Source organism: Streptomyces sp. NPDC005151, assembly GCF_053599875.1.
Genome location: NZ_JBSFYR010000009.1, coordinates 1 through 111,035, shown reverse-complemented (window position 1 = coordinate 111,035; position 111,035 = coordinate 1). Strand labels below are relative to the sequence as shown.

Annotated in this window: 104 protein-coding genes, 20 pseudogenes and 1 riboswitch (1 of these 125 running past the window's edge); of the genes and pseudogenes, 56 read left to right on the top strand and 68 right to left on the bottom strand. The window is 70.0% G+C overall.

Translation table 11 applies throughout. The annotated features are described in order from the left end of the window. From ACWD6R_RS08040 to ACWD6R_RS08030, 3 genes and pseudogenes are all read right to left on the bottom strand, one after another. A protein-coding gene (locus tag ACWD6R_RS08040) for an urease subunit gamma (protein WP_451817950.1) crosses the window boundary here: on the bottom strand, window positions 1-80 show its 5' end (the start). 223 nt of this gene lie to the left of the window's left edge; the window shows 80 of its 303 coding nt (coding positions 1-80); its start codon is at window positions 78-80; its stop codon lies beyond the left edge, outside the window. Window positions 81-216: 136 nt separating this feature from the next. Then, window positions 217-372, bottom strand: a pseudogene (locus ACWD6R_RS08035) (TetR/AcrR family transcriptional regulator); the annotation flags it as partial. A 208-nt stretch (window positions 373-580) separates the two neighbouring features. Then, window positions 581-865 carry a type II toxin-antitoxin system Phd/YefM family antitoxin gene (locus tag ACWD6R_RS08030; RefSeq protein ID WP_451817912.1) on the bottom strand — a complete coding sequence of 95 codons (285 nt, stop codon included), beginning with the start codon at window positions 863-865 and terminating at the stop codon, window positions 581-583. 89 nt (window positions 866-954) lie between these two features. Here ACWD6R_RS08030 and ACWD6R_RS08025 point away from each other — a divergent pair, with 89 nt between their 5' ends. The 3 genes from ACWD6R_RS08025 to ACWD6R_RS08015 all read left to right on the top strand — a co-directional run bounded on the left by ACWD6R_RS08025 (window position 955) and on the right by ACWD6R_RS08015 (window position 2,886). Then, entirely contained in the window at window positions 955-1,590 is a 636-nt protein-coding gene (locus ACWD6R_RS08025) for an ATP-dependent Clp protease proteolytic subunit (RefSeq protein WP_451817911.1), read from the top strand. Between the two features lie 7 nt (window positions 1,591-1,597). Beyond that, the gene (locus ACWD6R_RS08020) at window positions 1,598-1,906 is read left to right on the top strand and encodes a hypothetical protein (RefSeq protein ID WP_451817910.1); all 309 of its coding nucleotides are present in this window, start codon (window positions 1,598-1,600) and stop codon (window positions 1,904-1,906) included. Window positions 1,907-2,243: 337 nt separating this feature from the next. Then, window positions 2,244-2,409: riboswitch (cyclic di-AMP (ydaO/yuaA leader) on the top strand. A 3-nt stretch (window positions 2,410-2,412) separates the two neighbouring features. Then, window positions 2,413-2,886 (top strand): C40 family peptidase, encoded by a 474-nt coding sequence (locus ACWD6R_RS08015; protein ID WP_451817909.1) that lies wholly within the window; start codon window positions 2,413-2,415, stop codon window positions 2,884-2,886. Window positions 2,887-2,926: 40 nt separating this feature from the next. Here the strand turns inward: ACWD6R_RS08015 and ACWD6R_RS08010 are convergent. Further along, a pseudogene (locus ACWD6R_RS08010) lies at window positions 2,927-3,140 on the bottom strand (LysE family translocator); the annotation flags it as partial. Between ACWD6R_RS08010 and ACWD6R_RS08005 the strand changes: the two are divergent. Further along, window positions 3,122-3,625 (top strand): annotated as a pseudogene (locus tag ACWD6R_RS08005) (LysR family transcriptional regulator substrate-binding protein); the annotation flags it as partial. The pseudogenes ACWD6R_RS08010 and ACWD6R_RS08005 sit on opposite strands and share 19 nt — an antisense overlap. 173 nt (window positions 3,626-3,798) lie before the next feature. Here the strand turns inward: ACWD6R_RS08005 and ACWD6R_RS08000 are convergent. Both ACWD6R_RS08000 and ACWD6R_RS07995 read right to left on the bottom strand, forming a co-directional pair. Then, a pseudogene (locus tag ACWD6R_RS08000) lies at window positions 3,799-3,999 on the bottom strand (ATP-binding protein); the annotation flags it as partial. A 135-nt stretch (window positions 4,000-4,134) separates the two neighbouring features. Continuing rightward, window positions 4,135-4,317, bottom strand: coding sequence for a DUF6480 family protein (locus ACWD6R_RS07995; protein ID WP_345515775.1), 183 nt, complete (start codon window positions 4,315-4,317; stop codon window positions 4,135-4,137). 147 nt (window positions 4,318-4,464) lie between these two features. Between ACWD6R_RS07995 and ACWD6R_RS07990 the strand changes: the two genes are divergently transcribed. Both ACWD6R_RS07990 and ACWD6R_RS07985 read left to right on the top strand, forming a co-directional pair. After that, window positions 4,465-4,689, top strand: coding sequence for a hypothetical protein (locus ACWD6R_RS07990; RefSeq protein WP_451817908.1), 225 nt, complete (start codon window positions 4,465-4,467; stop codon window positions 4,687-4,689). A 46-nt stretch (window positions 4,690-4,735) separates the two neighbouring features. Continuing rightward, window positions 4,736-4,945 carry a hypothetical protein gene (locus ACWD6R_RS07985; protein ID WP_451817949.1) on the top strand — a complete coding sequence of 70 codons (210 nt, stop codon included), beginning with the start codon at window positions 4,736-4,738 and terminating at the stop codon, window positions 4,943-4,945. Window positions 4,946-4,954: 9 nt separating this feature from the next. On the opposite strand, the pseudogene ACWD6R_RS07980 reads toward ACWD6R_RS07985, so the two are convergent. Together ACWD6R_RS07980 and ACWD6R_RS07975 are read right to left on the bottom strand one after the other, a co-directional pair. Next, a pseudogene (locus ACWD6R_RS07980) lies at window positions 4,955-5,266 on the bottom strand (transposase); the annotation flags it as partial. Window positions 5,267-5,858: 592 nt separating this feature from the next. After that, window positions 5,859-6,200: pseudogene (locus tag ACWD6R_RS07975) on the bottom strand (IS1380 family transposase); the annotation flags it as partial. Between ACWD6R_RS07975 and ACWD6R_RS07970 the strand changes: the two are divergent. Next, a pseudogene (locus tag ACWD6R_RS07970) lies at window positions 6,196-6,445 on the top strand (Scr1 family TA system antitoxin-like transcriptional regulator); the annotation flags it as partial. The pseudogenes ACWD6R_RS07975 and ACWD6R_RS07970 sit on opposite strands and share 5 nt — an antisense overlap. Before the next feature lie 42 nt (window positions 6,446-6,487). On the opposite strand, the gene ACWD6R_RS07965 reads toward ACWD6R_RS07970, so the two are convergent. Further along, window positions 6,488-7,630, bottom strand: coding sequence for an 8-amino-7-oxononanoate synthase (locus ACWD6R_RS07965; RefSeq protein ID WP_451817907.1), 1,143 nt, complete (start codon window positions 7,628-7,630; stop codon window positions 6,488-6,490). Window positions 7,631-7,774: 144 nt separating this feature from the next. On the opposite strand from ACWD6R_RS07965, the gene bioB reads away from it, so the two are divergent. The 4 genes from bioB to ACWD6R_RS07945 all read left to right on the top strand — a co-directional run bounded on the left by bioB (window position 7,775) and on the right by ACWD6R_RS07945 (window position 11,982). Beyond that, on the top strand, window positions 7,775-8,959 hold the full coding sequence (gene bioB / locus ACWD6R_RS07960; protein WP_451817948.1) for a biotin synthase BioB: 1,185 nt from the start codon (window positions 7,775-7,777) through the stop codon (window positions 8,957-8,959). Then, the gene (locus ACWD6R_RS07955; RefSeq protein WP_451817906.1) at window positions 8,952-10,256 is read left to right on the top strand and encodes an adenosylmethionine--8-amino-7-oxononanoate transaminase; all 1,305 of its coding nucleotides are present in this window, start codon (window positions 8,952-8,954) and stop codon (window positions 10,254-10,256) included. Before bioB ends, ACWD6R_RS07955 begins: the two co-directional genes overlap by 8 nt. A gap of 1 nt (window position 10,257) precedes the next feature. Then, window positions 10,258-10,953, top strand: coding sequence for a dethiobiotin synthase (gene bioD, locus ACWD6R_RS07950; RefSeq protein ID WP_451817905.1), 696 nt, complete (start codon window positions 10,258-10,260; stop codon window positions 10,951-10,953). Between the two features lie 345 nt (window positions 10,954-11,298). After that, a complete protein-coding gene (locus ACWD6R_RS07945) occupies window positions 11,299-11,982 on the top strand; it encodes a class I SAM-dependent methyltransferase (RefSeq protein ID WP_451817904.1) in 684 nt (227 codons plus the stop codon). 30 nt (window positions 11,983-12,012) lie between these two features. On the opposite strand, the gene ACWD6R_RS07940 is transcribed toward ACWD6R_RS07945, so the two are convergent. The 3 genes from ACWD6R_RS07940 to ACWD6R_RS07930 form a co-directional block, all read right to left on the bottom strand. Further along, on the bottom strand, window positions 12,013-12,486 hold the full coding sequence (locus ACWD6R_RS07940; protein WP_451817903.1) for a hypothetical protein: 474 nt from the start codon (window positions 12,484-12,486) through the stop codon (window positions 12,013-12,015). Window positions 12,487-12,550: 64 nt separating this feature from the next. Next, complete coding sequence (locus tag ACWD6R_RS07935; RefSeq protein ID WP_366695697.1) at window positions 12,551-12,922, bottom strand: fic family toxin-antitoxin system, toxin component; 372 nt, start codon at window positions 12,920-12,922, stop codon at window positions 12,551-12,553. Then, window positions 12,919-13,146, bottom strand: coding sequence for a hypothetical protein (locus ACWD6R_RS07930; protein ID WP_024493431.1), 228 nt, complete (start codon window positions 13,144-13,146; stop codon window positions 12,919-12,921). Before ACWD6R_RS07930 ends, ACWD6R_RS07935 begins: the two co-directional genes overlap by 4 nt. Before the next feature lie 189 nt (window positions 13,147-13,335). Between ACWD6R_RS07930 and ACWD6R_RS07925 the strand changes: the two genes are divergently transcribed. The 5 genes from ACWD6R_RS07925 (at window position 13,336) to ACWD6R_RS07905 (ending at window position 18,089) form a co-directional block, all read left to right on the top strand. Then, a complete protein-coding gene (locus ACWD6R_RS07925) occupies window positions 13,336-13,842 on the top strand; it encodes a hypothetical protein (RefSeq protein ID WP_451817902.1) in 507 nt (168 codons plus the stop codon). Between the two features lie 54 nt (window positions 13,843-13,896). Then, a complete protein-coding gene (locus ACWD6R_RS07920; RefSeq protein ID WP_451817901.1) occupies window positions 13,897-14,322 on the top strand; it encodes a GNAT family N-acetyltransferase in 426 nt (141 codons plus the stop codon). Window positions 14,323-14,519: 197 nt separating this feature from the next. Continuing rightward, a complete protein-coding gene (locus ACWD6R_RS07915) occupies window positions 14,520-15,857 on the top strand; it encodes a hemolysin family protein (protein WP_451817900.1) in 1,338 nt (445 codons plus the stop codon). Then, the gene (locus tag ACWD6R_RS07910; protein ID WP_451817899.1) at window positions 15,854-16,873 is read left to right on the top strand and encodes a hemolysin family protein; all 1,020 of its coding nucleotides are present in this window, start codon (window positions 15,854-15,856) and stop codon (window positions 16,871-16,873) included. Before ACWD6R_RS07915 ends, ACWD6R_RS07910 begins: the two co-directional genes overlap by 4 nt. A gap of 373 nt (window positions 16,874-17,246) precedes the next feature. After that, a complete protein-coding gene (locus ACWD6R_RS07905) occupies window positions 17,247-18,089 on the top strand; it encodes an SGNH/GDSL hydrolase family protein (RefSeq protein ID WP_451817898.1) in 843 nt (280 codons plus the stop codon). A 450-nt stretch (window positions 18,090-18,539) separates the two neighbouring features. Here ACWD6R_RS07905 and ACWD6R_RS07900 read toward each other — a convergent pair whose 3' ends face one another. From ACWD6R_RS07900 to ACWD6R_RS07885, 4 genes are all read right to left on the bottom strand, one after another. Next, window positions 18,540-19,301 (bottom strand): hypothetical protein, encoded by a 762-nt coding sequence (locus ACWD6R_RS07900; protein ID WP_451817897.1) that lies wholly within the window; start codon window positions 19,299-19,301, stop codon window positions 18,540-18,542. Next, entirely contained in the window at window positions 19,298-19,924 is a 627-nt protein-coding gene (locus tag ACWD6R_RS07895; RefSeq protein WP_451817896.1) for an RNA polymerase sigma factor, read from the bottom strand. Before ACWD6R_RS07895 ends, ACWD6R_RS07900 begins: the two co-directional genes overlap by 4 nt. Before the next feature lie 178 nt (window positions 19,925-20,102). Continuing rightward, entirely contained in the window at window positions 20,103-20,537 is a 435-nt protein-coding gene (locus ACWD6R_RS07890) for a hypothetical protein (RefSeq protein ID WP_451817895.1), read from the bottom strand. 124 nt (window positions 20,538-20,661) lie between these two features. After that, a complete protein-coding gene (locus tag ACWD6R_RS07885; protein WP_451817894.1) occupies window positions 20,662-21,240 on the bottom strand; it encodes a L,D-transpeptidase family protein in 579 nt (192 codons plus the stop codon). On the opposite strand from ACWD6R_RS07885, the gene ACWD6R_RS07880 reads away from it, so the two are divergent. The 5 genes and pseudogenes from ACWD6R_RS07880 to ACWD6R_RS07860 all read left to right on the top strand — a co-directional run. Beyond that, window positions 21,215-21,547: a hypothetical protein gene (locus ACWD6R_RS07880; RefSeq protein ID WP_451817893.1), complete on the top strand. Its 333-nt coding sequence runs from the start codon at window positions 21,215-21,217 to the stop codon at window positions 21,545-21,547. The two genes, ACWD6R_RS07885 and ACWD6R_RS07880, sit on opposite strands and share 26 nt — an antisense overlap. Window positions 21,548-21,989: 442 nt before the next feature. Beyond that, window positions 21,990-24,707, top strand: a complete 2,718-nt coding sequence (locus tag ACWD6R_RS07875) for an FG-GAP-like repeat-containing protein (protein ID WP_451817892.1) — start codon at window positions 21,990-21,992, stop codon at window positions 24,705-24,707. Window positions 24,708-24,948: 241 nt separating this feature from the next. After that, window positions 24,949-26,178, top strand: a complete 1,230-nt coding sequence (locus ACWD6R_RS07870) for an APC family permease (RefSeq protein ID WP_451817947.1) — start codon at window positions 24,949-24,951, stop codon at window positions 26,176-26,178. A gap of 446 nt (window positions 26,179-26,624) precedes the next feature. Next, complete coding sequence (locus ACWD6R_RS07865; RefSeq protein WP_451817891.1) at window positions 26,625-27,722, top strand: protein kinase family protein; 1,098 nt, start codon at window positions 26,625-26,627, stop codon at window positions 27,720-27,722. A 219-nt stretch (window positions 27,723-27,941) separates the two neighbouring features. Continuing rightward, window positions 27,942-28,208 (top strand): annotated as a pseudogene (locus tag ACWD6R_RS07860) (helix-turn-helix domain-containing protein); the annotation flags it as partial. Window positions 28,209-28,446: 238 nt separating this feature from the next. Here the strand turns inward: ACWD6R_RS07860 and ACWD6R_RS07855 are convergent. From ACWD6R_RS07855 to ACWD6R_RS07815, 9 genes and pseudogenes are all read right to left on the bottom strand, one after another. Then, window positions 28,447-29,386, bottom strand: a pseudogene (locus ACWD6R_RS07855) (ATP-binding protein); the annotation flags it as partial. 91 nt (window positions 29,387-29,477) lie between these two features. Continuing rightward, window positions 29,478-31,529: a DNA topoisomerase (ATP-hydrolyzing) subunit B gene (gene gyrB, locus ACWD6R_RS07850; RefSeq protein ID WP_451817890.1), complete on the bottom strand. Its 2,052-nt coding sequence runs from the start codon at window positions 31,527-31,529 to the stop codon at window positions 29,478-29,480. Window positions 31,530-32,460: 931 nt separating this feature from the next. Next, window positions 32,461-33,201 (bottom strand): RNase A-like domain-containing protein, encoded by a 741-nt coding sequence (locus ACWD6R_RS07845; protein WP_451817889.1) that lies wholly within the window; start codon window positions 33,199-33,201, stop codon window positions 32,461-32,463. Further along, a complete protein-coding gene (locus tag ACWD6R_RS07840) occupies window positions 33,188-33,991 on the bottom strand; it encodes a phosphatidate cytidylyltransferase (protein ID WP_451817888.1) in 804 nt (267 codons plus the stop codon). Before ACWD6R_RS07840 ends, ACWD6R_RS07845 begins: the two co-directional genes overlap by 14 nt. Further along, a complete protein-coding gene (locus ACWD6R_RS07835; RefSeq protein ID WP_451817887.1) occupies window positions 33,988-35,766 on the bottom strand; it encodes an aminotransferase class I/II-fold pyridoxal phosphate-dependent enzyme in 1,779 nt (592 codons plus the stop codon). The genes ACWD6R_RS07840 and ACWD6R_RS07835 overlap by 4 nt, the downstream gene beginning before the upstream one ends. A gap of 92 nt (window positions 35,767-35,858) precedes the next feature. Continuing rightward, window positions 35,859-36,110 (bottom strand): hypothetical protein, encoded by a 252-nt coding sequence (locus ACWD6R_RS07830; protein ID WP_451817886.1) that lies wholly within the window; start codon window positions 36,108-36,110, stop codon window positions 35,859-35,861. Window positions 36,111-36,112: 2 nt separating this feature from the next. Next, entirely contained in the window at window positions 36,113-36,400 is a 288-nt protein-coding gene (locus tag ACWD6R_RS07825; RefSeq protein WP_451817885.1) for a transposase, read from the bottom strand. A gap of 59 nt (window positions 36,401-36,459) precedes the next feature. Continuing rightward, on the bottom strand, window positions 36,460-37,134 hold the full coding sequence (locus tag ACWD6R_RS07820; protein WP_451817884.1) for a TMEM175 family protein: 675 nt from the start codon (window positions 37,132-37,134) through the stop codon (window positions 36,460-36,462). Between the two features lie 845 nt (window positions 37,135-37,979). Then, window positions 37,980-38,192: a hypothetical protein gene (locus ACWD6R_RS07815; RefSeq protein WP_451817883.1), complete on the bottom strand. Its 213-nt coding sequence runs from the start codon at window positions 38,190-38,192 to the stop codon at window positions 37,980-37,982. Window positions 38,193-38,628: 436 nt separating this feature from the next. On the opposite strand from ACWD6R_RS07815, the gene ACWD6R_RS07810 reads away from it, so the two are divergent. Genes ACWD6R_RS07810 through ACWD6R_RS07785 form a run of 6 tightly spaced genes read left to right on the top strand, consistent with a single transcriptional unit; the run spans window position 38,629 to window position 44,156 of the window. Then, on the top strand, window positions 38,629-40,239 hold the full coding sequence (locus ACWD6R_RS07810; RefSeq protein ID WP_451817882.1) for an ATP-binding protein: 1,611 nt from the start codon (window positions 38,629-38,631) through the stop codon (window positions 40,237-40,239). A 2-nt stretch (window positions 40,240-40,241) separates the two neighbouring features. Beyond that, window positions 40,242-40,649 (top strand): roadblock/LC7 domain-containing protein, encoded by a 408-nt coding sequence (locus tag ACWD6R_RS07805; protein ID WP_266744855.1) that lies wholly within the window; start codon window positions 40,242-40,244, stop codon window positions 40,647-40,649. Continuing rightward, the gene (locus ACWD6R_RS07800; protein ID WP_451817881.1) at window positions 40,646-41,011 is read left to right on the top strand and encodes a DUF742 domain-containing protein; all 366 of its coding nucleotides are present in this window, start codon (window positions 40,646-40,648) and stop codon (window positions 41,009-41,011) included. Before ACWD6R_RS07805 ends, ACWD6R_RS07800 begins: the two co-directional genes overlap by 4 nt. Further along, on the top strand, window positions 40,989-41,597 hold the full coding sequence (locus ACWD6R_RS07795; protein ID WP_451817880.1) for a GTP-binding protein: 609 nt from the start codon (window positions 40,989-40,991) through the stop codon (window positions 41,595-41,597). Before ACWD6R_RS07800 ends, ACWD6R_RS07795 begins: the two co-directional genes overlap by 23 nt. Continuing rightward, on the top strand, window positions 41,594-42,868 hold the full coding sequence (locus tag ACWD6R_RS07790; RefSeq protein ID WP_451817879.1) for a cytochrome P450: 1,275 nt from the start codon (window positions 41,594-41,596) through the stop codon (window positions 42,866-42,868). Before ACWD6R_RS07795 ends, ACWD6R_RS07790 begins: the two co-directional genes overlap by 4 nt. Window positions 42,869-42,926: 58 nt before the next feature. Continuing rightward, entirely contained in the window at window positions 42,927-44,156 is a 1,230-nt protein-coding gene (locus ACWD6R_RS07785) for a cytochrome P450 family protein (protein WP_451817878.1), read from the top strand. Between the two features lie 73 nt (window positions 44,157-44,229). On the opposite strand, the gene ACWD6R_RS07780 is transcribed toward ACWD6R_RS07785, so the two are convergent. Further along, entirely contained in the window at window positions 44,230-44,802 is a 573-nt protein-coding gene (locus ACWD6R_RS07780; RefSeq protein ID WP_451817877.1) for a transposase, read from the bottom strand. 1,111 nt (window positions 44,803-45,913) lie between these two features. Here ACWD6R_RS07780 and ACWD6R_RS07775 point away from each other — a divergent pair. Further along, window positions 45,914-46,093, top strand: a complete 180-nt coding sequence (locus tag ACWD6R_RS07775) for a hypothetical protein (RefSeq protein ID WP_451817876.1) — start codon at window positions 45,914-45,916, stop codon at window positions 46,091-46,093. A gap of 190 nt (window positions 46,094-46,283) precedes the next feature. Here ACWD6R_RS07775 and ACWD6R_RS07770 read toward each other — a convergent pair whose 3' ends face one another. From ACWD6R_RS07770 to ACWD6R_RS07750, 5 genes and pseudogenes are all read right to left on the bottom strand, one after another. Continuing rightward, on the bottom strand, window positions 46,284-46,751 hold the full coding sequence (locus ACWD6R_RS07770) for an SRPBCC family protein (RefSeq protein WP_451817875.1): 468 nt from the start codon (window positions 46,749-46,751) through the stop codon (window positions 46,284-46,286). A 9-nt stretch (window positions 46,752-46,760) separates the two neighbouring features. Then, window positions 46,761-46,895: pseudogene (locus ACWD6R_RS07765) on the bottom strand (IS481 family transposase); the annotation flags it as partial. A 121-nt stretch (window positions 46,896-47,016) separates the two neighbouring features. After that, window positions 47,017-48,264 (bottom strand): IS701 family transposase, encoded by a 1,248-nt coding sequence (locus ACWD6R_RS07760; protein ID WP_451817874.1) that lies wholly within the window; start codon window positions 48,262-48,264, stop codon window positions 47,017-47,019. 78 nt (window positions 48,265-48,342) lie between these two features. Continuing rightward, window positions 48,343-48,771, bottom strand: a pseudogene (locus tag ACWD6R_RS07755) (DDE-type integrase/transposase/recombinase); the annotation flags it as partial. Window positions 48,772-48,998: 227 nt separating this feature from the next. Continuing rightward, window positions 48,999-49,316, bottom strand: a pseudogene (locus ACWD6R_RS07750) (DUF6907 domain-containing protein); the annotation flags it as partial. A 455-nt stretch (window positions 49,317-49,771) separates the two neighbouring features. Here ACWD6R_RS07750 and purB point away from each other — a divergent pair. The 3 genes and pseudogenes from purB (at window position 49,772) to ACWD6R_RS07735 (ending at window position 52,297) form a co-directional block, all read left to right on the top strand. Continuing rightward, on the top strand, window positions 49,772-51,214 hold the full coding sequence (gene purB, locus ACWD6R_RS07745) for an adenylosuccinate lyase (protein ID WP_451817873.1): 1,443 nt from the start codon (window positions 49,772-49,774) through the stop codon (window positions 51,212-51,214). Between the two features lie 19 nt (window positions 51,215-51,233). Next, window positions 51,234-51,396, top strand: a pseudogene (locus ACWD6R_RS07740) (mismatch-specific DNA-glycosylase); the annotation flags it as partial. Between the two features lie 142 nt (window positions 51,397-51,538). Continuing rightward, complete coding sequence (locus ACWD6R_RS07735) at window positions 51,539-52,297, top strand: class I SAM-dependent methyltransferase (protein ID WP_451817872.1); 759 nt, start codon at window positions 51,539-51,541, stop codon at window positions 52,295-52,297. A gap of 104 nt (window positions 52,298-52,401) precedes the next feature. Here the strand turns inward: ACWD6R_RS07735 and ACWD6R_RS07730 are convergent, their stop codons facing one another. The 3 genes from ACWD6R_RS07730 to ACWD6R_RS07720 form a co-directional block, all read right to left on the bottom strand. After that, window positions 52,402-53,214: a hypothetical protein gene (locus tag ACWD6R_RS07730; protein ID WP_451817871.1), complete on the bottom strand. Its 813-nt coding sequence runs from the start codon at window positions 53,212-53,214 to the stop codon at window positions 52,402-52,404. A gap of 244 nt (window positions 53,215-53,458) precedes the next feature. Continuing rightward, window positions 53,459-53,746, bottom strand: coding sequence for a site-specific integrase (locus tag ACWD6R_RS07725; RefSeq protein WP_451817870.1), 288 nt, complete (start codon window positions 53,744-53,746; stop codon window positions 53,459-53,461). A 79-nt stretch (window positions 53,747-53,825) separates the two neighbouring features. Continuing rightward, a complete protein-coding gene (locus ACWD6R_RS07720; protein WP_451817869.1) occupies window positions 53,826-54,656 on the bottom strand; it encodes a hypothetical protein in 831 nt (276 codons plus the stop codon). Between the two features lie 51 nt (window positions 54,657-54,707). Between ACWD6R_RS07720 and ACWD6R_RS07715 the strand changes: the two genes are divergently transcribed. After that, the gene (locus ACWD6R_RS07715) at window positions 54,708-55,124 is read left to right on the top strand and encodes a mismatch-specific DNA-glycosylase (protein ID WP_451817868.1); all 417 of its coding nucleotides are present in this window, start codon (window positions 54,708-54,710) and stop codon (window positions 55,122-55,124) included. 291 nt (window positions 55,125-55,415) lie between these two features. On the opposite strand, the gene ACWD6R_RS07710 is transcribed toward ACWD6R_RS07715, so the two are convergent. Together ACWD6R_RS07710 and ACWD6R_RS07705 are read right to left on the bottom strand one after the other, a co-directional pair. Next, on the bottom strand, window positions 55,416-56,153 hold the full coding sequence (locus ACWD6R_RS07710) for an ABC transporter permease (RefSeq protein ID WP_451817867.1): 738 nt from the start codon (window positions 56,151-56,153) through the stop codon (window positions 55,416-55,418). Window positions 56,154-56,155: 2 nt separating this feature from the next. Then, window positions 56,156-57,094 (bottom strand): ABC transporter ATP-binding protein, encoded by a 939-nt coding sequence (locus tag ACWD6R_RS07705; protein WP_451817866.1) that lies wholly within the window; start codon window positions 57,092-57,094, stop codon window positions 56,156-56,158. A 108-nt stretch (window positions 57,095-57,202) separates the two neighbouring features. Between ACWD6R_RS07705 and ACWD6R_RS07700 the strand changes: the two genes are divergently transcribed. The 3 genes from ACWD6R_RS07700 to ACWD6R_RS07690 all read left to right on the top strand — a co-directional run bounded on the left by ACWD6R_RS07700 (window position 57,203) and on the right by ACWD6R_RS07690 (window position 60,288). After that, entirely contained in the window at window positions 57,203-58,375 is a 1,173-nt protein-coding gene (locus ACWD6R_RS07700) for a sensor histidine kinase (protein ID WP_451817865.1), read from the top strand. A 4-nt stretch (window positions 58,376-58,379) separates the two neighbouring features. Continuing rightward, complete coding sequence (locus ACWD6R_RS07695; RefSeq protein WP_451817864.1) at window positions 58,380-59,030, top strand: response regulator; 651 nt, start codon at window positions 58,380-58,382, stop codon at window positions 59,028-59,030. 100 nt (window positions 59,031-59,130) lie between these two features. Further along, window positions 59,131-60,288, top strand: a complete 1,158-nt coding sequence (locus ACWD6R_RS07690; protein ID WP_451817863.1) for an ROK family protein — start codon at window positions 59,131-59,133, stop codon at window positions 60,286-60,288. Window positions 60,289-60,336: 48 nt separating this feature from the next. Here the strand turns inward: ACWD6R_RS07690 and ACWD6R_RS07685 are convergent, their stop codons facing one another. The 3 genes and pseudogenes from ACWD6R_RS07685 to ACWD6R_RS07675 form a co-directional block, all read right to left on the bottom strand. After that, window positions 60,337-61,101 (bottom strand): GntR family transcriptional regulator, encoded by a 765-nt coding sequence (locus ACWD6R_RS07685; protein WP_451817862.1) that lies wholly within the window; start codon window positions 61,099-61,101, stop codon window positions 60,337-60,339. 336 nt (window positions 61,102-61,437) lie between these two features. Then, a pseudogene (locus ACWD6R_RS07680) lies at window positions 61,438-61,937 on the bottom strand (sigma factor); the annotation flags it as partial. Continuing rightward, window positions 61,936-62,216: pseudogene (locus ACWD6R_RS07675) on the bottom strand (oxidoreductase); the annotation flags it as partial. The pseudogenes ACWD6R_RS07675 and ACWD6R_RS07680, both read right to left, overlap by 2 nt. Before the next feature lie 38 nt (window positions 62,217-62,254). Between ACWD6R_RS07675 and ACWD6R_RS07670 the strand changes: the two are divergent. The 5 genes and pseudogenes from ACWD6R_RS07670 to ACWD6R_RS07650 form a co-directional block, all read left to right on the top strand. Further along, a pseudogene (locus ACWD6R_RS07670) lies at window positions 62,255-62,551 on the top strand (hypothetical protein); the annotation flags it as partial. Window positions 62,552-62,641: 90 nt separating this feature from the next. Beyond that, the gene (locus ACWD6R_RS07665; protein WP_451817861.1) at window positions 62,642-64,222 is read left to right on the top strand and encodes an alkaline phosphatase D family protein; all 1,581 of its coding nucleotides are present in this window, start codon (window positions 62,642-62,644) and stop codon (window positions 64,220-64,222) included. Between the two features lie 83 nt (window positions 64,223-64,305). Beyond that, on the top strand, window positions 64,306-65,679 hold the full coding sequence (locus ACWD6R_RS07660) for an SWIM zinc finger family protein (protein ID WP_451817860.1): 1,374 nt from the start codon (window positions 64,306-64,308) through the stop codon (window positions 65,677-65,679). Beyond that, entirely contained in the window at window positions 65,676-68,375 is a 2,700-nt protein-coding gene (locus tag ACWD6R_RS07655; RefSeq protein WP_451817859.1) for a DUF6493 family protein, read from the top strand. Before ACWD6R_RS07660 ends, ACWD6R_RS07655 begins: the two co-directional genes overlap by 4 nt. Window positions 68,376-68,585: 210 nt before the next feature. After that, window positions 68,586-70,019: a GNAT family N-acetyltransferase gene (locus tag ACWD6R_RS07650; protein ID WP_451817946.1), complete on the top strand. Its 1,434-nt coding sequence runs from the start codon at window positions 68,586-68,588 to the stop codon at window positions 70,017-70,019. On the opposite strand, the gene ACWD6R_RS07645 is transcribed toward ACWD6R_RS07650, so the two are convergent. After that, complete coding sequence (locus ACWD6R_RS07645; protein ID WP_451817858.1) at window positions 69,955-71,166, bottom strand: trans-sulfuration enzyme family protein; 1,212 nt, start codon at window positions 71,164-71,166, stop codon at window positions 69,955-69,957. The genes ACWD6R_RS07650 and ACWD6R_RS07645 overlap by 65 nt on opposite strands. Window positions 71,167-71,225: 59 nt before the next feature. On the opposite strand from ACWD6R_RS07645, the gene ACWD6R_RS07640 reads away from it, so the two are divergent. Both ACWD6R_RS07640 and ACWD6R_RS07635 read left to right on the top strand, forming a co-directional pair. Further along, a complete protein-coding gene (locus tag ACWD6R_RS07640; RefSeq protein ID WP_451817857.1) occupies window positions 71,226-71,732 on the top strand; it encodes an Lrp/AsnC family transcriptional regulator in 507 nt (168 codons plus the stop codon). Window positions 71,733-71,853: 121 nt separating this feature from the next. After that, a complete protein-coding gene (locus tag ACWD6R_RS07635) occupies window positions 71,854-73,539 on the top strand; it encodes a DUF885 domain-containing protein (protein WP_451817856.1) in 1,686 nt (561 codons plus the stop codon). 108 nt (window positions 73,540-73,647) lie between these two features. Here ACWD6R_RS07635 and ACWD6R_RS07630 read toward each other — a convergent pair whose 3' ends face one another. From ACWD6R_RS07630 to ACWD6R_RS07620, 3 genes are all read right to left on the bottom strand, one after another. Next, window positions 73,648-76,767 carry an AAA family ATPase gene (locus ACWD6R_RS07630; RefSeq protein WP_451817855.1) on the bottom strand — a complete coding sequence of 1,040 codons (3,120 nt, stop codon included), beginning with the start codon at window positions 76,765-76,767 and terminating at the stop codon, window positions 73,648-73,650. Next, window positions 76,764-77,930 carry an exonuclease SbcCD subunit D gene (locus ACWD6R_RS07625; RefSeq protein ID WP_451817854.1) on the bottom strand — a complete coding sequence of 389 codons (1,167 nt, stop codon included), beginning with the start codon at window positions 77,928-77,930 and terminating at the stop codon, window positions 76,764-76,766. The genes ACWD6R_RS07630 and ACWD6R_RS07625 overlap by 4 nt, the downstream gene beginning before the upstream one ends. 537 nt (window positions 77,931-78,467) lie before the next feature. Continuing rightward, window positions 78,468-79,094, bottom strand: coding sequence for a YigZ family protein (locus ACWD6R_RS07620; RefSeq protein ID WP_451817853.1), 627 nt, complete (start codon window positions 79,092-79,094; stop codon window positions 78,468-78,470). Window positions 79,095-79,153: 59 nt separating this feature from the next. Between ACWD6R_RS07620 and ACWD6R_RS07615 the strand changes: the two genes are divergently transcribed. Next, on the top strand, window positions 79,154-79,579 hold the full coding sequence (locus tag ACWD6R_RS07615) for a CoA-binding protein (RefSeq protein WP_451817852.1): 426 nt from the start codon (window positions 79,154-79,156) through the stop codon (window positions 79,577-79,579). Between the two features lie 79 nt (window positions 79,580-79,658). Further along, window positions 79,659-80,483, top strand: a complete 825-nt coding sequence (locus ACWD6R_RS07610) for an aminoglycoside N(3)-acetyltransferase (RefSeq protein WP_451817945.1) — start codon at window positions 79,659-79,661, stop codon at window positions 80,481-80,483. A 57-nt stretch (window positions 80,484-80,540) separates the two neighbouring features. Here ACWD6R_RS07610 and ACWD6R_RS07605 read toward each other — a convergent pair whose 3' ends face one another. Beyond that, a complete protein-coding gene (locus ACWD6R_RS07605) occupies window positions 80,541-81,113 on the bottom strand; it encodes a helix-turn-helix domain-containing protein (RefSeq protein WP_406417404.1) in 573 nt (190 codons plus the stop codon). Between the two features lie 93 nt (window positions 81,114-81,206). On the opposite strand from ACWD6R_RS07605, the gene ACWD6R_RS07600 reads away from it, so the two are divergent. Then, window positions 81,207-81,464 carry a hypothetical protein gene (locus ACWD6R_RS07600; RefSeq protein WP_451817955.1) on the top strand — a complete coding sequence of 86 codons (258 nt, stop codon included), beginning with the start codon at window positions 81,207-81,209 and terminating at the stop codon, window positions 81,462-81,464. Window positions 81,465-81,479: 15 nt separating this feature from the next. On the opposite strand, the gene ACWD6R_RS07595 is transcribed toward ACWD6R_RS07600, so the two are convergent. Further along, window positions 81,480-82,217 (bottom strand): acyltransferase, encoded by a 738-nt coding sequence (locus ACWD6R_RS07595; protein WP_451817851.1) that lies wholly within the window; start codon window positions 82,215-82,217, stop codon window positions 81,480-81,482. Window positions 82,218-82,361: 144 nt separating this feature from the next. Here ACWD6R_RS07595 and ACWD6R_RS07590 point away from each other — a divergent pair, with 144 nt between their 5' ends. Continuing rightward, the gene (locus ACWD6R_RS07590) at window positions 82,362-82,892 is read left to right on the top strand and encodes a gamma carbonic anhydrase family protein (RefSeq protein ID WP_451817850.1); all 531 of its coding nucleotides are present in this window, start codon (window positions 82,362-82,364) and stop codon (window positions 82,890-82,892) included. A 43-nt stretch (window positions 82,893-82,935) separates the two neighbouring features. Here the strand turns inward: ACWD6R_RS07590 and ACWD6R_RS07585 are convergent, their stop codons facing one another. Both ACWD6R_RS07585 and ACWD6R_RS07580 read right to left on the bottom strand, forming a co-directional pair. After that, on the bottom strand, window positions 82,936-83,595 hold the full coding sequence (locus tag ACWD6R_RS07585) for a DedA family protein (RefSeq protein ID WP_451817849.1): 660 nt from the start codon (window positions 83,593-83,595) through the stop codon (window positions 82,936-82,938). Window positions 83,596-83,750: 155 nt separating this feature from the next. Then, window positions 83,751-84,188: a DUF4442 domain-containing protein gene (locus ACWD6R_RS07580; protein WP_451817944.1), complete on the bottom strand. Its 438-nt coding sequence runs from the start codon at window positions 84,186-84,188 to the stop codon at window positions 83,751-83,753. Between the two features lie 167 nt (window positions 84,189-84,355). On the opposite strand from ACWD6R_RS07580, the gene ACWD6R_RS07575 reads away from it, so the two are divergent. Both ACWD6R_RS07575 and ACWD6R_RS07570 read left to right on the top strand, forming a co-directional pair. Next, on the top strand, window positions 84,356-85,396 hold the full coding sequence (locus ACWD6R_RS07575; RefSeq protein ID WP_451817848.1) for a hypothetical protein: 1,041 nt from the start codon (window positions 84,356-84,358) through the stop codon (window positions 85,394-85,396). A 63-nt stretch (window positions 85,397-85,459) separates the two neighbouring features. Beyond that, on the top strand, window positions 85,460-86,764 hold the full coding sequence (locus ACWD6R_RS07570) for an MFS transporter (protein ID WP_451817847.1): 1,305 nt from the start codon (window positions 85,460-85,462) through the stop codon (window positions 86,762-86,764). Here the strand turns inward: ACWD6R_RS07570 and ACWD6R_RS07565 are convergent. The 5 genes and pseudogenes from ACWD6R_RS07565 to ACWD6R_RS07545 all read right to left on the bottom strand — a co-directional run bounded on the left by ACWD6R_RS07565 (window position 86,726) and on the right by ACWD6R_RS07545 (window position 90,738). Beyond that, a complete protein-coding gene (locus tag ACWD6R_RS07565; protein ID WP_451817943.1) occupies window positions 86,726-87,571 on the bottom strand; it encodes a spermidine synthase in 846 nt (281 codons plus the stop codon). The two genes, ACWD6R_RS07570 and ACWD6R_RS07565, sit on opposite strands and share 39 nt — an antisense overlap. Window positions 87,572-87,904: 333 nt before the next feature. Next, window positions 87,905-88,438, bottom strand: a pseudogene (locus ACWD6R_RS07560) (patatin-like phospholipase family protein); the annotation flags it as partial. 68 nt (window positions 88,439-88,506) lie between these two features. Continuing rightward, a complete protein-coding gene (gene tuf, locus ACWD6R_RS07555; RefSeq protein ID WP_037690479.1) occupies window positions 88,507-89,676 on the bottom strand; it encodes an elongation factor Tu in 1,170 nt (389 codons plus the stop codon). A gap of 93 nt (window positions 89,677-89,769) precedes the next feature. Continuing rightward, window positions 89,770-89,937 carry a hypothetical protein gene (locus tag ACWD6R_RS07550; protein WP_451817846.1) on the bottom strand — a complete coding sequence of 56 codons (168 nt, stop codon included), beginning with the start codon at window positions 89,935-89,937 and terminating at the stop codon, window positions 89,770-89,772. Between the two features lie 83 nt (window positions 89,938-90,020). Continuing rightward, a pseudogene (locus ACWD6R_RS07545) lies at window positions 90,021-90,738 on the bottom strand (DNA alkylation repair protein). Window positions 90,739-90,787: 49 nt separating this feature from the next. Between ACWD6R_RS07545 and ACWD6R_RS07540 the strand changes: the two are divergent. Beyond that, window positions 90,788-91,501, top strand: a complete 714-nt coding sequence (locus ACWD6R_RS07540) for a TVP38/TMEM64 family protein (RefSeq protein ID WP_451817845.1) — start codon at window positions 90,788-90,790, stop codon at window positions 91,499-91,501. A 240-nt stretch (window positions 91,502-91,741) separates the two neighbouring features. After that, window positions 91,742-92,614 (top strand): undecaprenyl-diphosphate phosphatase, encoded by an 873-nt coding sequence (locus ACWD6R_RS07535; RefSeq protein WP_451817844.1) that lies wholly within the window; start codon window positions 91,742-91,744, stop codon window positions 92,612-92,614. Between the two features lie 175 nt (window positions 92,615-92,789). Here the strand turns inward: ACWD6R_RS07535 and ACWD6R_RS07530 are convergent, their stop codons facing one another. From ACWD6R_RS07530 to ACWD6R_RS07510, 5 genes are all read right to left on the bottom strand, one after another. After that, on the bottom strand, window positions 92,790-93,107 hold the full coding sequence (locus ACWD6R_RS07530) for a MazG-like family protein (protein WP_451817942.1): 318 nt from the start codon (window positions 93,105-93,107) through the stop codon (window positions 92,790-92,792). Window positions 93,108-93,234: 127 nt separating this feature from the next. Beyond that, window positions 93,235-93,534 carry a radical SAM protein gene (locus ACWD6R_RS07525; protein ID WP_451817843.1) on the bottom strand — a complete coding sequence of 100 codons (300 nt, stop codon included), beginning with the start codon at window positions 93,532-93,534 and terminating at the stop codon, window positions 93,235-93,237. A gap of 210 nt (window positions 93,535-93,744) precedes the next feature. Further along, window positions 93,745-94,440 carry a hypothetical protein gene (locus ACWD6R_RS07520; RefSeq protein WP_451817842.1) on the bottom strand — a complete coding sequence of 232 codons (696 nt, stop codon included), beginning with the start codon at window positions 94,438-94,440 and terminating at the stop codon, window positions 93,745-93,747. 902 nt (window positions 94,441-95,342) lie between these two features. After that, entirely contained in the window at window positions 95,343-96,143 is an 801-nt protein-coding gene (locus ACWD6R_RS07515; protein WP_451817841.1) for an SDR family oxidoreductase, read from the bottom strand. Window positions 96,144-96,245: 102 nt separating this feature from the next. Then, window positions 96,246-97,070, bottom strand: a complete 825-nt coding sequence (locus tag ACWD6R_RS07510) for a hypothetical protein (RefSeq protein WP_451817840.1) — start codon at window positions 97,068-97,070, stop codon at window positions 96,246-96,248. 89 nt (window positions 97,071-97,159) lie between these two features. Here ACWD6R_RS07510 and ACWD6R_RS07505 point away from each other — a divergent pair, with 89 nt between their 5' ends. From ACWD6R_RS07505 to lnt, 4 genes are all read left to right on the top strand, one after another. Next, window positions 97,160-97,732 carry a hypothetical protein gene (locus tag ACWD6R_RS07505; protein WP_451817839.1) on the top strand — a complete coding sequence of 191 codons (573 nt, stop codon included), beginning with the start codon at window positions 97,160-97,162 and terminating at the stop codon, window positions 97,730-97,732. Window positions 97,733-98,056: 324 nt separating this feature from the next. Continuing rightward, on the top strand, window positions 98,057-98,920 hold the full coding sequence (locus tag ACWD6R_RS07500) for a universal stress protein (protein WP_451817838.1): 864 nt from the start codon (window positions 98,057-98,059) through the stop codon (window positions 98,918-98,920). 102 nt (window positions 98,921-99,022) lie between these two features. Then, entirely contained in the window at window positions 99,023-99,523 is a 501-nt protein-coding gene (locus ACWD6R_RS07495) for a nuclear transport factor 2 family protein (RefSeq protein WP_451817837.1), read from the top strand. Between the two features lie 107 nt (window positions 99,524-99,630). After that, on the top strand, window positions 99,631-101,256 hold the full coding sequence (gene lnt, locus ACWD6R_RS07490) for an apolipoprotein N-acyltransferase (protein WP_451817836.1): 1,626 nt from the start codon (window positions 99,631-99,633) through the stop codon (window positions 101,254-101,256). On the opposite strand, the gene ACWD6R_RS07485 is transcribed toward lnt, so the two are convergent. From ACWD6R_RS07485 to ACWD6R_RS07475, 3 genes are all read right to left on the bottom strand, one after another. Continuing rightward, the gene (locus ACWD6R_RS07485) at window positions 101,251-101,598 is read right to left on the bottom strand and encodes a hypothetical protein (RefSeq protein WP_451817835.1); all 348 of its coding nucleotides are present in this window, start codon (window positions 101,596-101,598) and stop codon (window positions 101,251-101,253) included. The two genes, lnt and ACWD6R_RS07485, sit on opposite strands and share 6 nt — an antisense overlap. A gap of 91 nt (window positions 101,599-101,689) precedes the next feature. Then, window positions 101,690-102,589 (bottom strand): Gfo/Idh/MocA family protein, encoded by a 900-nt coding sequence (locus ACWD6R_RS07480; RefSeq protein WP_451817834.1) that lies wholly within the window; start codon window positions 102,587-102,589, stop codon window positions 101,690-101,692. 16 nt (window positions 102,590-102,605) lie between these two features. Further along, window positions 102,606-102,776 (bottom strand): hypothetical protein, encoded by a 171-nt coding sequence (locus tag ACWD6R_RS07475; RefSeq protein ID WP_451817833.1) that lies wholly within the window; start codon window positions 102,774-102,776, stop codon window positions 102,606-102,608. Window positions 102,777-103,215: 439 nt separating this feature from the next. Here ACWD6R_RS07475 and ACWD6R_RS07470 point away from each other — a divergent pair. Both ACWD6R_RS07470 and ACWD6R_RS07465 read left to right on the top strand, forming a co-directional pair. Next, window positions 103,216-103,727: pseudogene (locus tag ACWD6R_RS07470) on the top strand (DinB family protein). A gap of 129 nt (window positions 103,728-103,856) precedes the next feature. Beyond that, on the top strand, window positions 103,857-104,297 hold the full coding sequence (locus ACWD6R_RS07465) for a hypothetical protein (RefSeq protein WP_451817832.1): 441 nt from the start codon (window positions 103,857-103,859) through the stop codon (window positions 104,295-104,297). Window positions 104,298-104,397: 100 nt separating this feature from the next. Here the strand turns inward: ACWD6R_RS07465 and ACWD6R_RS07460 are convergent, their stop codons facing one another. The 8 genes and pseudogenes from ACWD6R_RS07460 to ACWD6R_RS07425 all read right to left on the bottom strand — a co-directional run. Then, the gene (locus ACWD6R_RS07460) at window positions 104,398-104,883 is read right to left on the bottom strand and encodes a hypothetical protein (protein ID WP_451817831.1); all 486 of its coding nucleotides are present in this window, start codon (window positions 104,881-104,883) and stop codon (window positions 104,398-104,400) included. A 213-nt stretch (window positions 104,884-105,096) separates the two neighbouring features. After that, window positions 105,097-105,780, bottom strand: coding sequence for a uracil-DNA glycosylase (locus ACWD6R_RS07455; RefSeq protein WP_451817830.1), 684 nt, complete (start codon window positions 105,778-105,780; stop codon window positions 105,097-105,099). 77 nt (window positions 105,781-105,857) lie between these two features. After that, complete coding sequence (locus ACWD6R_RS07450) at window positions 105,858-107,438, bottom strand: ABC transporter substrate-binding protein (protein WP_451817829.1); 1,581 nt, start codon at window positions 107,436-107,438, stop codon at window positions 105,858-105,860. A gap of 118 nt (window positions 107,439-107,556) precedes the next feature. After that, on the bottom strand, window positions 107,557-108,312 hold the full coding sequence (locus ACWD6R_RS07445) for an SDR family oxidoreductase (protein ID WP_451817828.1): 756 nt from the start codon (window positions 108,310-108,312) through the stop codon (window positions 107,557-107,559). A 20-nt stretch (window positions 108,313-108,332) separates the two neighbouring features. Continuing rightward, window positions 108,333-109,094, bottom strand: a complete 762-nt coding sequence (fabG, locus tag ACWD6R_RS07440) for a 3-oxoacyl-ACP reductase FabG (RefSeq protein ID WP_451817827.1) — start codon at window positions 109,092-109,094, stop codon at window positions 108,333-108,335. A 202-nt stretch (window positions 109,095-109,296) separates the two neighbouring features. Then, window positions 109,297-109,680, bottom strand: a complete 384-nt coding sequence (locus ACWD6R_RS07435) for a DUF3037 domain-containing protein (RefSeq protein WP_327247546.1) — start codon at window positions 109,678-109,680, stop codon at window positions 109,297-109,299. Continuing rightward, window positions 109,677-110,576, bottom strand: a complete 900-nt coding sequence (locus ACWD6R_RS07430; protein WP_451817826.1) for a HipA family kinase — start codon at window positions 110,574-110,576, stop codon at window positions 109,677-109,679. The genes ACWD6R_RS07435 and ACWD6R_RS07430 overlap by 4 nt, the downstream gene beginning before the upstream one ends. Before the next feature lie 79 nt (window positions 110,577-110,655). Further along, window positions 110,656-110,946: pseudogene (locus tag ACWD6R_RS07425) on the bottom strand (tyrosine-type recombinase/integrase); the annotation flags it as partial. Window positions 110,947-111,035: the final 89 nt, after the last annotated feature.

Below are 111,035 nucleotides of genomic sequence, written 5' to 3'. Positions count from 1 at the left end.
CCACGCGCCCGGCGCTTCTCCGCCACATCGGCAGCCACATGAATGAGCAGGCGTTCCTGCTCATGCGGGGTCAGTTGCAACGTGTCCACCTCACAGTCTTCCGCCCAGTCCGGTTCTGGGCGCAGCGAGACATTAACCGCACAACAGACTGTTGAACGCAGAACCGCTGCCTCACGGCGAGGTATTGCAGGCTAGGGCGCAAGTTTTTCCGGCGCGTTAACTGCTCTTTTCCAGATCCATGGACATCAGCCCGCGCAGGCCGTCCTCCAGCACCTCGGGCGCGGCGTCCCCGAACATCGCCGGCTGCGCGATGAACCCATGGGCGGTGGCGATCAGCGTGCGGGCCACATGGTCGGACGGCACATCGGCAGCGCCGCGGGCGGCGCTGCACCGACGCTCGCCGTCTGGGTGGCCCTGGGACTGACGGCCGTTCTCGCCGGAGGCCGGCGCCGGGCACCTGCGGCGGTCCCGGCACCCAGCACGCCGGAGCCGGCCCTGGCGGGCTGAGCCCCACCGTCACGGCCGCCGTGCACCCCCGCCGCAGCGGACAGGGGTGCACGGCTTTTGCCTGCAGGGGCGGTCAGTTGCCCGTGTCGCGCTGTCCCCGGTGTTCCGCCGCGATGCCGAAGCGTCGCCGTTCGCCCGGAGCGGACACCGCGGAGCCGATCGAGGAGACCGAGCTGATCACCTGCTCCTCCGCGACGGCCGCGTCGTTCTCAAGTCGCTCCAGGTCAGCGGCCGAGACGAGCGCCACGAGCGGCTTTCCGTGCCGCGTCACCACGACCCGCTCGCCGCCGTAGACGACGCGGTTGATCAGTTCGGCGAGTTCAGCTCGTGCTTGCGTCACCGGAATCTCGTAGGCCATAGTCCCCATCATAACCTTCTGTACGTCCTGTACATTTTTTACGGATGCCCCCGCAGGCCGCGTACAGACACCGGAGGAGAGGCCTCGCCATGTTCCGCCCTGCCGCCCGTTACGTCCTGCCCGAGTTCACCGAGCGCACGACCGACGGGACCCGCACCCTCGACCCGTACTCCAAGCTGCTCGCCGAGCGCATCGTCTTCCTCGGCACCCCGGTCGACGACACCGCCGCCAACGACCTGATCGCGCAGTTCATGCATCTGGAGCACGCCGCGCCCGACCGGCCGATCTCCCTCTACATCAACTCCCCCGGCGGCTCGTTCGGCGCCATGTCCGCCATCTACGACACGATGGACTACCTCACCTGCGAGGTGGAGACGTTCTGCCTCGGCCAGGCCGGCTCCAGCGCGGCGGTCCTGCTCGCCGCGGGCGCTCCCGGCCGGCGGCACGCCCTGCCCGGGGCCAGGGTCGTCGTCCAGCAGCCCGAGCTCCCGGAGCCGGTGCAGGGCCAGCCGTCCGATCTGGAGATCGAGGCGCGGGAACTGGTCCGCGTCCGCGAGCTGCTCACCCGCATGTTGGCCCGTCACACCGGCCGCAGCGCCGAGCGGATCGCCGCCGACTTCGAGCGCGACCTCATCCTCGACGCCGCCGGAGCCAAGGCGTACGGGCTGGTGGACCACGTCCTGGAGAACCGCAGGACGTCGCTCCCGCCGAACAGCGCGAGGTGAACCACCGATGCAGCCACCCCACCTCCCACCACTGCCCGCACTGACGTGCGCCGAGGCCGAGTTCATCGACTGCTACCTGGAAGCGCTCGACCAGCTGGGCCGGATCAACCCCGCCCGCGGCAGCGACACCTACGGTGCGCTGCGCGCGGCCCAGGCACTCGCCTCGCGGGCGGGCGCCCTGCGGGACGCGCTCACATTGATGCACGAGCGGGGGGAAGCACAGATCCACGCCGCCACGTTGGCGCGGGCATTGCGCGTGTTGGACGGGGAACGGCGGGCCGGACGGGTCACCGTGCCCCCTGCCCCGATGAGTTGATCATCTCTCCGTCGGCGACACGCCCGGCATGCTGATCGAGTTTTCTCGCTCGTCCGGCGCAAGGAATCCCCCGCGAGAGGGAAGTCTCGACTTGCGCCGCAGGCGTGGACGGTGAGCGAAATATGCCGTTCCACCGCTGGTACGGGACTGGTCGAGGCAGCCCAACGAGTACCCAAATCCTCCCTTGCCCACCCAAATAGACCATTGATGGCGAATCTCGTATATCGCTGTTTTTCTCCGGAAATCCGGCAGCCGGTGAGTCAAGATCCGTGGGACGACAAGCCCCCGCCACCACGGCGAGGCGGTCCGGGCGGACGCCGAGTCCTGCCGCCGCCCGGATGACTGGTCGACAGAAGTGGATCGGCAGGAGTGGAGGACCCGAGCGCAACGGGTCGACCGGGCATCCGGATCGACCCTCGGGGTGAAGCCGCATCTTGCGGCCGGGCAACTTCGCCAGCCCGAACCCGACAGGTCATCCTTCACAGGCGGCTGACGAAGGGTTGCGCATGACTGCGCAGGTTCATGTCCCGTTTCTGATCACCCGGGCCGGTACGGCCACGGTTCTGACGCTCGCCGCCGTCGGCGGCTCCATGATCGTCCCCGGCGCCGTGACCGACGCCCAGGCCGCGACGCAGTCAACGAAGGCGCTCAGGATCGCCGCGTCGAAGAAGGGATCGCCGTACCGGTACGGGGCCACCGGCCCCCACCGTTTCGACTGTTCCGGGCTGACGCTGTACGCGTTCAAGAAGGTGGGCAAGAAGCTCCCACGCACGGCCCAGCAGCAGTACAACAAGACCCGTCACGTCTCGGCGTCGAAACGCAAACGCGGCGATCTGGTCTTCTTCCACTCGGGGCGCAGCGTCTACCACGTGGGCATCTACGCCGGCAGGGGGAAGATCTGGCACTCCCCGAAGACCGGTTCCGTCGTGCGGCTGGAGAAGATCTGGACGAGGAGCGTCTGGTACGGACGAGTTCGCTGATCCCTCCGATTCTCCTCCGGCCCCCCATTCACCACGCGCTTCAGTGCACCAGGGGTCCAGTCACCAGAACCAGCCCCGGCGCGGTGAGCGCCGCGCCGCTGCCACCCTCGATGGCGCGGGCGGCACGCGGCAAGGCGCAGCCACCGTCCCAGGCGGTCCACCAGGAGTGCCACGGACGGAAACCAGATCAGCGCGAGCAGCACGACGACGGTGGCCGGCAGCAGGGTCCTGGGGGTCGGGTGAGGTCGATCTGGCGCTGACCCATGCGTACGAGCCGGGGCCCGCGGCGCCGTTGCCGTCCGGGGTGTGCGTGGAGCCGCTGCTGGTCGAGGAGCTGGTGCTGATCACTGCGGTCGGCCAGGTGCTGTCCGAGGGCACGGGACGGCTGCCGGTGACGGAGCTGGCCGGCCGGCCGCTGATCAGCAGCGCACCGGCCCATCCGCCCCGCCGCGGGGTGGAGAACGCCCTGGCCGAGGCGGGGGCGACGCCCGCGGTGGTCTGCGAGTCGCCCGGCTATGCCCTGGTGTGCGCCCTGGTCAGCGCGGGAATCGGGATGGCAGTGGTGCCGGAGATGGTCGCAGCGATGTCGCCGACTCCGCTGTCCGTGCGCCGACTGGAACCCGCGGCGTTCCGGCGGACGATCTCGGTGGTGCACCACGGCGAGCGCGCGAGCGGAGCGGCGGCGACGCTGTGCGCACTGCTGCGCGGCGGCTTCGGGCGGGCGACGTCGGCGCAGTGACGTGCGGCGCCCGCTCGGGCAGTCAGGTCTGGGCGGGTACGGTCCACGGGAGCGCGATCCAGACAGTCTTGCCGCCCTCGGTGGTGGGCGTGACCGTGAACCGTCCGCCGCACTCCTTGGCCAGACAGCGGATGATCACCATGCCGCGTCCGTAGTCCTGCTGCACGGCGGCGGGCAGGCGCCGGGGCCCGCGGGGGGTGGCTGTCCGTCACTCCGAGGTGCAGCCGTTCCTCCCGCCCCAGCCGGAGGTCCACGGTGAAGGTGGGCGACTGGCCGAAGGTGTGCTGGACGGCGTTGGTCACGAGTTCCGAGACGATGAGCCGGATGGTGTCGGCGGTCTCGGTGTCGTCGGGCAGTCCCCAGTCGGCGAGCACCCGCGCCACGAATCTCCGGGCTGCGGGGACCGAGACCGGCTCGCCCACGGGGACCACCGGTCCCTCTCGTCCGATTGCTCATCGCCGTCGGCTCCGGCCGAGGACTGGTCACCGGTCATCGCCGGGTGCGGTTGGTCATCCGTATCCGAAAATCCGCGCGATGAAGAACGCGGCAAAGATGACCGATCCCAGCAGAATGAGTCCTGCCCATAGGGCGGGGTGTTCCCAGATGCCTCCGTCCGGGCGTTCCTGGTGGGCTTCACTGATGGAGCCCTCGGCAGGTGGTGTCTCCCCTGGGGGATTCAGTGATATAGCCATGCCTCCACCTTCTCTCGGCCGCATCCCTACCGGCAGGGCCGGGGCAGCCGGGCCACCGCCCGTACCCCGATCCTCACGCCGGACCAAGCCCTTCGCACCTGGGCCAGCCGGATGCGCTCACCGGCACCCCGGGCCACCCTTGGAGTTATGGCAACGCCACCGATCACCATCCACGCACCCACCCCGTCCGGCGCCCGCCCCGTCATCGTGCACATCAACAATCGTGACGAACGGCTCGGACTCGCTCACAGCGATCACGACCTCATCGTGTTCCTCGCCGACGCCGGACTGAAAGACCCGAAACGGATCCTCGACAACCCGGCCGTGGTCCAGTGGCAGGGAGCCGCAGCGCACAGATACGAAACTGCGTAATGCGCGGCGCGCACGAGCAGCCGAGCGGGCGCACCCTGAATGCATGATGAGCGCCCCGATAGTCGTGCATCGCTCTGCACCGTCCGGTGGCCGGGCGGTCACCATCAACGGAGAGATGGTCGGCCACGCCCACGATGACCGCGACCTCGTCGAATTCCTCCGGCGAGCTGGGATCTATGACGCCGAGCATTGCCTCGACGACCCGCAATGGGTCGAATGGCGCGGCGGCCCCGCTCATCTGTACGAAGCAGCATAAGAACTCGTCTCATATGGTGAGCCTGCGGTAGCAGATGAGGGCGCAAGCGATGCTGGTGAAGACCAGGAAGTGCTCGGCTTTGCGTTCGTAGCGGCGGTGGCGGCGGCGGCGGCAGCAGCCGGCGAGCCAGGCCATGGTGCGTTCGATGGTCCAGCGGTGTCGGCCCAAACGCTTGGACGACTCGATGCCCCTCCGGGCGATGCGGTGGGTGATCCCGCGTGAGCGGAGCCAACGTCGCAGGTGGTCGTAGTCGTAGCCCTTGTCTGCGTGCAGCTTGGCGGGGCGGCGTCGGCGTGGTCCGCTGCGGGAGGGTGCCGAGCCCATGGCGGGAGCAGGCAGCTGGATCGGCAGGTTGTACGTGAAGGCTCCCGAGCCGGTGGAAACCGACCAGGAACCGGAGGCAGCGAGTGAGGAGGCCCGGTAGTCGCCCTGGTCGGAGGAGGAACCGGTGGCAAGCGCGTAGACGCTGGCTCCGCTGGTCGTGCCCAGCTGAGTGGACAGACCGGAGTCCGTACTGCCGGCGCCGGGGTCTGCCGCGGATGTGTCGGCGACGGCGGTGACGTTCGCCGTCAGCGTGCCCGTCTTGACGTCGTTGTCGCTCGGAACAACCTCACGCGCCGAGCAGCCCTCCGCCTCTGGCGTGGTCAGCGCACAGGCGGGGAGCTTCACCAGCATCAGACGCTGCGCGAAATCACCGCCGTAGGCGTACTGGAAGCCTGAGTAGTCGATCCCGAGCTGGACCTGGCCCGGGGATGCCGACGGCGACGGCGTTGCCGAAGACGACGCTGTATCGGACGGAGTCGGTATGACGGTTCCGGGATCGCCCGGCGCTGCCGTCGACAGGTCGATGCGCGCCTGAGCTGCAGCCGGCCACTTCGGTTCCGGAAGCGGCTTGCCCGCCTCCTCCGCCGGTGCGGGTCCGGGCGAGCAGGTCGATCGCGGCCAGGGACAGCTCCAGCCAGGCCGCGTTCACCGGGAAGTGGCGGGAGGGGAAGCGGCCGAGGCCGGTGTCCTTGCCGCAGCGGATGTGGTCCTCGACGGTGGCGTGTCCGCGGTGGCGGACCTCCAGATACTGGATGGATCCACCGCCGTCGTAGCCGGTGTCGGTGAGGAACACCTGGTGGCGCATGCCTTCGTCCTGGTCGAAGAGGGAAAGCTGGGCGCCGGGATGAGGGCGTTCACGACGCGGAATCATGCGGGTGCCATCCGGGTAGCCGGCGAGATCGACCAGGCCGGTCAGTTCAACGACCTGTGACGGGCTGCCCGCCGGTCAGCTGGACTCATTGGTGGAGGTGCGGCTCGTGCGGCAGGGGGTGCTGCGGACGGATCCGCCGTTGCGGCTGACCGCGGTGCTCGACGAGTGATGCGGCGCGAGGTCGGCGGACGCCGGGTGATGCGAGACCAGCTGCGTCATTTGCATGGCTGTCCCAACCGCCCCATGTACAGGTGAAGTTGCTGCCGTTCCCGGTCGGCGGGTACATCGGCATCACCGGACCGTTCGCTTCCGGTCTGAACGACGGTCCGGTCGGCTGACCGGTCAGGTCAGGTCAGTGGCGCGGTCCGCAGGACGGTCGCCACCGCGGTCGCGATCTGCGCCTCCGTCAGGTCGGCCCGTGCGGTGAGCCGCAGCCGCGAGATGCCGTCCGGGACCGACGGCGGGCGGAAGCAGCCCACCGCGATCCCGGCCGCGCGGCAGTCGGCCGCCCAGCGCACCGCCGCGTCCGGCGAAGGTGCCCGGACCGAGACGACTGCGGCGTCGGGGCGTACGGCGGTCAGCCCCTCCGCGGTCAGCCGTTCGTACAGTGCAGTGGCGACCGTACGGGCCATGCCCGCGCGTGCCGGCTCGCGGCGCAGGAGGCGCAGGCTCGCGAGAGCCGCGCCGGTCGCGGCCGGTGCGAGCCCGGTATCGAAGATGAAAGTGCGGGCCGCGTTGACCAGATGGTCGATCACCCGGGCCGGCCCGAGGACCGCTCCGCCCTGACTGCCCAGGGACTTGGAGAGAGTCAGGGTGGTGACGATCCCGTCACCACCCGCGAGACCGGCGGCGGCGAGGGCGCCGCGCCCGCCCTCCCCGAGCACGCCCAGACCATGCGCGTCGTCGACGAGCAGCGCGGCGCCCTCCGTACGGCAGACGCCGGCCAGTTCCGGCAGCGGCGCGGCGTCTCCGTCGACGGAGAAGACCGAGTCGGTGACGGCCAGGGCGCGGCCGCCGTGCGCGCGCAGTTCCTTGGCGACGGCTTCGGGATCGGCGTGGGGTACGACGGCGGTGTCCGCCCGGGAGAGGCGGCAACCGTCCACGATGGAGGCGTGATTGCCCGCGTCGGAGACGATCAGGGAGCCACGGCCGGTGAGGGCGGTGAGCGCGGCAAGATTGGCCGCGTAGCCGGAGGAGAGGACGAGGGCCGCTTCGAAACCGCAGAATTCGGCGAGTTCGCGTTCGAGGTCGGCGTGCAGCGCGGTGGAACCGGTGACCAGCCGGGAGCCGGTGGCGCCCGCACCCCACCGGTGCGCGGCCTCGGCGGCGGCCGCGGTCACCTCGGGGTGCCGGGTGAGGCCCAGGTAGTCGTTGCTCGCGAGGTCCAGCAGTTCCGGCTCGGCTGGCCGGGGGCGCAGGGTACGGACGAGCCCGGCGTCCGCACGGCGGCGCGCCTCGTCATCGATCCAGTCGAACGGGGCGAAGGACATGTCGGCGGTCCCTTTTGTAGGCAGCTCACAGACCCTAGCCGCGGGCGTGGCCCGCCATGCTGTGGCAATACACACACGCTCTGTGGGCTCTATTGTCCGGTTCCTCCTTGGCTGCGGGCGATGCCGTAAGCCAGGATCATGACCATGGACCTCCTGAACACGTTGGTGGACAAGGGGCTGCGGCGCGAGCTGCCGACCCGCGAAGAAGCGCTCGCCGTGCTGGCGACCTCGGACGACGACCTGCTCGAAGTGGTGGCCGCGGCCGGGAAGGTGCGCCGCCAGTGGTTCGGCCGGCGGGTGAAACTGAACTATCTGGTCAATCTCAAGTCCGGGCTCTGCCCCGAGGACTGCTCGTACTGCTCGCAGCGGCTCGGCTCGAAGGCCGAGATCCTCAAGTACACCTGGCTGAAACCGGACGAGGCGTCGAAGGCCGCCGCTGCCGGGGTGGCGGGCGGCGCGAAGCGTGTCTGTCTGGTGGCGAGCGGCCGCGGTCCGACGGACCGTGACGTCGACCGGGTGTCGCAGACGATCGAGACCATCAAGGAGCAGAACGAGGGCGTCGAGGTGTGCGCCTGCCTCGGTCTGCTCTCCGCCGGGCAGGCCGACCGGCTGCGTTCTGCGGGCGCCGACGCGTACAACCACAACCTCAATACGTCCGAGGGGACGTACGGGGACATCACCACCACCCACACCTATGCGGACCGGGTGGAGACCGTCCAGCAGGCGCAGGCCGCGGGACTCTCGGCGTGCTCCGGGCTGATCGCCGGGATGGGTGAGAGCGACGCGGATCTGGTCGACGTCGTCTTCTCGCTGCGCGAGCTGGACCCGGACTCGGTTCCGGTGAACTTCCTGATCCCGTTCGAGGGGACGCCGCTCGCCAAGGAGTGGAACCTCACCCCGCAGCGCTGTCTGCGCATTCTGGCGATGGTCCGGTTCGTCTGCCCAGATGTCGAGGTCCGGCTCGCGGGCGGCCGCGAAGTACATCTGCGCTCGATGCAGCCGCTCGCCCTGCACCTGGTCAACTCGATCTTCCTCGGCGACTACCTGACCAGTGAGGGCCAGGCGGGACAGGCGGATCTGGACATGATCGCGGACGCCGGTTTCGAGGTGGAGGGCGCGGGTACGACGACGCTGCCCCGGCACCGTACGGACGCGGCGGCCGAGGCGGAGACCGGTGGCGGCTGCGGCTCGCACGCGGGGGGCTGTGCGCCCTGCGGTGACGTGGCCGACGAACCGGGGGACGCCGAGGCCGGGGTGCCGGGCGCGCGAACGGATCTGGTGGCGGTCCGCCGTCGTGGCGCGGGAACGGATCTCGCACCCAATGCCTGAGCCCCTCTCCCCGGCCGAACTGCGGACCCTGGACCGGGACCACGTCTGGCATCCGTACGGCCCGATGCCGGGCCGGCAGGAGCCGCTGGTGGTGGAGTCCGCGTCCGGAGTACGTCTCCGGCTCGCCGAACCGGCCTACGGGCAGAGCGAGTTGGTCGACGGTATGTCGTCCTGGTGGTCGGCGGTGCACGGCTACAACCACCCGGTGCTCAACGAGGCGGCGCGTGGCCAGCTGGACCGGATGAGCCATGTGATGTTCGGCGGGCTCACCCATGAGCCCGCCGTGCGGCTGGCCGCCAGGCTGGTCGAGATCACACCGGAGCCGCTGCGCCATGTCTTCCTCGCCGACTCGGGTTCGGTGTCGGTCGAGGTCGCGGTGAAGATGTGTCTGCAGTACTGGAACTCGACCGGAAAGCCCGCCAAACAGCGGCTGCTGACCTGGCGCGGCGGCTACCACGGGGACACCTGGCAGCCGATGTCGGTCTGCGACCCCGAGGGCGGCATGCATGAGCTGTGGTCGGGGGTGCTGCCCCGGCAGGTCTTCGCCGACGAGCCGCCGGGCGGTTTCGACGAGGAACCGGATGAGACGTACGTACAGCATCTTCGGGAGCTGATCGCGCAGCATGCCGATGAGCTGGCCGCGGTGATCGTGGAGCCGGTGGTGCAGGGTGCGGGCGGGATGCGGTTCCACTCCCCCGGCTATCTGCGGGTGCTGCGCGAGGCGTGCGACTCCCATGACGTGCTGTTGGTGTTCGACGAGATCGCGACCGGTTTCGGGCGTACGGGGAAACTGTTCGCCGCCGGGCATGCCGGGGTCTCCCCCGACGTGATGTGCGTCGGCAAGGCGCTGACCGGCGGCTATCTGACGATGGCGGCAACCCTCTGCACCTCACGGGTGGCGGACGGTATCTCGCGCGGCAAGGTCCCGGTGCTTGCGCACGGGCCGACCTTCATGGGCAATCCGCTGGCCGCATCGGTGGCCCTCGCCTCAATCGATCTGCTGCTCGGCCAGGACTGGGAGCAGGAGGTCAAGCGCCTGGAAGCGGGGTTGCTGGGGGGCCTGGCCGGGGCCCGTGCGATCGCAGGTGTACGGGATGTACGCGTTCTGGGCGCCATCGGCGTCGTACAGCTCGATCACGACGTTGACATGGCGGCCGCCACCGAGGCAGCGGTCCGTGAGGGCGTGTGGCTGCGCCCGTTCCGGGACCTGATCTACACGATGCCGCCGTATGTGACGGGCGGCGACGATCTGGCGCGAATCTGCCGTGCGGTGTGCGCGGCGGCGCGGGAGGGCTGAGATGTCGGTACTGATGGTGAGCGGTACGGGTACGGAGATCGGCAAGACGGTCGTCACGGCGGCCGTGGCCGCGGTGGCGGTCGCCGCCGGGCGTTCGGTGGCCGTGCTCAAGCCTGCCCAGACGGGGGTTGCGCCGGGCGAGCCGGGCGATGTCTTCGAGGTGCGCAGGCTTGCCGGCGAGGCGGTGACCGGCCTCGAACTGGCCCGGTTCCCCGAGCCGTTGGCGCCGGACACCGCCGCGCGACGGGCGGGCCTGGCGCCCGTGCGCCCGGAACAGATCGCGGAGGCGGCCGAGAAGCTCGCCACCGACCACGATCTGGTGCTGGTCGAGGGCGCGGGAGGGCTGCTCGTACGGTTCGACGACGAAGGCGCCACGCTCGCGGACGCGGCGCGGCTGCTCGGCGCTCCGGTCCTGGTCGTGGCACCCGCCGGGCTCGGCACGCTCAATTCCACCGCGCTGACCTCGGAGGTGCTGCGGGCGCGCGGGCTGGAGTGCCTGGGCGTGGTCGTGGGCAGCATGCCCGCCGAACCGGATCTGGCCGCGCGCTGCAATCTCGACGATCTGCCGGTGGCGGCGGGCGCGCCGCTGCTGGGCAGCGTACCGGCGGGCGCAGGCGCCCTCGCACCCGCCGAATTCCGTGCCCGGGCGGCGAGTTGGCTGACCGCGGAGTTGGGCGGAAACCGGACCGCCGACTGAGCGGCTGAGAGCCTGTCGGGCGACCTTCGATCGGAAAGCGGACGCGGTCTGGTGCGTGCGATTCCAAGGCGCTGGAAGGCCCTCGGATGGGGTCTCCCCTGCTCGAACGAAGCTGAGAGCTTGGGGAAGGAGCTACTAGGGCGTTTCGGCAACGCGGGAAGCGTGCGTGCCAGGGCGTGGCCGCCCGATCAGAGGCCACCCGACAGGCTCTGAGTGGCCCAAGACGGGGCAGAATCAAAGTAGCCGTACTTTGCCGGCCGGGTTTCTCACGTCGGGCAGCTCCGGTCGGGCGGCCCCGCCCGACCGAGCCGTCCGGTGCAGCCGGTCCTGTCGAGGAGGTCCGCCATGCATCTGCGGAGCACGAAGATCCCGAAGGACGCGGTGCACCACCCGGTCTTCGCCCGGTTCTACGCCCGCATGAGTGTGGCGGCGGAGACCAGGGCCGGGATGGCAGCCATTCGCTCGGAACTGCTCGCCGGCCTGTCCGGACGCATCATCGAGATCGGTGTGGGCAACGGTCTGAACTTCGCCCACTATCCGCCCGCCGTCTCCGAAGTGGTGGGGATCGAACCCGAGCGCAGCCTGCGGCAGTTGGCGGTACGGTCCGCGCTGCGTGCCGGTATTCCGGTGGATGTCGTGCCGGGTGCCGCGGAGGCACTGCCGGTGAAGAGCGAGGCCTTCGACGGGGCCGTCGCGTCACTGGTGCTGTGCACCGTACGGAATGTCGAGCGGTCGCTCGCGGAGATCGAGCGGGTGCTGCGTCCCGGCGGGGAGCTGCGCTTCTTCGAGCATGTGCGGGCCGATGACAGCGCCATGGCGACGGTGCAGCGGGCACTGGACCGCACGGTGTGGCCGCTGCTGGGCGGCGGGTGTCATACGGCGCGGGACACGCTCACCGCGATCGAGGAGGCCGGGTTCGTGGTGGAGACGTACCGCAAGGTGAAGATGCCAGACCGGGGGATCCGGCTCCCCACTTCAGCGTGCGTGCTGGGCGTGGCCCGCCGGACGACCGTGGTGGACGCCTCCTGAGGCGTGCGGGCCTGTCTTTCGGATGAGGTCCTAGTCGTCCTGCTCCAGCCGGTCCGCGAACGCCCGCAGCGCGTCGGCGAGGTCCTTCTTCGTGGGCAGCTCGTCGATCTTCTTGTCGAGCTCGTCGATCCGCTTCTCCAGGTCGTCGAGGCTCGCCGGTTCGCTGGGTACGGGGCTGTCGGTGGGATCCGGGCCGACAGTGGGGTCCGGGGCTCCGGTCGGGCTCGGCGCATCGCTCGGGCTGGGGTCGACACCGCCCGAACCGCTCACGCTGCCGCCATCGGAGCCGCCGCCGTCCGTGCCGCCGCCAACGGTGCCGCCGCCGACCTCGCCCGTGCCGGGGTCGGGCTCGGACGTCGCGGTGGGGACAGGGGTCGGATCGGCCGAGCCGTCGCCCGGCGCGCCGACGGCGATCGCTCCGCCGACTCCGAGCGCCAGGGCCGCCGCCGCGCCCATGACCGCGACCGTCATCCGTCTCGCTCGCATGTTCCGTATGTGCGTCATGCGCCGGACGTTAACGATGATTCACGACGGAAGGTGGTATTCCAGGAATCTTATACAAAAGGATTCACAGACTCCACTGACGCAGTTCGTCGGCGATGGCCCGGACGTCGGCCTTGCCCTCCTTGACCAGCCGGGCCAGGTCGCGCACCTGCTCGGGCGACGTGATGACCTTCAGCCCGGAGGCGACGAGGTAGCCGTACGCGACGGCCGACCCAAACATCGCGTTGGAGTGTTCGAGCGCGGGGACGTGGAGGAGCAACTGCAGGAGCGCGGCAGCCCTGGAGTGCGGATCGCTGTAGACGGGGCTGCCGAAGATCTCCGCCTCATGACGCGCGACCGCGGCGACGAGCGCACCCCAGTCGACGACCTGCGGGTCACCGGGCGTCTTGTGCTCGGCGACCATGAGCAGCCAGGAAAGGTCGATCCTGAGGTTCAACGGTTACCTTTGCGCTCCGGGCCGAACTCCTCGGCGAACACCGACTCGTACTGCTTCATGAAGTCGGCAGCGGCTTCGACAAAGGTGTGTCCGACTTCGCCCGCATCCTGTTTGACGAGCTCCTCTATGTAGCGGTTCACGCTCATCCCCCTCTGCAGCGCGCGCTGCCGCGCGGCCTCGGCGGTGGCCTCGTCCACTCGTACGTTCAGCTGAGTCTTGGGCACACCACCAAGCTAGCGCGGGATTGCTAGCACCGGCAAGGGGAGCGATTCGGCGTACGGATTCGGCTCTCCCTTGGCAGAGTAGGTGGACCGTCCATCGAATGCCCCGAGGCAAGGAGAGTTCATGGCGAGGCTGTTTCGATTCGGAGTAACCATGCTGACGCCGACCGGTGGGCACGAGTGGCGCGCCCGATGCCGCCGCGCGGAGGAACTCGGCGCGACGACACCCGGCTGCCGAGGTCCGCGCAGAAGCCCCGGCCGCCGTTGCTGATCGGCGGGACCGGGGCCCGGGTCCTGCGGCTGGCGGCACGGTTTGCTGAGATCGTCGCGTTCACCGGGGCCGTCGGCGACCGGAACGGCACGCTCACGCCCCTCACCGCCGAGCAGCTCGACGGGCGCGTCGCCGCCCACCGGCGATTCGCCGCAGGACGGGAGAGCCCAGCCGAACTGAATCTGCTGATCCAGCACGTCCGGGCCACCCACGACCGTCGTGCGGCCGTGCGCGAAGTGCTGCCGAAGACACCTCACCTCGACGACGACCAGGCGCTGGCCCTGCCGCTGTTCACGATGGGCACGGTCCGGCAGATGGCCGAACAGCTCAGAGAAGAGCGGGAGCGCTACGGCTTCCCCTACCTGACGGTGCTGGAGCCGAACATGGAGGCGTTCGCCCCGGTCCTCCAGGAACTCGCGGGGAGCTGACCGCATGGCGGAATTCGTTCGACGGTGCGGCGGACCCGGTGATGGGGTACGGGCATGAATGATCTCGCAATCCGCGCAGCAGCACCGGCCGACCTCGACGCCGTCCTCGCCTTCTGGAAAGTGGAGGCGGAAGGCACCAGCATCAGCGACGACCGGGACGGCATCGAACGGCTGGTCGCCCGCGACCCCGGAGCCCTCATCCTCGCGGAACGTTCCGGCGAGCTCGCCGGAACCGTGATCGCAGGCTTCGACGGCTGGCGGTGCCACCTCTATCGGCTCGCGGTCCATCCGGACCAGCGGCGGCAGGGCGTCGGCCGGGCGCTGCTGACGGCGGCGGAGGAACGATTCGTACAGCTGGGCGGACGGCGTGGCGATGCAATGGTGCTGAACCGCAACGAGCTCGCGCACCACGCCTGGCACGCGGCGGGATATGCGCCCGAGCCGCAGTGGAGCCGTTGGGTGAAGCACCTCAAGGACTGAGACCGGGGGCTGGGACACTCACGGAGATCACCCGCACGCGGCGCAATTTTGCCCGTCCTTTACCATGGATGTTCATAAGCACCGCCCCCTTCCGAAAGGTGTGAGCGTCCGCCCATGGGCGAGCCTCCCAGTAGCCGACATCGCCGACGCCAGGCGAGCCTCCTGCCCCTGCCCGATCATGGGACGGAGGTGAACCCATGACCGAAGTGCTTCTGCTGCTCGTGGCGATCCTGCTCTCGCTCGCCTGCGGTGCCTTCGTCGCCGCCGAGTTCTCTCTGACCACGGTCGAGCGCGGTCAGCTCGAACGGGCCGTGGAGCGGGGTGAACGGGGCGCGGCGAGCGCCATGAAGGCGGTGCGCAGTCTCACCTTCCAGCTCTCCGGCGCACAGCTCGGCATCACCGTCACCAATCTGGTCGTCGGCATGCTCTCCGAACCGTCGATCGCGAAGCTGATCCGCGGTCCGATGGAGGCCATCGGCCTCTCCCCGAGCGTCTCGTCCTCGCTGGCGCTGGTACTCGGAACGGCACTGTCCACGGTCTTCCTGATGGTCGTCGGCGAACTCGTCCCGAAGAACTGGGCGATCTCCTCGCCGCTCGCCATGGCGAAGGCCGTGGCCACCCCCCAGCGTGCCTTCACCGCGATCTTCCGGCCCTTCATCAGCCACCTCAACAACACGGCCAACCGGATCGTGCGCCGCTTCGGTCTCGAACCGGCCGAGGAGCTGGCCTCCGCCCGCAGCCCGCAGGAGCTGGTGGCGCTCGCCCGCCACTCGGCCAAGGCGGGCGCGCTGGAGGCGGACACCGCGGAGCTGTTCGTGCGCACCCTCAATCTGGCCGAACTGACCGCGGAGAACGTGATGACCCCGCGGGTGCAGGTCACCGCGCTGGAGGTGCAGGCGACCGCGGAGGACGTCGCCAATGCCACCCGGGCGACCGGACTGTCCCGCTTCCCCGTCTACCGGGGCAGCCTCGACACCGTCGTCGGTGTCGCGCACATCAAGGACGTCCTGGCGATCCCGGCCGAGGAGAGGCACCGCAAGCGCGTGTCGGAGATTTTGCGCGAGCCCCTGCTCGTACCGGAGAGCCTCACGGTGGACCGGCTGCTCGACAGGTTGTCCAGCAAGTTCCCGATGGCCGTCGTCATCGACGAGTACGGCGGCACGGCCGGTGTCGTGACGCTGGAGGACATCGTCGAGGAGGTCGTCGGCGAGGTGCGCGACGAACACGACCCGCACGAGACGCCGGACCTCGCACCGGCCGGTGAGGACGCCGACGGGCGCACCCTGTGGTCGGCCGACGGCGCCGCCCGCATGGACCAGTTGCGGACGATCGGACTGCGGGTGCCGGACGGACCGTACGAGACGCTCGCCGGACTGATCGCCACGGAAGTCGGCCGGATCCCTGTCGTCGGTGACTCCATCGAGCTGGCCGGCTGGCGGCTCGACGTCGTGGACGCCTCCGGGCGCCGCGCCGCACGGGCGCTGCTGCACGCACCGCTGCCCGGCTCCGACGACGAGACGGAGGACGGACGATGACTGCCGTCCAGCTCTTCATCGGTCTGTTGACCCTGGTCGTCAACGCATTCTTCGTCGGCGCGGAGTTCGCGCTGATCTCCGTGCGCCGCAGCCAGATCGAGCCCCAGGCGGAGGCCGGGAACCGGCGTGCGCGAAGCGTCATCTGGGGCCTGGAACATGTGTCGGCGCTCCTCGCGGCGGCGCAGCTCGGCATCACGCTCTGCACGCTGGTCCTCGGTATCGTCGCCGAACCGGCCATCGCGCATCTGCTGGAGCCGGTCTTCGACGTCGTGGGTGTGCCGCACGGACTGGTCCATCCGATCTCGTTCGTGATCGCACTGTCCTTGGCAACGTATCTGCACATGCTGCTCGGCGAGATGGTCCCGAAGAACGTCGCCCTGGCCGAGCCGGTACGGACCGTGCTGTTGCTCGGTCCGCCGCTGGTCACCCTCGCCAGGGCGCTGCGCCCGGTGATCTTCACGGTCAACACCTTCGCCAACACCCTGCTGAAGCTGCTGCGGGTGGAGACGAAGGACGAGGTGTCCTCGACGTTCTCCGACGACGAGCTGGCCCGGCTGGTGCAGGACGCCGGCGCCGCCGGCCTGGTCGACGACCGCGCCGCCGAGCGGCTGCACCACGCACTGGAGCTGGGCCGTCGCCCGGTACGGGATGTCGTGCTGCCGGTCGAGCAGGTGGTCCACGCCAGGGTCGGGACGACGCCCGAGGAGCTGGAACGGCTCTCGGCCGAGACCGGATTCTCACGCTTCCCGGTGATGGACAGCGAGCAGCGGATCCTGGGGTACCTCCATGTGAAGGACGCCCTCGACGCCGCGCCGCGTGATGTGCCGTTCCCAGTCACGGCGATGCGGCCGATCGCCCGGGTGCGGGCGGCGACGCCCCTCGACGACGTACTGACCGCGATGCGCCGCAGTCGTACGCATCTGGCGGCCGTGCTCGACGAGGACGACAGGCTCGCCGGCATGGTCACGATGGAGGATGTGCTGCGCGAGCTGGTCGGACGGCCGCAGGCACGCTGACGGACGGACCGGGGGTACGCGGCCGGGGTTCGCGACAGCGCTCACGGGCGTGGCCCCGCGACGAGGGCGCGAGCGGCGGGGCCACGTGGCGGGGGCCGCGCCACGTGGCCGGCCGGGGGGCCGGGACAGGCTGACGGACCCCGGCAGTCTCCACCGCACTCTGATCATTCGCCCTGGCCGTAGGGCTCCTCACGCTCGCTCCCGGCCTGTTGCCGACCGGGCTGCACACCGCGCTCGGCCTCGTCCGGTCGGCCCTGCTGATCGCCTTCGCGCAGGTCCTGTGCGGCCGGCCCTCAGCGACTGCCCCCGCCACCGGACGCGGGGGGCGGCGCCCGGAAGGGGCCGGACCCCACCGCTATACGATCGCATGGCCATGGAAATGAATGCCTCCTACACCAGTCTTGTCGCGGTCGGCGACTCATTCACCGAGGGCATGTCGGACCTGCTGCCCGACGGCTCGTACCGCGGCTGGGCCGATGTCCTCGCGGGCCGGCTTGCCGCCCGCACCCCCGGGTTCCGGTACGCGAATCTCGCCGTACGCGGGAAGCTGATCCGCCAGATCGTGGCCGAGCAGGTCGACGCGGCCGCCGCCATGCAGGCGGACGTCGTCACGCTGGTCGGCGGTCTCAACGACACCCTGCGGCCCAAGTGCGACATGGGCATGGTGCGCGGTCAGCTGGAAGAAGCCGTGGAACGCCTCGCGCCGTCGTGCAAGAAGCTCGTGCTGATGCGCAGCCCCGGCCGCAACGGACCGGTCATGGAGCGCTTCCGCCCCCGCATGGAGGAGCTGTTCTCCCTGGTCGACGAGTTGGCGGACCGCCACGGTGCGCTGGTCGTCGATCTGTACGGGGCACCGGCACTCGGCGATCCCCGGCTGTGGGACGTCGACCGGCTGCATCTGACGGCCGAGGGACACCGCAGGGTCGCCGAGGCAGTCTGGCAGACGCTCGGACTGCCTCGGGAGCACGACTGGCAGACGCCGCTCCCCACCGCGGCGCCCCCGCGGTGGGCGATACGGCGCGTCGACGACCTCCGCTTCGCGCGGCAGCATCTGGCGCCGTGGATAGGGCGGCGTCTGACCGGCCGGTCGTCCGGGGACGGACGGACCGGCGCCCAGTTCAGCGCCGAGCTGGGGAAGGCATTCTGGGTCACCCCTGAGGACGCCCTCGCCCCGGGCCCGGTCGCGACGTGGCGCCGTGTGGACGGCGCCCGCTAGTTCGGATCGGGGCGGCTACCCGTCACGGCGGCCGTACGGTCAACCGTCCGGCACTGACAACCGGGCGTCGAGGGCTGCCGCGTGCTCAAATGGGCGATGCGTCAGGCGTGGCAGCTGCTGCAGCTGTCGGCCGAGAGGTGCGGGCTCCTTCGCCAGTCCGGGGGCGACGCCCACGAGGCGGTCCGCGCGGCCTGCCGCTGCTCCGCGGACTCCCGGTTGGAGGCGTACTCGCCTCGGGTGAGCGAGTCCAGGACCGCCTCCCACGCCGTGAGGTCCTGGGGGAAGATCCGGGTCCGCTGCGTCCCACGTCGGATATTCGTCGGCAGTAGGCGGCGAATCTCCGACTCAGGTCACTCAGTGCCGTCCGGTTCGAAGCGGTCCTGACCGAAGCCCAGCCATGACAGCGTGGTTGTGCCCCACCGGGGGTGAACTCCCCGTCCAGGGCCTGTTTCAGCGTGCGGTGGAGTCGCTCTGGGCGCCGTTCCGGGCGCCCTTCACCGATTCCGAGGTCTGCCCAGGGTCCGGTACCTCCGACTTCCCCTTGTCGGTCCGGTCCTTCTCCTCCGATGTCTGGGGACCGAGAAGCCCGTCGCAGTAGCCCGGCACCGCCGATGCACCACCGGCCGCAGCCTCCAGGCGGTCGAAGGCCGTAGCGTCCGCGGCCTTTCCCTTGCCCTGAACCAGGCGGTACGAACGGCAGTGCGCCTCGTCCTCCTGCGCCTGGTCCGGGTGGCCGGCGGAGCGACCGGCACCCGGCGGATCCGTCGGCCCCTGTTGTGTACGGCCTGCGGCGGGAGTCGGCGCACCTGACTGGGGGCTGCCGGGCGCATCGGGTGCGGTGGAGGCACTCCTCGCGGGGTGTGCGGGACGCGTCCGGTCGCGCCCATCGTCATCGAACGGCGTCGGCATCGCACCCGAACCCGCGGCCACCGCGACCCCGCCGAGCGTCGCCGCGGCCGCGAAGCCGGCGATCATCGCCCGCGCCGAGCGCACGAAGCGCAGCCGCTCGACCGGTCGCCAGTCGTCGCGTCTGCGACGCCGCAGCGGCGACACCGGTGCGAGTGCCCCCTCGTCGCGCGCCGCCCGGAAGGCATCGAGCGCCCGCTGCTCGGCTACGGGGCCGGCCTCACCGGAACGTTGCACGGCTGCCAGCAGAGCGGCCACTTCGGGGGATACCGGCGCATCGGTCGCCCGTGGCGATTCATCTCTCATGTCTCATCTCTCAGCGTGCGGCGTGACGCAGACGTCACACTGCCCGACCCTGCTGAGCCCAGATGCTCGGCCAGTCTCTTCAGTCCACGGTAGGCGGAGGTGCGGACGGCGCCCGCACGCTTGCCGAGCACCCGCGCCGTCGCGGGACCGTCGAGGCCGACGACGACACGCAGCAGAACGGCTTCCGCCTGCTCCCGCGGCAACCCGCGGATGAGTGCGAGCGCCTGCTGGGTGGAGAGCGTCTCCAGGGCGGAACCGGCGGTGTCCTGGCTGTCCGGCAGTTCGAGGATGTCCTGCTCCAGAAGCGCGGTGCGCGGCCGCCGTCGCTGCTTGCGCAAGTGGTCCAGCGCCCGGTGCCGGGCGATCGTCGCGGTCCAGCCACGAAACCCCGCCCCATCCCCACGGAACCGTCCGAGGTCACGGGATATCTCCAGCCAGGCGTCGGAAGCCACGTCCTCGCCGTCATCGCCGACCAGTCCCCGCACGTAGCCGAGCAGCCCGGGATGGACGAGCCGGTACGCCACGGCGAAGGCTTCCTCGTCACCTTGCTGAGCCCGCTCCACCGCGACACCGAGCTCGGCGTCGCCCATCTCCCCGCGGCGCTGTTCCCCGCCTTTGGCCACACTTTCCTCTTCGTACCGACTTCGTCCGACGTATACCGCCCCGACACGGCTCACCGGGCCCTCGTCCCTCGGCCCGTACACCCCTCGACTACCTCTGCGTGACGGCACACAGAAATGTCACAGTCAGGGGGTTCGCGATGCAAGGGCAATCCGCTGCGCAAGTCCGGATCCGCCCAGGTCACAGGGCGGCGACGGGGCGGCGGGCGCGCCCGTGCAGCAACAGGTAGAAGCGCTGGAGCGACTCCTCCGACGCCGAATCGAATCGGTTCGCCGCCTTCCCGATCGGGTTCCAGACCCGCCCGTCGGGCATGCGAACGCCCGCCGGCTGTCCGAACAACTCCCGCTGGCCGTCGTCGAGGTCCACCCACCGGCCGCCTGCCCGGCGCACCATGACTTCACCGGTGTACGCGCCCAGCCCCCGCAGAAACGGCTCGACCTGTCCCCGCTCCGGCCGGCTGTGCCGCAGCCCGTCGACGATCAGGTCGACGAGCCGCAGGCTGACCACGGAGTAGTCGAGCGGCAGCCGGTTCCGCTCGGTCAACTGCGCGACGAAGCACGTGACATAGGCCCGCATTTCCGACGCCGCAGGAAGCTTCTCAAGATCACTATCCATGCCTGCCCCAGCGACGGATGGCCGGAGAGCATCACAGGTATCGGATGTGTCTGTTCTCATACGGCGAGTTCCAGCCAGTCATACAACCCACCGCCCCTCTCACACGTCCTCGGGCCCCACCGCATCAGCCGATGGCGATACGCGGATGGGCGGAGGGCTTGATCCACGCCATGATGCTGTCCATCGTGGCGCGCGGCACCGAGACGCACCCCGCGGTCGCTCCGCTCCCATTGACGTGAAGGAAGATTCCGGCCCCGCGACCGGGGGTGGCCGGCCAGCGGTTGAAGTTGATCACCAGTGCCTTGGCGTACTGGGTCGGATAGTTGACGAGGTGTTCGCTCCCCCGGTCGCCGGTCTCGACAAGGGGGAAGTCCGCACCGGCGGAGGTGTGCATCGAGTTGTAGTACTTCGACTCCGGATCCTCCACCCACCAGTGGCTGGAGTTGACCCGGGTGTACGGCATGGCCGTGCCCCCGGCCTCGACACCGAAGCCTTCGGTGATGGTGTACGTCCCCGAGGGCGTGGTGTACGTGCTCTGTCGGCGGGTGGCACCGTCCACGACACCGTTCGACCCGACCCGGCCGCTCGTGGAGAGGACCGATTTCCAGCCGGTCGAACCCTTGGCCCACGCCGTGACGGTGGCGTACGAACCGCTCGCCTTCACGGTGATGAGCTGCGTGGCGTCACCCACGGAAGCGGACACGGGGAAGGAGGGCGCCGTTGCGGGCGCCTGGGCACCCCCCGTACCGCCGTCCGCATCCGTCCCCGTCCCCGTCCCCGTCCCCGTCCCCGTCCCCGTCCCCGTCCCCGTCCCGCCGACGGATGCCGAACGGTTGCCGGACGGCTTCACGGATACAGAGGCGGATGCGGACGCAGAGGCGGAGACCGACCCGGAGGGGGACGCAGAGGCGGAGGCCGAAGCGGAACTGCTGGGAGAGGCGGACGCGTTCGGCGCCTCCGCACCCTCGCTCCGGGAACTCGACACGACATCGGCGGCAGAGGCACCGTGATCCTGCCGGCCGCAGGCCGACGCCAGGAGCATGACGCCGGCAACGGCCATGATGGTGGACATCTTTCGGGAAAAGGGCAGCACGGTGCATTACTCCGGGGACAGGTGAAGTGGGCGTCCCGACCGCCGGCGAGCGAGGCGGGGAGAAGGCGGGACGGCGACAGCGACGCGGTTATACATCAGCCCGTCGTCGACATGCGAGCCCGCGAATATTTCGGATAAATCATCACCGACTCGACCACGGGCGGCGCGGCCACCCCATCACCGCCCTTGCAGCCACCACTCAAAACCGTGACGTACGCCACACGAGTCCGAGCTGTGTGACGTTTCGACACCTCCGTGCGCTGGGTACACCAGGCCGCCTGTGTGACGGGTGTGCCTCCAGCAAACTTCTCCGAGGGGTGGGGCATTTGAGCCCGCGCACGTCGCATGCGTACAGACCGATGAACCTGAAACGCCGCGCCTGGCTGACCGTCGGCGCCGTCGTTCTCGGCGGGGCCGGAGTGGTGACGGTCGCCATCGCGAATCCGTCCGACAGCCCGGCCGGCCCCAAGGGCCCGCAGGCACGTCCGGCGACGTTGCGGTCGCTCGCGATCAGCGGCGGCACCGCCGCGGAGCGGCAGTTGCCGACCACCAGCACGGAGCCGTTCTCCTTGATCGGCATCGGCTGGGACGGAGCGGCGAAAGCGGACGCCACCGCTCAGGTCCGTACGCGGTCGGCCGACAACGGCACGTGGTCCTCCTGGCGCGAGCTGGAGGTGTCCCCCGACGGACCGGACGGGCGGGAGCAGGCTGCGGCGCACCGGGCCACCGAGCCGCTGTGGGTCGGAGCGTCGGACGCCGTACAGGTGAAGGTGGGATCTGGCCGGCAGGGCAGGGCACTGCCGAAGAACCTGAAGCTGCACATGGTCGACCCAGGTGTCAGCAAAGCCGAGTCCAAGAACCCTGCTGAGGCAACCCTCGCGCCCGGCGGTACTGAGAATGCGGCGTTCGCGCTGGAGGGGACCCCGACGCCCACGGCGTCGGACACCGCCGTCGCTCCCACCGACACCGCCACGCCGACCGGTCCCGCAACACCATCGGCCACGGACGCCGCCTCTCCGACGGAGACCACTGCCGTCACCCCGGCGGAGACGGCCACCAGCACCCCGACGGAGTCCGTCACCGCGACGCCCACGGACACGGATACCCCCACTCCCGTACCCACAGCGCCGCCGTCGACGGTCAACCGGCCGCCGATCATCAGCCGTGCCCAGTGGGGCGCCGACGAGTCGCTGGTCGAGGACCCGCCCGAGTACATCGACAAGGTGCAGGCGGTCTTCATCCACCACACCGTCGACACGAACAACTACAGCTGCGGCGATTCGGCCGCGATGGTCCGCGCGATCATGACGTATCACGTGAAGACCGACGGCTGGAACGACATCGGCTACAACTTCCTGGTCGACAAGTGCGGCCAGACCTTCGAGGGCCGCGCCGGCGGCGTCGACCTGCCGGTCAAGGGCGCCCACACGTACGGCTTCAACTCCTACTCGACGGGCATCTCGCTGCTCGGCAACTTCGAGACGGGCAAGCCGACTCCGGCCGCACTGCAGTCCGCGGCCCGCATCGCCGCCTGGAAGCTCGGTCAGTACGGTGTCAGCCCCACCGCCAAGGTGACGCTGACCCGCCTCGTCACCGATGCCGACGGCAACACCGTGCCCGACGGTGACGTCACGTTCAACACCATCGCCGGACACCGCGACGGGTACGCCACCAAGTGCCCCGGCACGTACCTGCACTCCAAGCTCGGTGCCATCCGGACGCACGCCACCAACGGCACCCGCAACGCCGCGATCCCGACCACCGACTTCAACCGGGACGGCATCACCGACCTGGTCGTCGGCCTCCCGAAGGCGGCGAGCAGCGACGGAAGCGTCACCGTGCTGCCCGGCACCGAGGACGGCCCGGGCTCGACGGCGAAGCGGACGCTGAACCAGAACAGCGCGGGCGTGCCCGGCAGTTCCGAGGCGGGCGACCAGTTCGGCTCGTCCAACGCCTGGGGCGACGTCAACGGCGACGGGTACGCCGACCTGGTCGTCGGCGGGCCCGGCGAGGACATCACCCAGGCCGACAACGGCACCGTCGTCGTGATGTACGGCCCCGGACTCACGACCGGCAAGGGCTACTCCGTCACCGCGTCCGGCCGGATCGGCGGCGAGAAGCTCGGTACGACCGTCACCTCGGGCGACTTCAACGCCGACGGCAAGGCCGACATCTTCTCCGTGGCCCCGGGCAAGCCCGGCCGCTGGTGGGCCTGGGACGGCAAGACCGGCGCAGCCAAGTCCGGTTACCTGAACACCGCCGCCTACACCGCCGCGGTGAGTTACGCGGCCGCGGTCACCGGCGACTTCAACAAGGACGGCTACGCGGACACCGCCGTCGGCTACCGCGACCCGAGCGGCGTCGGACGCCTGCTGTGGCTGAAGGGTTCCGCCAACGGTCTCCAGCGGGTCGGCATCCTCGACGCCCGCGGCGGACGTTCGCTGGCTGCCGGTGACATCAACGGCGACGGTGCGACCGACCTCGCGGTCGGCCAGCCCTCCGCCACCGAGTCCGGGCACACCGCCAAGGGCGGCGCCGTCACCGCGGTCTTCGGTTCGGCGACCGGCCTGACCTCGACCGGCCGCAAGACGATCCACCAGGACACCACCGGCGTACCGGGCGGCGGCGAGACCGGCGACGACATGGGGGCGTCCGTCTCCATCGGCGACGTCAACCTCGACGGGTACGGCGACATCCTCACCGGTGCCCCGGGCGAGGACATCACCCGCGGCAGCGTCAACCAGAGCAACGCCGGACAGGTCTTCCTGATCCGCGGCTCCGCCACCGGTCCCACCGGCACCGGGGCCGTCGGATACAGCCAGGACACCATCGGCATCCCCGGCTCCACCGAGCCGAACGACCGGCTCGGCTCGTCCGTGTCGCTCACCGATCTCTCCGGCTACTCCCGGGCGGACATCGCGATCGGCGCGGACGGCGAGGACGCCAACAACGGCACGATCCTGCAGATAGACAACACCAGCACCTCGGGCATCGACACCGGCACCGGCCTTTATTACGGGGTGTCGGCACTCGGTTCATCCACGGGGATCCGGATCGGGCTGAACCTGGCCCCGTGACTCCCGTCCTCTCCCGCACACGGACCCCGGAGCCCCCCGGCCTCACCCGAGGGGCTCCGGCCATGCGTGGGCGCGGCCACCGCCTCGTCGCCTTCGGTCTGTACGGTGCACCCCTACGGACAGCGGCTGCGAGTGGAGGCAAAGGGTGAGTGGCGTGGCAGGTGCGCCGGGCGGTGGTGCGGTCGGCGCTGACGAGTCCGGCGGCGGTGACGCGTCCGACGGCGGTGGACTCGGACGACGCCTGGGCGTCTTCGACGCGGTGGTCATCGGGCTGGGGTCGATGATCGGGGCCGGTGTCTTCGCCGCGTCGGCACCCGCCGCCGGGGCGGCCGGGTCGGGGCTCCTGATCGGTCTGGGCGTGGCCGCGGTCGTGGCGTACTGCAATGCCACGTCCTCGGCGCGGCTCGCCGCCCGCTATCCGGCCTCCGGCGGTACGTACGTCTACGGGCGTGAGCGCCTGGGAGATTTCTGGGGCTATCTGGCCGGCTGGAGCTTCGTTGTCGGCAAAACCGCCTCGTGCGCAGCCATGGCCCTGACGGTCGGCGCCTACGCCTGGCCGGGCCAGGCGCATGCGGTGGCGGTCGGCGCCGTCGTGGCCCTCACCGCGGTGAACTACCGGGGCGTGCAGAAATCCGCATGGCTGACCAGGGTGATCGTGGCCGTGGTCCTCGCGGTCCTAGCCGCGGTCGTCACCACGTGTCTGACCGGCGCCGCGGTCGAGCCATCCCGGCTGGCGCCCGGGGCGGACGCCACGGCGGGCGGGGTGCTGCAGGCGGCCGGGCTGCTGTTCTTCGCCTTCGCCGGATACGCCCGCATCGCCACGCTGGGCGAGGAGGTCCGCGACCCGGCCCGCACGATCCCCCGTGCCATCCCCGTGGCTCTGGGCATCACCTTGGTCGTGTACACGGCGGTGGCCGTCGCGCTGCTGTCGGTGCTCGGGCCTGCCCGGCTCGCCGACGCCTCGGCGCCGTTGGCGGACGCGGTCCGTGCGGCCGGCGCGCCCGGTCTGGCGCCGGCGGTCCGCATCGGTGCGGCACTCGCCGCACTGGGTTCCCTGCTCGCCCTCCTCCTCGGCGTCTCCCGTACGACGCTGGCCATGGCCCGCGACCGCCACCTGCCGCATGCCCTGGCCACCGTCCACCCCCGGTTCGCCGTCCCGCACCGCGCAGAACTGGCCGTGGGCGCGATCGCCGCCCTCGTGGCCGCCACCGGCGATGTCCGGGGCGCGATCGGGTTCTCCTCGTTCGGCGTCCTGCTGTATTACGCCGTCGCCAACGCGGCCGCCTGGACCCTCACGCCGTCCGAGGGCCGCCCTCCACGCGCCGTACCGGCCCTCGGCATGGCGGGCTGCCTGGTCCTGGCATTCACGCTTCCCCTGCATTCGGTTCTGTCGGGCGCGTGCGTGGTGCTGGTCGGCGCGGCTGCCTACGGCATCCGCAAGGGCGGGCGCCCGCACCGTTCGAGTCGCTGAACGGCGACCGACCCGGTCCCAGCGCCGGGCCCCACCCATGCTCACACGGCGAAAACGCCCCGAAAACACACCAGATGACGATCAAGGACACCGCATCGCCGCAACCGAAACGGGGAGGCTAAGTGGTCGGCTCCGGAGTCCTTCGGGGGTTGCCCCCCGGGCCTGGCGGGTGTGTTTGCGGGTCGGGTGTTGAAGACGGTGCGATGGAGTTCGACCGGCGAGGGAGGCCAGCTCCGTGCCGCTGGACAGGGGCGGTCTGCCGAGGATCGCGTTCGCCCGATCTCGTTGTCGATCTTCACGTAGAGTGCGGTCAATAGGGTGTTCGGGTCTGTGCTCACCAACGGATTCTGGATGCCCTTTGCCTGTGCCAAGGGTCGAACCGCAGGGCCGTCGCACGTGCGTGCTCATCGGAGGCACCCAGGTATTTCAGAGAGGTTGGTGCCCTGGTGGCGGCAGTCGTCGAGAGCCTTGACACGTCGCGTGGTGCGCGTTTGGCTGCCTACAGTGCTGTCTCCACATCGCTGGCCCTATGCAGTGATCGCGAACTGCGCGATCTTGTGGATACGGCTGCGCCGATGGGTTCTGGTATCGGCGGAACCTCAGCGTTGCTGGAGGTCGGCGGGACCCCGGTCTTCGTCAAGCGGGTGCCGCTGACCGATCTGGAAAGGCAGCCGGAGAACGTCCGGTCCACGTCGAACCTCTTCGGGCTACCTGCCTTCTGCCATTACGGCATCGGGGTCATCGGGGGGCCGGGCTTTGGGGCCTGGCGGGAGTTGGCCGTGCACACCATGACGGGGAACTGGGTGCTCGCACAGGACTATGAGGGTTTCCCTTTGATGTACCACTGGCGGGTGCTGCCGCACCCCGGACAGGCGCTGCCCGAGGAACTGGCCGACGTGGAGCGGGCTGTCGCCTACTGGGGAGGCGGACCGGAGGTGCGCCGCCGGATCGAGGCGCTGCGGGATTCCTCGGCGAGCGTCGCGCTGTTCCTGGAGTACATCCCGCAGAACTTGCACGACTGGCTGGACGTTCAGGTCAAAGCCGGCGACAAGGCGGCCGAGCAGGCATGTGCCATGGTGGCGAAGGAACTTGAAACCGGGACTTCCTTCATGAACGCCCGCGGGCTCCTGCATTTTGATGCCCACTTCCAGAACATCCTGACCGACGGCAAGCGTCTGTTCTTTGCGGACTACGGCCTCGCGATCTCCTCCCGGTTCGACCTGTCGAAGGAAGAGGCCGACTTCTTCGCCGAACAGCAGACCTATGACCGTTGCTACACCGTCACCCATCTGGTGATCTGGCTCATCACTGCCCTGTACGGGTACGAGCGGGACGACCGCAACGCGTTCGTGCGCGCGTGCGCCCAGGGGGAACCTCCGACGGGAAACCCGCCAGAGGTCGCGGCAATCCTCACCCGCCACGCCCCGCTCGCCGCGGTGATGACGGACTTCTACCGCAAGTTCCAACTTGAGAGCAGACAGACCCCATATCCCCTGGAGGCGATCCGCCGGATCGGCGGGTTGGACAACTCGTTCATCGCCTGATGAACCTGGGCGGCCAACAGACGGACGACGGGGCTATTCGTATAGGACGAGTCAAGCGTCGGACCGGATGAGGGAGGCTGTGGCCGTCCTGATCCACTTCTGCTGATCGGCTTGCCTGCCTTGCCTGTTATCGCTGCGCGCCCGATAGTCCTGACCACCGCCGAGCGGCACTGGTTGAAGAAGGCGGCCTGGGGTCACAGGACCGGGCACCGGGCCCGGGTGCGTGCGCAGATCGTGCTCTTCGCGGCTCGGGGCAGGTCCAACGCGCGTATCGCCGTTGAGGCGGGAGTGCACGTGGAGACCGTGCGCACCTGGCGGGACCGGTTCGCCGACCTGGGCCTGCCCGGGCTCGCCGACCGCAAGCGCCCGGGGCGGCCCGCCGCCTTCACGCCCCTGCAGGCGGCACAGGTCAAGGCGCTGGCCTGCCGGCTTCCCGCCGAGGCAGGCGCCCCGCTGTCGCGCTGGTCGTGCCCGGAGCTGGCCCGCGAGGCCGTCGAGCGCGGCATCGCGCCCTTCCTGTCGGCCTCCACCGTGCGCCGCTGGCTCGACCAGGACGCGATCAAACCCTGGCAGCACCGTTCCTGGATCTTCATCACCGACCCGGACTTCCGGCCCAAGGCCGAACGCGTGCTGGACCTGTATGCCCGCACCCGGGACGGCGAGCCGCTCGGCGCGGACGAGTACGTGATCAGCGCGGACGAGAAGACCTCCATCCAGGCGCGCTGCCGCCGCAGGGCGATGTCCACGCCGAGCTCGCGGGTGACCTCGGTGGGGGTCATGTGGCCGCGGTCGTCGAGGACCGGGACGGTCTCCTTGAAGGTACCCGTGCCGGTCAGGCGCAGGACGTCGCAGGCCGGCTTGTCCTGGGCGAGGTACTCGCAGAACTCGCTGATGCCCCCGTCGAAGCGGAAGGTCTCCTCGGTCTTGCCGGCCCCTTCCAGGGCGCGCTCGTCGCGGACGACGATGGTCAGGCCGGGGACGAGGAAGGCCGTCTGGCGGGCACGCTGGTAGAGCGTGTCCAGCGTGAGCTTGGCGTCCTTGAGGAAGATCTGCCGGTCCGCCCAGTAACGCGTCCGGTTCCCAGTGCCGTTCGCGTTGCGGCTCCTCACCTTCCGCTTGCGCAGCCCTCCGCCCGGGGCGAAGTCGGTGTCCTCACCGAGTCCGGAGTAGTGGCCGGGCACGCCGCGGCGGAAGCCGATCGCGTAGGTGTGGCCTGCCCTGTCCACTTCGACGTCGAGGCGGGCCGAGAGGGCGTTGACGACGGAGGCGCCGACGCCGTGCAGGCCGCCGGAGGCCGCGTACGAACCACCGCCGAACTTGCCGCCGGCGTGCAGCTTGGTCATGACGACCTCGACCCCGGAGAGGCCGGTCTTGGGCTCGACGTCCATGGGGATGCCGCGGCCGTTGTCCCGGACCTCCACGGAGGAGTCCTCGTGGAGGATCACCTCGATGTGGTCGCAGTACCCGCCCAGGGCCTCGTCGACTGAATTGTCGATGATCTCCCAGAGGCAGTGCATGAGGCCACGGCTGTCGGTGGACCCGATATACATGCCGGGGCGCTTGCGGACGGCCTCCAGTCCTTCGAGGACGAGCAGGTGCCGCGCGGTGTAGTCGGAGCCGTCTCCGGCCGGGGTGCGGGGACGGGCGGAAGGCGGAGTGCTCACGCATTCGCTCCAAGTACAGAGGATGGGTGGGTGACGCGGCCGGGGCCCGCGGACGCGGGCCCCGTACCGGGAGGGTGCAACTGCCGCCGGCTCAGATGTCGAGGAAGCGGACGTCCTTGGCGTTGCGCTGGATGAAGGAGCGTCGGGCTTCGACGTCCTCACCCATCAGCACCGAGAACAGGTCGTCGGCCTGCGCGGCGTCGTCCAGGGTGACCTGGCCGAGCACGCGGTGGTCCACGTCCATGGTGGTGATGCGCAGTTCCTCGGCGTTCATCTCGCCCAAGCCCTTGAAGCGCTGGATGGTGTCGTCGCGCAGGCGCTTGCCGCTGCCGGTTCCGCGCGTGACGAGTGCGTCGCGCTCGCGGTCGGAGTAGGCGTACTCGAAGTCGTCCCGGCCCCACTTGATCTTGTACAGCGGGGGGCGCGACAGGTAGACGTGACCGGCCTCGACCAGCGGCCGCATGAAGCGGAACAGGAAGGTCAGCAGCAGGGTGTTGATGTGCTGGCCGTCGACGTCGGCGTCCGCCATCAGAATGATCTTGTGATAGCGGAGCTTCTCGATGTCGAAGTCCTCGTGCACACCGGTACCGAAGGCACTGATCAGCGCCTGGACCTCGGTGTTCTGGAGGATCTTGTCGATGCGCGCCTTCTCGACGTTCAGGATCTTGCCGCGGATCGGCAGGATGGCCTGGTACATCGGGTTGCGGCCGGACTTCGCGGAGCCGCCGGCCGAGTCGCCCTCGACGATGAAGATCTCGCACTTCGTCGGGTCGTTCGACTGACAGTCCGACAGCTTGCCCGGCAGCGAAGCCGACTCCAGCAGACCCTTGCGACGCGTCAGGTCACGGGCCTTGCGGGCCGCGACGCGCGCCGTGGCCGCCTGGATCGACTTGCGGATGATGTCCGCGGCCTCGTTCGGGTTCCGGTCGAACCAGTCGTTGAGGTGCTCGTGCACGACCTTCTGCACGAAGGTCTTCGCCTCCGTGTTGCCCAGCTTGGTCTTCGTCTGACCCTCGAACTGCGGCTCACCCAGCTTCACCGAGATGATCGCCGTCAAACCCTCACGGATGTCCTCACCCGCGAGGTTGTCGTCCTTCTCGCGCAGGAACTTCTTCTCCCGCGCGTACCGGTTGACCAGACCCGTCATCGCCGCGCGGAAGCCCTCTTCGTGGGTACCGCCCTCGTGCGTGTGGATCGTGTTCGCGAAGGAGTACACGCTGTCGGAGAACTGGGCGTTCCACTGCATCGCGACTTCTACCGACAGCAGGCGCGCGGTGTCCTCCGCCTCCAGCGAGATGATCGACGGGTGGACGGGTTCGCCCTTGCGCGCGTTCAGGTACTTCACGAAGTCGACGATGCCGCCCTCGTAGAAGTACTTCACCGTCCGCGCCACCGGCTCGGACACGTCCGCGTCCGGGTCGTCGGCGCCCACCGTGGCCTTCGCGGATTCACGCTCGTCGGTCAGCGTCAGGGTCAGGCCCTTGTTGAGGAAGGCCATCTCCTGGAAGCGGCGCGACAGCGTCTCGAAGGAGTACTCGGTGGTCTCGAAGATGTCGCCGTCGGCCCAGAACGTCAGCGAGGTGCCGGTCTCGGAGGTCTCCTCGTGCTGCTTGAGCGCGGCGGTCGGCACGCCCTTCTCGTACTCCTGGCTCCAGCGGTGCCCGCCGTAGCGCACCTCCGCCTCCACCCGTGTCGACAGGGCGTTGACCACCGACATGCCCACGCCGTGCAGACCGCCGGAGACGGCGTAGCCGCCGCCGCCGAACTTGCCGCCCGCGTGCAGCACCGTCAGTACGACCTCCAGGGCCGGCTTGCCCTCGGACGGCACGATGTCCACCGGGATGCCACGCCCGTTGTCGACGACCTTGATCCCGCCGTCGGCCAGGATCGTCACGTCGATGCGGTCCGCGTGCCCCGCGAGGGCCTCGTCGACCGAGTTGTCGACGATCTCGTAGACCAGGTGGTGCAGACCGCGCTCGCCGGTCGAGCCGATGTACATGCCAGGCCGCTTGCGGACCGCCTCCAGGCCCTCCAGGACCTGGATCTGGCTGCCGGTGTAGGACGTGTCCCCCACGTTGCCCGTGGTGGGCGCGGGTGCGGTGGCGTCGGCCGAAAGGTCGGAGGGAATGCCGGGATCGGTCACAGGGGCGCTCTCTTTTCTGGCACGACAAACCGCGCTCCCACCCAGTGGGGCGGGAGCGGCATGACGTCGGACGGAGGTCGGTGCAGGGGCCCCGCCGACCGGCCAAGCCCCGTTCCGCAAGGTTCACCATAGAACCGAGAACTAGGTTTAGCATACCCGACGCGAGCATTACGGGCAGGGCCACAAGTCCCATGGATGCCTCCGTAGCTGACGTGCAGCCATCTAGTCGATCCCCCCTACGCGCGACGCACGAAAACTCCTTAGATCGCCATGTAGGGATTCTCTCGTCTGGTGTCGCGGTCCGCTGAAAAAAGGGACCCGGGCACGGCCTGGAATTGATCCGTAGAGTCCCTCGAAGCCGCCTACGGAGACATGAGGCATCCACCTCAAGGTCATCTACCCGCCGTCCCGGGTGGAGGCGCCCACAGCGCATTGCCGCCGATTCGTGGGCGGCGGCGTGAAGGGCATCGAGCACGTCGCGGTGGCGGTAAAGGAAGGTGTGATCGACACTGGCGGCGCGGGCGATGATCGAGCCTTCTCAGCCACCTTTGGCGCGTACCTCTCACACCCCAACAAGGCTGCTGAACGGCCCAGACCATGGCCTGTCAGCACTTCTGACGCCGGTTTCCTGGGCCATTACTACTCGGACCTCACCTTCGCCTCCACCCTCGGCGACCACCGCCTCACCATGGCCAGGCTCAGCCCGGACCTGTGGGCGATCGGCCACTCCACCACCACGATGGCCGCCGTCGTCCAGCAGGACGGCACGATCCTCGCCGACGCCCCCGACTCCCCGTCCCTGACCGTCCTGCGCGACTGGCTCCACCAGTGGAAAGAGGCCGGGCGTCCCGCCCCCGCCATCTACACCCCCGCCCTGGTCCGCGCCGGCGAGGGCTGGGACCCGCGGCTCTCCCGGCAGCCCCGCCACCCCTCACGCACGTTGCCCGGGACGCTTCAGCGTCCCGGGCAACGTCGTCACCACGGCTCCGGCCAGGCCCGGAGCCCGGGCGTCACGCCGGGGCTGCGGCTGCCTCACCCTGACCGTGAACGGCGGATTGCGACTGCTGTCGTACTTGAGGCACGTCTCGATGCCGTTCACGTCGTACGCCTTGGCGTCAGATCCCCCCTGTTTGTACCCGGACATCGGGTCGTTCGGGTCCACCGGCTGCTTGCTCACACTGCGGCCGGAGGTCTCGCCGTTCGGCGTGGTCGACTGGAACTTCTCGACCCTCCCCTCGTCCGGCGGCGGGCCCTTGATGCACGCCTCGATGGCGGCCTCGTTCTTGTTGAGGTTGTACTCGGTCTGCTCCTCCGCCCGCTGGTAGTTCGGGAAGGCCGAAGAGCTGTTGGGCATCGGCCTGCCGCACGGCCAGGCCTGGGTCGGTCCGTTCGACTGCTGGTCGCGCAGGCGCTGCGCGAGCTGCTCGTCCGTCTTGCCGACGTGCTTGTCCAGGGTATGGCCGTCCGCCATGTACTCGTTGGCGGCGAGGTTCAGGTCGTAGTTGCCGTTCGAGTCGACCTTCAGCCAGACCTGCGAGTCCTTGAACTCCTCCAGGGCCCGCGCGCCGAAGCCGTGCGCACGGGCGACACCAGCCTCGAACTCGGGGGTGCTCAGGTACGCCTCGTCCAGCGGCTCCTTCAGTGCCTCCAGGCGGGGGTCAGCGCAGGACAAGCAGGACTGCCAGCGCGATGAGCAGCGAGTCGATCCGGTCCAGCAGGCCGCCGGAGCCGGGCAGCCAATGGCCTGCGTCCTTCGTCTGTGCGCCTCTTTTGACCATGGACTCGAGAAGGTCGCCGGCCGGACCGCCGACCGCCAGCGCAACCGCCATCGGCCAGCTCAGCACGGACAGCGCGGCAAGCACGCCGAGGCCGGCTGCGGCCCCGGCAATGGTGCCGCTCCACCGTTTGGCCGCTGACAGAGGTGACAGCCGCGGCCCGCCCAGCGCTGGACCGGCGAAGTACGCCACGATGTCGGCGATCGAGACCGCTGCGAAGAGTACGAGCGCGCCCGCACCGAGCGTCACCAGCGCGGCCGTCACGCTCAGCCAGGCCAGCCCGAGCAGGCCGGCGCCGAGCCGGCGCAGTCCATGATCAGTGTCGCCGGCCAGGAGCGGCACCGCGGCCACCGCGAGCGCGCCGATGGCAACCACTCGAAGCGCCTGCCCTGGCGCCAACCAGGCGGCCAGCACCACGCTTACCACCGCTGCGGCCAGCACTACCCGGTCTGGCCAGCCCAACCGCATCAGCCCACCGAACTCCATCACCGCAATCACCCCAGCTGCGATGGCGACGGCTGCGGCGCCTGGGCGGCCCCACCAGAACGCACCGACGACCAGTGGCACTCCGACCGCCCAGGCGCACCACCGGATCAGCAGCTCACGGCGCCGGGATACCGCCACCGCGATGCCGCTCAGCACCAGCGCCCCGCCGAGGAAGGGCGCCAGAGAGGCCACAGCGATCACAGAGCGGATCCGGCAGCGAGAACGGACCGAGGTGTCGGAACGAGCGAGGCCGGATCCGGGCGCAGCCCGTCCAGGGAGGCATGGAAGGCGGCCACAATGCGGGCGTTCTCGGCCGTGTCCTTGACCGCGATACGCACGCTGCGCCCCTGGTACCGCGACGACAGCGGGGACAGATCGCGCAGATATACGTCGTGGCGACGGCACTCGTTCACCACTTGCGCGGCACTCGGCCCGCCGGTCGGCAGGGTCACGGTGAGGAAGTTCGCCACGGCTTCTTCGACGATCACGTTCTCGTCCAACCTGGCCAGTTCGGCGGCCAGTTGTTGCCGCAGTGCGTGGGTACGGAGCCAGCGGTCGTTGTAGTACGCCGGGTCGCGCAGGGCAGCGACTGCGGCCAGCTGTGCCGGGAGACTCACCGGCCAGGGCGGAGTCCATCGGCGTAGCAGCGCCGCGGTAGCCGGCTCGGCGACCAGGTACGCGGCCCGCATACCGGACAGCGCATACATCTTGGACAGCGAGCTGCAGACGACCACCCGCGGGTCCGTCGCGGCGAGGTCGGCGAGCGACTCGGTCAGGCCGACATAGCCCAGGTACGCCTCGTCGATCCACCAGCGGGTGCGGGCAGGCGCGGCGGCGATCAGCGAGCGCAGCTCCGCGACCGGTGCGTGGCGTCCGGTCGGGTTGTTCGGGTTGACCACCACCACGAGGTCGTAGCCGCCAGACCTGACGGCGTCGGACAGCCGGTCCGGATCGATCCGCCAGCCGTCCTCGCGGCGCAGCCGGAACCGGTCCACCCGGCATCCGATCACCTTCTCCGTGACGTGGGCGTACTCGCCGTAGCCCGGGTCCATCAGAAGCACTCTGCTCTCCGGGGTCAGCCACTGACCGAACGCCCTGAAGATCAAGTCGGATGAACCGGCGCCGACCGCGAGCGTCTCCGTCGGCAGCGCCCGGACCGTGGCGATTTCCGCCAGCAGGCCTTCGGCGCCGGTCGGCGGAGAGGTCCGGGCGGCCCAGGCCGGGTCTTCCGCGAGCGCCGCCCGCACCCCCGGGGCCGGCGGGAACCAGGCGTCCAATACGTCGGCCGCGACGATGCGTTGGCGCCGGTGCAGGTTACGGAAGTCAGTGCCGATGGCGGTGAACGAGGCGCCGCCATGTTCGCAGCCGTCCGGCCGGGGTGCGAACGCCACGTCCAGCCGCCAGTCCACTGCGGACCGCAGACGCTCCAGCGTGGTGCCGTACCGGTCCATCGCGAGCCTCGTCAGCTCGGTAACGCTGCCGGTCAGCACCTCGAACGTCACCGCACCGCTGTGAACAGTACGGCCGACCGGGCGCAGGCCGGCGGCCAGGTACATGTCGAGCAGTTCGCTACGCCCCATCGCCACCACGCGGCGGCCGCCCCGGACGGCGATCCAGCGCAGCGCCGCGTACATCAGCAGCGGTGCCGCCGCGGTGGCTCGCCAGCTCGGCTCAACGGTGAGGACGCGCACTTCGAACAGGTCGTCGTCGGCCAGCAGCGGCAGCTCGTCACGGATCAGGTACTTCTCCAGCCCATACCGCCCCAACCAGGGTGGAGTCAGGCTGACAAAGCCGATTCGGGCCGCGCCTCGCGCCGCGACCAGGTAGACGTTGTCACCGTCCAGCCCGTCGCGAAGCCGCCCGGACGGATCAGGCACATGCTGGCCCAACTCCTGCGCGTACACCCTGTGACGCAGTTCGTGGATCCACTCAAGATCCTCTGGGGTGGCAGTGCGCAGCTGCAGGTCACAAACCATGAACGCCTCTTTAGATTCAGGGGATTGAATCATGGGAAACGTAGATCGACCACGCCAGGGCCGATTGACACAATCGACCTGAGTACGCGTACTCAGGCGTGGTCGTCCCCTGTGCGCTCCGTCCACAGAGGATGGCTGCGGTAATCACCGCAGGTGGCGAACTCCTCCTTGACCGCCGCCACCAGCCGCAGGTGGCGCGTCCGCCGCGCGGTGGGCTTGCGGGTGCGGTGCTTGTAGAACCACGACTCGCTCACGCCCAGGGCGTGGCATGAGACACGGTGCGGAATGCCGTGCACGGTCCTGAAGTCGCCGATGACCCCGACCGCTTGGGACGGGTCGGCCACGGCTACTTCACCCACAGGACCATGCAGCGTTTGAGGACATCACGCTCCATGGCCAGTTCCTTGTTGTCCCGCTTGAGCTGGGCGTTCTCCCGCCGCAGCCGCTCCAGCTCGTCACCGGCACCGGCCGGCGTGGTCCCGGCCCGGCGGGCCCGGGACACCCAGCTGGCCAGCGTGGTCTCGTTGATCCCCAGGTCCTTCGCGGCCTCGGCGATCGGCTTGCCAGTCTCCGTCACGATCCGTACAGCCCCCTCACGGAACTCCGGCTCGAACTTCCGTCGCTTCTCCGCCATGACTCCCAACTTCCCCTGCAGTCATGGTCTTCACGCTACGAGGGGAGGGACACTAGCGGTCACGCCCCCGTATCGACGGCGGGGCCCCGCCCTACCGACAGCCCTTCGCTGGAAACGAAGTAGAAGGCGGGCAGAACGATGAAGACGCCCAGTGCGATCAGCGGGGAGATCAGGCCGCCCAGCACTCCGGCGACGGCGTAGGCCAGCGCTCCGGCCCAGGAACGGAGGCGGCCATGCGGCACATAAGTGGGCTCGACCTCCGGGTCCATAAGCTCGGGGTGGCGGCCGAGGTGGTGATAGAGGACTACCCAGCTCAGACACATCACCGATGCAAGGGACGCGTAAAGGACGACCGCCACCCGCGCATCCGCGCCGGAGACGTCGGACCGCAGCGCATCGGCGACCACGCCTGTGGGGAAGGCGAGCGCCGCCGTGGTGAACAGCACAAAGAAATTGGCCGCGTGCAGACCCCGGTCCATGCTGCGGATCCGCACGAAGGCCTGGTGATGGTTGAGCCAGATAACGGCGACATAGCTGAAGGACGCGAAGTAGCCGACGTAAGCGGGCCATTGCGACACAAGAGCGTGCGCGAGCTGGCCGGGCCGGTGCGCGGGGGCGGCCAGGCCGAGCACCAGGATGGTGACCGCGATCGCGAAGACGCCATCGCTGAAGGCCTCGGCACGGGCCGTCTCCGAACGGGAGAACCGCCGGGCCGGAACGCGGTGTTGAAACATTGCGGTTCCTCGGATCGTTGGGTCGCGGGGGCGACGGGGTCGTTCGGGCCGGTGGGTCAACGCCCGCCGGACGGCTGACCCCATATAAGCGCAGCCACTGCCCGCCGCGCGAAGCGCCGTGCACTGCGTTGCCTCCGATGCAGGCCCGCCCGGTGCTCAGTTCGATGGCGGTGACGTAGGGGAAGTGCTCGGTCCGGTCGCCTGCCGTACGGTCCGCGTCCGCTCGGCGGCGATCGTGCGGTGACTCGGGCACGTGGCAACCCTGTCACATTGCCACCGCCGTCGGCAGCGGTCCGGCCGCCGACGAAGCACCACCCGCCGCTCCTACGGCGGGCGAGGTTGCCGTAGGCCCTGGCGAGGCCGAGCGCGCACGTTGCGGCGGTGACCGCCTCGTCATGACGGCGTTCGCACATCCAATAGGCCCATGCGAGGTAGTTACGGTGGGTGGCTTCCAGTACGGCGTCGCCCAGTGACGCACCGGCCTCGGCGGCGCGTTGGTAGATCTCGCTCCAGCGGCCCCACGACACCCAGTGGTCGGAGAACCAGTGCATCGCTTCCGCGACCTCGGTGACCCTGGCGTGCTCGCCGACCTCGGCGGCCTCGCGGAAGGCCGCCAGCCAGTTGTCGCTCTCCGCCTTGATCCAGCGCAGTGCCTGCTCGCGGTCGTCCAGAGCGACCAGGCGGGTGGGGTCCGGCGACGGCGCACCGTAGTCCGGCTCGTACCAGCGGCCGGCGACCTGCTTACTGGCGGACTGTGATTCCGTCCGCGCGGGCCTGGTCCTCCAGATCGGCGGAGAGCCCGCGCAGCGCCGCGTATCGGGCCAGGGGACTCATGGGCAGATCGGTCATGTCCCATGGGTCGATGAAGTCGAGGGCGCCGCCCTCGGTGAGCACGCGGTCAGCGCGAGAACGACGACCAAGGCGTGCCGCACACCGCGCGGATCGAGCACCGCGGCCAGCCGCTTCAGCATGCCGGAAACCTCGCCGGTCTCGGCCTTGGGCTGCTCGCGCAGTTGGTCAAGGGCGGACGGGATCGGCGTTGATGCGTCGGCACGCACGGTCTTCCATCGAGGTCACGGGGCGTCGAGAAATCCATGATCTCGGAAGCCTGTGCCTGCTCTTGCTCCCGGGACAAACATACCTGACACTTCGTCATGAACCGGATGCCAGGTGACCATGCCGAAGCCCTGATTTCCGCTCTGCAAGGCGTGAGCTGTGGCGCAGCGCGCCCAAGTGGTAAGGGGAGCCACGGCTGTTCACGCCCGGAGAGCACTTCCGCTTAAGCGGATTGGAGATACGATCTTCAGACAACCTCTGGTGCAGGAGTGGTTCCTCCCGTGAAGACGACGACGAACCGGGGCGATGCCGACAGGTCGCCCGGGTTCGCGGACTCCTGTGCTGCCGCCCGCCCGGTCCTCCCCCACCGCACGTCGCTTGATGTCCGACGCCTGGCTTCCACCAGACATCGACTTATTGCCGAATCAAAGGTTTTCCATGGCTCGTTCCCCCGCGTCCACTGTCAAACCCCTTAGGGGCATTGGCCTTTGGACGACGTCTTTCGTACTCACACTCCTTGCCTTCTCAGGAGCCGTGGTGCCCATCGCAGGCGTCGGCGTGACCGCGACCGTGGCATACGTTGTGGCTTTTCTGCTGGTCTTCGCCTGCCTCGTCCACCTGTGCAGGCAGCACCGGGCGAGCGTGGCCGAAGCCATCCGCCTGGGTGCCGAGATACGTGAGCGTGAGGCGGAGGCCGCACGCCGTGATGCTGACTGGCACGCATACGTACGCAAGCAGTCCGAAGCGGCGCTCCAGGAGGCGGAGTTCCTCCTGGAGGAGCGGCTACCTGCCGCTCTCGGCAGGAGCGGGATTCCCGCATCGCGGGACAGTTCGGAGCCACTCGTTCAGGAGCTCTCCAAGCGCTTCGACCGGCTGCTCACAGATGTGTCCGATGCGATCGACAACCGCGAGGAGTCGCAGCGCATCGCGTTGGTCGAGCTGGCGAGCAGAGTCCAGACCTCCGCACACCGGATTCAGGCGACGGTCACGGGTGTGGCGGAGCGTCACCCGGGCGACGCAGACCTGCTCGAGGCCACCATGCATGTGGACCATGCGGCAACTCAGCAGGCGCGACACGCCCAGAGTCTCAAGGTTTTGTGCGGGGAGTGGCCCGGCCAGCAGTGGCAGAAGCCGCTGGCGCTGGTCGATGTGGTGCGGGCCGCCTCGGGCCGGATCGTCTCGTTCAAGCGTGTCGAGGTGACCGGTGACCCGGATGTCGGCATCACCGCATCGGTGGTCGAACCACTGATCCATCTCATCGCGGAGCTCCTCGCCAACGCGACCGAGTACTCACCGCCGAGGACCGGCGTGCCCGTCACGGTGCGGACCGTGCAGCGTGGTGCGGTCATCGAGGTGGACGATGGCGGCCTCGGCCTGGACGAGCACCGGCTGGCCGAAGCACGTGACATCGTCTCGGGCCGCCGCCTTCTCGGCGTCGGTGATGTCGGCGAGATCCCGCAGACCGGCTTCGCGGTCGTCGGCCGCTTCGCCCACCGGCACGGTCTCAGCGTCGATCTGGGTCCGTCGCCGTACGGAGGTGTCCGCGCGGTGATCCTCGTGCCGCTGGAGCTCCTGAAGACCCTCGCGCCCGCCGGAGCGCCCGGCGGGCGGGTGCATTCCACGCCGCCGCCGGCTCCGCCGTCACCATCACCGGCCGCGCCCTCCGCCGACGTCACCCCGGCCGCCCCCGACCGCACCGTTCCTGCGCAGGCCCCGGCTCCGGCGGCCGAACCCGCCCCGTCGCCCGAGCCGCCCCGGGAGGCGGACCGGTCCGGTTCGCTCCCGCCTGCCACCGATGGTCCGGCCGCACGTCACCACCGGTTGCCCCAGCGCAGGTCTCGACGTGACGGATACGTCCCCGCGGTGGAGGAGGCGCCGATCGCTGTCACTCCGCCGGGTTCGCCGGAGAACGCCGGCGACTGGATGGAGCAGTTCTTCGAAGGCGGCCGGACCACGCCCCCCGCATCCGGCTCCGCTCCCGGTCACGACCCGCACGACCCCCCGCACGACTCCTCCGCCACCCCCGATTCCTCGGAAGGACAGATGTGAGCATGAATTACGTGGAGAACCCGGAGCAGCGTGGCTGGATGATCTCCGAAGTCGCCGCAGTGCCCGGCGTACGGCTGGCGATCGTCTTCAGTTCCGACGGTCTGCTGTTGGCCAACTCGGAGGGCATGGACCGCGACTCCGCCGACCGGTTGTCGGCGAGCTGCGCGGGTCTTCAGTCCCTCGGCCGCGGTCTCGGACGGGAGTACGGCGAGGACGGCGGCGCCGTGCACCAGCAGATGGTGGAGTTCAACGGCGGATTCCTGTTTATGCGCAGTGCCGACGGAGCACACCTCGCCGTCGTGACGGGCCCCGTGATCGACCCGAAGCTCGTCGCCCGGCAGATGCAGGCGCAGGTGATGAAGATCGGGGCGAGCAATCTCAGCAGCCCGCCGCGCCAGGGCTCCGCGTGAGCGGGCCGGGAGAGGGGTTCACGGACGGTGCGTTACGCCCGTACGTGATCACGAAGGGGCGCTCCCGGCCAACCCGTAACACGATCGGCGTCGAGACGCTCCTCGTGGCGGTGGACCCCCCACGGGCCCTCCCTGTCTCCGCGACCAGGGAAGAGATCACCCTCGTGCGCATGTGCGCGCAGCTGCTGTCCCTCGTGGAGGCCGCCGCTCATCTCGGACTGCCGGTCAGCCTGGTGAAGGTGCTGGCGTCCGACCTCGTCGACAGCGGGCATCTGTCCGCACGCTCCGGTGTTCCACGGGCCGCCCTGCCCGATAAGCAACTGCTACAGGAGGTACTGGATGGTCTCCGTCGGTTCCGCTGACCGCTACTTGCCCGACACGGTGCAGCAGGCCGTCAAGATCCTCGTCGTGGGCGCGTTCGGCGTAGGCAAGACCACGCTCGTCGGATCCGTCAGCGAGATCGAACCGCTGCGCACCGAGGAGGTGATGACGACGGCGAGCGTGGGGGTCGACGAACTGGCCGGTCTGAGCGACAAGACGACCACCACCGTCGCCATGGACTTCGGCCGTGTCACGCTCAGCTCGCGACTGGTCCTCTATCTGTTCGGTACGCCTGGCCAACAGCGGTTCTGGGATCTGTGGGAAGGGCTGGCCGAGGGCGCCCTCGGTGTGCTCGTGCTGATCGATACCCGCAGGCTGGAGGAGAGTTTCGACGTACTGGAGCAACTGGAGATCCGCGGGCTCCCGTTCGCGGTCGCGATCAATCAGTTCCCGGACAGCGAGCACTACACCGACGAGGAACTGCGCGGTGCGCTCGATCTGCTGCCCGAGACACCCATAGTGACCTGCGACGCGCGCGACCGCGCCTCATCGGTCGATTCCCTGATCAGGTTGGTGGAACACGTATCGGGCATCCATGCGGCGCGCACCCTGGAGACAGCCTCATGAGCACTCTGCCGCCGCCGGGGTGCCCGTCGCACGCAGGGCACGGCACCAAACTGCTTCCGCTGTCTGCAGTCGTCGGCTCGTCCGACCCGCATGCGGTCTACCGCAGGCTCCGCAAGGAGTGGGGCAGCGTCGCGAAGGTCGAGCTGGAGCCGGGCGTGCCTGCCTGGCTGGTGATGGGCTACCAGGAACTGCTGGTCATCACCCGGCAGGAGCAGCTCTACTCCCGCGACGCCCGTAACTGGCGCGACCTGAACGAGGGGGTCGTCTCGCCGCATTCGGGGCTCCTCCCGATGATGGGATGGCGTGCCAACGTCATCGGAGCCGACGGCCCCGAACACCGGCGGCTGCGCAAGCCTCTCGACGACGGGATCGCGCGGATAGACCAGCGCAGGGTGCGTCGTGAGGTGGAGGCGTTGTGCACGGATCTGATCGCGTCGTTCTCCGAGCGTGGCAGCGCTGATCTGGTCAACGAATACGCCACGATCGTGCCGATGCTGTCGCTCGCTTCGTTGTTCGGCCTGGACAGCGAAGAGGGCCGGGAACTGCTCGACGCGCTCATCGCACTGTTCGGCAGCGCGGGGGACTCCCAGGCCGGAAACCGCAACTTCGAGCAGATCCTGCTCGATACGGTGCGCGAGCGGCGGAGCAATCCGACCGACGACATGACGACGGTCTTCATCAACCACCCCAACCTGCGCAACGAGGCGGAGCGCCTGCAGTCCATCGTCGTGATGATCTCCGCAGGAAATGAGACGGTCACCGCCTGGATCTCGCACACGCTCCGGCTTATGCTCACCGATCCGCGATTCGCCGCCCGCCTGCACGGCGGGAGGCTCGGAGTGGATGACGCGCTCGACGAGGCACTGTGGCGCGATCCCCCCATGAACAACATGCCCGCCCGGTACGCGCTTCACGACACCGAGCTGGGAGGCCAGCACATCCGGCGCGGCGACTGCCTCATCCTCGGGCACGCAGCCGCCAACGACGATCCCGAGGTCCGGCCGGACGGTGCGGACGAACGCTGGGGAAACCGCTCGCATCTGGCCTTTTCGGCCGGCCCGCATGTGTGTCCCGCACAGGTGCCCGCTCGGCTGATCACTCGTACCGCGGTGCAGACCGCTCTGCATCTGCTGCCGGACATGAGACTCGGCATTCCGGCGGACGAGGTGGCCTGGCGCCCCTCTCCCTGGACGAGGGTGCCGGTCGCACTGCCCGCGGAGTTCTCCGCGGCCCGTATACCGGCCCGTATCCCTACCAGGACGGGTCGATGAACCCTCGTATCCGACAGGACCTGCGCACGGCGGGTCCTGAGATTAGGAGCAGTTCGGCATGACGCCACATATACCTGTCATCGCTCTGGATCCTCATGGAACGGACCATCACGGCGAGGCAGCCAAGCTCCGTGAACTCGGCCCCGTGGTGCGGGTCCAGCTACCCGGCGACGTGATGGCCTGGTCCGTGACGGATCACGCCCTGCTGAATGAGATGATCGCCGACCCCCGCTTCAGCAAGGACTGGCGCAACTGGAACGCCATCATCCGAGGCGAGATTTCGGACGGCTGGCCCCTCATCGGCATGGTGAAAGTCACCAACATGGTGACCTCGGACGGCCAGGAACACCGCCGCCTGCGCAAACTCGTCACCCAGACCTTCACACCGCGCCGCGTCCAGGAACTGCGTCCCCGTATCCAGCAGATCGTGGACGACCTGCTGGATGACCTGCCTTCGCATGCCGCCGCCGACGGCAGTGTCGACCTTCGCCGTCACTTCGCGCACCCTGTGCCCATGCAGGTCATCTGCGACCTGTTCGGTGTTCCGGCCGACGAGCGTCCCCGCCTGCAGGAGCTGATGGACAACATCTTCCGCTCCGATCTGCTGCCCGAGGAGGTCAGCGCCAGCCAGATCGAGCAGTACGAACTGCTGGCGCGGGTGGTCGAAAGCCGCAGGCGTGAGCCGGGAAGCGACCTCACCAGCGCGATGATCGCGGCCCGTGCCGCGGACCCCGACGCGCTCAGCGAGGAGGAGCTGGTCGGCACTCTGCTGCTCATGCTGTCGGCAGGGCAGGAGACCACCCTGAGCCTGATCACCAATGCGGTGCGCGCGCTGCTGACCCATCCCGACCAGCGGGAGATTGCCGTACGGGGCGACGCGGACACCTGGGCGAACGTGGTGGAGGAGACGCTGCGCTGGGACGCCCCGATTGGGAACTTCCCCTTCCGCTATCCCCTTGAGGACGTCGAGATCGCCGGGGTGCGCATCCCGAAGGGGGAGGCGATCATGGCTCCGTTCAGCGCTGTGGGGCGTGACACGGCCCAGCACGGCGAGGATGCCGACCGGTTCGACATCACCCGGAAACAGCGCAAGCACCTGGCCTTCAGCAACGGCCCGCACTTCTGCCTCGGCGCGCCGCTGGCGCGGCTGGAGGCCGCGTTGGCCCTGCCCGCAGTGTTCGAGCGGTACCCGGATCTCGCGATGGCAGTCGATCCGGACGCCCTCATCGCGGTGCCGTCCCTCTTCTCGAACAGTTCCTCGACTCTGCCCGTTCAGCTCGGTATCTGACCCTGTGTGCGAGGCCCGGCGGAGCATGCCCTGACACTGTTGGTCAATTCGGGCCTGGTTGCTTCGCCCCTCGTTATGCGACGGGGCGAAGTACTGTAAGGGGGCTGGTTCGGGTGCGTGCGTGGGGTGTGCCGGTGAGCAATGCGTTGATGCGGATGAGGTTGACCGCGGCGCCGGTGAGCTGGTGTTGGAGGCCGGTCTTTGGCAGGCCGCGGTAGCGGTATCTGCGCAGGCCGCAGGCTTGCACTGCTTGGGAGATGGTCCCTTCGACCCCGGCGCGGATCTCGTAGCGGTCCTTCCACTCGTCGGTTGCCTGGAGTTTCCGGGCCTGCTGAAGTGCTTCGTATTCGTCGCGGGGCTTGACGTTGATCTCGCGGCGCTGGGCCTTCAGGGAGTTGACGCACTGCCGCAACTGGGGACAGGTGCGGCAGTCAGCCGGGGAGAACCGGACTCGGATGGTCGGCAGTCCGTCTTCCGAACGGCGCTGGTGCCACTGCCTGCTGGTGATGCCGTTGGAGCAGGTCACGTGCTGGTTGTCCCAGTCGACGGTGAACGCGTCCTGCCCGTAGGCGGCCTCACCACGAGCGTGCGGGACGAACGCCAAGGCGGAGCGCATCGCCGCGCTGGGTGCGGCGGGGACGGGCACGTACAGATCGCCGACATCTCGGCGACGGCGCCCTGCCCGGGTCGAACCAGTGCGTGGTCTGGTCGGCCAGGGACGGCGGGGCGAAGGGACGATGGAAAACCCCGGCCCACTCTCTCGCCACCTTCCAGGCGTGCGACCTGGATGCCGTGCAGTGGAGCAGGCCGACCGGGCTCCATCCCGCACGCTGCAGCAGCCGCTGCATCGGCCGGTTGGGCACGTTCGTCGAGGTGAACAGCTTCGGGCCGCCAGCAGGCGCGCACCCACACTTCGGCCACGGGCGGTCGCTGCCGCCATCAGCATCGTGACAAAGGCCTGCTCGAAGAACGTGTATTCCACCACGCAGGAGCCCAGGGGCCCGGACGCATCCCCAGCCATGGCCACCAGGCCCTGCCTGCACCACCGCCGGATGCTCGTGTGCCGCCCGTCATCGCCCTCCGCCGCGACCGGGTCGATCCGGGCCAGTACGTCCGCGTGCGACTCGCTCGCGCGACGCACAGCGAACTCCCCGAGATCCTCTGCATCCACGAGGGTCACGCTGTCAGCCCACCTCACTTCCTCGCCCGTCCGGTCGCTTATCCCGGCGCTCTGAACCCGTCGTGTCGCCGCCCCCCCATTACCGTCTTCGTTGGCTCCGCAATGGGGCCTCCGACCTTCGGGTCCCGCATGACTTCCGCCTCCTTTTGGTGATGATCCGGGGTGGTGTCACCGGGCCCGGAGGCATCGACAGACCGCTGATGAGGGGCTTGAGCACCGGCTTCACCCGAGCCGGAAGAGCTCTCCGTAACGTGGATGTGGCAGCTCGGTGCCGTGGCAGGCCGGACGAAAGCGTGAGTGGAGGGGCCTGCACGTGATCGACACCGGCGACATCGACGTCTTCCTCGGCCTGGACGTGGGCAAGGGCGAACACCAGCAAACCAGCGTTAGTAGGGCACCGTGTCGCACAAGGTCTCCGCCCAGGCAGAGGCGCCGTACTTGTTGGCCGCACGCACCGTGACGCAGATCTTGTCACCGGAGTACGGACCGGACGGCTGCCGTCACGCGCCTTCTGGCCGAGGCGCGCGCCGAGGGCGAACTGGCCGACGAAGTCGAACCGTCGGGCACCGCCACGACCTTGGTGTGCGCGTTCTTCGGGCTGTACGACCTCACCGAGGAGATGGCGGAGCATGAGGACCTCCCCGACCGGCTGCACCGGTGGCGGCTGCTGATCCTGAAGGCGTTGCAGGCACGCCCCGAGCCCGCCGCCCTGGTGGCGCGGGCCCGGGCGCATCACCGGCCGACGCCCACCGGATGAACCTCCCGGCCGAACCGTCGGTCCCGATCTCCAAAGAGACGGCCTCACCACAGCGGGCACCGCGTCCCCTCCACCGCTGAAAGAGGCCCGCTCTTGTACGAACCGCACGATCTGGACGAACTCGCCCCGGCTGAGCCATGGGCGCGGTTATTGCGGACGTCCACGACCAGACGATCGCAGCTGACCTGAGTCAGTCGGCCCCTTCGACGTACGACGCGAGGTTGGCCAGCGAGGAGGCGATCCCGGCCTCATGTACCGCTTGGTCGATGCCGGGTGGCACGTCCGTGGCAGTGACGGTCACCTCGGTCCCGTCGCCGACGGCAGCGAGGTGCCAGGTCATCGTCATGGTGCCCGCGTAGGACGGGTCGTCGGCGTCGAACACCGCCCGCTGCACCACGCGTTCTGGTGGCACCAGGTCGGCGAACCCGATATCAACGACATCCGTCGCATCTGAAGTCTTGCCGGGGCTGCCGGTGGGGTCGAGGTAGGTGAGGACCATCCGGAACCCGCCACCAGGCCGGGGATCCCACCGCTCGACCCGCCCGCGCATGCCGTCCGGCGGCAACCAAGCCTCAAGGGAGTGCCGGTCGAGGAGAGCGCCGTAGACAGTCGCCGGTGGTGCCGCGATCACCCGGCTGGCGCGATCGGTCCTGTCCATGGCCCGAGTCTAGGTGTATTGCCCTGTGAGGTTGGGGACGCGGCTGGCGGGTGGTTGGCCTTTGAGTGCGGTGTGTCCGCGGTGGTGATTGTAGGTGTACAGCCATTGGGGGAACGCATCTCGTCGTTCTTGTTCTGAGTGGTAGTAGGGCTTTGTTAGGTCCCGTGGTGTGGTTCTGGTGTCGGTGTGGATTGGCCGCATATCGAGCAGGCGCCGGTCCAGGTGGCCCGGAGGGCCTGGAGTTCGCGGAGGACCGCGTAGAGGGTCAGGCCGGCGCAGGCGCTTTTGGGTCGAGCCTGAGCATGGTGCAGAACGCCTGGGCGAGGGAGGCGAGGGTGACGTGGCGGTGCCAGCCGGGGAAGTTGCGGCCCTCGAAGTGGTCCAGACCCAGACCGTCCTTGAGCTCGCGGTAGTCGTGTTCGACGCGCCAGCGGATCTTGGCGATGCGGACCAGTTCGCGCAGCCGGGTGTCGGCAGGCAGGGTACTCAGCCAGTAGTCGGTGGGCTCGGCGGCGCCGGGCGGCCATTCGGCCAGCAGCCAGCACTCGGGCAGGGAGCCGTCGGCGGCGCGGCGGATCGTCCGGTTTGCGGGTCGGACCCGCAGCGCCAGGAACCGCGAGCGCATCTCGGCGCGGGGGTTGTGCTTCGTGGCCTTGCTTCCCTGGCGCCAGGTCACGGTTCGTGCCGCCGATCGCCCTGTGTCCAGGGCGAGTTGGCACAGAGTGGTGTGCGGGGCGGGGTAGGCCGGTCCGGGCGGGCGGCCCTGGCCGCTGTAGGGCGGGCGCTCGGGGGCGGTGCCGCCCGGGTAGGCGGTGGTGGTGCCCTTCACCGCGACGGCGTAGGCCAGGCCGCGCTCGGTCAGGCCCTCGCGGAAGCCGGTCGCGTCGCCGTATCCGGCGTCGGCGACCACCGGCAGGTCGGGCAGTTCCCAGTCCTCGCGGACCTCGTCGAGCATGTCCAGGGCCAGGCGCCACTTCTCCTTGTGCCGCTCGCTGTCGGGGATGGCCGCCTTGGCGCGTCGGCGCTGGATCGCCCCGGCCAGCAGCGCATCGCCGGTGTTCTTGGTGTCGTCCCAGCTCTCGGGCAGGAACAGGCGCCAGTTGACCGCCGAGGAGGCGCGGTCGCTGACCAGGTTGACACTGACGCCGATCTGGCAGTTGCCGCGCTTACCCAGCGCGCCGCAGTACATCCGCGCCACCCCCGGAGAGTCGTAGCCGTCCTTGGGAAAGCCCACATCGTCGATGGCGTACGCCTCCGGCGCGATGTTCGCGGCACCCCAACGAGCCAGCCGCTCACGGACCTTGGCCCAGTCCCAGGTCGAGGACGACACGAACTGCTGGAGCTGCTGGTGGTCCACGCCCAGGCGCTCGGCCATCGGCTGCATCGACTTGCGCTTGCCGTCCAGCATCAGCCCGCGCAGGTACAGCTCGCCCTTGGCCCGCTGATCCCGCTGGGCCAGAGAACCAAGCATCTCCTCCGCGAACGCCTCCAAACGCGGGCGCACCTCGTCCATCTCCCCAGGGGTCACCCTGATAGAAGATCACACGCTAAGCGACGCACGGCAGTTGGGGTACCTAACAAAGCCCTACTAGTAGGGCTTTGCGTAGGCCCATTCGTCGAGCAGGGTGCGGTTGAGGCGTTCGACTTTGCCGTTGGTCTGCGGCCGGTAGGGCTGGGTTCGTTTGTGGGTGATCCCGGCCGCGGCGAGGGTGTTGCGCCAGGTGTGGGACTTGTAGCAGGCGCCGTTGTCGGTCAGGACCCGCTCGACGGTGATCCCGCACAAGGTGAAGAATGCGTGGGCCCGTTGCCAGAAGGCGGTGGCGGTTTCCTTCTTCTCGTCGGTGCGGATCTCGCTGTAGGCGAGGCGGGAGTGGTCGTCGACGGCGGTGTGGATGTAGCTGTAGCCGGCCCTGGACCGGGTCTTGCGGCCGGCCTGGCGGCCCAGTGCTTTGTGGCCGCCGCCGTCGGGGATGTTGCCGAGCTTCTTGATGTCCACGTGCACCAGCTCCCCGTGCTCAAAAGCGGAGAGCCGGAACACAACGGTGCCCGCGCCGGACGCTGCACGCCGTCGTAGCCCGCCGCGTCACGAAGCCCCGCCGGATATCCGGCGGGGCTTCGTCGTCTCACGCGCCCTGCCAGAATCCGGCACCGGTGTGGACGACGCTCACGGCCGCGGCCGTGAGAGCGGCGACCGCGTCGATCCGCTTCACTGGTTCCCTCGGCAGCGCGGAGGGTGCTGAGATGACGAGCGAGGGCCCACAGCTGCGCGGCGTGGTCGACGAGCGCCGCGGCCAGCTCGGCCGACGCCGGTGTCCGGGCGAACCCGAACGGTTCGACGTAGACACCCCCGTACCGGCGGGCGCAGCGACGGTACGGGTACTGCACCAGCTCCGCAAAGCGGAGCGGTTCGCCGTCGTGGGTCATGACGCCCTCGGCGCCGGCGTGGGCGCGGACGACCCAGCACTCGACCGGGTGCTCGGTGTGGCTGGTGCACCAAGCCGGGCAGGAGCGGCTGACCGGGCCGTGGTCAAGGGCCGGCACCCTGACGGTGCGCGGCGCGCTCATCGGCCTGCCTGCCTCCTTCCCCGCAGCACCCCAGTGGCAGTACCCAGAGGAGGAGTGCTCGTCAAGACGGGCCCGCAGGTAGTCCGCAGACCAACCAAAGTCGTCGCCCTGCTGGACCCGCTCCAGGGCGACCCGGGCGTGCACGACGCGGTCGGGATGCGGACGGACGTCTTCTCGTGGCCGGCGCGGGGATGGCGAGTGCTTCGAGGACAGCCGCGAGGAGGCTGCCCGGCTCGGCGCTCAGGCTACGTTCTTGCATGGGTTCGGCTCCCTTGATCGGAAGGGTTTCGCCTCAAGGCCCCGGCGGTGCTGGAATCACCGGCCCGGGGCCGTTTCCTCTCACGCGTGTCTCACACACTGTGTGCGAGACGGTGGTCCAGGAGCCCCCGACCTGGACTTTATGGACTTTGAGGACACTCACGAACCACTGAGGACGACAGGTAAACTCTGGACACGTGACTGCTGTGTCTGCGAAGCCTCGCATCCCCAATGTCCTGGCCGGCCGCTATGCCTCCACGGAGCTGGCCGTCCTCTGGTCCCCCGAGCAGAAGGTGAAGCTGGAGCGCCAGCTCTGGCTGGCGGTGCTGCGCGCTCAGAAGGACCTCGGGATCGAGGTACCCGACGCCGCCCTCACCGATTACGAGCGCGTCCTCGACCAGGTCGACCTCGCCTCCATCGCCGAACGCGAGAAGGTCACCCGGCACGACGTCAAGGCACGGATCGAAGAGTTCAACGCTCTCGCCGGGCACGAGCAGGTCCACAAGGGCATGACCTCCCGGGACCTCACCGAGAACGTCGAGCAGCTGCAGATCCGGCTCTCGCTGGAGCTCATGCGCGACCGCACCGTGGCCGTCCTGGCCCGGCTCGGCAGGCTTGCGGGCGAATACGGCGAGCTGGTCATCGCCGGCCGCTCCCACAATGTCGCCGCCCAGGCGACCACGCTCGGCAAGCGCTTCGCGACCGCGGCGGACGAGCTGCTGGTGGCGTACGGCCGGCTGGAGGACCTGCTGGGCCGCTACCCGCTGCGGGGCATCAAGGGCCCCGTCGGCACGGCGCAGGACATGCTCGACCTGCTGGGCGGTGACGCCGCCAAGCTCGCCGACCTGGAGCAGCGCATCGCCGGCCACCTCGGCTTCGGACAGGCGTTCACCTCGGTCGGCCAGGTCTACCCCCGCTCGCTCGACTACGACGTCGTGACCGCACTGGTGCAGCTGGCCGCCGCGCCCTCGTCGGTCGCGAAGACGATCCGGCTGATGGCTGGGCACGAGCTGGTGACCGAGGGATTCAAGCCGGGTCAGGTCGGCTCGTCCGCGATGCCGCACAAGATGAACACCCGGTCCTGCGAACGCGTCAACGGACTGATGGTGATCCTGCGCGGCTACGCCTCGATGACGGGCGAACTGGCGGGCGACCAGTGGAACGAGGGCGACGTGTCCTGCTCCGTAGTCCGCCGGGTGGCGCTGCCGGACGCGTTCTTCGCGTTCGACGGTCTGCTGGAGACCTTCCTCACGGTGCTCGACGAGTTCGGGGCGTTCCCGGCGGTCGTGGCCCGCGAACTGGACCGGTACCTGCCGTTCCTCGCCACGACCAAGGTACTGATGGGCGCGGTGCGCGCCGGTGTCGGCCGCGAGGTCGCCCACGAGGCCATCAAGGAGAACGCGGTCGCCGCCGCTCTGGCCATGCGCGAGCAGGGCACGGAGCGCAACGAGCTGCTCGACAAGCTCGCCGCCGACGGCCGCATCCCGCTGGACCGGGAGCAGCTGGACGCGCTGATGGCCGACAAGCTCTCTTTCACGGGAGCGGCCGGCGACCAGGTCACCGCGCTCGTCGCCCGGATCGAGGAGATCACCAAGCAGCACCCCGAGGCTGCGGGATACACGCCGGGCTCGATCCTCTGACAGTCGGAACCGTCGCCGGATGACACCCGAAGAGCTCCAGGCCGCGCGCGACCGCATCGTTCCCGATGTGGTCGCGGGCGGCCTGCGCGTGCGGTTCTGCGGAATCAACCCGAGCCTAATAACGAACGCCACGGGCTACCTTTTCGCCCGCCCCGGCAACCGCTTCTGGCCGGTGCTCCTTCTCTGCACTTCACTCGAAAGGGTGACGAGGGGCATGTGGCTGGGCAGGGGACTCTCCGTTGGCGAGGGAGCGGTGGGTGTGGCTGGTGTGGCAAGCGGGTCCGGCGTCCGCTGCGGAATTAATCGGTTGTTGTCAGGCGGTGGGTGGCAGACACTGTCGCGGTGTTCTCAGATGCTGACGCCGCCGCGCTGTACGACGTACTGAACCCGTGGGATCCCGACCAGAGGTCCGACGACCGCTTTTACTTCCCGTTCGTCATGGGCGCGAAGTCGGTCTTGGACGTCGGTTGTGGCACCGGCGCCATGCTGCGTCTTGCTCGTGAGCGTGGCCATCGTGGTCGGCTGGTCGGCCTGGACCCGGACCAGGCGGCGCTGGACCGGGCCCGGCGCCGGGCTGATGTTGAGTGGGTGGAGGGCACTGCGGCGGAGGCGGAGAGCGGCGCCGGCTTCGATCTCGCAACGATGACCGGCCATGCTTTCCAGGACCTGGTCACTGATCATGACGTGCGCGCTTCGCTCGCCGCGATCTATGGCGCCTTGCGCCGAGGTGGACGTTTCGTCTTCGAGACGAGGCATCCGCAGGCACGGGCTTGGGAAGGTTGGACTCCTTCGAACCCGGATGACGTGGTCGACGTCGTCGACGAGGCCGGCAGTGCCTTGCGGTACTGGCACGACGTCGACTCCGTCGTCGGCGACGTGGTCACGATCCGTGGGACGGTGGCCCGGCCGGATGGCACGGTGCTGCGGGTCCTCAGCGAAAGCCTGCGGTTTCTCGGCGTTGCAGCACTCGGCGAGTTCCTCGCCGAGGCGGGCTTTGAGATCGAAGCACAGTACGGCAACTGGGACCGGGAACCGGTCACTGCCTCCAGCCGGGAGATCATCACGATCGCCCACCACCGGTAGGTGCCTGTCACTGATTCTCCTTCCTGCGGGGTGTGGGGATGCCGAGGTCGACGGCTGGTCGACGCAGGGTCTCGACGGTGGCCCACTCCCAGAAGGCGGCTTCCTCATCGGTGCCGATGTGGAGTGCCGTCGTCTTTGACGGTGATCATCTGGCGCCAGGTCGTGTAGTCCTCGGGCGAGATCCGCAGGTCGGCCTTGCCCGGGTTGATCGTCTCGATGTTCTTCCAGAAGTGGCGGGTGAGCTTGCAGATGAGGTCCTTGAGGGTGGCGTAGTCGGTGTCGGCCTTGCGGCGAGTGAAGTATTCGATGAGCAGGCCGCGCACGGCTTGATTGGAGACTTCGTACTGGTCGAGGAGTTCCTCGATGCTGCGCTGCCCGCGTAGCAGGGCGGCCCGCATCGACTCGGGTGTGGAGGGCGGGAAGTGACCCATCACGTGCAGAACGTTCCAGACGCCACGGCCGATCAGCCGGTTGGACGCCTGGCTTCCAGGTTGCAGAATGCAGCGCGCCTTCCGGTTCTCATGGGTGAAGTGCAGCAACGCGGCGGGGGTGACATCGCTGACGGCGACGCCCTGAACGGTCAGCAGCATGCACAACTCGTTGATGGCGTCGCGGCGGTGCACCTGGCGAAACTGGTGGACGCCCACCTGCTCGGCGTACTCGTTCAGATGTTGATCCTCCTGAGTGGCAATGAACATTGCCCCGTAGTTGGGCAGCGGGTTGCGCCGGAAGGCGAGCGGGGTCGGCTGGACGACGCGGAGACAGTAGAGAGCCCGGATGCCGGCGATGACGCCGATGCCTGTGGTCCGGCGCGATCCCACTTCGTCGGCGGCGATCTGTCCTTGGCCGAGTGGACTGGCATCCCATCGTTGCTGCCACGTGTCCCCGCTGAAGTCGAGGAGGTATCCCAGCAGCACTCGGGTGGAGTTCTTCCAGTTCAGGCGGGTAGCGCGGGGTGTTTCGGGCCAAATCGAGGAGGAGCCAGCCAGATGTGACAGGAGCAAGACGAAGGCTGTGGCGAACTCCCCATGCGGTCGAGGCAAGGTGGCCGCAACGGCGGGTTCGGGCGTGATGGGGCCGCCGACGAAGCGGCTGGGGAACTGGAGGCCCTCGGCTACCGGGCCGTGGCGACGGCTGAGGCCGGTGGTACGGAACTGGGTCTCAGGCACCGAACACCGCCGCGATGTCGTCAGCGTCGTAGCCGGTGGGGTAACTCCGCTCAACGCGCGTGGTGTTGTAGTACTCGTTGAGCTTGTCGAAGATCTCCTCGACACGCACCGCCAGGTACCGGCTGGTGGTCTGGATGTTGGCGTGGCGCAGTACGGCCTGCACTTCCGGCAGGGTCAGTTTGCCGCCGTTGGCCATGCGGCTGGCAGCGGTATGCCGCAGATCGTGCAGGGTCCAGTTGGTGCCCAGGGCCTCATTCGCGCGCTGGAGGATCCTGCGCATTGCCCAGTAGGACATCGGCCGGTCAGCCCCGCGGCGGGTTCGCCACAGCGGCTCGTCCGCTGGCGGGGTGCCGATCTCGTCAGAGGTATCGGGCCAAGCGCACGAACGCCTGCGGTGAGGCCGGGACGGCCTGGCGCTCGCGTGTGCCCTTGGAGATCACATAGATCTTCTGACCGGCCCAGTCGAGGTCGCCGATGCCGACACCGAGCAGTTCCTCGGCGCGGGCCCCGCTGGAGACGTAGAACTCCAGCAACGCGCGATCGCGTTCGCAGCCCATCCGCTCGAACAGCTCGTCCCACAGCCGATCAGGGATCGACCGAGGCGGCCGGTCGGCGACCTTCTGCCGCAGCCGGGCCCGGCCGAGTACCGGCTTGGGCTCCAGCGGACTGCGGTGAGCCAGGACACGACGCCGCTGCGGCGAAACAGGGACGGGGTTGGCGACCGGGCCGTTGCCCTGGTGCGCGTGAAACTCGTAGAACCCGCTCACCACCGACAGCGCGTGGTTGATCGTCCGTGGCGCGTACCCGACCCGCAGGACCGGCTTGCCGGTGCGCAGATTCACCGAGCCCGGGGCAGCGGCTCCGGCCGACTTCCGCTGACGCTGGGGATTCGCCGCCGACCGCAGCCACCCGGTCAGCACGGCCGTCTCCGCTTCGGTCGCCTTCTCCCACACCACACCGAGCAACCGCAGAAGGCGGAACCAGCGCAGCAGCCCGTACCCATAGCTGCGGACCGTGAGCGGACTGCTGTCGTTCAACGCCAGGTCGCGCAGATACGCGGTGATCGGCTCGATCTCGTCGTCGTACCCATTGACGACGATGTACGGAGGATGGATGCCCCGCGCCGGAAGCACCGCCCCCACGCGGGGAAGCTCCGCCCGCCCCTCCATCAGTTCATGTCGTAGATCCACTTCACTCTCCTCGTTGATCTCGGGAACCATCATGGGGATCAACGAGCAGAGATGGTGCAGATAACTGTGCATCTGTCCGGCTTCACTCCCCGCCAGTTGAAGCCCTCGGAACAGCACGAGCTGCTGACCTACGGTCTGGGCATCACCAATGTGGTCGCCCGGGCCACAGCGAGAGCAGACGAGCTGGCCGCCGAGGAGTTCCGCGAGGGCGGTCTGATCCTCACAGCCAAGGTCGAGCAACTGCGCCCGCAGTGGCTGGCGGTGGTGGGGGTCACCACCTACCGCACCGCCTTCGGCGAGCGTCGCGCACAGATCGGCCCGCAGGACCGGACGATCGGCAGTGCCCGCGTGTGGGCCCTGCCCAACCCCAGCGGCCTCAACGCCCGCTGGACCGCTCAGAGCATGGCCGCGGAGTACGGGCGCCTCCGCGCGGCAGCTGACGTCACCACTCCCAACCGTTCGGACTGAACCGGACTGCGGAAGCGAGCACCAGAGGTCTGCGGGGCTCGGGGGATTTGACGTCAGGGGGCGGGGGCTGCAGGGCCGGCGGCACCCGCGTCCTTACCTCCGAGGCTCGATGAGCACCCCGTCGATGCGCGGAGGTGATGGACGGTGGTCAACCGCCCGGCACTGACAACAGGTTCCCCGGCATGAGCCTTGAGGGGCTTTCAGCCTCTCTCGCCCATGCCCGGCGCCGTTCCCGGCCCCTTTTCGCGACCACCTCCCGATGTGCCCCACCAAGCCACGGGACATCGGTCCTCAGGCGTCCCTGCGCCTCATCGCCCACCAACCGGCGAGCAGCGCGAGGCCTGCCCAGCCGGCCGTGACGGCCAGCCCTGCCCATGGCCCCAGACTGCCCTCCGGATTCTGGTGCAGTACCAACTGTCCGGCCCGGTCGGGCAGATATTGCGCGACGCCGCCCGCGATGTCTCCGACCACGAAGGAGACGATCAGGATGAACGGGATGAGCAGACTGAGGACGGCGACGGCGCTGCGCAGCAGCACCGTCAGGCCGGCGGCGAACAGGGCCATGAGGGCGAGGTATATGCCGCCGCCGAAGGCGGCTCGGAGAGCTCCGGGTTCGCCCAGACCGATCGCGTACTTCCCCATGAACAGCTGGCCCACCAAGAACGCGGTAAAGCTGGTGGCGAGCCCGACCACCAGGGCGAGCGCGCCGATGAGGGTCATCTTCGCCGCGTAGAAGAGGTCACGGCGTGGCACCGCCACGAGCGATATCCGCAAGGCACCATTCAGATACTCGGAGGAGAGCGCTGTGGCGCCGAAGCTGATGGCAGCGATCTGGCCGAAGTTCAGTGCGTAGAAGGCGCCGAAGACCAGGTCGGTGTCCGCGTTCTCCGCCTCGGCCTGACCAACGGTGGCGAAGGCGAGCAGGGTGACAGCGAGTGTCACCAGGAAGACCGCCATCAAGGAACCGGCCACGGACCGTACTGATCTGATCTTGATCCATTCGGAACGGAGCACGTCGGTGGTCGACATGGTCAGGCCTCCTGACGGGTAGCGGGTGACGCTGCTGCGGACGCGAATTCCGTCGCATCGGCCGTGAGATCGAGATAGGCCTGCTCCAAAGTGGCCTGTTCGTCGATGAGTTCAAGAATGGGGATGCCCTCGAAGGCGGCGATGGCGCCAACCTCCTCCGCCCTGGCGCCCTCGACGATCCAGCGCCCGTCGTCGCTCTGTACGAGCTCGTGTCCCTTGCCGGTCAGCACGTCGCGGAGCCGACCCGGCTCCGTCGTGCGTACGCGCACGCGCGGGCGGCTGCGGGAGTCGAGGAATTCCTGCGTCGGCTGGTCGACAAGGAGTCTGCCTTGGCCGAGGACCACGAGGTGGTCGGCGAACGACGACGTCTCGTTCATCAGGTGACTGGAGACGAGAACCGTGCGGCCTTCGCGGGCCAGCCGTTTCATCAGCTCCCGGATCCAGATGATGCCTTCCGGATCCAGCCCGTTCGACGGTTCGTCCAGCATGACGACGTCCGGGTCGCCGAGCAGAGCAGCCGCTATGCCGAGGCGCTGTCGCATACCCAGCGAGAACGTCTTGATCCGGTGGCCGCCGACCCGGCCGAGCCCCGCCTCCTCCAGAACCGCCTCGACCCTGCCGGCAGCAAGGCCGTTGCTCGTCGCGAGAGCCAGCAGATGGTTCCGCGCGGTCCGCGAACCGTGGGCGGCCTGGGCATCGAGCAACGCGCCGACCCGGCGCAGCGGATGGTCGAGTGCGGCGTAAGTCTGCCCGCCGACAGTGGCCGTACCACCGGTCGGCCGGTCCAGGCCGAGGACGAGTCGCATGGTGGTGGACTTGCCGGCGCCGTTCGGGCCGAGGAAACCGGTGACCCGGCCGGGTCGCACACTGAACGTGAGGCGGTCCACTGCGCGGGTCGCGCCGTATTCCTTGGTGAGCTCATGGACGTCGATGCTGGTCATGTCCTCAGCCTGGCGGCCTCACCCCATTCCCGCCCTCCCCCGCCGGAGGGGATCATCTCCCTCGCTCGGGGGAGCCGTCACGTTCGCGACGGCTGGCACGATGGCGGCATGCGCCGCCTTCTCCGTCCGCTGACCGAGCCAGTCACCTACACCCGCTGGCTGCACATGCTCATTCCGTGGGCGGCCTGCAGCGTGTGGCTGTTCATCTCCATGGACACCCCATGGGCCCTCGTGATCTTTGCCGTGCCCGTGGGCCTGGTCCCCGGAATGCGGCTCGCCGAGGGGGTTCAGGCCCAGCTGTTGCTGATGCCGTCGGAGCGCGGCAGACCCGACGCAGCGATCTCCGCGGCTCCGGCGGAGACCTGGGCGGCCCGCTGGCGGACCGTGGTCTGGCTGGAGGTGCGGCTGCTGCTCTCGGTGGTCGCGGGGTACGCGACGATGTGGTTGTCCGCCACGGCAGTTGACCTCGTCCTCACCGCGTCGGGTTCGGGCCCGAGCGACGACTGGCTGATCCGCGGGGTGGAGCCGCACTGGTGGTACGCGCTGCTTGCACCCGTGCCTCTTCTCCTGTTGCTCGCAGTTGTCGTGATATGCGGTGAGGTGATCACGGCGGCGGCGCGGCGACTGCTCGGTCCGTCACCGGTGGAGCGGTTGACCGCGCTGGAGGAGCGCACCGAGCAGTTGCTGGAGCGCAATCGCATTGCGCGCGAGCTGCACGACTCGATCGGGCACGCCCTGACCGTGGCGGTCGTCCAGGCGGGTGCGGCGCGGGCGGCGAACGATCCGGCGTTCACCGAGCGGGCACTGGCCGCGATCGAGGAGACGGGCCGGGCGGCACTGGACGATCTGGAGCGGGTGCTCCGGGTCCTGCGGGAATCGGAAGCACCGGTGGGACAGCGGCCGACACTCGCCGAGGCGGACCGGCTGCTGGACTCGGCGCGCGGTTCGGGGGCGAAGGTCGATGCCGAGGTCTCCGGTCCGGTGGAGCTGGTGCCGGGACCGGTGTCCCGCGAGGGGTACCGGATCCTGCAGGAGTCCCTCACCAATGTGCTGCGTCACTCCGGGTCCGTCCCCGTGCGGGTGAGGATCACGGTCGCGGACGGCTGGCTGGAGCTTGAGGTGACCAATCCGCTCACCGGGTCGACAGGTACTCCGGGCGGCGGCAGCGGACTGCGGGGCATACGTGAGCGGGCCGCGCTCCTGGGCGGAAAGGCCAAGACCGGTCCGTACGACGGCGAGTGGAGGGTGCACGCGAGCCTCCCGCTGGACGGCCTAAGCTGACCGGATGCCGGTTACCGTTCTTCTGGTCGACGACGAACCCCTCGTGCGCGCGGGACTGCGTGCGGTGCTTGAGGCCCAGCCCGATATCGAGGTGGTGGGCGAGGCCGCCGACGGTGCCGCAGTGATCCCGCTGCTGCGCCGACTGCGCCCCGATGTGGTGGCGATGGACGTGCGCATGCCCTTGATGGACGGCATCGAGGCAACCCGGGTGGTGCTGCGCACGGTGCCGGATCCGCCGAAGATCCTGGTGGTGACCACGTTCGAGAACGACGAGTACGTGTACGAGGCGCTGCGCGCCGGGGCGGACGGTTTTCTGCTCAAGCGGGCCCGGCCCTCGGAGATCGTGCATGCGGTGCGTCTGGTCGCCGAGGGCGAGTCACTGCTCTTCCCGGCCGCGGTCCGGCAGCTCGCCGCCGAGTACGGGACGAGCAAGGCCAAGGCGGCCATGGAGCGCGCGGCGCTCACCGAGCGGGAGGAGGCGGTGCTCCGTTTGATGGCCCAGGGACTGTCCAATGCGGAGATCGCCGCCAAGCTGGTGGTCGGTGTCGAGACGGTGAAGACCCATGTCAGCGCCGTACTGGCCAAGTTGGGGGCCAGGGACCGGACGCAGGCGGTGATCGCCGCGTACGAGTCAGGGTTCGTGGCTCCGGGCTGACGCCGACGGCGCCCGGATCCCTGTTCCGGGTTACGGTCGCTCCGCTTCCGGGCAGCGAGTACGATCCGCCTGACATGCTCGCGAGCTGGGAGGACACACCGTGGGCCGGTTGACCGGTGGGGACCCGTCGCTGTTGCGACGGATCAATTCCGCGGTGGTACTTCATGCCCTCAGGGGCGCCCACTCCCCCACGCTCACGGACCTGACTCGCATCACGGGTCTGTCCCGGCCAACGGTCGAGGGCGTCGTCGAGGGGCTTTTCGAGGCCGGTCTGGTCGTCGAATCGGTGCCCGACGAGGGTGAGGTCCGACGTCAGGGCAGGCCGGCCCGCAGGTTCCGGTTCCGCGCCGAGGCGGGACATCTGCTCGGCATCGAGATCGGCCCGCACCGCGTCTCCGCACTTCTGTCGGGGCTGGACGGCAGGATCATCGGCGCCGGTTCGCGCGAGGTGTCGGAGACGGCTTCCGCGGACGACCGGCTCGACCGGGTGAGGGCCGTCGTCGCCGATCTGCTGCGGCGCTCGGGGGTGGCCCGGAGCAGTCTGCGTGCGGTCGGGGTGGGCAGTCCGGGGATCGTGGAGGCCGACGGGACCGTACGCCTGGGCACCGCGCTGCCGGACTGGACCGGTCTCGCGCTCGGTGAGCGGCTGCGGCGCTCCTTCCGCTGTCCGGTGCTCGTGGAGAACGACGCGAACGCCGCGGCGGTGGCCGAGCACTGGAAGGGTGCCGCGACCGAGTCGGACGACATCGTGTTCGTCCTGGCGGGGCTGAGCCCGGGGGCCGGTTCGCTGATCGGCGGACGGCTGCATCGTGGTTACGGCGGTGCAGCGGGCGAGATCGGCGCACTCCATCTGCTGGGCCGCGAGGCCACACCGGAAAAGCTGCTGTCGACGACGGACACGCCGCTGGATCCGCTGGACGAGCAGGCGGTCGCCGCGGTGTTCGCGGAGGCCCGGCACGGCAATGTGCGGGCTCAGGCTGCGGTGGAGCGGTTCATCCAGCGGCTGGTGCACGATGTGGCGGCGCTGGTGCTGGCGCTCGACCCGGAGCTGGTGGTCATCGGCGGCTGGGCCGCCGGGCTGGACGGAGTGCTGGATCCGCTCCGCGGTGAGCTGGCCCGGTACTGTCTCCGGCCGCCGCGGGTCGCGCTGTCGCTGCTGGGCGAGGCGGCCGTGGCCACGGGCGCCCTGCGGCTGGCGCTCGCCCATGTCGAGGAGCAGCTCTTCGCCGTGGAGGGATCGGTGACGGCCCGCCGCTGAGCGCGACGGGCCGTTCGCTGCGTTCGAAGCCGGCGGGACCGGCCGGGCTCAGGACGCGTGGCGCTCCTGGCCGGGGTGGCTGAACTCCAGGTCGCCGGAGTCACCGAAGGTGAGTCGGCACGTGTCGGCCCGGTAGGTGGCGACGGAGACCGCAGCCGTGCCGCCCGCCGCGAGGTAACGGGTGGTGACGACGAGGACCGGTGCGCCGGGGAGCCGGTCGAGCTCCTTGGCGTCGTCCGCTCGCGCGGAGCCGAGCTCCACCGAGCGGTCCTGGCCGTCGAGGCCGAGACGGTGCAGTTCCCGCACGACGCTGCGGGCGCGGGCGGCACCCGACGGGGTCTCGATCGCGGACAGTTCAGGCACGGACGCCGACGGCACGTACAGCAATTCCGCAGCGACCGGCTGCCCCTGAGTGACCCGGAGCCGGCGAACGATGTGCACCGGCTCGTCGCTCTCCACGTCGAGCATGGCGAGGACCGGGGCGGGCGCTGTCGCGGTCGTGCAGCCGATGGGCTGCCAGGCCTCGTCGGCGCCGCCCGTCCAGTCGTGCTGCGCGGTCGAGACGGCGACGCCCACGCGCGGCGGGGCGACAGTGGTCCCCACGCCGCGGCGGCGCTGCAGCCTGCCTTCGAGTTCGAGCTGCTCCAGAGCCTGTCGGAGCGTTGCCCGGGCGACGCCGAACCTGGCTGCGAGCTCGCGCTCGTTGGGCAGGATCTCTCCCACCGCAAAGTCCGAGTCGAGTGCCTCACTGAGGACGGTCTTGAGGTGCCAGTACTTCGGCTCCTGCACCGATTTCAGCTGCGTGGTGCCCACCCTGTCCTCCGCAATCACCCAGCGTCTTTTTCCGCGACGTTATTTATTAAAGGTTCCTGTCTTAACGTTGAGACCATAGGGCGGCACACCCCCTTGGTCAAGACCAATCCTTGTTCCGTCACGCTGCGAATCGGGGGCCTCCCGCTCGCGCGTCAGACGGCGCCCCTTCCGGTGCCGGTCCTCCCGGATCTCGAAGTCCATCGCATCCCCTGAGCTGGGGTGTTGCGACGACCACTAGAACTCAAGGAGGGTCCGTGGGGCTTCGGCCAGGCAGGGCGTCGGAACGGGTGGCTATGCGACGGCCAGGTTGGCTTGTCAGGGTTGCGGACGATATACGATGTCGCCGCCCGCCGCCACGGCAAGAATCCGTTCGGTGAGGTCGCGGCGCTGGGCCGGGTCGACGTCGTAACGCGGCTTGCGCTCCTCCACGTGCCGCCGCGCGCCCGGCGCACCGCGGCCTCGGTCCTGTCGAGCGTCGTGGCGATCTCTCCGTACGGGAAGCCGAAGGCCTCGCGCAGGACGAAGACGGCGCGCTCCAGCGGGGAGGGCGATTCGAGGACGACCAGCACGGCGACGGACACGGAGTCCGCGAGGACGGCCTGCTCGGCAGTGTCGGGCACGGCAGGTCCGAAGTCGGTGACAAAGGTTCGGGCAGCCATGGTCCGACGTGGGCCTCGCGCCTGGGTCTACAGCTGTCGCAGCCGGTCGATGGCGAGGCGGGTGGTGGTCCGCACGAGAAACGCGCGCGGCTCCCGTACGTCGTCGCGTGGCGCGGCCGACCAGCGCAGCCACGCCTCCTGCACCACGTCTTCGGCGTCGGCGATCCGGCCGAGCATCAGAGAGCCAGGGCTTGTCGACGGAGGCCTCGCGGCCGGCGTGCGCGAGCTGGATGGCGGGGACCGCTCCGTGTGCGCGGAGCGCCGCGGTGAGTCGGGCGAACCCTTCCTGCCGGCGGTCGTTCCGGAGGCCCAGGTCCCACGGGCTGATGCGCCCGTCGGGGCGGACACCGGTGGCCTCGACCATCACCAGGCCCGCGCCGCCGGCGGCGGAGCCGCCAGGTGCGCGAGGTGGAAGTCGGTCGGCGCCCCGGTGTCCGGCCCGGTGGGGGCGGCGGTGGCCTTCTCCAGGCCCCTGCCGTCGATCAGCGTCGTCCTTCCCCGGCACCGAGGTCAGCGGGATCGCCGCCGGTCTTCATATCATCGCCTGCCTGCCCGAACGGTACGGTCCCGAGCCGGTGTTCCTTCAGCGCGCTGCCGGTCGCGGCATCGCGCTGCGGCCGCTCAGCGACTGCGGCACCACGCGCCCTGCGGGCCGCACGGTGAACCTGGTTCGCGGTTATGCGCATCTGGCGCCCCCGGACATCGCGCGCGGCGTACGGCTGCTGGCGCGGGCCCAACGGGACACGCGCGGACGGGACATCGACAGGAGCCGGGGCCCGGTGTTCATCTGAGGTTGGTGTGCCCGCCGCCGACGGGCACAAAGGTGGGGCCCGTCGACCGGCCACCCGTATCTCTGTCCCGCTGCCCCCGGAGGCACCTCGATGTCGTACCGTCCGCGCATCCCTTCGCCCGACCGCCGCACGGTGCTGCGCGGTTCGCTCGCCGCTTCGGCCGCGCTCGCCCTTCCCGTGGCGGGAGCGGCGGCCCCCGCTTTCGCCCTGTCCGGCCGTCCGCGCGCGGGCTGGGGCGTTCAGGTGGGTGATGTCACGGCGTCGTCCGCCCTGGTGTGGGTGCGTGCGGACCGGCCGGCCCGGATGATCGTGGAAACGTCGGCGACGGAGTCGTTCCGGCGGGCCCGCACCTGGTACGGCCCGCTCGTCGGTCCGGGTACGGACTTCACCGGGACGACACCGCTGTACGGACTTCCGGCGGGCGAGCAGGTGCACTACCGGGTGACGCTCGCGGACCCGGACGATCCGCGCCGGAGCGGTGATCCGGTGTACGGAACGTTCCGTACCGCGCCTGCCCGGCGCCGGGACGGGGTGCGCTTCCTGTGGTCCGGCGACATCGCGGGGCAGGGCTGGGGCATCAACCCGGACATCGGCGGATACCGGGTCTACGACGAGATGCGCCGCCTCGACCCGGACTTCTTCCTCTGCAGCGGCGACAACATCTATGCGGACGGTGTGATCGAGCCGAGCGTGACGCTGCCCGACGGCAGGGTCTGGCGGAACATCACCACCGAGGAGAAGGCGAAAGTCGCCGAGACGCTCGCCGAGTACCGCGGGAACTTCCGCTACAACCTCCTTGACGACAACCTGAAGAAGTTCAACGCGCAGGTGCCATCGATCATCCAGTGGGACGACCACGAGGTACGCAACAACTGGTATCCCGGGCAGATCCTGGACGACGCCCGGTACACCGAGAAGAACGTGAATGTGCTGGCAGCGCGCTCGATGCAGGCATTCCGCGAGTACTTCCCGGTGTCCACGCTGCACGAATCGTCCGGCGACGGCCGGGTGCACCGGGTGGTGCGCCACGGGCCGCTGCTCGATGTGTTCGTCCTCGACATGCGGTCGTTCCGGAACGCCAACTCCCCCGGCCGGCAGCCCGACGACACCACGGGCATCCTCGGCGCCGAGCAGCTCCGCTGGCTCAAGCGTGAGCTGTCGCGGTCCCGCGCGGTGTGGAAAGTGATCGCCGCAGACATGCCGCTGGGACTGGTCGTCACAGACGGTGCGACGAACTTCGAGGCGGTGGCGCAGGGCGACCCCGGTGCCCCGCTCGGCCGTGTGCTGCAGATCGCCGAGCTGCTGCGATTCATCAAGCACCGCCGGATCACCGGCACGGTCTGGCTGACCGCCGACGTGCACTACACATCGGCGCAGCACTACGCCCCCGAGCGCGCGGCGTTCAAGGACTTCGCACCGTTCTGGGAGTTCGTGTCGGGGCCGTTGGCCGCCGGTGGATTCCCCGCCAACGCACTCGACAACACCTTCGGCCCCGACCAGGTCTTCCTGCGGGCGCCCGACCGGGCGAACGTGTCGCCGATGGAGTCGCCGCAGTTCTTCGGTGAGGTCGACATCGACGGGGACAGCGGCGAGTTGACGGTGCGGCTGCGGGCGCAGGGCGGTTCGGTGCTGTTCACCACGGTGCTGCAGCCGGGGCGCGTCGGACAGTGAGCGGACGCCCGTAGCCGACGTCGGGCGAGGCCCCGGACAGCCGTCCGGGGCCTATTGTCAGTGGTGGGTTCTACGGTTTTTGCATGACCCGATCCGTACAGGCCCTGGCCTACTCCCGCCCTTCCGTTCTCGAGTCCTCCCAGGCCGGACAGTTGCTCGGCCTGGAGACCGCGGGCGGTCTGACGCCGCGGGGTGCAGAGCCCCATCCCCGGTTCTTCACCGGCTTTCTCGCCTCGCCGCGGATCGCCGCCCGCGGGCTGCTGGCCGTGGCGGACGTGGCGTCAGCGCGCTATTACCAGCGGACCCTGCCCTCCTCCCTCGACCCGGTGGTGACGGGGAACGGCGACCGGCTGCGCTTCGAGTCGTTCTCCGGCTGCTGCGGCGTGTATGCGCGCCTCGACGTGCTGCAGGACGGTCTGGACGGCGCGGAGACAGGGCACGGCACGACGAATGTGGATGTCAACAACCCGCTGCGGGAGGCGCTTTCGCGGATAGCGGAAGACGATCCGCTGCATCTCCGGGTCGGTCCTGAGGAGATGGCGGTCACCACACCGGCCGGTCCGGTCGTGGAGAAGAAGGTGCCGCTGCCGGACCGTTGGCTGCGCGGGTTCGCCGAGGCGCAGGTGGTCTCCGCCGGTTTCGATCTGCGGGCGGAGCTGTCCGCGACGGAGGCGGTCCGGTTCCTGCGCGCGCTGCCGCGCTCGTCGGGAAACGCGTCGCGCGGCGCTCAGTGGGTCGTCCCCGCCGGGAAGACCCTGCGGCCGACCACTCGGCCGGTGGCCGGCGCAGTGTGCCTGCCCGGGCCCGAGCGGCTGGTGACGCTCCAGCGGGTGCTGCGTCACGCGACGGCGTTGCGGGTGTACGGGCCGGTGGCCGACGGCGCCGCCGCCGCGAGCGCCTGGGAGGTGGTACTGCCGGGAATGCGTCTCACGCTGACGCTGTCGCCCGACGCCTCACGAGGTTTCTCCGGTGAGGGCGGCGTGCTCGACGCGCTGGCCACCGACGATGCGGCGGCCGACGCCGAGCTGGTGTCCGTACTGCTCGCCTGGGAGCCGCGGATCGAACCGGCGGACCTCGCCGAGCAGTCGGGGCTTTCGGTAAAGCGGGTACGGGCTGCCCTCACCCGGCTGGGCACAGCGGGCCGGGTGGGGTACGACCTCGCGAACGCGGCGTACTTCCACCGTGAGCTGCCGTACAACGCCGACCGGGCCGAGCGGCACAATCCGCGTCTGGTCGCCGCCCGCCAGCTGGCCGGCTCGGGCGCCGTCGCGCTGGACGGGGAGCTGGCTGCCGTCGCCTCGGGGGACCACCGCTACCAGGTGAGGGAGAAGGACGGAGTGCTGAGCTGTACCTGCCAGTGGTGGGCGGACTACCGGCGGCGGCGGGGCCCTTGCAAGCACGCTCTCGCCGTCCGGATGGTCCGCCGGGGCGCACCGGTTGCCGGGGGTGTGCGATGAAGGAGCTGCTCACTGCGGTACGTGAGGGACGCAAGGAAGACGTCCCCGGACTGCTCCTGCCGCTGGACCAGGCGGAACGCCGTTCTGCTCTGGCGGAGTTGAAGGCGCTGCGCAAGGAGTCGCGGAGCTGGGCATGGCGCGAACGGGACAAGATCCAGAAGGCCCTGCTGATCGCCGGAGCGGGTTGTCACTCCGGAGCTGCCGGCTGCGCCACCTGGATCGGTGGCCGGGAGCTGCGCGACTGGACGCGCTCCCCGTACCCGCTGGTCCTCGACGTGCTCGCGGACCGTGATCCTGCCTGGCTCGGCGACCTCGCCCACCGGCTGGCCGCGCGGCCCACCGCCACCCGGATCGACTACGAGTTCGTCTCCGAACTGGTGAAGAGGGCACAGTGCCCCGTGCCCGCCACAGAGGGTTTCGTCGTCGGCTGGGCGGAGAGGGTCTCCACCCCGCAGTGGCAGCGGAAGGGCGCGCGGCCGCTGATCGACATACTGCGTGCGGATCCGCATCTCGCGGTGATGGTGCCACGGCTCTTCGAGACGACGGAGCTGCCCCCGCAGGTCATCTGGTACGGCGATCAGGACCCCGAATCCGCAGACAACTGGCCCTCGGCGCTGGCCACTTCGGTGGAGGAGGGGCTGCTGGAGCGGTCCGTGCTCGTCAACTGCTGCATGACCCGGTTGCTCCGTGGCGGAAAGCCCGGCGATCTGCGGTTCTTCCTGGCCGTGCTGCGCCGGCTCGCGCTGACGGAGCAGGAGGAGGCCGAGCGGGTCGCCGACTGGATCGGGATGGCTGCGGACGGCATGTCGACCGTCGCGGGCCATGCGCAGGATGTGCTGGCCCGGCTGGACGAGCGCGGTGGCCTGACCGTGCGGGAGCTGGCGGACGCTTCGGGTTCGGTGCTGTTCCGGACGGAGAAGAAGCTGGTCCGGGCCCAGCTCGTGCTGCTCGGCAAGGCACTGCGCCGCGACGCTTCGGCGGCCGAAGAACTGCTGCCGGTCGTCGCCGAGGCATTCGGTCACGAGGACATCGGCATCCAGGAGCGGGCGCTGAAGCTGGTGGCGCGGTACGCGCCCCCTGTCGGCGACCCCTTGCGCGAGGAACTCGCCATGTCCGCAGAGCTGTTGGGGCCGGTGCACCGGGCAGCGGCGGCGGAGGTGTTCGGGGATCTTCTGGATGCCCGACCACCGGCCGAGCCGTACGAGGAGATGCTGCCGCCGGTTCCTGCTCCGCGTCGGCTCGAACCTGCGCCGGAGACGACCGCCGAGCTCGTCGAGGAGGTGGTGGCACTGGTGCGATCCGGATCACGGGAGCCGGCCGCCTTCGAGCGGGCCCTGGACGGACTGGTCCGCCATGCCCACACGGACCGTCCGGCGCTGGCGGATGCGCTGCGCGACGCACTGGCGGGTCAGTGGTGGCTCGACGACACATCGTCCCACGTCGAGCGGACGCTCAGCTCGGACGCGGGCATCGAACTCGTCGTGGCCGTACTGCTCGAACGGGTCTCGGTGCGAGCCGTTCACGACGGGCGTGCCGGCTGGACCGGGACCGGCACCTGTGTCCATGCCGCGCTCGACGGAGTCCTCCGGGCACGGCTGTGGGAGGCCGCCTACTCGGTACTGATCGGCAGGTCGCCGTTCCTGCTGGCCACTCCGACATGGCACACCGGCTCGCTGGACCCGGCGGTGCTGGTCGAGCGGCTGCGTACGTATCGGCGGCTCGGGGTCGAACCCGGGGAAGCCGATTTCGCCCAGGCGCTGCTGCGCGTGCGGCGCAGCGGTCGGCACGAGGCGGCGGAGGCGGCGGAGGCGGCCACCCTGCTCGGCACCGCGCAGGGTGACCGGCTGGCTGCCTGGCTCGACGCGGACGAACCGGTCGCACCTGTGCGGCAGCACCATCTGGAGAACGAACAGCCGCCTGCGCGCACCTGGTTGCAGCGATCCACTGCCGGGACACGACGCGTCCTGTTGGCCACCGCGGAAAGTCCGGTCATTCAGCAGGAGTTCCCGCGTTCCTTCCACTGGCTGGGCCGCCCGCACTTCCCGGACGGGCGCCTGTGCTACCACTGGGGCGAGGATCCCGGCTCCTGGCTCGCCACCCTGCCCGAGGACGGCGAGACGATGGCCGCCTGGATGCTGCCCGCCGTCGCCACCTGCGCGACCGAGGAGCTACGGGGTGCGGCCTGGCCGCTGCCCCTGCTCGTCGAGCTGGGAGGCCCGGCCGCCGGGGCCATCCATCTGGCCGTGGCGTACGGGCTGGGCGCCCGCCATCCGAAGGACAGGTTGTCGGCGGTCGACGCCCTGCTGGTGCTCGCGGCCCAGAGCAGGCTCGACGCGGCGCTGCTCGGCCGGGAACTGGCGATTCTGGTCGACCGTGAGCTGGTGAAACCCAACCGTGTGGCGGAGTCCGCCCGTACGGCTGCCGCCACCGGCGCATACCGGACGGTGTTCACCGTGCTGGCCGCCGCGCTGCCCGCGCTGCTGGCGTACGAGCAGGCCCCGCGCGGGCTGAGCGACCTGCTGTCCGTGGCCGCCGAATGCACGGAACGCTGCGGTGCGGTGGCGGCCGAGCCAATACCCGGGCTGGCGGCTCTGGCCGCGCGCGGCGGCTCGTCGCAGCTGGTACGTCATGCGGCACGGCTGCAGGCGGCCCGGGAAAAGGGATCGGAGACGACGGCCGACGACATCGTGCCGTAACCCGCAGCGACGGGTCACGCCCCACCGTGACCCGTCCCGCCCCGCCTTCGAAGTGCCCAGGCCCGCCGCAAACCCCGCGGCGGCCGCAGTCATCCACGACAGCAACCAGTAGAAACGGGTGATAGAGGACTAGATCCACACTTAACCCATCAGTCACAAGGCGTTCGTGATCAGGCAACACCGCTCCGTCACAGTGAGCTCATGACTGATGTGACATCCGCGAAGAGTGCCCGCCGCCCGCACCACTGGCGACGGGACCTGATCGAGCTGGCCGCCCTGTTCACCGCCGTCGCGGTGGCCGACGCGATCGCCAACATGATCGGGCACCAGCCCGATGGACCGTATCTGCTGATCGCCTCGGCCCTGGCCCTCGTGGCGACGGTCGCGTTCCACACCTGGTGGGCACGGCGGCACAGTCACGCCCCGCCGCCAACCGGCGTCGGCTACAGCGTGGACCTGTCCCACCACACGGTCACCGACAACGCGGCGGCCACCGCTGCCGCCGCACTCGTGACCACGCCCACCGCCGCCGGTCCGGCCCCGTCCGACGAGGACACGGTGCTGTGGCGGATGCGCACCACGGTCCGGGACACCCCCGGCAGCCTCGCCGCGCTCTGCATCGCGCTCGCCCGGCACCGGATCGACATCCTCACTCTGCAGACGCATCCGCTGGCACAGGGCACGGTCGACGAGTTCCTGCTGCGCGCCCCCGCCTCGCTCCAGGTCCGGCAGCTGAGCCGGGCGATCTCCGCCGCGGGCGGCAGCTCCACCTGGATCGAGCGGGCCGACGCGCACGACCTGGTGGACGCCCCGACCCGGATCCTGGAACTCGCCACCCGCACCGCCCTGGACGCCGCTGAACTCCCGCTCGCCCTGCGCCAGTTGCTCGGGCGCTGCACCATCCACTCGCTGCCCGCCGTCTCGATCACCGGCCGTGCGACCGGCGAGAGCGCACCGGTCGAAGGGATGCTCGAGGAGACAGTGATGCGACTGCGCGACCCGTCCGGCGGTGCGATCACCATCGAGCGGCCCTATCTGCCGTTCACCCCGACCGAGTTCGCCCGGGCCCGCGCCCTGGTCGAGCTCGACGCCCGGCTCGGCCCCCGCGTCCCGCGCAGCGAGCACGTGCTCACGCTCCCCGAGGGCAACGAGATCACCGTCCGCCGCGCGGACCGGAGCGACCTGGCCGCCGCCCGCGCCATGCACAACCGCTGCTCCGAGCAGACGCTGCGGCTGCGCTACCACGGTCCCGTCCGCGACGCCGACCGCTACCTGGACCACCTGCTGAGCCCCAGGTTCGGCCGCACCCTGGCCGTCCAGACGGCCTCCGGCCGCCTGGTCGCCCTGGGACACCTCCTCTGGGACGGTGACGAGACCGAGGTGGCCCTCCTCGTCGAGGACGACTGGCAGCACCGGGGCATCGGTTCGGAGCTCCTCGGCCGCCTGGCGACGCTCGCCGTGGAGGCCGGCTGCGACAGCGTCTACGCCGTCACCCAGGCGTCCAACACCGGCATGGTCGCCGCCATGCGAGCCCTCGAACTTCCCCTCGACTACCAGATCGAGGAGGGCACACTCGTCATCACCGCCCGGCTGGACGCGACTCCGGTACGCTCCCTGCCGCCGTACGAGCAGGCGAGTCGCTGAGCGCCTGACAGAGGTCGGCCCACAGGTCCTCGACGTCCTCCAGGCCGACCGACATACGCAGCAGCCGGTCCCCGACACCGGAAGCCTGCCGGTCTCCCTCATCCACAATGCGGTGGCTGATGGAGGCCGGATGCTGGATCAGCGTGTCCACACTGCCGAGACTCACCGCGGGAGTGATGAGCCGTACGGCGGAGATCACCCGGTGCGGATCCCCGTACACCTCGAAGGAGACCATCGCCCCGCCCACCGCCGGGTAGTGGACCCTGGCGATGCGCGGGTCGGCGGCCAGCCGACGGGACAGTTCGGCGGCGCTCGCGGAAGCGGCACGTACCCGTACCGGCAAGGTGGACAGACCCCGCAGCAGCAGATATCCGGCCATCGGATGCAGTACCCCGCCGGTGGCGAAGCGCACCTGTCGCAGCCGGGCCGCGAACTCCTCGTCGCAGGCGACGACGCCGCCCATCACATCGCCGTGCCCGCCCAGGTACTTGGTGGCGCTGTGCAGAACGATCCGTGCGCCGTGCTCGACGGGCCGCTGGAGGACCGGCGTGGCAAAGGTGTTGTCGACGAGCAGCGGAACCGACCCGCAGGAGTGCGCGAGCGCCCGGATGTCGACCTCGGCAAGCGTCGGGTTGGCCGGTGTCTCGACCACGACCAGGCCGGTGTCCGGACGGATCGCCTCCGCGATGCCCGCCGGATCGGTCCAGGTGACTTCGGTGCCCAGCAGTCCGGCACCGAGAAGATGGTCACTGCAGCCGTACAGCGGGCGGACCGCGATCACATGGCGCAGTCCCATGCTCGCGCGGGCCAGCAGAACCGCGGTGAACGCCGCCATTCCGCTGGCGAACGACACAGCGCTCTCGGTCCCTTCGAGCCGGGCCAGAGCCGTTTCGAACCGGGCCGTGGTCGGGTTGTCGAGCCGGGCGTAGACAGGCGGCCCGTCGAGCCGGGCGCCGGTGGTGGCGAAGGTGTCGATCCGTTCCGCCTCTCCCCTGGAGTCGTACGAGGGGTAGGTGGTGGACAGATCAATCGGCGGGGCGTGCAGGCCGAGTGCAGCGAGGTCGTCGCGTCCAGCGTGCACGGCTTCGGTAGCCAGCGCCCTGGACCGGGGTGTCGTCGAGGGCCGCATCGAGGCTTCAGTGTCCATGACACCACTCTGAACAGGTGACGGGCCGTGGCGTCGAAGCACCGTGCTACGTTCGGCGAATGGCCGATTCCGTCGTTCTGGACCCGGTGGACCTGCACATTCTGCGGCTGCTGCAGAACGATGCCCGGACCACGTACCGCGAGCTCGCCGCCGAGGTCGGGGTCGCACCGTCGACCTGTCTGGACCGGGTGGCCCGGCTGCGCCGCTCAGGCGTGATTCTCGGCCACCGGCTGCGTCTCGACCCGGCCAGGATCGGCCGTGGTCTGGAGGCGCTGCTCTCGGTGCAGGTCCGCCCGCACCGCAGGGAGCTCATCGGCCCGTTCGTCGAGCGGATCAGGGCTTTGCCGGAGTCCCGTGCGCTCTTCCATCTGACCGGCCCCGACGACTATCTGGTCCACGTGGCCGTTGCCGACACCGCGGATCTGCAGCGGCTGGTGCTCGACGAGTTCACCTCGCGGCGCGAAGTGGCCCGGGTGGAGACGCGGCTGATATTCCAGCAGTGGGAGTGCGGGCCACTGTTGCCGCCGGCCGCCACGGCGCCCGGAAGGACCGCAGAATCCGAATGACCGGTTCCGGCCACCGCGGTCGGTGATCCGCGTCCACCACGTCGAACCGGAATGGGCTGTGTCAAGTCCCTGAGATCTATTGATAGTGACGCGGGCCCTCTGGCCGTACGAAGATGTCCGCATGTCAGACACTTCGAACAGCGCGCTGCCCCGCCAGGTCGCCGACGCCTACGTCGACGCATTCATCGAACTCGACCCGATCTCAGGTACCTACCTCGGTGTGGCGGAAAGCTCCCGCCGTCTTCCCGACTTCTCCCCCGCCGGGCAGGAAGCCCTTGCCGAACTCGCCCGCGCCACCCTGGTGAAGCTCGACGCCGCCGAGCAGCTCCCTGGCGCGGACAGCGACGCAGAGCGCCGCTGTGGCCGCCTGCTGCGCGAGCGGCTGTCCGCGGAGATCGCTGTCCATGAGGCCGATGAGAGCCTGCGAGCCGTCTCCAACCTGCACTCACCGGCGCACAGCGTCCGCGAGGTGCTGACGGTGACGCCGACCGAGACCGATGAGGACTGGGCGGCGGTCGTGGAGCGGCTGCTCGCGGTTCCCGGAGCCCTGGAGGGGTACCGCGCCTCGCTCGCGCTCGGCCTGGAACGGAAGCTGTACGGCGGTCCGCGCGCCACCGCCACCTTCATCGGCCAGCTGACCGAGTGGGTCGGACAGGACGGAACGGGGTTCTACCAGGGCTTCGTCGCCGCGGGCCCGGACTCGCTGCGCGCGGATCTGGACGACGCCGCCCGGCAGGCCACGGAGGCCACGGAGGCGCTGCGTGACTGGATGCGCGATGTGTACGCCCCCGCGGTCGAGGGTGCGCCCGACACGGTGGGCCGCGAGCGGTACGCCCGCTGGTCGCGTTACTTCAACGGTACCGATCTGGATCTCGACGAGGCGTACGCGTACGGCTGGTCCGAGTATCACCGGCTGCTCGGCGAGATGAAGACCGAGGCCGACAAGGTGCTGCCCGGGGCCGGCCCCTGGGAGGCGCTGGCCCATCTCGATGTACATGGCAAGCACATCGAGGGTGTCGACGAGGTCCAGGCCTGGCTGCAGGGCCTGATGGACGAGGCGATCGAAGCCCTCGACGGCACACACTTCGAACTCGCCGAGCGGGTACGGAAGGTGGAGTCCCGGATCGCACCGCCCGGCGGCGCCGCGGCCCCGTACTACACGGGTCCGTCCGAGGACTTCTCCCGCCCCGGCCGCACCTGGCTGCCCACCATGGGCGAGACCCGCTTCCCGGTGTACGACCTGGTCTCCACCTGGTACCACGAGGGTGTCCCGGGCCACCACCTGCAGATCGCCCAGTGGGCCCATGTCGCCGACAGTCTCTCCCGCTACCAGGCGTCGATCGGCATCGTCAGCGCCAATGCCGAGGGCTGGGCGCTGTACGCGGAACGGCTCATGGACGAGCTCGGCTTCCTGCCCGACGCGGAGCGCCGCCTCGGCTACCTGGACGCGCAGATGATGCGTGCCTGCCGGGTGATCGTGGACATCGGCATGCACGCGGAGATGGAGATCCCGGCGGACTCCCCCTTCCACCCCGGTGAGCGGTGGACACCCGAGCTGGCGCAGGAGTTCTTCGGCAACCACAGCGGCCGGCCGGCGGACTTCGTGGAGAGCGAGCTGACCCGCTACCTGTCCATGCCGGGGCAGGCCATCGGTTACAAGCTGGGCGAGCGTGCCTGGCTGCTGGGCCGGGAGAACGCGCGCAAGGCGCACGGCGACGCGTTCGATGCGAAGGCCTGGCACATGGCCGCCCTGTCGCAGGGGCCGCTGGGTCTGGACGATCTGGTCGACGAGCTGTCGAAGCTCTGACCCGGACGGTTATCGACACGAAGGCGGTCGGGCCCGGTTCGGTACGGTGGGCCCGGCCGCTTCCCCCCTCTGCCGGAAGAGAGCGGCGCAACGATCACGAAAAGGTTTCTATTCTGCTCCGACCCGCTGCGTTCCACGCGCCCCGACGCACAGTTCGCCGGCCGCGCGGTGGAACACCGCCGACCCGTGCCGCTCCTTGACCACTTCGAGCTGGGCGGGGATCCGGCGGCGCAGATCGCCGACGTGGCTGACGATGCCGACGCTGCGATCCCGCTCGCGCAGCGAGTCCAGTACGTCGAGGACCTCGTCCAGGGTCTGGTCGTCGAGGCTGCCGAACCCCTCGTCGATGAAGAGTGTGTCCAGCCGGACCCCTCCCGCCTCGTCGGTGACGACGTCGGCGAGACCGAGCGCCAGAGCCAGGGAGGCGAAGAACGTCTCGCCGCCCGAGAGCGTCGCCGTGTCGCGCTCACGGCCGGTCCAGGCGTCGACGACATGCAGCCCGAGGCCGGACCGGCGGCCTCCGGTGCGGGCATCGGAGTGGACGAGCGTGTAGCGGCCCGACGACATCCGCTGCAGCCGTGCGGTGGCGGCGGCGGCGACCTGTTCGAGCCGGGCGGCAAGAACGTACGACTCCAGCCGCATCTTCCGTTCGTTGTCCGCAGAGGTGCCTGCGGTGAGCCCGGCCAGCCGGGCCACCCGGTCGTACTCGTCGCGCAGCGGTCCCAGCGTGCGCACGTCCTCCGCCGCGCGGCGGGACAGCCGGCCGAGTTCGGCGCAGCGCTCCCGGGCGGCGGCGAGCGTGGCGGCGGCGTTCCGCAGCCGTCCCTCGGCCGCGTCGTACGCGGCCTGTGCGCCGTCGGGGTCGGCCTCCGGGTGCTCGGCGGCGGCGCGGGTCTCGGGCTCGGCGAGCCGTTCGGCGACGGCTGCGGCCTCGGCCTGCCAGCCATCGATCCGGTGCTGGATGTCGCGGTGCTCGGCGTCCGTGAGCAGGGTGGCAGCGGCAGCCTCAGGGGTGTCGAACCCGGCCCGGAACGCGGCGTCCGCGAGCCGGCCGTCGGCCTCCTTGCTGCGCCGCGCCGCCAGCTCCTCGGCGCGCACCGCCTCGGCGGCGTCGGCGAGCAGAGCCACCCGGCGTTCCAACAGGGCGGCGTGCGCGGCGACGCTGCCGGATTCGCCGCGAGCGACCGTCAGCTCGGCCTCCAGGCCCGCCTGCTCCCGATCGAGCCCTTCCCGCCGCGAGATCCGGGCGGCGCAGCGGCGCTCGGCCTGCTGCCGCGCTTCGAGCCTCTCGGTCTGCTCCCGTTCGGCGACCGCGAGGGCCTCGCGCGCGGCGTGCATTCCGGCGGCGGTACGGTGCGCATGGGTGTGCTCGGCCGCCAACTCGACTACCAGCGCCTCAAGTTCGACAACCGCTGGTTCAGTAGCGTGGGGCCCGTCATCGGCAGTCCCGGCAGCTCCGCGGTCAGTGGCATCATCGGCAGCGGTCCCCACCACGGGCAGCGCCGCGGCACGCGCCGCCGCGTGCTTCTCCCGTACGGCTCCGAGCTCCCGATCCGCCTCCGTACGCGCCTGCTCGGCCCGCCGGTACACGGCGAGAGCCGTCTCCTCGGTTGCCCGGTCGACATGCCCATCCGCTGCGCGCGCGGGCTCCGGGTGGTCGCCCGACCCGCAGACCTTGCAGGCCTCGCCGTCGACGAGTTCCGCCGCGAGCTCGGCGGCGATGTCGCGCAGCCGCTGCTCCCGCAGCCCAAGCCACCTTTCGTGTGCACCCAGGGCGCGCTCGCGGGCCGCGGCCAGCCGGCGGGCCGCATCCGTCGTCTCGGCCGCGAGCGCGTCGCGGCGACGGGCCGCGTCCAGGCGGCGGCGGGCCGGCTCAAGCCGTCCCGCAAGGTGTTCGGCGCGGGTCGCGGACTCCTGTGCCGTCTGGATGCGTTCCTGTAGTTCGCGGCGGGTGGACTCCCAGCCCGCCAGCCAGCCTTCCGCTTCCTGGATCAGTTCGTCGTCGGCGCGGGCCTGACGTTCCAGTTCGGCCCGCTCGGTGTCGATCTCCGCGCTGCGCCGCTCGGCACGACGCGCGGCGTCGAGACCGCCGAGCTCCTGCCGGAGCCTGCGTTCCAGGGTTGCCAACTGCTCGGCACCCGCGTCGACAAGAGTGTCGGGCAGCTGGGCGCGGGCGCGCTCACGGGCCTCTCCGGCAGTCCGGTGGGCACGCTCGGCGTCGTCGCGCAACTCCAGTGCGGGGGCGACGAGTTCTGCCTTGCGCGCCCGTTCGAGCCGCTCGCACTGCCGGTCGCGCTCGGGGCGGCGGGCTTCGAGTTCGGAGGCGCGGCGGCGCGTCTCCTCGTACCGCTGCTGGAGTCTGGCGAGTTCGCGTGCGGTATCGAGTTCGCGGCGGGCGAGGGCCTGCCCACTCTCGGCGGCGGAGAGTACGGACTCGGCGATGTCGAGCCGTTCCCGGGCGTTGCTGCGGGCCACTGCAGCCCACTCCAGTACGCCGTCCGCGAGTCCCGGATCGCCGGGCCGGGCGTCCGGCAGGGGCAGTTCACCGGCAGCCGGTCCGGCGGCCTGGACGATCCGCTGGGCGATCCCGAGGATCTGCTCGTCCCCGGCCTTGACCTGCGTCTCGGTGGTGCGGCGCAGTTCGGTGAGCCGTTCCTCGACGGCCGCGAAGCGGCGGGTGTCGAAGAGTCTGCCGAGCAGTTTGCCGCGGGCTTCGGCATCGGCGCGCAGGAAGCGTGCGAAGTCGCCCTGCGGCAGCAGCACCACCTGGCAGAACTGGTCCCGGCTCATCCCGACGAGCTGGGTGATCTCCTCGCCGATCTCCTGGTGCGAGCGGCTGAGCGCCCGCCAGCCGTGCTCGGGGTCGTACTCGCGCAGCCAGCTCTGCGCCTTCTCGGTGGTGAAGCCCTCGCCCTTCTTCTTGGGGCGGGGCTGGGCCGGGCGCCGGGTGATCTCCAGGTGCCGTCCGCCGACGGTCAGTTCCAGCCGGACCTCGGTGGGGAGGCCGGCCGGGGCGTGATCGCTGCGCAGTGAGGTGCCGGGGCTCTGGCGGGCTCCGGGCACCGCGCCGTACAGCCCGTAGCAGACGGCGTCGAGGACGGAGGTCTTCCCCGCTCCGGTGGGTCCGTGCAGCAGAAAGAGTCCGGCGGCGGAGAGCGCGTCGAAGTCGACTTCCTGGGTGGCGCCGAACGGGCCGAAGGCGGTGACGGTGAGCCGGTGGAGTCTCAACGGTTCACCTCGCGCACGCCGTCGTCCACCCGTACGTGGTCGAAGGCGCCGCGCAGCACCGTGCGCTCCTGGTCGTCCGCCCCGTTCCCGCCCCGGACATGCGCCACGAAGTCCTCCGCGATCTGCTGGTCGTCGCGCCCCCTGAGGCGCTGTGCGTACGAGGCGAGCGGGTCCTCGGGGGCCCGCTCGGGTTCGAAGACGAGGCTCAGGGTGTGCGGAAACCTGTCCAGGAGGCGGGCCATCGGCTCGTCCGGACGGACCGGGTCGGTGAGGGTCGCCTCCACCCATGCCTCCTCGTGCCGGGCCAGCGCGGGGTCTTCGAGCAGGGTGTCCAGGCGGCCGCGGAGGCGGGCGAGCGGGCGGGGCACCGGGCAGTCGATCCGCTCGGCGGTGATCGTTCCGGTGGCTCCGAGGTCGATCAGCCACATGGTCTTGCGGTGGGCGACCTCGGAGAAGGAGTACGCGAGGGGTGAGCCGGAGTAGCGCACCCGGTCGGTGACGGCCTGGGAGCCGTGCAGATGGCCGAGTGCCGTGTAGTCGACGCCGTCGAAAACTCCGGCGGGTACGGCGGCCACACCGCCGATGGTGATGTCGCGCTCGCTGTCGCTGGGTTCGCCGCCCGCGACGAAGGCGTGGGCGAGGACCACGGAGCGGGTGGATTCCGGCCGGGTGGCGAGGTCGGCGCGGACCCGGTCCATGGCGGCGGTCAGCACCGCTTCGTGTCCGGCCCGCTCCGCCTTGAACACGTCCTTGACGAGGGCCGGTTCGAGGTAGGGCAGCCCGTAGAACGCCACATCGCCGTGCTCGTCGTGCAGGACGACGGGGGTGGCGCACTCCGCCGGGTCGGTACGCAGATGGATACCGGCCCGTCCGATCAGTCCTGCGCCGACGCCGAGCCTGCGGGCCGAGTCGTGGTTCCCGGAGATCATCACCGTGGGTACGCCCGCGGCGGCAAGACTGTGCAGGGCCCGGTCGAAGAGCTCGACGGCGGAGAGCGGGGGCACGGCTCTGTCGTAGACATCACCCGCGACGACGACGGCATCGACCTCGCGCTCATGGACGGTCGCCACCAGATGATCGAGGTAGGCGGCCTGTGCCTCCAGCAGCGAGACCCGGTGGAACGACCGCCCCAGGTGCCAGTCCGATGTGTGCAGAATCCTCAAGACCTGGCTCCGACCTGCATGTTTCCCTTCCTTCGCACCCAGCGTCCGCGCCTGCCGTGCCCGGGAGCCGCACCGGACCGGCGCGGGAGCGCACGGTCGGCACCGACCACGCTAACGCCGCTGCGCCCCTGATCCCTCACGAACCCGCTTCCTCACAGCTCACAGTCTCCCATCGCCGCGCACCGCCTCCGACGTGTTCAGCGAAGAAGGTCGATCCGCGTTCTGATGCCGAGCCGTTCCGCCTGCCGGTATGCGGCCCAGGCGACGGCGAGATCCTGCCGGGGAAGCCCGACGGGGGCGTACACGGATCGCTCCGGACCAGTGGTACGCCCGGGATGCTCGCCGCGCAGCACGTCCCCGTCGGCGAACGCAGGGCCTCCATGTCCACAGCCTGCGGCTCGGTTCTCATGCGAAGGTCCTCTCGGGAGGTCGGACGCGCCCTGCAGGCCGACGATGATCAACCGACCGAGAGGCTAACGGCCTCCCCCCACCGAATTCCGGTTGCGCAGCCCGGCCGTCCCACCCCGCCGAGCGCGTTCAGGCGTCCCCGTACGCCTCGCCGCCCAGCTCCAGCAGCGCCTCACCCGCCGTCGTATCGGCCAGCCAGCGCCGGAAGTCCTCGACATCCGCGTCCGGCAGCCCGATCTCGATGATCACCGCTTCCTCGTACCGCACCTCCCGCACGGCCCGTCCGGTGGCGCGCAGGTCGTTCTGGAGCCTGCCCGCCCGCTGGTGGTCGACGGTGACCGTGGCGAGCCGGAACCGCTGCCGGGTGATCGTGCCCAGCTCGTCGAGCGCCTCGCCGACCGCTCCTCCGTAGGCCCGGATCAGCCCTCCGGCGCCGAGCTTCACCCCGCCGTAGTAGCGGGTGACGACGGCGGCGACGTACCGCATCTCCCGGCGCATCAGCATCTGCAGCATGGGGACGCCCGCGGTGCCACCGGGCTCCCCGTCGTCACTGGCCTTCTGTACGGAGGCGTCGGCGCCGATCACGTACGCGAAGCAGTTGTGGGTGGCGGTCGGGTGTTCCCTGCGGATGCGTGCGACGAAGTCCTGCGCCTCCTGCTCAGTGGCGGCGGGGGCGAGCGCGCAGATGAAGCGCGATCGGTTGATTTCGATCTCGCGCACGCCCGCTCGGGCGACTGTCCGGTACTGCTCCTGCATCCGTCCACCCTATGTGCAGCAGCGGGAATGGCCCGCGGCCGCAGTCCGTTGTCCGCATCATGTACGCAGACGCAGCAGGGACCGAGACAGAGACGATCCGCAGGATTCTCCGGGACTCGGGCGACACCTGGGCCGTGGTGGGACTGTCCGACAACGAGTCGCGCGCGGCCTACCGCGTCGCCGCGGTCCTCCAGCGCTTCGGCAAGCGCGTGGTCCCGGTGCACCCCAAGGCGGAACGGGTACACGGCGAGAGGGGATACGCGTCGCTGGCCGACATCCCGTTCCCGGTCGATGTCGTGGACGTCTTCGTCAACGGCGAACTGGCGGGCGCCGTCGCGGACGAGGCCGTCGGGATCGGCGCGAAGGCGGTCTGGTTCCAGCTCGGCGTAATCGACGACGCTGCGTACGAACGCACCCGGGCGGCCGGACTCGACATGGTGATGGACCACTGCCCGGCGATTGAAATACCCCTTCTGGACCGATAAGCGGCATACCACTCCTCGGCCGAATGTGCGGGGTATCACACATAACGCTCCGCTGGGAGAATGCCCCCTTGTGACTGTCATCAGTGCGCCGAGTGCCGTGAACGTCGCCCACCGCCGAAGCCGGCTGGCCGATCAGCTGTCCCGGCTCGGCGTGGAGCGGAGCGGCGTCCTCCTGGTGCATGCGTCGATGCGGGCGGTGGGAGCGGTCAGCGGCGGGGCCGGCGCCCTGATCGGTGCGCTGCGGGACGCGCTCGGCGAGGACGGCACCCTGATCGTCCCGTCGTTCACACCGGAGAACTCCGACACCTCCCCCCAGTACCGCAACCGGGTCCGCGGCCTCACCGACCACGCCCGGGAGGCGGTCCGCGCGAGCCTGCCGCCGTTCGACCCCGCCACCACGGCCGCACCGTCGATGGGCCGTCTCGCGGAGACCGTACGGCTGACCCCGGGGGCGGCACGCAGCAGCCACCCCCAGACATCCTTCGCCGCCCTCGGCCCCCTCGCCGGCAAGCTGGTCGCACACCACCACCCCGACTGTCACCTCGGGGAGGACTCACCGCTGGCCTGCCTCTACGACGTACGGGCTCAAGTGCTGCTGCTGGGCACCGGTTTCGACTCCTGCACCGCGTTCCACCTCGGCGAGTACCGCGCACCCACCCCGCCGCGCCGCACCTACCGCTGTGTGGTGACGACCCGGGGCAGACGTCACTGGTGGGAGTACGAGGACGTAGCACTGGACGACAGCGACTTCGCCGCGCTCGGGGCGGAGTTCGCCCGCACTGACAACGGCGCGGCGGTACGCACCGGCCCGGTGGGCTCGACGGCCGCCCGGCTCTTCGACTTCACCGACGCGGTCGACTTCGCGACCCGCCGGCTTCCGTCTCTGCGGGGGACCCAGCCGTGACCCGGCGGCCCGTCACAGGCTTGCGCGAGGTCCGGTTGACCGTCTCAGCCGGTGAACTCAGCGGGCCGGCGGGATGGAGACCGCCATGGTGAGCTCGGTGGGCTCGGAGCCGTCGTTGCGGTAGGCGTGCGGGTGGTGTGCCTCGAAGGTGGCGGAGGTGCCTGCGGGTACGGAGTGCGCCTCGCCGTCGACGACCAGGGTGAGTACGCCCGTGGTGACGTGCAGGAGTTCGACGGTGCCTTCGGGATGCGGGTCGGAGGCGCTGCCCTCGCCGGGCATCAGGCGCCAGGACCAGAGTTCGAGGGGCCCCCTGGCCTCCGTACCGACGAGGAGGGTCGTGGAGCTGCCCGCCTCGGTGGACCACATGCGCACCGCCTGACTCTCGGGCACCAGCCGCACATGGGAGCCCTGTTCGTAGTCGAGCAGGGTGGTGATGCTGACGCCCAGCGCGTCGGCGAGCTTGACGGTGGTGCCGACGCTCGGGTTGGTGCGCGCCTGCTCGATCTGGATGATCATGCCTCGGCTGACGCCCGCGCGGGCGGCGAGGGCGTCCAGGGTGAAGCCGCGTTCGCCGCGCCAGCGCTTGAGGTTGCGCGCGAGCGACTGCGTGAGCTGGTCGAGGTCAGACACGTTCCGTCCAATATTCTGGATGACAGAGTCGAAAATACTGCACTACGGTGTGGTGCACCCACTCGTTCATCGCACTGTACTGCGAGGCATGCCATGACAGCACTGTTCGCCCTGGCCACCAGCCTGCTGTGGGGGCTGGCCGACTTCGGCGGCGGGCTGCTCACGCGACGTGTGCCCGCGCTCACCGTGGTTGTCGTCTCGCAGACCGTGGCAGCCCTCGTGCTGGGTGCAGGCGGCGGGGACCGGTCTGGCTCTGGTGGGAACGGTGCTGCTCGCCACCGGGTAGGCGACGGACTCGCACCAGGGGTGTCCGGCGGATCAGGCCGGACCCCGCTCCCTGATCCAGCCTGATCCAAACGAAAGACCCTAGCTGTCTTCCAGTTCCGCGACGGCCAGCAGCTGCTCGGGCGTCACGCCCGCCGGGATCGGCACCGGGGCGGGTGTGCGCAGGGGCGGCTGCCAGCCCTTCTCCGGGTCCCAGCTGCGTACGACGCGTGCGGGCGCACCGGCCACGACCGCATGGTCGGGCACCTCGCCACGTACCACCGCGCTCGCCGCGACCACCACGTTGCGCCCGAGCCTGGCTCCCGGCAGGACCACCGCACCCGTGCCTATCCAGCAGCCGGGTCCGATGGTGACCGGCTCCATGCGCGGCCACTGCCGGCCGACCGGCTCGTGCGGATCGTCGTAGCTGTGGTTCGTCGACGTGATGTAGACGTACGGTCCGCAGTACGTGTTCGACCCGATGGCCACCGTGGTGTCGGCGACGACGTGGCTGCCGCGGCCGAGCACCACCCCGTCCCCCAGGGTCAGGATGGGTTCCGAGCCGAGGTCCAGGTCCGGCATGAGTCCGGCGGTCAGGGTGACCTGTTCGCCGATGATGCAGTGGTCGCCGAGCTCGATCCACGGCTCTCCGAAGACCGTGCCCTGGGGGAACGCCAGCCGGGTCCCCTCGCCGATACGGCCGAACCGCAGCCCGCCCGGGTGTTCCGCGGTGATCGCGCCGGCCTCCTGTACCGCACGCCAGCCGCGGTGGACGGCTCGGGACAGGAGGCGCCGTCGCCAGGCGGTGAGGGAGGAGAACGTGTTGCTGTTCTTGGGCACTCGCTCACCGTAGTCGGCGCACCCGGGCCGGTCACCGCGGCTCCTTGTGATGTTCACCCCACTCACTGGCGGCCGCCCGGCTGTCGCATACGGTTCCCCTGGCGCGAACGGACAACCACGGCCGGAGACACGGAGGAACGGGCGATGGCAGAGCAGGCGTTGATCACGGGCATGGGCGGCCACGAGCCGGACATCGACGCGGACGCGTTCACCGCGCCGACGTCGGTCGTGATCGGCGAGGTGACCCTGGCCGCGGGCTCCAGCGTCTGGTACCAGGCGGTGCTGCGGGCCGACTGCGCTCCCATCGCCATCGGTGCCGGCAGCAACATCCAGGACAACTGCAGCGTCCATGCCGACCCCGGGTTCCCCGTCACGGTCGGCGAGCGCGTCTCGGTCGGGCACAACGCCGTACTGCACGGCTGCACCGTCGAGGACGACGTTCTCGTGGGCATGGGGGCCACGGTCCTCAACGGTGCGCACATCGGCGCCGGTTCGCTGATCGCGGCCCAGGCGCTGGTCCCGCAGGGGATGCGGGTGCCGCCGGGCTCGCTCGTCGCGGGCGTGCCCGCCAAGGTCAAGCGGGAGCTGACCGAGGAGGAGCTCGAGGGCATCGCGTTCAATGCCGTCGGGTACGTGGAGCTGGCCAAGGCGCACCGTCAGGCGCACGAGGGCTGAGTGACGGACGAGCGGTCGGCCCTGTGAGCCGGGCCGCCCGGGCTCAGTCCGCTGCCGGTACGGTCCCCGGCTCGGCCACGGTACGTTCGGCGGACTGGGCCGCCGCCTTCTTGGCCCGGTTCTTGAGGACCAGCATCGAGGTCAGCCCGAACAGCAGGGCGACCACTAGGCCGAGCCAGGAGAAGCGCTTGAGCCAAGCCTCGGCGACGACCCCGACCGAGTAGATGACGGCCGTGGTCCCGCCCGCCCAGACGATGCCGCCGAGCACATTGGCGATCAGGAACTTCCAGTACGGCATGTGCAGGACACCGGCCAGCGGTCCGGCGAAGATACGCAGCAGCGCGACGAAGCGGCCGAAGAACACTGCCCACATGCCCCACTTCTGGAACGACCGCTCCGCCATGGCGATCTGGTCCTCGCCGAAGTGCTTGGGGAACTTCCCGCCGAGCCGGGCGAGGAGCGGCCGGCCGCCCTTGTGGCCGATGGCGTATCCGATCGAGTCCCCGATGACCGCCCCGGCGGTCGCGCAGGCACCGAGGATCACTGGGTTGATGCCGCTGTGTCCGGCGGCCAGCAGCGCCGCGCTGACGAGGACGATCTCGCCCGGCAGCGGAATGCCCAGGCTCTCCAGACCGATGACGACGCCCACCAGAACGTACACGCTGACCGCGGGGACTGTCTCCAGCCACTCCTGGATGTGCAACGCCGGTTCCTCCCGTGCTGATGTGCCGTCGCCCGCCGGGCAACTCCTCGGCGCACGGCGGGAAGCCTACCTGTCGTGCCATCTGCCCGGACAGCGCGATGGGCCGCCCCGCACCCTCGATGGGGTGGGACGGCCCAGCTGAGGAGGCAGGCCGCTCAGGCGTTCGGGCGGAGCGTCCACACCACGGTCATCTCGCCGGTGACCGCGCCGTCCGCACGCCGGATCTCGATGGCGACGGGGAATTCGGGCCGCTTGCCCGCGTCGAGTTCGGCGACGACGTCCGCCACCGGCCGGCCGAGGGTCGCGGTCGCGGTGACGACGCCCATCGCGAGCTTCTTGTAGCCGATCTCCGCCTTCACGGCGAGCGGTACGGCACGGGACATCTGATCGCCGAAGGCGGCGATGACGATCGCGCCGCTGGCCGACTCCGCGAGCGTGAACATCGCTCCGGCGTGCGGTCCGCCGACGTGGTTGTGGTAGTCGGCCCGGTCCGGCATCCGGACGACCGCGCGCTCCGAGGTCGCCTCGAGGAACTCGAGGTTGAGGGTCCTGGCCATCGGAACCGTCGCGAGGAGCATGTCTCCGACTGTCATCTGTTCAGTGCTCATGAGCCGAAGGTTACTCACGGGTAGGGGTGTTTGGCCATCCCCCGGATCGCGCCTGCACGATCCCCCCGGCGTCCGCGTGACCACCGCCTCGACCGTTCCTTCACGGGGGCGGGCGTGGTCGACGGGCCACCGTCCCTCTATGGTTACTCGCCATGTGGCCAGGACAGCAGCCGCCCGGGGGCGAGCAAAACCCGCAGGACCAGAATCAGAACCCGTATCAGCAGCCGGGGTACCAGCAGCCGAATCCCTATCAGCAGCCGGGATATCAGCAGCATGACCAGCCGGGGCAGCAGCCCGGATACCCGCAGCCGAACCCGTACCAGCAGCCCACCGTGCCGCAGTACGCGGTCTCCGGCCCGCCCGGTGCACCGCAGCCCGGCGGCGACGACAAGAAGAAGACGACCGTCGTCGCCATCGTCGCAGCCACCGCTGTGGTCGTGGCCGCCGTGGTCACCGGCGTCGTGGTGATGAACAAGGACGACAAGGGCGGCACCGACGTCGCCGACGGCGGGAAGTCGTCGTCCTCCGCGAAGCCGTCCGCCGACACGTCCTCCGCGGTGCCGAACCCTCGGGGCACCGACGGGGACGCCAAGCCCCTCGTCGCCGGCTGGAAGGTCGTCACCAACCCCAAGTGGGGCACCCAGTTCGACGTACCCGGTGACTGGGAGGTCGCGTCGCCCGGGACGTTCTCGTACTTCGAGGACGACAAGAAGGGCGACGACTCGCCGGCCATCGGCTTCTCCGCGCCGGCGTACTTCCAGAGCAAGTGGTGCGTCGACGACGACGACAAGGACGGCACCAAGGAGGAGTACAGCCTGGCCGGTGTGGGCACCCGCGGCGCCGAGGGCGCCACGGACGCCGACGCCAACGCCCACAACGAGGCCGGGGCCTGGGCATGGACCGCCTACGCGCAGCACATGCCGAAGAAGACGATCAAGATCAGCAAGGCGAAGAAGTACACCACCCAGTCGGGTCTGACCGGCAGCCTCGTGACGGCCACCGCCCCCGACGTCACCAAGAAGAAGAAGTGCGACTCCGACGGCAAGACCTTCGCCTTCACCTTCAAGAACAAGAACGGTGACTTCTCCTCCTGGATCCTCTACGGTGCCGACTCCGTCAAGGACGAGCTCCCGGACGCAACGGTCATGAAGATCCTCAGCACGGTGCGGCTGACCGAGGTCACCGCCTCCTGACCTGCTCCACCTGCTCCGGCAAAGCAGTTGGCAGGGCAGGGGCCCGGCAGCGATAGTTCCACGGTGACTCCTGCCGGCATCCCCCGTCCCCGCATCCGCCGCCCCGCCTGGGCCGGCCGCAACTACAGTCTGCTGACCGCCGCCGCAATCATCACCGGCCTCGGTACCCACGGTGCGTTGATCGCGGCGGCGTTCGCCGTTCTGCAGTCCGGTGGCGACGGCGGCGACGTAGGCCTGGTGGCAGCCGCCCGTACCGCACCGCTGGTGCTGTTCCTGCTCATCGGCGGCGCCATCGCGGACCGGGTGCCGCGCCACCGGGTGATGGTGGCGGCGAACGCGCTCAACTGTGTCTCGCAGGCCGCGTTCGCCTGGCTGGTCCTGGCCGGCGACCCGAAACTGTGGCAGATGATGCTGCTCACCGCGTTGTGCGGTACCGGGCAGGCGTTCTTCAACCCGGCGGCCGAGGGCATGCTGATGTCCAGTGTCAGTGGCGAACAGGCCGGCCGCGCCTTCGCGCTCTTCCGGATGTCGATGCACGGGGCCGCCATCGGTGGTGCCGCGCTCGGCGGTGCCATGATCGCGGCGATGAATCCGGGCTGGGTCCTGGCCGTCGACGCGGTGGCCTTCGCGGTGGCCGGTGCGCTGCGCGCCTTCCTGGATGTCGCCCACATCCCGGCGCGGGAGCCCGGCGGCGGACTCCTGTCCGATCTGCGCGAGGGCTGGCAGGAGTTCATCGGCCGCCCCTGGCTGTGGTCGATCGTGGCGCAGTTCTCGGTGGTGGTCGCCGTGGTCGGTGCCGCCGAGTCGGTGTACGGGCCACTGGTCGCCCGGGACGAGTTCGGCGGCGCCCGCCCCTGGGGATTCGCGCTCGCCGCGTTCGGGGTCGGCACGCTGTGCGGGGCGCTGCTGATGATGCGCTGGAAGCCCCGGCGGCTCCTGCTCGCCGGAACGCTCTGCGTCTTCCCGCTGGCCCTGCCGTCGGCGGCGCTGGCGGTGCCGCTGCCGGTGGCCGGGCTCAGTGCGGTGATGTTCGTCAGCGGCGTGACCATCGAGGTGTTCGGCGTCTCCTGGATGACGGCCCTGCATCAGGAGATCCCGGAGGAGAAGTTGTCGCGGGTATCGGCGTACGACTGGTTCGGATCGGTGGCGATGCTGCCGCTGGCCACCGCGGTCGCCGGTCCGGTGGAGGACCTGGTCGGGCGCGGTCAGGCATTGTGGGGCTGTGCGGCGCTGGTCGTGCTCTGCACGGGGGCCGTGCTGTTCGTACCCGACGTACGCAACCTCACCCGCCGGACCGCAACCATCGAGGTTGCGTCGGGGAAGACGCTGTCAGCCGATACCGAAGGAACCGTCGGGCGGCTCGGGTGAGGCGACCGCGTCGGCGTCCCCGACCGGCCGTGCCGCGCCGATGAGCCGGGCCAGACCGGCGCCGTGCTCGACCCGGGCGGGGAAGACGTCTGCGGCGCAGCGGCGGGCCAGGGCCGCGGTGTCGAGGGGACTGCGGGAAGCGACCAGGACGTGGTTCCCGAAGCGCCGGCCGCGCAGCACCGCCGGTTCGGCGATCAGCGCGAGCTCTTCGAAAACGGCGGCGAAGTTGGCCAGTTGCGAGCGGAGGAATGCGAAGGGTGCGCCGTCGGCGAGGTTGGCGGCATAGATGCCGTCGGCCCGCAGAGCCCGCGCGGCTGCCTGCGCGTACTCGACGGAGGTGAGGTGCGCGGGCACGCGCGATCCGCCGAACACGTCCGCGATCAGGACGTCGACGGTGCCGGGCGGCGTCTGTTCCAGCAGCCCTCGGGCATCGGTGCCGTGCACGGTGATGCCACTGTCGTCGGGGAGTGGCAGCTGCTCGGCGACCAGGGCGAGCAGGCCCAGGTCGGCCTCGGCGACGACCTGCCGGGAACCCGGCCGGGTCGCGGTGACATAGCGGGGCAGGGTGAGGGCGCCGCCGCCGAGGTGGAGTACGTCGAGAGGCGCGTCCGGTTCCGCGGCACAGTCCAGGACATGGGCGAGCCGTCGGGCGTACTCGAACTCCAGGTGGACCGGATCGTCGAGGTCGACGTACGACTGGGGTGCGCCGTCGACCGTGAGCAGCCAGGCCCGGTCCCGGTCCACGTCGGGAAGGAGTCTGGCGGTGCCCTGGTCCACGTCTCGGATCACGGGTATCGGCTCGTTCACTCCCCCATTGTGGGGTGCCGGTTCAACTGCCGACGACCGCGGCGACCGCTTCGGTGTGCGCCGCGGACTGCGCGAGTCCGGCGCGGGCGGCGGCCGCCCGGCGGCTCGGGTCGAGCACGTTGCGGCCGAATGCCTTCTTGGCGGCCGCGTCCGGAATGATGACCGCGACCTGGGCACCCTTCGCTTCGAGGTCGGTGGCCTGGGACCGGGGGAAATGATCACCTTGTTGCCACTGGCCGTCGGTGCGATGACGACAACGCGTTCATACCCTGCGGCCAGATGGGCGTTGGCCGGGGAATACACCCCGCCGTCGATCCAGCCCTGCCCGTCGATGGTGGCGACCGGCCAGACGGCGGGGACGGCGCAGCTGGCGGTGACGGCGTCGGCGAGCGGGATACCGCTGTCCTTGTCGAAGATGTGGAGTTCACCCGTGTCCGCGCGGACGGCAGTGATCCGCAGCTGCCGCTCGGGCCAGTCGGGCGACAGGAGCCGACTCGCGATCAGCTCCTGCCGTTCGGCCGCGGTGATGGCGGTCCGGGTCTCCCGCGCCATCCGGGCCAGCTTCTGCCCGTACGCCTCCGGGGTACGGGAGGTCAGCACCGCCCGGGCGTAGCGCATGAGGTTGGCGGTGCCGAGCTTCCCGCCGGTCTCGCCCTGCGGATCGGCCAGCTGACGTGCGTACAGTTCCGGGAGGCCGAGCAGTCCGGAGGCGAGCTGGGCGCCGACGAGAGCCCCGGCGGAGCTTCCGATGACGAGATCCGCGGTGGACAGGTCCACGCCCGCCTCGGCGAGCCCGTGCAGGATTCCGGTCTCCCAGGCGCCGCCGGTGGCGCCGCCTGCTCCGAGCACCAGTGCAATGTCTGACATGCCGTCAGTCTCGCGCATGGCGCCGGGCCCGCCTCCCGTGGGGTCGGTTGGCGGGCCCGGTGCCCGGATCAGAGCAGGCCGGTGACGGTGCCCGCGCCGACCGTGCGGCCGCCCTCGCGGATCGCGAAGCCGAGCCCGGACTCCAGCGGGGTGTCGCGGCCCAGTTCGACGGTCATGGTGACCGTGTCGCCGGGGCGCGCCACCGCCGCTTCGCCGAGGTCGATGTCCCCGACGACGTCCGCGGTACGGATGTAGAACTGCGGCCGGTAGCCGGTGGTGACCGGCGTGGTCCGGCCGCCTTCCCGCGCCGACAGGACGTACACCTGCGCGGTGAAACGACGGCTCGGCGTCACGCTGCCGGGCGCCGCCACCACGTGGCCGCGGCGGACCCGGTCGCGCTCCACCCCACGTACGAGCAGCGCCACGTTGTCACCGGCCTGCGCGGACTCCATCGGCTTGCCGAAGGTCTCCAGGCCGGTGACGACCGTCTCGATGTCCGCGCCGAGCACGGAGACCCGGTCGCCGACGCGTACGGTGCCGCGCTCGACGGCTCCGGTGACGACCGTGCCCCGGCCGGTGATGGTCAGGACGTTCTCCACCGGCAGCAGGAACGGCGCGTCGGTGTAGCGCACCGGCATCGGTACGTACGTGTCGACGGCGTCCAGCAATGCCTCGACGGACGCGGTCCAGCGCGGGTCGCCGGCCAGCGCCTTCAGTCCCGAGACGCGGACGACGGGGACGGTGTCGCCGCCGTAGCCGTGCGCGGAGAGCAGCTCGCGGACCTCCAGCTCGACCAGGTCGGTCAACTCCGGGTCGCCCGCGTCGGCCTTGTTGAGGGCGACGACGATGTGGTCGACGCCGACCTGGCGGGCGAGCAGGACGTGCTCGGCGGTCTGCGGCATGATCCCGTCGAGCGCGGACACGACGAGAATCGCCCCGTCGAGCTGCGCGGCGCCGGTGACCATGTTCTTGACGTAGTCGGCGTGACCGGGCATGTCGACGTGCGCGTAGTGCCGGGTGTCGGTCTCGTACTCGACGTGCGCAATGTTGATGGTGATGCCGCGCTGTGCCTCCTCCGGCGCCCGGTCGATGCGGTCGAACGGGACGAACGTGCCGGTGCCGCGGTCACTGAGGACCTTGGTGATGGCGGCTGTCAGGGTGGTCTTGCCGTGGTCGACGTGGCCCATGGTGCCGATGTTGAGGTGCGGCTTGGTGCGCACGTATGCCGTCTTGGGCATGGCTCATTCCTTGGAAACTCGAAGCTGAGAGAGAAGACCCCAGGGCCCCGCCGACCCTCCCCTTACGGGGTCCGCCGGACTGTCGGGGGAGGGTCAGCTTCGGGCGCCGCCGATGGGCGCTGCGGCAGCCGTGAACACTGCTGCGTCGACTGCGGCTGCTGCTGCGGTGATTGCGGCGGCAGCGAGGAAGGAAGGGATGACGGCAGCCTTCGGCGCGTCCGCGACTGCGGACTGCGCTGCGAGGAAGGCGTACCGGAACATGGGTCCGATCATGGCCGACGGCCCCGGCCCCGTCGAATGGTTTTCCACCGGGCCCGGAAAGGGAGTTCGGCGACGGTCGCGCCTCAGAGGTGCTTCATGGCTTCGCGTACGGACAGCGGCGAGAGCCGGTCCCGGGCGCCGTCGACGAAGTCCCTGACAGCCCGCGGATCGGTCTTGGCGTACTCGCGCAGACACCAGCCGATCGCCTTGCGGATGAAGAAGTCGGGGTGCTCCGCCTGGCGCAGGCAGTAGCCGAAGAGCCGTTCGGTGTCGGTGGCGTCCCGGGTAGCGCAGCTGGTGCAGCAGGGCAGTGCGGGCGATCCACAGGTTGTCGTCCTCGATCCACTCGTCCATCACCGTCTTCAGCTCCGGGTCGGCGGCGACGAGCGGTCCTGCGACATGGGCGGCGAGCACATCGACGGTGTCCCACCAGGGGACGGTGGAGACGAGGTGCCGTACGACGGGCAGGAGCCGGGAGGAGCAGCGGGGCACGTGGCGGCGCAGATAGTCGGCGGCAAAGTACTGGTACTCCCGCTCGGTCAGCTTCCAGCAGCGCAGGGCGACGGCCGCGCAGTCCACCTCGTCGGGACGCCCGGTGCCGTCCAGGACCGTGCGTGACAGGGCCCGGCGCTGCGGGGTGGGGATGCCGAGGAACGGGGCGACGTGCTTCATGTACGCGGCGGCGGAGGCGGCCCGCCCAGGATCGGCGGCCGTGGGGTAGAGGACCGTCAGACGCGCCAGCACGGTGTCGGCGAGCTCGCTCGGCGGCACGCCGGGAGCGGCTTCGGCTGCGGGGCTCATACGGTGCACATTACGGCGATCACCAGCAGATGTCGGTTACTCTCCCCGAATGCTCGACCCCGTCCCCGCCGCCCGGCCCGCCACCGGCCTCGCCGTGCGCTGCACGAGGGCGCTGCTCTCGCCCTGGTCCCGGTTCTCGCTGCTCGTGGCCGTGCTGCTGGCCGCCGCGGCGACCACGCTGCTCCTCGATCCCCAGCGCCTCCTGGCCCATGGCTGGCCGGCGCAGCTGAGCGGTGGCGGCGCAGCGGTCCTGCTGTTCGGCCTCGCGTACGGCGTGTCCACCGTGGCGTTCGTGCCGCGGCCGCTCCTCAACCTCGCCGCGGGTGCGCTGTTAGGGTCGCAGGCCGGTCTGGCCGCCGCCCTGGCGGGCACGGTGCTCGGCGCGGGCATCTCGTTCGGGCTGGGCAGGGTGCTGGGGCAGGACGCGCTCCGTACGCTGGTGCGCGGGCGCTGGCTGAAGGCTGCGGACGGGCAGCTGAGCCGGCACGGCTTCCGTTCGATGCTGACGCTGCGGCTCTTCCCGGGGGTTCCGTTCGCCGCCGCCAACTACTGCGCCGCGGTCTCACGGATGGGGTATCCGCCGTTCCTGGTGGCCACCGGGCTCGGCTCGATCCCGAACACCGCCGCCTACGTCGTCGCGGGCAGCGAGGCCGCGTCCCCGACATCGCCCACGTTCCTGGCGGCGATGGGCTTCATCGTGCTGACGGGCGTCGGCGCGGCCGTCGTCGCCTGGCGCAAGCGGCACCGCCTCGCCGCGGACTGAGCCTGTCTGCGGTCCGGTGCCCCCTGACACCACCGGGGGTCGACGGTGGGTGCGGGGGCAGTCGTATGCCTGTTCACCCAAGGGCGATACGCTGCCCGCGCACCGCAGACGATCACCGGGCCCGACGTGGCCCGTCCCTCATATGACCGCAATCCGCCATATGACCGCAATCCGCACGCTGTCGACGGCCCTGGAGGCCGTCGTCCGATGCACGATCACTTCCGGGATGGCCAAAGCCCCATGAGCTGGTTCGAATCGTTCGTCCTGGGCCTCGTTCAGGGACTGACCGAGTTCCTGCCGATCTCCTCCAGCGCGCATCTGCGGCTCACCGCAGCGTTCGCCGGCTGGCAAGACCCGGGGGCGGCATTCACCGCCATCACCCAGATCGGCACGGAGGCCGCAGTCCTCATCTACTTCCGGAATGACATCGTCCGGATCGTCTCGGCCTGGTTCCGCTCGCTGACCAACCGGTCGATGCGCGGCGACCACGACGCGCAGATGGGCTGGCTCGTCATCGTCGGCTCCATCCCGATCGGCGTCCTCGGTGTGACCTTCAAGGACCAGATCGAGGGCCCGTTCCGCGACCTGCGACTCATCGCCACCACCCTGATCGTGATGGGCATCGTCCTCGGCATCGCCGACCGCCTCGCTGCCCGCGACGAGGTGGGTGGCAAGCACCGGGCGATCAGGGAGCGCAAGTCCCTCAAGGAACTCGGCGTCAAGGACGGCCTGATCTTCGGCTTCTGCCAGGCAATGGCCCTGATCCCCGGCGTCTCCCGCTCGGGCGCCACGATCAGCGGCGGTCTGCTGATGGGCTACACCCGCGAGGCCGCGGCCCGCTACTCGTTCCTGCTCGCGATCCCGGCGGTGCTCGCCTCGGGTGTCTTCGAGCTGAAGGACGCGGGCGAGGGGCATGTGTCGTGGGGGCCGACGATCTTCGCGACGTTCATCGCCTTCGGCGTCGGATACGCGGTCATCGCCTGGTTCATGAAGTTCATCACGACGAAGAGCTTCATGCCGTTCGTGATCTACCGGGTCATTCTGGGCATTCTGCTGTTCATCCTGGTCGGTGCCGGGTCCCTGAGCCCGCACGCGGGCGAGTCCGCCGGCTGACCAAGTCGCCATACCTAGCACTATCTAGCGCATTCTGACGCTTTCGCGCATCCACGCGTCATGATCGTCTCCCACTTTTCTCCCACTCGTCTCCCACTCGGGAGACCGGGAGACGCGCAGCCAAACAGTATGCGACCGCAAACCCGGGCCCTTCTGCGCGGCGGCCGAGTCCGGGTCAGTCCAGGTCGAGGCGGCCCAGTAGGCCCTGGACGCGCTCGGCGAGCGCCTTCTCCGGGTCCGGGCTAATCGTGGCCAGGGCCACCGCAGCGGTCACGATGACGTCGCTCAGCTCCTTCTCGACGTCCTGCCACGTGTGGGACTCGCCCTTGCGCGGGTTGGCGCCGAGCACTCCCGTCAGGGCCTCGGAGACCTCCCCGACCTCCTCACTGATCTTGAGGACGCGCAGCACCCGCACGTCGCCGGCCGCGGCCTGGTCCGGGGACTCATCCAACCACCCGCGCAGCCGCTCCACGCCGCTCCACGTCTCGTCCATCGTCACGCGCTTCTCCTCGTCCTACATGGTGAGAACAGGGCCCCGATCGGGTCTTGCACCTGGCCCGGGTCGGTCACGGTCAGCGGGGCCACCGGCTCCAGGTCCAGGTCCAGGGCCAGGGCCACCGTCAGCGCCGAGTGGTCCGTGAGCCGGTCCGCATCGGTACGCGGCTCATGCACGTACCGGCAGCCCGGAACTCGCCGATGATCTGGATGAGGTCGGCGTGCATGAACGGCTCACCGCCGGTCAGCGTCACCCGGTTCGCGCGGGCCGCCGCAAGCTGCGGGATGAGCTGGCCCCGGACCGCGTCCAGCGGCATGTACGCGCCGCGCTTCGTCGCCGAGACGAAGCAGTGCTTGCACGTCTCGTTGCACGGCTCACAGATCTGGATCAGGGCCTTGCGGTACGGGTGATTGGCTTCGTCCATGAGAACGGACAGCACTTCGACACTGGTTTGGGAGGCATGAGGCTCCCAAGGCCGGGACGGAATGTTCACGAGTTTCGACAGCACCGTGCTTACCTCGGGCCGGCTGAGGCACGGTGCCGTCGCTCCTCCGGATCGTTCGCCGCAGCGCGCGTCTTGCCGATCACCCCGGGCCGGCACAGCCCGAAAGAGACGGCCTAGAGTGGCGAAATGTCACTGCCTGCCGACCGGACCGCCCTGGACCTGCTCGATGCGCACCTGGAGGCGCTCTGGGACGGAACGGACCTCCCGCTCCCGCAGGGGCCGGTCTGCCTTGCAGCGGAAGGAGGGGGCGAGCTCGCCCACTGGGCCCTCGACCAGCTCCGGCGCATCCCCTGCGAGCCGAAGGACATCTTTGCCCGCCAAGTCGGCGGTCTGCTGGCGGAGTTCCGCTGCCGTCGCTGTCCCTGGAACGCGGCGGCGCTGCGGCTGCTCGACGACACGTACACCTTCGCGGCTACCGGCCCCCGGCGGCACGAGGGGTCGTGCCGCCCGCTCGTGCTCGGGCAGCGCCGCGACGTGCCGAGCGAGCGTGGACGCGACCCCCTGCACGATCTGTCGCCCGGCGCGCAACTCCGGATGCCCGACGGCGAGAAGGAGCGCTCGGCCGGTGAGCTTCGCAACGTCCGGCTGAGGCCCAGCCGCCCACTGCACGGCAGGGTCGATGAAGTGGAGGCGGGAGCCGTCGATGAAGACGTGCTCCGGCTTGAGGTCCCCGAACACCACGTTGTCCCGGCGGGACGAGATCGCACCGGCCATCCGGAGCAGCCGCCACACCGCGTTCTGGACCAGCTCCACGACCTCCTGGCGCTCGTACTCCGAGAGCCCACTGTCCCGGCCGAGCGACCGCAGATAGCTGGTGGTGCTCAAGCCGTTGAACTTCCGGCGGAAGACTCCGACGACGGACCGCTCACCGATCGGCGCCGCTCCGCGCCGGCCGGACCGTGCAGATCACCGAGGGCGAGGAGGACCGCGTCGAGGAGAGCGCCCGCCACAGAAGGGCGATCACCCCGGCTATGACGGTGGCGCCGCCCAGTCGTGCCCGTAGAGATGAAGATGCCCCCTCCCACTTCGGCGGGAGGGGGCATTCTCATTCGGTGTCGGCGGGAGGCAGGTCGGGGGGCGCTACGAACAGCCCCGCGTATTGCGGCCGCGGCGGTTCGACGCGGCCGAGGGTGACGCGTGTGCCTGTGTCCGCAGCACTGTCGTCCACGCGCCGCGGTACCTGGCGCGGCGGGATTTCAGCCATCAAGTCTCCTGTACATGGATGGTGCGGTGAGGGCGCCGAGGCCGATGAGGCCGCTGCTGGTGCTCGGGGTCGGTGCATCCGCGCCGTCCCGGCGTCACACCAGCGCATCCGGATCATCCGGCGGGGCCTGCAGAGAGTATCCCTCAGGACAGGTCCGGCCGTCGGCGCCGGCCTTCCCGTCCGTACCGTCCTTGGCGTCAGCGGCGGGTGGGCCGACGTCTCCCTTCGCGCCGGCGGGTCCGACGGCAGACAACAGACCGTCCGGACCCGGGGCGCCTGTCGAACCGGGTGGACCGACGGCATCGGGGGTCGCCCTGGTGGCGGCCGGCGTGCTGAGCCCGGACGCGGGCGGGCCGACGGGCCAGATCCTGTCGTCGAACTGCCGTCTGCCGCGCGGCGTCTGGCACGCACGACAGCCCTTCGGGCGACGACGGCAGTCTGACGACAGGACCTGGCGGGAACGGGCGGCGGCCCTGCCACGGGCCGCTCCCTGGACTTCAGCGAGGTCGATGGATCCCAGGGTTCAGTGTTCCTGGGCCGTCGGGCGCACCATGATCTCGTTGACAGCCGCGTGCGGCGGCTGAGTGACCATGAAGGCGATGGCCCGGGCGATGTCCTCGGCGTCGAGCCATGCGCTCTGCGGCAGATCACGCGCAGCCGCGAACCCGGCGCCGGTCGACATCTCCGTCGTGGTCATCCCCGGCTCGACGAGGCCCACCCGGACACCGCGCCCCGTGACCTCCTGGCGCAGGGCCTCGCTGAATGCTCCGACCGCGTGTTTCGTCGCTGAATAGACGCTGTTGTTCTTACGGGCCACCCGGCCCGCGAGCGAGCTGACGTTCACCAGGTCGGCGACCCGGCGCGGGCCGTCAGCGGCCGCGCGCAGCAGGTGCGGCAGCGCTGCCTGCGACATGTGCAGGACGGCCTTCAGATTGAGGTCGACCATCCGATCCCATTCCTCGGGGTCGCCTTCCTCCACGGCGCCGATCGCCACGTATCCGGCGTTGTTCACCAGCACGTCCAGCCGTGCGAACCGGTCCGCGGCGTCCTCGACGGCGCGACGGGCCTGTGTCGCCTCGCGGAGGTCGGCGGTGAGGGCGACGCACGAGCCGCCCCGGTCCCGGATCGCGGTGGCCAGTTCCTCCAGCCGGTCGGCTCGACGGGCGACCAGCGCGAGGGCCGCGCCCTGCCTGGCCAGTGCCAGGGCGGTGGCCGCCCCGATGCCGCTGGAGGCGCCGGTCACCAGCGCCGCGCAACCGGACAGCGCTGCGTCGGCCGGGGCCGCGGCCCCGGCATTTCGGACGTTCGCATCCCTCGCGCTCATGATCGCCTTTCGCGGTTCGCCCCGGCCCGTTGCCTTTTCCGCAGCTTGCATCAGGTGCTCCGAGTCCGCCTCCTCACCGCCCGGCTGCCTGCACCGCCTTCGTCAGTACGCGACGACCGCCCACACCAGCGCCCCGCCCACGGCGGCCGCATAACACCCCACGGCGGCGCGGACGACGGTACGACGGGTGCGGGCGCTCCACGAGGTTCTGGCCAGCACTCCGGCCAGCAGGGGCAGCACCAGGATCGCGTGCAGGCTCACTCCATGCAGTGGCTTCACCGATGCCGTGGAGTCGTAGCCGGCCAGCTGATGGCCGGTGCGTGTCAGATAGACGCCACGGGCGATCATCGCCGCTCCGGACAGCAGCCCGACGACCAGGATCGCGAAACCGGCCCGCAGGGCGAGCGCCATGCCCGTCGGTCCGTCCGGGCGCCGGAGGAACGAGGCGACCGCGAGGGTGGTGAGGATGACGACCAGCACTCCCCCGCCGACGGCCAGCGCCATGGAGACCGCCGTGTCGAAGGGGGTCTCCGTGTTGAAGTGGGACGGTACGCCGCGCCACGCCTGGAGCGTGATGCCGCCGACCTCCAGCACGCAGTCGACGGCGAACAGCGCGAGCAGCACGGTACGCGTGCGGGGACGTATGCGCAGGTAGGACGCCACCCAGCAGAGCACGATGAGCGTCAGTCCGAACGAGACCCCGAAGGTGACGGGCTTGCGCCAGGACACCGGGCCGTCCCAGGAGCCGCCGTCGACGGCGAAGACGATCAGATGCAGCAGCCCGGAGACGACGAGGAGCGCGCCGGTTCCGTAGCAGCGGCGCTCCACCGGGCGCACATTCCGCCACACGGGCGCGGTCGGCAAGGAGCCGACTGCACTGCCGCGCACTGGCTCTGTCGTGGTGGCCCGTGCGGGCTGGTTCTCCATGCCCGGAGCATCCCTCGGGAAGCGCCCGGCGTCGTCGTACATCCGAAGGCAGCCGAAGTACGCCCCTCGGAGTACCGGTCGTCACCCTCATGTTCGACGACGCCCTGTCGCGGAACGCCGGCATCACCCGCGCCCATCCGGCCGCCCCCGCGAACAACTTCCCGACCGTGCACGATCAGGCGAGCAAGGATCTCCACGCCCTGTCCGCCCAGGCACTGGCAGGGATCGACACCCCCGAGCATCTCGCCCGGCCGGCCAACACCCGCCGTATCGATCCCGACGGCGCCCTGCATTTCGCCTGCCTTCTCAACCTGGCGGGAAGCTACGAAGGCGCCCAGTTCTGGTGGCAGTTCGCGGCCGGCGCGGGCAACTCCACCGCCGCCTACTGCCTGTATCTGCTCCACCTCAGCCGCGGCGAACGCCGGGACGCCGCACACTGGGCCGACCAGGACGCCCACCTGGACTCCGCCCCCGCCGTCCCGCCGACGAGCCGGCTGGGCATCCGTCACTCCACCGCACAGAGCCACCGGCGGGTGCCGAGCCCGGCCCTGCGCGCAGCCGTACAGCGGCTGACGGTCGAGGAGGACGACGAGTACGGCAGCGTCCCGCACCCCGACCCGTGGCTCGCCGAGCAGATCGAGGGGCTCACCGCGGCCCTGTGAGTGCGCCGAGCCCGCGGGCCGGACGCGCAACGGGCCGCGCGTCGTGCCCGAGTCCGCCCCGGCCGCCGTGGAGCACGCCCGGCCGGCGACCGGAACCGCCGCGCAGGCTCGTGCCGGAGCGCCGGAGGGCGACCGGCCGTAGCGTACGGAGCAGGTCAAGACGGTGGTCCGGGACCGGCCTCCGTCCGGCACCGGGAAACGGCCGGGCCTGCACCCGCCGGGCCGGCCCTCGGACGCACAGGGTAGAAAGGGGTCGAAAGACCCTGCCGGATGCTGCTTCGCATACCAGCCTGGGACATGCACCGCCGGACTCTGGAGGACTCCATGACCACCACCGAGCTTCCCGTGATCGCCGCCGTCGACGGCTCGTCGCACAGCTACGAGGCCCTCGACTGGGCGGCGCGCGAAGCCGTCCGGCGAGGACTTCCGCTGACGATCGTGCATGTCCGGATCCCCACCCGGCGTACCGACCAGGAGACGCAACAGCGACAGGCCGAGGAGCTGCTCACGGAGTCCGTACGGCGGGTGTCGCTGATCGCTCCGGACCTGCACCCGGCCACGCTCAGCCCGCTCGACTTCCCCGTGTCCGCGCTGACCTCGCTCGGCGGGAACGCGTCGCTGCTGGTGCTGGGCTCCCGCGGTCTGGGCGGATTCCGGTCCCTGCTGATCGGCTCAAACAGCCTTGCGACGGCTTCGATGGCCGCGTGCCCGGTCGTCGTCATCCACAGCGGTCGGGGCGACGACGAAGCGGTGGACGCGGCGGAGACGTTCCCGGACGTCGTTGCGGGAGTGGCTGCCGACGAGAGCAGCGAGGCGGTACTGGACTTCGCATTCGAGGCGGCAGCCACCCGGCCCGGCGCGCGGCTGCGGATCGTGCACGGCTGGACGATGGTCTCGTCGATGCTCTCCGGCGGGCCCGTCTTCGACCGGGACGCCGCGGCGGGCGCCGCCGAGCGGACCCTCGCGGAGCTCACCGCAGGCCGCCGCGAGAAGTACCCGCAGGTCGAGCTCGTGCAGGAGCCGGTGCATGGCTCCGCGTCACGCACCCTGGTCACGGCGTCGGCGACCGCCGCGCTCACCGTGATCGGGCGGCGCAAGGGCGGCGAGGAGCTCGGGTTCGGGCTGTCCCCGGTCGCGCAGACGACGCTCACGCACGCCCTCGGGCCGGTGGCCGTGGTCCCCTGCTGAGGCACGTACCGTGCCGGGCACCGGGCATCCGGATCAGGACCGGACCGCCGCCGCGCGTGCACGGCCCTTGGCCTCGGCGGTCGACGGGCACACACTGACCGCATGACGCAGCGCGTGGCTCTCGCAACCGTGATGGACCAGCTGTCCATCGATGCAGTGATCACCGGCTATGCGGTGGCGGTGGACGACAGCGCTTGGCAGGACTACGGGGAGCTGTTCACCGCGGACGGCCGCGCCGACTACCGCAGCGCGGGCGGCATCGAGGGGACCGCCGCCGAGGTCGCGCAGTGGCTCGCGGAAACCATGCGCCTCTTCCCCGTACGGCAGCATCTGATCGTCAACCGCCGGCTCGACCTCCAGGACCTGGGGGGCTATCCCGGCGACCGGGCCGAGGTGCAGGCCGACTACCTCAACCCGATGCGGCTGCGGGGCGCGCCGGACGACGGCACCACCGGGGCCGCGGACACCACCACGGCGCCGAACTTCGTCTCCGGCGGCCGGTACGCGTTCGGGCTGTTGCGCACGGAGATCGGCTGGCGGATCCGCACCGTCGCCGTCCATGAGAAGTGGCGCAGCCTCACCGGGGAGCTCGCCCCCGGCTGATCCGCGTCTCGGGCCCCACTCCCCTCTGGCCGCGGCCGTTCCCCTCCCCCCACACTGGGGAAGGAGGAGGGGGACACTGCTCACCGGGCAGGGCGAGGAGGTGCTGCATGCGAATTCCGGCCGTTCGGCGTGAGCAGGGGGAGCGCTTGCTCCGGTCGCCCTGGTGGCGCGGTGGTGCTGCGCTGCTCGCGGGTGCACTGCCCGCGCTCGCCTTTCCCGCCCCGGCTCTGTGGTGGTTCGCGTACGTCGCGCTGGTGCCGTGGCTGCTGCTGATCCGGTCGGCAGGTACGGGTCGGCGGGCCGCTCTCGACGGCTGGCTCGGCGGTACGGGCTACCTGATCGCGGTGCACAACTGGCTGCTGCCGAGCCTGCATGTGTTCCTCGTGATACTGGCGGCGCTCCTCGGTCTGCTCTGGGCGCCGTGGGGGCTGCTGGTCTCCCGGCTGTTGGGCGGATCGCCGTCCGTCGCGCGGGTCGCGGCGGCCCTGATCGTGGTCCCGTCCGGCTGGCTGATGATCGAACTGGCCCGCTCCTGGGATGCGCTCGGCGGTCCCTGGGGGCTGCTCGGCGCAAGCCAGTGGCAGGTGCCCGTGGCGCTCCGGGTGGCATCGGTCGGAGGGGTGTGGCTGGTGAGCCTCCTGGTGGTGGCGGTGAACATCGCGGTCACCCTGCTGCTCGTGACGTCTGCCGCCCGGACGGCCGCGGCGGTCGGCATCGTGGTGGGCGCGCTCGCAGTGGGCGCGATATGGAGGTGGGCGCCGCAGCCGGAGCCCGCGGGAGCAGCCCGGATCGCCGTCGTACAACCCGGCGTGGTCGAGGGGTCGAACAGCGTGGAGCTGCGTTTCGCACGCAGCGAGCAGCTGCCCCGCACGCTGGCGGGCCGGCAGCTCGACCTGGTCGTCTGGGGCGAGAGCAGCGTCGGCGAAGACCTGTCCCTCCGCCCGGATCTCGCAGCCCGGATCGCGAAGCTGTCACGCGAGGTCGGCGCGGATGTGCTGGTCAATATGGATGCCCGGCAGACCGACGCCTCGGGCCGGACGGGGATCTTCAAGAGTGCGGTGCTGGTGGGGCCGGACGGCCCGACCGGGGACCGCTACGACAAGATGCGTCTGGTGCCGTTCGGCGAGTACATACCGGCTCGTTCGGTGCTCGGCTGGGTGACGTCGCTGGGCAAGGCGGCGGGCGAGGACCGGCTGCGCGGGACCCGGCCGGTACTGATGTCCGTTCCCGAGCCGCTGTCCCCGGTGCATTCCTCAGGGTCCCCGGGCGGAGCGGAGAGGCTGCGTATAGGTCCGCTGATCTGCTTCGAGTCGGCGTTCCCCGACATGAGCAGGCGGCTTGCCCGGGACGGGGCCCAGGTGCTGATCGCCCAGTCGTCGACGTCCACGTTCCAGCACAGCTGGGCGCCGGCCCAGCATGCCTCGCTGGGCGCCCTCCGGGCGGCGGAGACCGGCCGCCCGATGGTGCACGCCACGCTCACCGGGATCAGTACGGTGTACGACGCGCAGGGGCGTCGCATCGGCACCCCGCTCGGTACGGACACCAGCGCGGCCGCCGTGTTCGACGTACCGCTGGCCACCGGCAGCACGCTCTATGTCCGGCTGGGCGACTGGCCGGCGCAGGGTGCGCTCGGGGTGCTGGCGGTGTTCTTCGCCTATGAGGGTGCACGGTCCCTCCGGCGGCGGAGCTCGGCGGAGCCGATCGGTGCGGCCGCTCCGGCGGGCCGGCTATGACGGGGCGTTGACCGAGACGATGTGCCCCTGTGCGTCGATGGTGAGGGCAACCCGCTCGACCTTGTTCGTCAGGGCCAGCGCCACCCACACAGCGCCCCACAGAAAGCAGCTGAACACCATGAGCAGAGCGTGCAGCACATGGTTCAGCGGCTGCCCGCGGACCATGACGACCTGCGTCTCGGCGCGCGACTCCACCCGCCAGCCGCTCGCGATCCGCTGATTGACTGCCCAGTCCAGGATCAGGGCGCGCTGCATCGCGTCGGGTGGCCGCCCGTCCGCCGAGTAGTAGCCGGGCGGCGGCTGGAGAGCACCCCACCCCTGTGGCTCGTCGTGGGGCTTCACCAGATCACCTCCACAGGTGGGCGTCCATCCCCCCAGCCTGCATCCGGCCCGTGCGGGACGCATCCGGACCCGCCCTGACCAGCGGTTTCCGCTACGCCCAGTCCAGGTCCCGCAGAATGCGCTCGCACAGTTCGTGCGTCTCCAGCGCGTCCCGGGCGCTCAGCAGCTTCCCGGCACGCACGGCGTCCAGGAAGGACAGCACGCACTGCTCGATGCCGCGCTGACGGGCCACCGGCACCCAGTCACCACGGCGCCGCAGGCTCGGCTGTCCCTTGTGGTCGATCACCTCGGCAAGGTTGACGACCTCACGCTTGGAGTCCTGCCCGGAGACTTCGAGCCGCTCCTCCGTCGAGCCGCTGAGCCGGTTCATCGCGCCGATGGCGGTGAATCCGTCTCCGGACAGCTGCAGCACGACATGATGCATCAGGCCTTCTCGGATCCGCGCCCGTACGACGGTGTGCTCGACCGGCCCCGGCACCAGGAAGCGCAGGGTGTCGACGACATGGATGAAGTCGTCGAGCACCATGGCGCGCGGTTCCTCGGGCAGGCCCACCCGGTTCTTCTGCATGAGAATCAGCTCGCGCGGGTGCTCGATGCACTGCGCATAGGCGGGCGCGAACCGCCGGTTGAAGCCGACGGCCAGGGTGACACCGCGCTCCTCGGCAAGGTTGACCAGCCGCTCGGAATCGGCGACTTCGTAGGCGAGCGGCTTGTCCACGTACGTGGGCACACCGGCCCGGAGCAGCCGGTCGGTGATCTCCGGGTGTACGGAGGTCGGGGCGTGGACGAAGGCGGCGTCCAGGTCCTGGGCGATCAGCGAGTCGAGCTCGGAGTGGCACTGCTCCGGCGGGATCCGGTGGGACGCGGCGACGGTGGCGAGGGTGGCGGGAGTGCGGGTCTGCAGATGCAGTTCGACCCCGGGCAGGGCGGTGAGGACTGGCAGATACGCCTTCTGCGCAATGTCGCCGAGCCCGATGCAGCCGACCTTCACTGGGGTCTCCCTCTGACTAACGCCGTGTCATATGCATGTCCTTCGCCCGGGCAGCATACGTGTGCTGCGGCGGCTGCCAGTCCGCGATGCCGTCGAAGGTACGCAGCACCGGGGCCGGCCCGAGCCGGGACACGGCGGACATCAGCGTGTCGCGCACCGCGACGGCGGAGGCGCTGGTCAGGCGCATCAGACCGGCCACCTGGGCGGCCTTGCGGACGATGGCGCCCGGCCGTCCTTGAGCGGCTGGGTGCCCCAGAGGGCGCCGCGGCCCCGGGTCTCGTGCGGGGCGAAGGGCTGCTCGGGCGCGGGGACGACGACGCGCCAGGTGGTGAAGCCGGCGTACGACGGTCCTGGTGATCGGGGAAGAGCTGCGCACCGGCTTCGCCGAACTGCTGCGCGGCATGCTGACACCCCCCTGCGAATAAGACCGACCGGCAATGGGGGGGCGGCGTCACGGGGCTGGGGCACGCACCTTGCGGCGTTGTCGTCCATCACCATGGCTCCGCCATGGCTCAATCCTCCGCCTTGCGATGCACGCACCCCAGCCCCGCTCCTTCACCCACCCCCCCATTGCCGGTCGGTCTAACATCTGGCCAGGTCTTGATCACTGAGAAAGAATGCCCGGCATGACCGCAGACGAACGCTCCGAACCCGCCATCACAGCCGCCGAACGCCCGATGCTCGAGGGCTGGCTCTCCTATCACCGCGACACGCTCGCGCTGAAATGTGCGGGGCTCACCGACGCCCAGCTGCGGGAGCCGTCCGTACCGCCGTCGCAGCTCAGCCTGCTCGGGCTCATGCGGCACATGTCGAGGTGGAGCGCCACTGGTTCCGCATCGTCATGGCCGGCGAAGAAGCGAAGTCGCTGTACTGCACCGATGAGGACGAGGACGGCGACTTCCATCCCACCGAGGCGGACACCTGGGAGGAGGCCGGGACCACCTGGCGGGCGGAGATCGACGCAGCCCGGGAGATCGCCGCGAAGCACGGGCTCGACGACCTGTCGGTCGGCCGCAGCCGCAAGGGTGAGCAGTTCAACCTGCGATGGATCTACACCCACATGATCGAGGAGTACGCGCGGCACAACGGCCACGCCGATCTGGTCCGGGAGCGGATCGACGGCGCGACCGGCGACTGACCCGAACTCCACGCGCCCGGTCGGCAGACGGCAGCAGCCGGGGCGTTGCGCTGACCGGGGTCACTCGTGAGGGCCAATCATCACCGGCCCGCTCGCCCTGCGCCCTGCCCGCACAGCAGAGTTGCCCGGGTGCAGCGAACCAGTATCACCGTGAAGCTCCTGGTCGGCGTGGCAGTCACCGCCGTCACCGGCTGTGTGTCCGTGGAGCCCCGGCCGGGCATTGCGCCCCGGCCCGAGACCAGCAGGCCCGTCCAGGACCTGGCGCCCCAGATCGTGCGGCCGCCGGTCCGGGACACCCTGGAGGCGATCCCCGACCCGAAGCCGTCGCCGAAGGCGTCCGGCCGACCGGCGAAGGCGCCGTCGGACACCCAACGCACCGCGCCACGCGCCCCGCAGCGGCGGGAGCACGTCGGCGTGCCCCGGCCTCGTCATGCCCCAACCGCGCGGGTGCCGAATCCGCCGGCCGCCCCCGTCACCGGGACAAGTGTCTGCGCGCTCGGCCGGGGCTACGGAGGCTGGTCCGCGGGCAGCCCCGAGGCCCGGATCTGCGAGGACACCTACGGCCACTGAATGCCCCGTCGGTCGCGGATCCCGCCGGGATCCGGCCGAATCGGATCGTTGCGGCCCGCCGGAAACGGACGGGCCGCAACGATCCGCGGCAGACCTCGGCTCACAGCTCCCGAAGCCGCCGCTCCAGCCGCCCGATCGCCGCGCGCACCCCGCCCCCGTACCCGTCGTCCACCCCGTCGTCCGCGAGAACCTCGGACGCCTTCCGGGCCCGGTCCAGATGGATCCGGGCCGCGTCGGGGCGCTGGAGCTTCACATAGTCCGCCGCAAGGTTGAGGTGGAGCGAGGGGTAGAAGGCCCGTACCGCGAGCAAGTGCCCGTGTTCCGCGACGCGCCCGCCGGAGAGCCCCTCGGCGGCGGTCAACGCCCTTAGATCCCATGCCAGTTCGTCGCCGGGATCGTCCTGGGTGTCGGCCATGTAGTGCGCGAGGGTGCAGCGGTGCAGGGCGTCGCCGTCCTCACCGATCTCCGCCCAGAGCGCCCCGAAGCGGTTACGGGCCTCTTCCCGGTCGCCGCCGTGGAGCAGCATGATCGCCTGGCCGATCCTGGTCATGACGGCATCCGTCGACGCCTCCTGCTGCTCCGTCACCGCGGTCTCCCTCGCATGTGTCCAGCCGTTCCCGGTTCACCCCGGTCGACGTCGATCGGGCCCACTGGAGCCCGTTCGATTCCGGTCACGGCGACGCTAGCGGCTGGCACCGGCAATCCCGCTCAGGCTCGGGCTAGGACCTTTCTTTCGGGTCGGGCGCGGCCGGCCATGACCCGACGGAGACCCCCGGGAGCCCCGGGCCCGTCGGGCGGCTCAGCCCAGATCGGGGATGCGCCAGTCGATGGCCTGGTGTCCCTGCGCCGCGACCGCCTCGTTGATCTGCGTGAACGGACGGGAGCCGAAGAACTTCTTCGCGGACAGCGGTGACGGATGTGCGCCCTTCACCACCGCATGGCGCTCCTCGTCGATCAGCGGGAGCTTCTTCTGGGCGTAGTTGCCCCAGAGCACGAAGACCGCCGGATCGGGCCGCGTGGCCACCGCGTGGATCACCGCGTCCGTGAACTTCTCCCAGCCCTTGCCCTTGTGCGAGTTGGCCTCGCCTGCGCGGACCGTCAGCACGGCGTTGAGCAGCAGGACGCCCTGCTCGGCCCACGGCATCAGATACCCGTTGTCCGGGACCGGCAGGCCGAGCTCCTCCTTCATCTCCTTGTAGATGTTCCGCAAGGAGGGCGGTGTCCTGACGCCGGGCCGCACGGAGAAGCACAGCCCGTGCCCCTGCCCCTCGCCGTGGTACGGGTCCTGGCCGAGAACCAGGACCTTCACCTTGTCGTACGGAGTGGCTTCCAGGGCCGCGAAGACCTGCTCACGGGGCGGGTAGACCGGTCCCCTGGCCCGCTCCTCCTCGACGAACTCGGTGAGCTCCTTGAAGTACGGCTTCTGCAGCTCTTCGCCGAGGACGCCGCGCCAGGACTCGGGCAGCAGGTCGGTGTCGGTCACTTCAACAACCTCCGGTACGCAATCGGTTCTTGAACACAGAACCTACCGGGGGCCACTGACAACCGGCCGGGCGAGCCCTACCAGCTGGTCTTGCGGTACAGCTCCCACATCTGCATGACCGTCTGCGGGTCCAGGGCGCGCTCGCCGCCACCGATGTCCTCGCCCGCCTCGACATAGAGCTTGCCCTGCCACAGGGGCAGCAGCCGGACGTCGTCGACCAGGATGTTCTGAGCCTGCTCGAACTCCTTGCTGACCGCGCCCCGGTCGCTCTCCTGGCGGGTCTGCGGCAGCAGGTACCGGGTGATCTCGGTCTTGTCGTACGGCATCCCGGTGACACTTTCCTTGCCCACGAAGGGGGCGATGAAGTTGTCCGGGTCCGGGAAGTCCGGGTTCCAGCCGCGGCCGAAGACCGGGTACTGGCCCTTGGTGAAGCCCTGCTGGAGCTTCTTCCACGGCAGGCCCTTCAGCGTGATCTTGAACAGACCCGACGCCTCCAGCTGACGCTTCAGTTCACCGAACTCGTGTTCCGTCGACGAGCCGTACCGGTCGGTGGCGTACCAGAACGTCATCGCGACGGGCTCGGTGATGCCCGCCTTGGCCAGGATCTGCTTGGCCTTCTCCTTGCTCGGGTTGCCGAAGCTGTCGAAGAAGCTGGTGGTGTGGCCGGCGATACCCTTGGGGATCATGGAGTACAGCGGCTCGGCGGTGCCCTGGTAGACCTTGGCGACGAGCGCGTCCCGGTCGACGAGCTGTGCGACAGCCCGGCGGACAGCCGGGTTCCCGGCAGCCGGGTCCTCGGGGTTGAAGACCAGGAAGCGGATGTCGGCGCCGACGGTCTCGATCAGCTGCAGCTTGCTGTTCTCGTCCTTGTTGTCCTCGAGGTTCACCACCTCCTCCGCCGTGAGGCCGCGGTAGGTGGCGTCGATCTCGTTCTTCTTCAGCGCGTCGACCATGGGGGCGGACCCCTTGAAGTACCGGATGGTCACGGCGTTGTTCTTGCGGTTGGCGAAGCCCTTGTAGCCCTGGTTCTTCACCAGCTCGGCCCTGTCCCCCGGCACGTAGCCGTTCAGGAGGTAGGGGCCCGACCCGGTGACCTTGCCGTCCTCGCGGATCTTGTCCTTCGGGTAGTCGCTGGGCGCCACGAGGGACATCGCAGGGGTGGCCAGAACGAACGGGAACGTGGCGTCCGGCCTGTTCAGGTGGAAGATGACGGTGTCGTCGCCCTTGGTCTCGACCCGATCGAGCGAGCCGAGCAGGCCAAGGGGACCGCCCTTGACCTTGATGGTCGTGATCCGGTCGATGGAGTACTTCACAGCCTCGGCGTCGAGCTTGTCCCCGTTGGAGAACTTCAGGCCCTTCTTGAGCGTGCAGCGGTAGGCCGTGCTGGTCCGGTCCGTGAACACACAGGAGTCCGCGGCGTCGGGCTCCGGGCTCGTACTGCCGGTGGGGAAGCTCACCAGGGTCTGGAAGACATTACGCATCAGCTCCCACGAGTTGTCCCATGCCGCCGCCGGATCGAGGGTGGAGGGCTCACTCGTGGTACCGACGGCTATCTTCTGTTCCGCCTCCGAGCCATTGTCGGAAAGCAGACCGCAGCCGGCCAGCAGAGAAAGGGAAGCAAGGGCTGCAGCGGCCTGCAGCCTGGCCCGGTAGAACACGTGCACGCTCCTCGATCAGCCATGGATCGGCAGACCATACCGCAGCGCCCCGTCGGGTCAATTCGCAGGTCCGACGAGGCACTTGAGTCAATCAGGGCCAAACCGGCGCAGGCTGTGCTCAGCTCACGCCCGCATTCAGGAAGATGCCTCCGTCGACCACCAGCGTCTGTCCGGTGATCCAGTCGGACTGGCTCGACGTGAGGAACGCGGCGGCTCCGCCGATGTCCTCGGGGACACCGAGCCGGCCGAGCGGATAGGCGGCTGCCGCCTCCGTCTCGCGCCCCTCGTACAGCGCCTCGGCGAACTTGGTCTTGACCACGGCCGGAGCGATCGCGTTGACCCGGACGACCGGGGCGAACTCGTGCGCCAGCTGCAGGGTCAGATTGACCATGGCCGCCTTGCTCATGCCGTACGCGCCGACGAAGGGCGAGGCGGAGATACCGGCGATCGAGGCGATGTTGACGATCGCCCCGCCGTTCTCCTTCTGCCAGGCCTTCCAGGTCTGCTGGGCGAAGCCGAGCGCCGAGATCACATTGGTCTCGTAGACCTTGCGCGCGACATTGAGGTCGAGCTCGGCGATCGGGCCGAACACCGGGTTCGTACCGGCGTTGTTGACCAGGAAGTCCACGCGGCCGAACGCCTCCATGGTGCGCTCGACCGCCGCCGCCTGATGCGCCTCGTCGTGCGCCTTGCCCGCGACGGCGATGACCCGGTCGGAGCCCAGCTTCTCGACGGCCTCCTTGAGGGCGTCCTCGCCGCGCCCGGTGATGCACACCCGGTCGCCGCGGGCGACGAGCGCCTCCGCGATTCCGTAACCGATCCCCCGGCTCGCGCCCGTGATGAGCGCGACCTTTCCGCTGTCCTGCACAGTCATGATGTCCGCTGCCCTTCGGGTCAGTTGAGCGGTCCGCCGGCTACGTACATGACCTGGCCGGAGACGAAGCCCGCGTCGTCGCCGGTGAAGAAGGCGATGGCGTTGGCGATGTCCTCCGGGCGGCCGACGCGCTGCACGGGGATCTGGGTGGCGGCCGCGGCCTGGAACTCCTCGAAGCCCATGCCGACCCGGGCCGCGGTCTGCGCGGTCATCTCGGTGACGATGAAGCCGGGGGCGACGGCGTTGGCGGTGATGCCGAACTTGCCGAGCTCCTTGGCGAGGGTCTTGGTGAAGCCCTGCAGACCGGCCTTGACGGCGGAGTAGTTCGCCTGACCGCGGTTGCCGAGCGCCGAGGACGAGGACAGCGAGACGATACGGCCGAACTTGGCGTCCACCATGTGCTTCTGGACGGCCTTGGCCATCAGGAACGCGCCCTTGAGGTGCACGTTCATCACGGTGTCCCAGTCGGACTCGCTCATCTTGAAGAGCAGGTTGTCGCGAAGCACGCCCGCGTTGTTGACGAGGATCGTCGGCGCACCGAGCTCGGCGGCGACCCGCGTCACGGCGGCCTCCACCTGGGCGCTGTCCGACACATCGCAGCCGACGGCGAGGGCGGCGCCCCCGGCGGCGGTGATCTTCTCGACGGTGTCCTTGCAGGCCGCCTCGTCGAGGTCGAGTACGGCGACGGCGCGGCCCTCGGCCGCCAGGCGTACCGCAGTGGCGGCGCCAATGCCTCGCGCCGCTCCCGTCACGATGGCGACACGCTGCTCGGTGGTGGACATGCTTGGTTCTCCTCGCCCTTGGATCGCGGCTCAGCGGACGTCAGGAAGTTCCCGATAACTGAGCAACCGCTTAGTACCTTCAGCAGACGAGACGCTAGAAGCCCTGGCACTCGGTGTCAACGGCCCACGGGCGCAGCAGTGCATGTCACACCGGACGGCGCCGCGACCGCAGGGTCCGCGCGCGTCACCGACGGTGGCCGGATCAGCGCACCAGCAGGTCGAGCAGCCGCTCGACCTCGGCCTCCGGATCGGCGGTGAGGCCGCTGTGCACGGCGCTCGGCTGGACCACCGTGGAGCGCGGGGCGATCAGCCAGCGAAAGCGCCGCCCGGCGTCGTCACCGGCGGCCTGGCCGGCCGCGTCGCCGCCGCCGCAGACGCCCTCGACGGCCCGCAGCGCCGCCCGGACCCCGACCACGTCGGCGTTCGGGTCGAGCGCCCTCAGCTTGCTCTCGTCGAGATGGGTGCGGGCCGCCACGAAGGACTTGGCGCGGCAGTACACCAGCACGCCCGCGTTGAAGCACTCACCGCGCTCGACCCGGGGCACGACGCGCAGCAGCGCGTACTCGAAGACATCACGCTTGCTCACTGACTGTCGTCCTTGCTGCTCTGCGCCTCGTCGGCCCGGTCGGCCGCCGCCTTCTCGGCACGGTCCTTCTTCGTGGGGTGCGGCCACGGAGTGAGATGCTCGGTCAGCCACCCCGGCGCCCGGGACGGCGTCGTCTTCGTGGGCGCCTCCATCGAGATCCGCTCGTGGATGGTGGCGGCGCGCGCCAGCAGCGGCTCCACGTAGGCGCGGCGCAGCGCGTCCGTCGTGTCGAAACCGGGCTCGTCGACCAGCCACTCGTCGGGCACCTCGGCGGTCACCTCGGTCAGCAGCTGCTCGGTGACGAGCGGGGCGAGCTCGGCGGCCGCGGCGGCGATGTCCGGGCCGAAGGGCGCGAGCACATGGTCGGAGGCGTTGTACGGCTTGGCCGCGGAGGCCCGCGCACCCGGCCAGTTGTGGTGCCAGATCATCGTGGCACCGTGATCGATGAGCCAGGCGTCCCCGTGCCAGACCAGCATATTGGGGTTCCGCCACGACCGGTCGACATTGTTGATCAACGCATCGAACCACACGATCTTCCCGGCCTCTGCCGGGTCCACCTGGTAGGCGAGCGGATCGAACCCGATCGAACCGGGCAGATAGTCCATTCCGAGATTCAGCCCGCCGCTCGCCTTGAGCAGTTCCTGCACCTCTTGGTCCGGCTCCGCGAGCCCGATGACCGGGTCGAGCTGGATGGTGACGAGCTCCGGGACCCGCAGTCCCAGCCGCCGGCCGAGTTCCCCGCAGATGACCTCCGCGACGAGGGTCTTCCGGCCCTGCCCTGCGCCGGTGAACTTCATGACGTACGTACCGAGATCGTCGGCCTCGACGATCCCGGGCAGTGATCCGCCCTCCCGCAGGGGGGTGACGTAGCGGGTCGCGGTGACTTCTGTCAGCATTTCCCCAGGCTATACGGCCCGACTCCCTGGAGATCCACGGACCGGGGTCAGGGCCATACAGCCTGGGGAATCACCCCAATCAGCCCTGGGGAGAATCTGGGGAGTTTTGGCCGGCGGCCCGCTCCCCGAGGAAGCCGTCGATCACAGCCCGGCCCCGATTCCCGACTTCCGGCATGAAGTGCGCGTAGTAACCAAGCGTAATCGACGGTGATGAGTGCCCCAACCGCTGGGCCAGGGTGACGACAGACTCACCTGCCTCCAACATGACCGAGGCGTAGGTGTGCCGCAGCACGTGGAAACCGTCCTTTGGAGCTGCAGCCCACTGCCAGGGCTTGGCCCCCTCGGGCCGCTGGGGGATGACCTCAGCCTGGATCCACCGGCTTGATGTCTGTGGACAGTTTCTCGGGGAACGAAGAAGTGCCTTGTGACCTGCGATGATGGGGTTTCTCTAGGACCACA

Coding starts and splice junctions, on each gene's coding strand:
- ACWD6R_RS07525 (WP_451817843.1), bottom strand. CDS start 93,534: ATGGACGAAGCCAATCACCCGTACCGCAAGGCCCTGATCCAGATCTGT.
- ACWD6R_RS07615 (WP_451817852.1), top strand. CDS start 79,154: ATGTACGCAGACGCAGCAGGGACCGAGACAGAGACGATCCGCAGGATT.
- ACWD6R_RS07910 (WP_451817899.1), top strand. CDS start 15,854: ATGACTGCCGTCCAGCTCTTCATCGGTCTGTTGACCCTGGTCGTCAAC.
- ACWD6R_RS07655 (WP_451817859.1), top strand. CDS start 65,676: ATGAAGGAGCTGCTCACTGCGGTACGTGAGGGACGCAAGGAAGACGTC.
- ACWD6R_RS07905 (WP_451817898.1), top strand. CDS start 17,247: ATGGAAATGAATGCCTCCTACACCAGTCTTGTCGCGGTCGGCGACTCA.
- ACWD6R_RS08020 (WP_451817910.1), top strand. CDS start 1,598: ATGCAGCCACCCCACCTCCCACCACTGCCCGCACTGACGTGCGCCGAG.
- ACWD6R_RS07945 (WP_451817904.1), top strand. CDS start 11,299: ATGCATCTGCGGAGCACGAAGATCCCGAAGGACGCGGTGCACCACCCG.
- ACWD6R_RS07940 (WP_451817903.1), bottom strand. CDS start 12,486: ATGACGCACATACGGAACATGCGAGCGAGACGGATGACGGTCGCGGTC.
- ACWD6R_RS07760 (WP_451817874.1), bottom strand. CDS start 48,264: ATGGACGAGGTGCGCCCGCGTTTGGAGGCGTTCGCGGAGGAGATGCTT.
- ACWD6R_RS07510 (WP_451817840.1), bottom strand. CDS start 97,070: ATGGAGAACCAGCCCGCACGGGCCACCACGACAGAGCCAGTGCGCGGC.
- ACWD6R_RS07805 (WP_266744855.1), top strand. CDS start 40,242: ATGAATTACGTGGAGAACCCGGAGCAGCGTGGCTGGATGATCTCCGAA.
- ACWD6R_RS08025 (WP_451817911.1), top strand. CDS start 955: ATGTTCCGCCCTGCCGCCCGTTACGTCCTGCCCGAGTTCACCGAGCGC.
- bioB (WP_451817948.1), top strand. CDS start 7,775: ATGGACCTCCTGAACACGTTGGTGGACAAGGGGCTGCGGCGCGAGCTG.
- ACWD6R_RS07965 (WP_451817907.1), bottom strand. CDS start 7,630: ATGTCCTTCGCCCCGTTCGACTGGATCGATGACGAGGCGCGCCGCCGT.
- ACWD6R_RS07770 (WP_451817875.1), bottom strand. CDS start 46,751: ATGGACAGGACCGATCGCGCCAGCCGGGTGATCGCGGCACCACCGGCG.
- ACWD6R_RS07495 (WP_451817837.1), top strand. CDS start 99,023: ATGACGCAGCGCGTGGCTCTCGCAACCGTGATGGACCAGCTGTCCATC.
- ACWD6R_RS07535 (WP_451817844.1), top strand. CDS start 91,742: ATGAGCTGGTTCGAATCGTTCGTCCTGGGCCTCGTTCAGGGACTGACC.
- ACWD6R_RS07990 (WP_451817908.1), top strand. CDS start 4,465: ATGGCAACGCCACCGATCACCATCCACGCACCCACCCCGTCCGGCGCC.
- lnt (WP_451817836.1), top strand. CDS start 99,631: ATGCGAATTCCGGCCGTTCGGCGTGAGCAGGGGGAGCGCTTGCTCCGG.
- ACWD6R_RS07600 (WP_451817955.1), top strand. CDS start 81,207: ATGACAGCACTGTTCGCCCTGGCCACCAGCCTGCTGTGGGGGCTGGCC.
- ACWD6R_RS07515 (WP_451817841.1), bottom strand. CDS start 96,143: ATGAGCGCGAGGGATGCGAACGTCCGAAATGCCGGGGCCGCGGCCCCG.
- ACWD6R_RS07875 (WP_451817892.1), top strand. CDS start 21,990: ATGAACCTGAAACGCCGCGCCTGGCTGACCGTCGGCGCCGTCGTTCTC.
- ACWD6R_RS07820 (WP_451817884.1), bottom strand. CDS start 37,134: ATGTTTCAACACCGCGTTCCGGCCCGGCGGTTCTCCCGTTCGGAGACG.
- ACWD6R_RS07705 (WP_451817866.1), bottom strand. CDS start 57,094: ATGACCAGCATCGACGTCCATGAGCTCACCAAGGAATACGGCGCGACC.
- ACWD6R_RS07695 (WP_451817864.1), top strand. CDS start 58,380: ATGCCGGTTACCGTTCTTCTGGTCGACGACGAACCCCTCGTGCGCGCG.
- ACWD6R_RS07665 (WP_451817861.1), top strand. CDS start 62,642: ATGTCGTACCGTCCGCGCATCCCTTCGCCCGACCGCCGCACGGTGCTG.
- ACWD6R_RS07580 (WP_451817944.1), bottom strand. CDS start 84,188: ATGACAGTCGGAGACATGCTCCTCGCGACGGTTCCGATGGCCAGGACC.
- ACWD6R_RS07540 (WP_451817845.1), top strand. CDS start 90,788: ATGCTCGACCCCGTCCCCGCCGCCCGGCCCGCCACCGGCCTCGCCGTG.
- tuf (WP_037690479.1), bottom strand. CDS start 89,676: ATGCCCAAGACGGCATACGTGCGCACCAAGCCGCACCTCAACATCGGC.
- ACWD6R_RS07575 (WP_451817848.1), top strand. CDS start 84,356: ATGTGGCCAGGACAGCAGCCGCCCGGGGGCGAGCAAAACCCGCAGGAC.
- ACWD6R_RS07620 (WP_451817853.1), bottom strand. CDS start 79,094: ATGCAGGAGCAGTACCGGACAGTCGCCCGAGCGGGCGTGCGCGAGATC.
- bioD (WP_451817905.1), top strand. CDS start 10,258: ATGTCGGTACTGATGGTGAGCGGTACGGGTACGGAGATCGGCAAGACG.
- ACWD6R_RS07725 (WP_451817870.1), bottom strand. CDS start 53,746: ATGCGCAGGATCCTCCAGCGCGCGAATGAGGCCCTGGGCACCAACTGG.
- ACWD6R_RS07920 (WP_451817901.1), top strand. CDS start 13,897: ATGAATGATCTCGCAATCCGCGCAGCAGCACCGGCCGACCTCGACGCC.
- ACWD6R_RS07710 (WP_451817867.1), bottom strand. CDS start 56,153: ATGTCGACCACCGACGTGCTCCGTTCCGAATGGATCAAGATCAGATCA.
- ACWD6R_RS07475 (WP_451817833.1), bottom strand. CDS start 102,776: ATGCGCCTGACCAGCGCCTCCGCCGTCGCGGTGCGCGACACGCTGATG.
- fabG (WP_451817827.1), bottom strand. CDS start 109,094: ATGTCCACCACCGAGCAGCGTGTCGCCATCGTGACGGGAGCGGCGCGA.
- ACWD6R_RS07900 (WP_451817897.1), bottom strand. CDS start 19,301: ATGAGAGATGAATCGCCACGGGCGACCGATGCGCCGGTATCCCCCGAA.
- ACWD6R_RS07430 (WP_451817826.1), bottom strand. CDS start 110,576: ATGCTGACAGAAGTCACCGCGACCCGCTACGTCACCCCCCTGCGGGAG.
- ACWD6R_RS07825 (WP_451817885.1), bottom strand. CDS start 36,400: ATGGCGGAGAAGCGACGGAAGTTCGAGCCGGAGTTCCGTGAGGGGGCT.
- ACWD6R_RS07505 (WP_451817839.1), top strand. CDS start 97,160: ATGTTCGACGACGCCCTGTCGCGGAACGCCGGCATCACCCGCGCCCAT.
- ACWD6R_RS07700 (WP_451817865.1), top strand. CDS start 57,203: ATGCGCCGCCTTCTCCGTCCGCTGACCGAGCCAGTCACCTACACCCGC.
- ACWD6R_RS08030 (WP_451817912.1), bottom strand. CDS start 865: ATGGCCTACGAGATTCCGGTGACGCAAGCACGAGCTGAACTCGCCGAA.
- ACWD6R_RS07500 (WP_451817838.1), top strand. CDS start 98,057: ATGACCACCACCGAGCTTCCCGTGATCGCCGCCGTCGACGGCTCGTCG.
- ACWD6R_RS07890 (WP_451817895.1), bottom strand. CDS start 20,537: ATGGATAGTGATCTTGAGAAGCTTCCTGCGGCGTCGGAAATGCGGGCC.
- ACWD6R_RS07790 (WP_451817879.1), top strand. CDS start 41,594: ATGAGCACTCTGCCGCCGCCGGGGTGCCCGTCGCACGCAGGGCACGGC.
- ACWD6R_RS07660 (WP_451817860.1), top strand. CDS start 64,306: ATGACCCGATCCGTACAGGCCCTGGCCTACTCCCGCCCTTCCGTTCTC.
- ACWD6R_RS07590 (WP_451817850.1), top strand. CDS start 82,362: ATGGCAGAGCAGGCGTTGATCACGGGCATGGGCGGCCACGAGCCGGAC.
- ACWD6R_RS07835 (WP_451817887.1), bottom strand. CDS start 35,766: ATGGTTTGTGACCTGCAGCTGCGCACTGCCACCCCAGAGGATCTTGAG.
- ACWD6R_RS08015 (WP_451817909.1), top strand. CDS start 2,413: ATGACTGCGCAGGTTCATGTCCCGTTTCTGATCACCCGGGCCGGTACG.
- ACWD6R_RS07955 (WP_451817906.1), top strand. CDS start 8,952: ATGCCTGAGCCCCTCTCCCCGGCCGAACTGCGGACCCTGGACCGGGAC.
- ACWD6R_RS07530 (WP_451817942.1), bottom strand. CDS start 93,107: ATGGACGAGACGTGGAGCGGCGTGGAGCGGCTGCGCGGGTGGTTGGAT.
- ACWD6R_RS07445 (WP_451817828.1), bottom strand. CDS start 108,312: ATGACTGTGCAGGACAGCGGAAAGGTCGCGCTCATCACGGGCGCGAGC.
- ACWD6R_RS07795 (WP_451817880.1), top strand. CDS start 40,989: ATGGTCTCCGTCGGTTCCGCTGACCGCTACTTGCCCGACACGGTGCAG.
- ACWD6R_RS07810 (WP_451817882.1), top strand. CDS start 38,629: ATGGCTCGTTCCCCCGCGTCCACTGTCAAACCCCTTAGGGGCATTGGC.
- ACWD6R_RS07995 (WP_345515775.1), bottom strand. CDS start 4,317: ATGGCTATATCACTGAATCCCCCAGGGGAGACACCACCTGCCGAGGGC.
- ACWD6R_RS07785 (WP_451817878.1), top strand. CDS start 42,927: ATGACGCCACATATACCTGTCATCGCTCTGGATCCTCATGGAACGGAC.
- ACWD6R_RS07635 (WP_451817856.1), top strand. CDS start 71,854: ATGTCAGACACTTCGAACAGCGCGCTGCCCCGCCAGGTCGCCGACGCC.
- ACWD6R_RS07925 (WP_451817902.1), top strand. CDS start 13,336: ATGCCGCCGCGCGGAGGAACTCGGCGCGACGACACCCGGCTGCCGAGG.
- ACWD6R_RS07640 (WP_451817857.1), top strand. CDS start 71,226: ATGGCCGATTCCGTCGTTCTGGACCCGGTGGACCTGCACATTCTGCGG.
- ACWD6R_RS07715 (WP_451817868.1), top strand. CDS start 54,708: ATGGTGCAGATAACTGTGCATCTGTCCGGCTTCACTCCCCGCCAGTTG.
- ACWD6R_RS07915 (WP_451817900.1), top strand. CDS start 14,520: ATGACCGAAGTGCTTCTGCTGCTCGTGGCGATCCTGCTCTCGCTCGCC.
- ACWD6R_RS07985 (WP_451817949.1), top strand. CDS start 4,736: ATGAGCGCCCCGATAGTCGTGCATCGCTCTGCACCGTCCGGTGGCCGG.
- ACWD6R_RS07550 (WP_451817846.1), bottom strand. CDS start 89,937: ATGTTCCGGTACGCCTTCCTCGCAGCGCAGTCCGCAGTCGCGGACGCG.
- ACWD6R_RS07645 (WP_451817858.1), bottom strand. CDS start 71,166: ATGGACACTGAAGCCTCGATGCGGCCCTCGACGACACCCCGGTCCAGG.